Source organism: Pedobacter soli (assembly GCF_900101435.1).
Taxonomy (GTDB): domain Bacteria; phylum Bacteroidota; class Bacteroidia; order Sphingobacteriales; family Sphingobacteriaceae; genus Pedobacter; species Pedobacter soli.
Genome location: NZ_FMZH01000005.1, coordinates 57672 through 173014, shown reverse-complemented (window position 1 = coordinate 173014; position 115343 = coordinate 57672). Strand labels below are relative to the sequence as shown.

119 protein-coding genes (1 of these 119 only partly in view) are annotated in these 115343 nt (G+C 39.5%); 59 read left to right on the top strand and 60 right to left on the bottom strand.

Annotated features, from left to right (window positions below; all coding sequences use genetic code 11):
- Positions 1-104 precede the first annotated feature (104 nt).
- The 19 genes from BLR37_RS12680 (at position 105) to BLR37_RS12590 (ending at position 17324) form a co-directional block, all read left to right on the top strand.
- Positions 105-647: an NADH-quinone oxidoreductase subunit B gene (locus BLR37_RS12680; RefSeq protein WP_039472971.1), complete on the top strand. Its 543-nt coding sequence runs from the start codon at positions 105-107 to the stop codon at positions 645-647.
- The gene (locus tag BLR37_RS12675) at positions 647-1147 is read left to right on the top strand and encodes an NADH-quinone oxidoreductase subunit C (RefSeq protein WP_039472972.1); all 501 of its coding nucleotides are present in this window, start codon (positions 647-649) and stop codon (positions 1145-1147) included. The genes BLR37_RS12680 and BLR37_RS12675 overlap by 1 nt, the downstream gene beginning before the upstream one ends.
- Positions 1148-1151: 4 nt before the next feature.
- Positions 1152-2366, top strand: a complete 1215-nt coding sequence (locus BLR37_RS12670; protein ID WP_039472974.1) for an NADH-quinone oxidoreductase subunit D — start codon at positions 1152-1154, stop codon at positions 2364-2366.
- Positions 2359-2874, top strand: a complete 516-nt coding sequence (locus tag BLR37_RS12665) for an NADH-quinone oxidoreductase subunit NuoE family protein (protein ID WP_090769102.1) — start codon at positions 2359-2361, stop codon at positions 2872-2874. Before BLR37_RS12670 ends, BLR37_RS12665 begins: the two co-directional genes overlap by 8 nt.
- A 75-nt stretch (positions 2875-2949) precedes the next feature.
- A complete protein-coding gene (nuoF, locus tag BLR37_RS12660; RefSeq protein ID WP_090769100.1) occupies positions 2950-4317 on the top strand; it encodes an NADH-quinone oxidoreductase subunit NuoF in 1368 nt (455 codons plus the stop codon).
- A gap of 98 nt (positions 4318-4415) precedes the next feature.
- Complete coding sequence (locus BLR37_RS12655) at positions 4416-5426, top strand: NADH-quinone oxidoreductase subunit G (RefSeq protein WP_039472983.1); 1011 nt, start codon at positions 4416-4418, stop codon at positions 5424-5426.
- Positions 5426-6463 (top strand): NADH-quinone oxidoreductase subunit NuoH, encoded by a 1038-nt coding sequence (gene nuoH, locus BLR37_RS12650; RefSeq protein ID WP_090769098.1) that lies wholly within the window; start codon positions 5426-5428, stop codon positions 6461-6463. Before BLR37_RS12655 ends, nuoH begins: the two co-directional genes overlap by 1 nt.
- 2 nt (positions 6464-6465) lie before the next feature.
- Entirely contained in the window at positions 6466-6969 is a 504-nt protein-coding gene (locus BLR37_RS12645) for a NuoI/complex I 23 kDa subunit family protein (protein WP_039472989.1), read from the top strand.
- 135 nt (positions 6970-7104) lie between these two features.
- Entirely contained in the window at positions 7105-7608 is a 504-nt protein-coding gene (locus BLR37_RS12640) for an NADH-quinone oxidoreductase subunit J family protein (RefSeq protein ID WP_039472991.1), read from the top strand.
- Positions 7608-7937 (top strand): NADH-quinone oxidoreductase subunit NuoK, encoded by a 330-nt coding sequence (gene nuoK / locus BLR37_RS12635; protein ID WP_090769096.1) that lies wholly within the window; start codon positions 7608-7610, stop codon positions 7935-7937. Before BLR37_RS12640 ends, nuoK begins: the two co-directional genes overlap by 1 nt.
- A gap of 13 nt (positions 7938-7950) precedes the next feature.
- Positions 7951-9855, top strand: coding sequence for an NADH-quinone oxidoreductase subunit L (gene nuoL / locus BLR37_RS12630; protein WP_425262018.1), 1905 nt, complete (start codon positions 7951-7953; stop codon positions 9853-9855).
- Positions 9856-9875: 20 nt separating this feature from the next.
- Positions 9876-11339, top strand: a complete 1464-nt coding sequence (locus tag BLR37_RS12625; RefSeq protein ID WP_090769094.1) for a complex I subunit 4 family protein — start codon at positions 9876-9878, stop codon at positions 11337-11339.
- 3 nt (positions 11340-11342) lie between these two features.
- Complete coding sequence (locus BLR37_RS12620; RefSeq protein ID WP_090769092.1) at positions 11343-12716, top strand: NADH-quinone oxidoreductase subunit N; 1374 nt, start codon at positions 11343-11345, stop codon at positions 12714-12716.
- Between the two features lie 47 nt (positions 12717-12763).
- On the top strand, positions 12764-13423 hold the full coding sequence (locus tag BLR37_RS12615) for a DedA family protein (protein WP_090769090.1): 660 nt from the start codon (positions 12764-12766) through the stop codon (positions 13421-13423).
- Positions 13424-13425: 2 nt separating this feature from the next.
- Positions 13426-13977, top strand: a complete 552-nt coding sequence (locus tag BLR37_RS12610) for an inorganic diphosphatase (RefSeq protein ID WP_090769088.1) — start codon at positions 13426-13428, stop codon at positions 13975-13977.
- Between the two features lie 116 nt (positions 13978-14093).
- Entirely contained in the window at positions 14094-15404 is a 1311-nt protein-coding gene (locus tag BLR37_RS12605; RefSeq protein WP_482211619.1) for a hemolysin family protein, read from the top strand.
- A gap of 8 nt (positions 15405-15412) precedes the next feature.
- Positions 15413-16117, top strand: a complete 705-nt coding sequence (locus BLR37_RS12600) for a 16S rRNA (uracil(1498)-N(3))-methyltransferase (RefSeq protein WP_090769084.1) — start codon at positions 15413-15415, stop codon at positions 16115-16117.
- A gap of 118 nt (positions 16118-16235) precedes the next feature.
- On the top strand, positions 16236-16820 hold the full coding sequence (locus tag BLR37_RS12595) for a DUF4159 domain-containing protein (protein ID WP_244154664.1): 585 nt from the start codon (positions 16236-16238) through the stop codon (positions 16818-16820).
- Positions 16821-16823: 3 nt separating this feature from the next.
- Positions 16824-17324, top strand: a complete 501-nt coding sequence (locus tag BLR37_RS12590) for an acyl-CoA carboxylase biotin carboxyl carrier protein subunit (protein WP_090769082.1) — start codon at positions 16824-16826, stop codon at positions 17322-17324.
- Between the two features lie 198 nt (positions 17325-17522).
- Here BLR37_RS12590 and BLR37_RS12585 read toward each other — a convergent pair whose 3' ends face one another.
- Positions 17523-19208, bottom strand: coding sequence for an SUMF1/EgtB/PvdO family nonheme iron enzyme (locus BLR37_RS12585; RefSeq protein WP_090769080.1), 1686 nt, complete (start codon positions 19206-19208; stop codon positions 17523-17525).
- Positions 19209-19814: 606 nt separating this feature from the next.
- Here BLR37_RS12585 and porV point away from each other — a divergent pair.
- Positions 19815-21005 carry a type IX secretion system outer membrane channel protein PorV gene (gene porV / locus BLR37_RS12575; RefSeq protein WP_090769076.1) on the top strand — a complete coding sequence of 397 codons (1191 nt, stop codon included), beginning with the start codon at positions 19815-19817 and terminating at the stop codon, positions 21003-21005.
- 48 nt (positions 21006-21053) lie between these two features.
- Positions 21054-21533: a 2-C-methyl-D-erythritol 2,4-cyclodiphosphate synthase gene (gene ispF, locus BLR37_RS12570; RefSeq protein ID WP_039473019.1), complete on the top strand. Its 480-nt coding sequence runs from the start codon at positions 21054-21056 to the stop codon at positions 21531-21533.
- 59 nt (positions 21534-21592) lie between these two features.
- Here ispF and BLR37_RS12565 read toward each other — a convergent pair whose 3' ends face one another.
- From BLR37_RS12565 to BLR37_RS12515, 11 genes are all read right to left on the bottom strand, one after another.
- Positions 21593-22063 carry a hypothetical protein gene (locus BLR37_RS12565; RefSeq protein ID WP_090769074.1) on the bottom strand — a complete coding sequence of 157 codons (471 nt, stop codon included), beginning with the start codon at positions 22061-22063 and terminating at the stop codon, positions 21593-21595.
- Positions 22064-22128: 65 nt separating this feature from the next.
- Positions 22129-25536: a trifunctional glycoside hydrolase family 18/polysaccharide deacetylase/glycosyltransferase family 2 protein gene (locus BLR37_RS12560; RefSeq protein ID WP_090769072.1), complete on the bottom strand. Its 3408-nt coding sequence runs from the start codon at positions 25534-25536 to the stop codon at positions 22129-22131.
- A gap of 201 nt (positions 25537-25737) precedes the next feature.
- Positions 25738-26607: a pirin family protein gene (locus BLR37_RS12555; RefSeq protein WP_090769070.1), complete on the bottom strand. Its 870-nt coding sequence runs from the start codon at positions 26605-26607 to the stop codon at positions 25738-25740.
- A 66-nt stretch (positions 26608-26673) separates the two neighbouring features.
- A complete protein-coding gene (locus BLR37_RS12550) occupies positions 26674-27204 on the bottom strand; it encodes a YceI family protein (RefSeq protein WP_090769068.1) in 531 nt (176 codons plus the stop codon).
- Positions 27205-27519: 315 nt separating this feature from the next.
- On the bottom strand, positions 27520-28107 hold the full coding sequence (locus BLR37_RS12545) for a Crp/Fnr family transcriptional regulator (protein ID WP_039473028.1): 588 nt from the start codon (positions 28105-28107) through the stop codon (positions 27520-27522).
- Between the two features lie 12 nt (positions 28108-28119).
- Positions 28120-28278 carry a FeoB-associated Cys-rich membrane protein gene (locus tag BLR37_RS12540; protein ID WP_082018525.1) on the bottom strand — a complete coding sequence of 53 codons (159 nt, stop codon included), beginning with the start codon at positions 28276-28278 and terminating at the stop codon, positions 28120-28122.
- 210 nt (positions 28279-28488) lie between these two features.
- On the bottom strand, positions 28489-29676 hold the full coding sequence (locus tag BLR37_RS12535) for an ATP-grasp domain-containing protein (protein WP_090769066.1): 1188 nt from the start codon (positions 29674-29676) through the stop codon (positions 28489-28491).
- A 204-nt stretch (positions 29677-29880) separates the two neighbouring features.
- Positions 29881-30708 carry a type 1 glutamine amidotransferase gene (locus BLR37_RS12530; protein WP_090769064.1) on the bottom strand — a complete coding sequence of 276 codons (828 nt, stop codon included), beginning with the start codon at positions 30706-30708 and terminating at the stop codon, positions 29881-29883.
- Between the two features lie 7 nt (positions 30709-30715).
- A complete protein-coding gene (locus tag BLR37_RS12525) occupies positions 30716-31816 on the bottom strand; it encodes a carboxylate-amine ligase (RefSeq protein WP_090769062.1) in 1101 nt (366 codons plus the stop codon).
- Between the two features lie 27 nt (positions 31817-31843).
- Positions 31844-32911: an ATP-grasp domain-containing protein gene (locus tag BLR37_RS12520; protein WP_090769061.1), complete on the bottom strand. Its 1068-nt coding sequence runs from the start codon at positions 32909-32911 to the stop codon at positions 31844-31846.
- A gap of 101 nt (positions 32912-33012) precedes the next feature.
- Entirely contained in the window at positions 33013-33720 is a 708-nt protein-coding gene (locus tag BLR37_RS12515; RefSeq protein ID WP_090769059.1) for an esterase family protein, read from the bottom strand.
- 172 nt (positions 33721-33892) lie between these two features.
- Between BLR37_RS12515 and BLR37_RS12510 the strand changes: the two genes are divergently transcribed.
- A complete protein-coding gene (locus BLR37_RS12510) occupies positions 33893-34705 on the top strand; it encodes an alpha/beta hydrolase (protein WP_039473047.1) in 813 nt (270 codons plus the stop codon).
- 15 nt (positions 34706-34720) lie between these two features.
- Here BLR37_RS12510 and BLR37_RS12505 read toward each other — a convergent pair whose 3' ends face one another.
- From BLR37_RS12505 to BLR37_RS12485, 5 genes are all read right to left on the bottom strand, one after another.
- Entirely contained in the window at positions 34721-35692 is a 972-nt protein-coding gene (locus tag BLR37_RS12505) for a D-2-hydroxyacid dehydrogenase family protein (RefSeq protein ID WP_090769057.1), read from the bottom strand.
- Positions 35689-36129, bottom strand: a complete 441-nt coding sequence (locus BLR37_RS12500) for a DUF1801 domain-containing protein (protein ID WP_090769055.1) — start codon at positions 36127-36129, stop codon at positions 35689-35691. Before BLR37_RS12500 ends, BLR37_RS12505 begins: the two co-directional genes overlap by 4 nt.
- A 76-nt stretch (positions 36130-36205) precedes the next feature.
- Positions 36206-37117 (bottom strand): hypothetical protein, encoded by a 912-nt coding sequence (locus tag BLR37_RS12495; RefSeq protein ID WP_208599653.1) that lies wholly within the window; start codon positions 37115-37117, stop codon positions 36206-36208.
- Positions 37117-38553: an MBOAT family O-acyltransferase gene (locus BLR37_RS12490; protein ID WP_090769051.1), complete on the bottom strand. Its 1437-nt coding sequence runs from the start codon at positions 38551-38553 to the stop codon at positions 37117-37119. Before BLR37_RS12490 ends, BLR37_RS12495 begins: the two co-directional genes overlap by 1 nt.
- Before the next feature lie 142 nt (positions 38554-38695).
- On the bottom strand, positions 38696-39370 hold the full coding sequence (locus BLR37_RS12485) for a TIGR02117 family protein (RefSeq protein ID WP_208599652.1): 675 nt from the start codon (positions 39368-39370) through the stop codon (positions 38696-38698).
- A gap of 147 nt (positions 39371-39517) precedes the next feature.
- On the opposite strand from BLR37_RS12485, the gene BLR37_RS12480 reads away from it, so the two are divergent.
- The 7 genes from BLR37_RS12480 to BLR37_RS12450 all read left to right on the top strand — a co-directional run bounded on the left by BLR37_RS12480 (position 39518) and on the right by BLR37_RS12450 (position 47105).
- Positions 39518-39967, top strand: coding sequence for a VOC family protein (locus BLR37_RS12480; RefSeq protein ID WP_090769049.1), 450 nt, complete (start codon positions 39518-39520; stop codon positions 39965-39967).
- 152 nt (positions 39968-40119) lie between these two features.
- Entirely contained in the window at positions 40120-41925 is a 1806-nt protein-coding gene (gene typA / locus BLR37_RS12475) for a translational GTPase TypA (protein ID WP_090769047.1), read from the top strand.
- Between the two features lie 258 nt (positions 41926-42183).
- On the top strand, positions 42184-43110 hold the full coding sequence (locus BLR37_RS12470) for a lysophospholipid acyltransferase family protein (RefSeq protein ID WP_090769045.1): 927 nt from the start codon (positions 42184-42186) through the stop codon (positions 43108-43110).
- 53 nt (positions 43111-43163) lie between these two features.
- On the top strand, positions 43164-44111 hold the full coding sequence (locus BLR37_RS12465) for a lysophospholipid acyltransferase family protein (RefSeq protein WP_341844542.1): 948 nt from the start codon (positions 43164-43166) through the stop codon (positions 44109-44111).
- Positions 44112-44163: 52 nt separating this feature from the next.
- Positions 44164-45354, top strand: coding sequence for a serine hydrolase domain-containing protein (locus BLR37_RS12460; RefSeq protein WP_090769041.1), 1191 nt, complete (start codon positions 44164-44166; stop codon positions 45352-45354).
- A gap of 106 nt (positions 45355-45460) precedes the next feature.
- Positions 45461-46504, top strand: a complete 1044-nt coding sequence (locus tag BLR37_RS12455) for a hypothetical protein (protein ID WP_090769039.1) — start codon at positions 45461-45463, stop codon at positions 46502-46504.
- 31 nt (positions 46505-46535) lie between these two features.
- The gene (locus BLR37_RS12450) at positions 46536-47105 is read left to right on the top strand and encodes a thioredoxin family protein (RefSeq protein ID WP_090769037.1); all 570 of its coding nucleotides are present in this window, start codon (positions 46536-46538) and stop codon (positions 47103-47105) included.
- Between the two features lie 61 nt (positions 47106-47166).
- Here the strand turns inward: BLR37_RS12450 and BLR37_RS12445 are convergent, their stop codons facing one another.
- The 4 genes from BLR37_RS12445 to BLR37_RS12430 form a co-directional block, all read right to left on the bottom strand.
- Positions 47167-47727, bottom strand: a complete 561-nt coding sequence (locus BLR37_RS12445) for a type 1 glutamine amidotransferase domain-containing protein (RefSeq protein ID WP_090769035.1) — start codon at positions 47725-47727, stop codon at positions 47167-47169.
- A 71-nt stretch (positions 47728-47798) separates the two neighbouring features.
- Positions 47799-48491 (bottom strand): hypothetical protein, encoded by a 693-nt coding sequence (locus tag BLR37_RS12440; RefSeq protein WP_090769033.1) that lies wholly within the window; start codon positions 48489-48491, stop codon positions 47799-47801.
- Positions 48492-48494: 3 nt separating this feature from the next.
- The gene (locus tag BLR37_RS12435) at positions 48495-49241 is read right to left on the bottom strand and encodes a glycosyltransferase family 2 protein (protein ID WP_090769031.1); all 747 of its coding nucleotides are present in this window, start codon (positions 49239-49241) and stop codon (positions 48495-48497) included.
- A gap of 207 nt (positions 49242-49448) precedes the next feature.
- Complete coding sequence (locus tag BLR37_RS12430) at positions 49449-50729, bottom strand: glycosyltransferase family 4 protein (RefSeq protein WP_090769029.1); 1281 nt, start codon at positions 50727-50729, stop codon at positions 49449-49451.
- A gap of 128 nt (positions 50730-50857) precedes the next feature.
- Between BLR37_RS12430 and BLR37_RS12425 the strand changes: the two genes are divergently transcribed.
- The 3 genes from BLR37_RS12425 to BLR37_RS12415 all read left to right on the top strand — a co-directional run bounded on the left by BLR37_RS12425 (position 50858) and on the right by BLR37_RS12415 (position 56518).
- The gene (locus tag BLR37_RS12425; protein ID WP_090769027.1) at positions 50858-54043 is read left to right on the top strand and encodes a S41 family peptidase; all 3186 of its coding nucleotides are present in this window, start codon (positions 50858-50860) and stop codon (positions 54041-54043) included.
- A 195-nt stretch (positions 54044-54238) separates the two neighbouring features.
- Positions 54239-54988 carry a class I SAM-dependent methyltransferase gene (locus tag BLR37_RS12420; protein WP_090769025.1) on the top strand — a complete coding sequence of 250 codons (750 nt, stop codon included), beginning with the start codon at positions 54239-54241 and terminating at the stop codon, positions 54986-54988.
- Between the two features lie 6 nt (positions 54989-54994).
- Positions 54995-56518 carry a rhomboid family intramembrane serine protease gene (locus tag BLR37_RS12415; RefSeq protein ID WP_090769023.1) on the top strand — a complete coding sequence of 508 codons (1524 nt, stop codon included), beginning with the start codon at positions 54995-54997 and terminating at the stop codon, positions 56516-56518.
- Here the strand turns inward: BLR37_RS12415 and BLR37_RS12410 are convergent.
- Positions 56515-57966: an alpha-L-fucosidase gene (locus BLR37_RS12410; protein ID WP_090769021.1), complete on the bottom strand. Its 1452-nt coding sequence runs from the start codon at positions 57964-57966 to the stop codon at positions 56515-56517. The genes BLR37_RS12415 and BLR37_RS12410 overlap by 4 nt on opposite strands.
- A gap of 144 nt (positions 57967-58110) precedes the next feature.
- Here BLR37_RS12410 and BLR37_RS12405 point away from each other — a divergent pair, with 144 nt between their 5' ends.
- Together BLR37_RS12405 and BLR37_RS12400 are read left to right on the top strand one after the other, a co-directional pair.
- The gene (locus tag BLR37_RS12405) at positions 58111-58806 is read left to right on the top strand and encodes a hypothetical protein (RefSeq protein WP_244154651.1); all 696 of its coding nucleotides are present in this window, start codon (positions 58111-58113) and stop codon (positions 58804-58806) included.
- A gap of 56 nt (positions 58807-58862) precedes the next feature.
- The gene (locus tag BLR37_RS12400; protein WP_090769019.1) at positions 58863-59270 is read left to right on the top strand and encodes a hypothetical protein; all 408 of its coding nucleotides are present in this window, start codon (positions 58863-58865) and stop codon (positions 59268-59270) included.
- Positions 59271-59311: 41 nt separating this feature from the next.
- Here BLR37_RS12400 and BLR37_RS12395 read toward each other — a convergent pair whose 3' ends face one another.
- From BLR37_RS12395 to fumC, 7 genes are all read right to left on the bottom strand, one after another.
- Positions 59312-60082: a ThuA domain-containing protein gene (locus BLR37_RS12395; RefSeq protein ID WP_090769017.1), complete on the bottom strand. Its 771-nt coding sequence runs from the start codon at positions 60080-60082 to the stop codon at positions 59312-59314.
- A gap of 43 nt (positions 60083-60125) precedes the next feature.
- Complete coding sequence (locus BLR37_RS12390; RefSeq protein ID WP_090769016.1) at positions 60126-60560, bottom strand: low molecular weight protein-tyrosine-phosphatase; 435 nt, start codon at positions 60558-60560, stop codon at positions 60126-60128.
- Between the two features lie 2 nt (positions 60561-60562).
- Complete coding sequence (locus BLR37_RS12385) at positions 60563-61009, bottom strand: hypothetical protein (protein WP_090769014.1); 447 nt, start codon at positions 61007-61009, stop codon at positions 60563-60565.
- 111 nt (positions 61010-61120) lie between these two features.
- Entirely contained in the window at positions 61121-61927 is an 807-nt protein-coding gene (locus BLR37_RS12380) for a S1/P1 nuclease (protein WP_090769012.1), read from the bottom strand.
- Between the two features lies 1 nt (position 61928).
- Positions 61929-62444: a fumarate hydratase gene (locus BLR37_RS12375; RefSeq protein WP_244154650.1), complete on the bottom strand. Its 516-nt coding sequence runs from the start codon at positions 62442-62444 to the stop codon at positions 61929-61931.
- An 8-nt stretch (positions 62445-62452) separates the two neighbouring features.
- Entirely contained in the window at positions 62453-62800 is a 348-nt protein-coding gene (locus BLR37_RS12370) for a hypothetical protein (protein ID WP_143009571.1), read from the bottom strand.
- Positions 62801-62886: 86 nt separating this feature from the next.
- On the bottom strand, positions 62887-64284 hold the full coding sequence (gene fumC, locus BLR37_RS12365; RefSeq protein ID WP_039473119.1) for a class II fumarate hydratase: 1398 nt from the start codon (positions 64282-64284) through the stop codon (positions 62887-62889).
- 246 nt (positions 64285-64530) lie between these two features.
- Here fumC and rsgA point away from each other — a divergent pair, with 246 nt between their 5' ends.
- Positions 64531-65451, top strand: coding sequence for a ribosome small subunit-dependent GTPase A (gene rsgA, locus BLR37_RS12360; protein WP_039473122.1), 921 nt, complete (start codon positions 64531-64533; stop codon positions 65449-65451).
- Positions 65452-65542: 91 nt separating this feature from the next.
- The gene (locus BLR37_RS12355; RefSeq protein ID WP_090769008.1) at positions 65543-66496 is read left to right on the top strand and encodes a Smr/MutS family protein; all 954 of its coding nucleotides are present in this window, start codon (positions 65543-65545) and stop codon (positions 66494-66496) included.
- 156 nt (positions 66497-66652) lie between these two features.
- Here the strand turns inward: BLR37_RS12355 and BLR37_RS12350 are convergent, their stop codons facing one another.
- From BLR37_RS12350 to BLR37_RS12340, 3 genes are all read right to left on the bottom strand, one after another.
- A complete protein-coding gene (locus tag BLR37_RS12350; protein WP_090769006.1) occupies positions 66653-67345 on the bottom strand; it encodes a pirin family protein in 693 nt (230 codons plus the stop codon).
- A 2-nt stretch (positions 67346-67347) separates the two neighbouring features.
- On the bottom strand, positions 67348-67854 hold the full coding sequence (locus BLR37_RS12345; RefSeq protein ID WP_090769004.1) for a hypothetical protein: 507 nt from the start codon (positions 67852-67854) through the stop codon (positions 67348-67350).
- 74 nt (positions 67855-67928) lie between these two features.
- On the bottom strand, positions 67929-68660 hold the full coding sequence (locus BLR37_RS12340) for a dioxygenase family protein (protein ID WP_039473134.1): 732 nt from the start codon (positions 68658-68660) through the stop codon (positions 67929-67931).
- A 484-nt stretch (positions 68661-69144) separates the two neighbouring features.
- Between BLR37_RS12340 and BLR37_RS12335 the strand changes: the two genes are divergently transcribed.
- The 14 genes from BLR37_RS12335 to BLR37_RS12270 all read left to right on the top strand — a co-directional run bounded on the left by BLR37_RS12335 (position 69145) and on the right by BLR37_RS12270 (position 83307).
- The gene (locus BLR37_RS12335; RefSeq protein ID WP_039473139.1) at positions 69145-69444 is read left to right on the top strand and encodes a hypothetical protein; all 300 of its coding nucleotides are present in this window, start codon (positions 69145-69147) and stop codon (positions 69442-69444) included.
- Between the two features lie 135 nt (positions 69445-69579).
- Complete coding sequence (gene secA, locus BLR37_RS12330; protein WP_090769002.1) at positions 69580-72882, top strand: preprotein translocase subunit SecA; 3303 nt, start codon at positions 69580-69582, stop codon at positions 72880-72882.
- Positions 72883-72985: 103 nt separating this feature from the next.
- Entirely contained in the window at positions 72986-73198 is a 213-nt protein-coding gene (locus BLR37_RS12325) for a hypothetical protein (RefSeq protein WP_090769000.1), read from the top strand.
- Positions 73189-73581, top strand: coding sequence for a type II toxin-antitoxin system VapC family toxin (locus tag BLR37_RS12320; protein WP_090768998.1), 393 nt, complete (start codon positions 73189-73191; stop codon positions 73579-73581). The genes BLR37_RS12325 and BLR37_RS12320 overlap by 10 nt, the downstream gene beginning before the upstream one ends.
- Positions 73582-73695: 114 nt before the next feature.
- Positions 73696-74139, top strand: coding sequence for an SPOR domain-containing protein (locus BLR37_RS12315; RefSeq protein WP_090768997.1), 444 nt, complete (start codon positions 73696-73698; stop codon positions 74137-74139).
- Positions 74126-75310 carry a M20 metallopeptidase family protein gene (locus BLR37_RS12310; RefSeq protein ID WP_090768995.1) on the top strand — a complete coding sequence of 395 codons (1185 nt, stop codon included), beginning with the start codon at positions 74126-74128 and terminating at the stop codon, positions 75308-75310. Before BLR37_RS12315 ends, BLR37_RS12310 begins: the two co-directional genes overlap by 14 nt.
- A gap of 111 nt (positions 75311-75421) precedes the next feature.
- Entirely contained in the window at positions 75422-76363 is a 942-nt protein-coding gene (locus BLR37_RS12305) for a hypothetical protein (RefSeq protein WP_090768993.1), read from the top strand.
- A gap of 59 nt (positions 76364-76422) precedes the next feature.
- On the top strand, positions 76423-77988 hold the full coding sequence (locus BLR37_RS12300) for a serine hydrolase (protein WP_090768991.1): 1566 nt from the start codon (positions 76423-76425) through the stop codon (positions 77986-77988).
- An 18-nt stretch (positions 77989-78006) separates the two neighbouring features.
- Positions 78007-78666, top strand: coding sequence for an SGNH/GDSL hydrolase family protein (locus BLR37_RS12295; RefSeq protein WP_090768989.1), 660 nt, complete (start codon positions 78007-78009; stop codon positions 78664-78666).
- A 187-nt stretch (positions 78667-78853) separates the two neighbouring features.
- Positions 78854-79153, top strand: a complete 300-nt coding sequence (locus tag BLR37_RS12290) for a GIY-YIG nuclease family protein (RefSeq protein WP_090768988.1) — start codon at positions 78854-78856, stop codon at positions 79151-79153.
- Positions 79154-79364: 211 nt separating this feature from the next.
- On the top strand, positions 79365-79664 hold the full coding sequence (locus BLR37_RS12285) for a GIY-YIG nuclease family protein (RefSeq protein WP_090768988.1): 300 nt from the start codon (positions 79365-79367) through the stop codon (positions 79662-79664).
- Between the two features lie 133 nt (positions 79665-79797).
- Complete coding sequence (gene dnaG, locus BLR37_RS12280; protein WP_090768986.1) at positions 79798-81795, top strand: DNA primase; 1998 nt, start codon at positions 79798-79800, stop codon at positions 81793-81795.
- Between the two features lie 86 nt (positions 81796-81881).
- Positions 81882-82247, top strand: a complete 366-nt coding sequence (locus BLR37_RS12275) for a YraN family protein (RefSeq protein ID WP_090768984.1) — start codon at positions 81882-81884, stop codon at positions 82245-82247.
- The gene (locus BLR37_RS12270) at positions 82225-83307 is read left to right on the top strand and encodes a glutaminyl-peptide cyclotransferase (RefSeq protein ID WP_090768982.1); all 1083 of its coding nucleotides are present in this window, start codon (positions 82225-82227) and stop codon (positions 83305-83307) included. Before BLR37_RS12275 ends, BLR37_RS12270 begins: the two co-directional genes overlap by 23 nt.
- 39 nt (positions 83308-83346) lie before the next feature.
- Here BLR37_RS12270 and BLR37_RS12265 read toward each other — a convergent pair whose 3' ends face one another.
- The 3 genes from BLR37_RS12265 to BLR37_RS12255 form a co-directional block, all read right to left on the bottom strand.
- Positions 83347-83877 (bottom strand): DUF4251 domain-containing protein, encoded by a 531-nt coding sequence (locus BLR37_RS12265; protein ID WP_039473177.1) that lies wholly within the window; start codon positions 83875-83877, stop codon positions 83347-83349.
- A 97-nt stretch (positions 83878-83974) separates the two neighbouring features.
- Positions 83975-84610 carry a prealbumin-like fold domain-containing protein gene (locus BLR37_RS12260; protein WP_090768980.1) on the bottom strand — a complete coding sequence of 212 codons (636 nt, stop codon included), beginning with the start codon at positions 84608-84610 and terminating at the stop codon, positions 83975-83977.
- 81 nt (positions 84611-84691) lie between these two features.
- Positions 84692-85042: a TfoX/Sxy family protein gene (locus BLR37_RS12255; protein ID WP_090769539.1), complete on the bottom strand. Its 351-nt coding sequence runs from the start codon at positions 85040-85042 to the stop codon at positions 84692-84694.
- 130 nt (positions 85043-85172) lie between these two features.
- Between BLR37_RS12255 and BLR37_RS12250 the strand changes: the two genes are divergently transcribed.
- The 4 genes from BLR37_RS12250 to BLR37_RS12235 all read left to right on the top strand — a co-directional run bounded on the left by BLR37_RS12250 (position 85173) and on the right by BLR37_RS12235 (position 89055).
- Complete coding sequence (locus BLR37_RS12250) at positions 85173-85781, top strand: ribonuclease HII (protein ID WP_090768977.1); 609 nt, start codon at positions 85173-85175, stop codon at positions 85779-85781.
- Between the two features lie 21 nt (positions 85782-85802).
- A complete protein-coding gene (locus tag BLR37_RS12245) occupies positions 85803-87005 on the top strand; it encodes a glycosyltransferase family 4 protein (RefSeq protein WP_090768975.1) in 1203 nt (400 codons plus the stop codon).
- A gap of 171 nt (positions 87006-87176) precedes the next feature.
- A complete protein-coding gene (gcvT, locus tag BLR37_RS12240; protein WP_090768973.1) occupies positions 87177-88256 on the top strand; it encodes a glycine cleavage system aminomethyltransferase GcvT in 1080 nt (359 codons plus the stop codon).
- Between the two features lie 82 nt (positions 88257-88338).
- On the top strand, positions 88339-89055 hold the full coding sequence (locus tag BLR37_RS12235; protein WP_090768971.1) for a 2-phosphosulfolactate phosphatase: 717 nt from the start codon (positions 88339-88341) through the stop codon (positions 89053-89055).
- Between the two features lie 157 nt (positions 89056-89212).
- On the opposite strand, the gene BLR37_RS12230 is transcribed toward BLR37_RS12235, so the two are convergent.
- The 4 genes from BLR37_RS12230 to gldB all read right to left on the bottom strand — a co-directional run bounded on the left by BLR37_RS12230 (position 89213) and on the right by gldB (position 93182).
- Positions 89213-90127, bottom strand: a complete 915-nt coding sequence (locus BLR37_RS12230) for an omptin family outer membrane protease (RefSeq protein ID WP_090768969.1) — start codon at positions 90125-90127, stop codon at positions 89213-89215.
- Positions 90128-90198: 71 nt separating this feature from the next.
- Positions 90199-90990, bottom strand: coding sequence for a M12 family metallopeptidase (locus BLR37_RS12225; RefSeq protein WP_090768967.1), 792 nt, complete (start codon positions 90988-90990; stop codon positions 90199-90201).
- Positions 90991-91296: 306 nt separating this feature from the next.
- Positions 91297-92067, bottom strand: coding sequence for a patatin-like phospholipase family protein (locus BLR37_RS12220; RefSeq protein ID WP_039473207.1), 771 nt, complete (start codon positions 92065-92067; stop codon positions 91297-91299).
- 80 nt (positions 92068-92147) lie between these two features.
- On the bottom strand, positions 92148-93182 hold the full coding sequence (gene gldB, locus BLR37_RS12215) for a gliding motility lipoprotein GldB (RefSeq protein ID WP_090768965.1): 1035 nt from the start codon (positions 93180-93182) through the stop codon (positions 92148-92150).
- Positions 93183-93212: 30 nt separating this feature from the next.
- Here gldB and BLR37_RS12210 point away from each other — a divergent pair, with 30 nt between their 5' ends.
- Entirely contained in the window at positions 93213-93887 is a 675-nt protein-coding gene (locus BLR37_RS12210; protein WP_090768963.1) for a porin family protein, read from the top strand.
- An 88-nt stretch (positions 93888-93975) separates the two neighbouring features.
- Positions 93976-95616, top strand: coding sequence for an NAD+ synthase (locus BLR37_RS12205; RefSeq protein ID WP_090768961.1), 1641 nt, complete (start codon positions 93976-93978; stop codon positions 95614-95616).
- Positions 95617-95857: 241 nt separating this feature from the next.
- On the opposite strand, the gene BLR37_RS12200 is transcribed toward BLR37_RS12205, so the two are convergent.
- The 8 genes from BLR37_RS12200 to rsmI all read right to left on the bottom strand — a co-directional run bounded on the left by BLR37_RS12200 (position 95858) and on the right by rsmI (position 101116).
- Entirely contained in the window at positions 95858-96274 is a 417-nt protein-coding gene (locus BLR37_RS12200) for an OsmC family protein (protein ID WP_208599651.1), read from the bottom strand.
- A 103-nt stretch (positions 96275-96377) separates the two neighbouring features.
- Positions 96378-96902, bottom strand: a complete 525-nt coding sequence (gene lspA, locus BLR37_RS12195) for a signal peptidase II (RefSeq protein WP_090768959.1) — start codon at positions 96900-96902, stop codon at positions 96378-96380.
- A gap of 6 nt (positions 96903-96908) precedes the next feature.
- Positions 96909-97370, bottom strand: a complete 462-nt coding sequence (locus BLR37_RS12190) for a DinB family protein (RefSeq protein WP_039473225.1) — start codon at positions 97368-97370, stop codon at positions 96909-96911.
- Positions 97363-98988, bottom strand: a complete 1626-nt coding sequence (gene lnt, locus BLR37_RS12185) for an apolipoprotein N-acyltransferase (RefSeq protein WP_090768957.1) — start codon at positions 98986-98988, stop codon at positions 97363-97365. The genes BLR37_RS12190 and lnt overlap by 8 nt, the downstream gene beginning before the upstream one ends.
- A gap of 98 nt (positions 98989-99086) precedes the next feature.
- Positions 99087-99734: a PH domain-containing protein gene (locus BLR37_RS12180; RefSeq protein WP_090768955.1), complete on the bottom strand. Its 648-nt coding sequence runs from the start codon at positions 99732-99734 to the stop codon at positions 99087-99089.
- Between the two features lie 5 nt (positions 99735-99739).
- Positions 99740-100084, bottom strand: coding sequence for a HepT-like ribonuclease domain-containing protein (locus tag BLR37_RS12175; RefSeq protein ID WP_090768953.1), 345 nt, complete (start codon positions 100082-100084; stop codon positions 99740-99742).
- A complete protein-coding gene (locus BLR37_RS12170; RefSeq protein WP_090768951.1) occupies positions 100081-100383 on the bottom strand; it encodes a nucleotidyltransferase family protein in 303 nt (100 codons plus the stop codon). The genes BLR37_RS12175 and BLR37_RS12170 overlap by 4 nt, the downstream gene beginning before the upstream one ends.
- Before the next feature lie 19 nt (positions 100384-100402).
- Positions 100403-101116 carry a 16S rRNA (cytidine(1402)-2'-O)-methyltransferase gene (gene rsmI, locus BLR37_RS12165; RefSeq protein ID WP_039473230.1) on the bottom strand — a complete coding sequence of 238 codons (714 nt, stop codon included), beginning with the start codon at positions 101114-101116 and terminating at the stop codon, positions 100403-100405.
- Between the two features lie 148 nt (positions 101117-101264).
- Here rsmI and serS point away from each other — a divergent pair, with 148 nt between their 5' ends.
- Positions 101265-102536, top strand: coding sequence for a serine--tRNA ligase (gene serS / locus BLR37_RS12160; RefSeq protein WP_090768949.1), 1272 nt, complete (start codon positions 101265-101267; stop codon positions 102534-102536).
- Positions 102537-102683: 147 nt separating this feature from the next.
- On the opposite strand, the gene BLR37_RS12155 is transcribed toward serS, so the two are convergent.
- The 6 genes from BLR37_RS12155 to fabV all read right to left on the bottom strand — a co-directional run bounded on the left by BLR37_RS12155 (position 102684) and on the right by fabV (position 107495).
- Complete coding sequence (locus tag BLR37_RS12155) at positions 102684-102998, bottom strand: hypothetical protein (RefSeq protein WP_039473236.1); 315 nt, start codon at positions 102996-102998, stop codon at positions 102684-102686.
- Between the two features lie 96 nt (positions 102999-103094).
- Entirely contained in the window at positions 103095-103784 is a 690-nt protein-coding gene (locus BLR37_RS12150) for an SIMPL domain-containing protein (protein WP_039473239.1), read from the bottom strand.
- A gap of 494 nt (positions 103785-104278) precedes the next feature.
- Positions 104279-104731 (bottom strand): cold-shock protein, encoded by a 453-nt coding sequence (locus tag BLR37_RS12145; protein WP_090768947.1) that lies wholly within the window; start codon positions 104729-104731, stop codon positions 104279-104281.
- Positions 104732-104840: 109 nt separating this feature from the next.
- Positions 104841-105602 carry an FkbM family methyltransferase gene (locus BLR37_RS12140; RefSeq protein ID WP_090768945.1) on the bottom strand — a complete coding sequence of 254 codons (762 nt, stop codon included), beginning with the start codon at positions 105600-105602 and terminating at the stop codon, positions 104841-104843.
- Between the two features lie 25 nt (positions 105603-105627).
- On the bottom strand, positions 105628-106167 hold the full coding sequence (locus BLR37_RS12135) for a GNAT family N-acetyltransferase (RefSeq protein WP_090768944.1): 540 nt from the start codon (positions 106165-106167) through the stop codon (positions 105628-105630).
- 134 nt (positions 106168-106301) lie between these two features.
- Complete coding sequence (fabV, locus tag BLR37_RS12130) at positions 106302-107495, bottom strand: enoyl-ACP reductase FabV (RefSeq protein WP_090768942.1); 1194 nt, start codon at positions 107493-107495, stop codon at positions 106302-106304.
- Between the two features lie 403 nt (positions 107496-107898).
- Here fabV and BLR37_RS12125 point away from each other — a divergent pair, with 403 nt between their 5' ends.
- Positions 107899-108606: a DUF2490 domain-containing protein gene (locus BLR37_RS12125; RefSeq protein WP_090768940.1), complete on the top strand. Its 708-nt coding sequence runs from the start codon at positions 107899-107901 to the stop codon at positions 108604-108606.
- 85 nt (positions 108607-108691) lie between these two features.
- Positions 108692-109582 carry a hypothetical protein gene (locus BLR37_RS12120; protein ID WP_244154649.1) on the top strand — a complete coding sequence of 297 codons (891 nt, stop codon included), beginning with the start codon at positions 108692-108694 and terminating at the stop codon, positions 109580-109582.
- 18 nt (positions 109583-109600) lie between these two features.
- Here BLR37_RS12120 and BLR37_RS12115 read toward each other — a convergent pair whose 3' ends face one another.
- From BLR37_RS12115 to BLR37_RS12080, 7 genes are all read right to left on the bottom strand, one after another.
- A complete protein-coding gene (locus tag BLR37_RS12115) occupies positions 109601-109972 on the bottom strand; it encodes a helix-turn-helix domain-containing protein (protein ID WP_090768938.1) in 372 nt (123 codons plus the stop codon).
- 383 nt (positions 109973-110355) lie between these two features.
- On the bottom strand, positions 110356-111231 hold the full coding sequence (locus BLR37_RS12110; protein WP_090768936.1) for an archaemetzincin: 876 nt from the start codon (positions 111229-111231) through the stop codon (positions 110356-110358).
- 3 nt (positions 111232-111234) lie between these two features.
- Complete coding sequence (locus BLR37_RS12105) at positions 111235-111684, bottom strand: DinB family protein (RefSeq protein WP_090768934.1); 450 nt, start codon at positions 111682-111684, stop codon at positions 111235-111237.
- A gap of 34 nt (positions 111685-111718) precedes the next feature.
- Positions 111719-112489, bottom strand: coding sequence for a DUF2185 domain-containing protein (locus BLR37_RS12100; protein WP_090768932.1), 771 nt, complete (start codon positions 112487-112489; stop codon positions 111719-111721).
- A gap of 55 nt (positions 112490-112544) precedes the next feature.
- Entirely contained in the window at positions 112545-113420 is an 876-nt protein-coding gene (locus BLR37_RS12095; protein WP_167356600.1) for a DUF4261 domain-containing protein, read from the bottom strand.
- A gap of 186 nt (positions 113421-113606) precedes the next feature.
- Entirely contained in the window at positions 113607-114338 is a 732-nt protein-coding gene (locus tag BLR37_RS12090) for a head GIN domain-containing protein (protein WP_090768928.1), read from the bottom strand.
- 522 nt (positions 114339-114860) lie between these two features.
- Positions 114861-115343, bottom strand: the 3' portion of a protein-coding gene (locus BLR37_RS12080; protein WP_090769535.1) for a M1 family metallopeptidase. It continues 1170 nt past the right edge of the window; 483 of the gene's 1653 nt are visible here — the last part of the coding sequence; its start codon lies beyond the right edge, outside the window; its stop codon occupies positions 114861-114863.

Below are 115343 nucleotides of genomic sequence, written 5' to 3'. Positions count from 1 at the left end.
ATTTAGAAAGGTTCTAAATCTGGCGATTCTAGTTCAATTGCCTTTTAAATATTGTAAATTTGCTGCTCATTCTTCAAAGGGATGAGCATTTTTTGTTTATAAACATGAGTGAAATTAATATAGTTGATGCGCCTCCAGGAACCGAAGGGCCTGGCTATTTTGCCACCTCTTTAGATAAAGTGATCGGTTTGGCCCGCTCAAATTCATTATGGCCGTTGCCGTTTGCAACTTCTTGTTGTGGAATCGAATTTATGGCTACCATGGGTTCTCACTACGATTTAGGTCGTTTTGGTGCAGAGCGCTTGAGTTTTTCTCCCCGTCAGGCCGATGTTTTAATGGTTATGGGTACTATCGCTAAAAAGATGGCTCCGGTATTAAAACAAGTGTATATCCAAATGGCAGAGCCACGTTGGGTAATGGCTGTTGGTGCCTGCGCAAGTAGCGGTGGTATTTTCGATACCTATTCTGTTTTGCAAGGTATTGATGAGGTTATTCCGGTTGATGTTTATGTACCGGGTTGCCCGCCAAGACCTGAAGCCATTTTAGATGGTTTTCAACGGATCCAGGATTTGGTTAAAAACGAATCGGGCAGAAGAAGAAATTCTGATTATTACAAAGAACTTTTAGGTCAATACGGTATTAAATAATGGAAGAAACAACACTAAATAATACTATCCTGGCAAAACTTAGCGAAAAGTTTGGCGAAAAAGTAACTGCGGTTGCCGAGCCTTATGGTTTGCTTACTTTTGCAACAACAAAAGATGTAATCATCAATGTGTTGTCGTTCCTTAAAAACGATTTAAAATTTAATTTCTTGACTGACATTACTGCGGTTCATTATCCGGGCAAAGATCATGGCATTGCAGTGGTTTACCATTTGCACAATATGGTAGAGAAAGTTAGGATCAGGGTTAAAGTTTTTATTTCAGAGCAAAATCCAACCATCCCTACTGCAACAACAGTGTGGAAAGGAGCAAACTGGATGGAGCGCGAAACTTACGATTTGTTTGGGGTTAAATTTGAAGGACATCCTGACTTACGCCGTATCCTGAATATGGACGATTTAGGTGTACACCCAATGTTGAAACAATATCCATTGGAAGACCCGAACAGAGTAGATAAAAAAGACGAATTTTTTGGAAGGTAATTTTATGAATCATAACCATCCGGTATTTACAGATAACGACCCGCAAAGTGAGCTGGTAACCCTAAACTTAGGCCCAACACACCCTGCAACCCATGGCGTTTTTCAAAACGTTTTGCAATTAGATGGCGAACGTATTGTAAGCGGCGTTTCAACTATTGGGTATATTCACCGTGCTTTCGAAAAGATTGCCGAGCATCGCCCGTTTTATCAGATTACCCCACTTACCGACCGTTTAAACTATTGTTCTTCGCCTATTAACAACATGGGCTGGCACATGACGGTTGAGAAGTTATTGAATATCCAAATGCCAAAACGTGTAGATTATCTGCGCGTAATTGTAATGGAGCTTTCGCGTATTGCCGATCACATTATCTGTAACACGATTATTGGTCAGGATACAGGGGCTACCACCACATTCCTTTACCTTTTCCAATTCCGTGAACACATTTACGAGATTTTTGAAGAGGTTTGTGGTGCACGTTTAACTACAAATATTGGTCGCATTGGCGGTTTTGAAAGAGATTTCAATGATATCGCTTTTGCTAAAATCAATAAATTCTTAAAAGAATTTCCTGCGGCATTAAAAGAGTTCGAAAACCTGTTAACCCGCAACCGTATCTTTATCGACAGGACTGCCGGTGTTGCAGAAGTAACGAAAGAGACTGCTTTAGAGTACAGCTGGACAGGTCCGCTTTTAAGGGCTACCGGTGTAGATTATGATGTGCGTGTAAGCGACCCATATTCTTCATACCAGGATTTCGATTTCGAAGTTCCGGTTGGTACCAGTGGCGATATTTACGACCGTTATTTGGTTCGTAATGAGGAAATGTGGCAAAGTGTACGCATTATCGAGCAGGCTTTAGAGAAATTAAAATCAGAAGAAAAAGGTATTTTCCATGCCGATGTTCCTGAATTTTACCTTCCTCCAAAACAAGAGGTTTACAATAACATGGAAGCATTAATCTATCACTTTAAAATTGTGATGGGCGAAATTGATGCACCAAAAGCAGAAGTATATCACGCTGTAGAAGGCGGTAACGGTGAGTTAGGTTTCTATCTGATTAATGATGGCGGACGTACCCCATACCGTTTACACTTCCGCAGACCAAGTTTTATAAATTACCAGATGTTTGCGCCAATGAGCGAGGGCATGTTATTGTCTGATGCCATTATCAACATGAGTAGTATGAACATTATTGCAGGAGAATTAGATGCTTAAAGTAGAAGAACAAACACCTGTAACTTTCTCATCAGAATTGCTGGCCAAATTTGATGAAATAAAAAGCCGTTATCCTGAAGGAAAACAAAAATCAGCTTTGCTACCTTTATTACATTTGGTACAAGCCGAATTTCTTTGGGTACCAACATCGGCAATGGATCAAGTTGCTGCATATTTAAATATTCAGCCGATTGAAGTGTACGAGGTAGCTACATTTTATACCATGTACTTTTTAAAACCTCAGGGTAAATATGCTCTGGAGGTTTGTCGTACAGGGCCTTGCTGCCTGGTAGGTGCCGAAAAAATATTAAGCCACTTAGAAGATAAGTTAGGCGTTAAAGAAGGTGAAGTAACTGCCGATGGCCTTTTCAGCTTTAGGGGAGTTGAATGTTTGGCAGCCTGTGGTTTCGGTCCGGTTTTACAAATTAGCCCGGAATATACTTTCTACGAAAACTTAACTACCGATAGTGTAGATAAACTGATTGAAGATTTGAAAAATAAGTCCTAAGTCGAGAGTCTTAAGTCATGAGTCGCTTTGATTCAGGGCTATGGACTATAGACTACAGACTATAGACTAATTAAAATGTCTCGAAAACTGTTACTTGAGCATATAAACGTACCAGGCATCAATACACTTGAGGTCTATCGCCAAAAAGGCGGGTACCGTGCCGTTGAAAAAGCCCTTAAAACTTTAACACCAGAAGAGGTTGTTGAAGAAGTTAAGAAATCAGGCTTGCGCGGCCGCGGTGGTGCTGGTTTCCCAACAGGAATGAAATGGAGCTTTTTGGCTAAGCCGGAAGGTGTTGCCCGTTATTTGGTTTGCAACGCCGATGAGTCTGAGCCGGGAACTTTCAAAGACCGTTACCTGATGACTTACATTCCGCATGCTTTAATTGAAGGCATGATTGTTTCAAGTTTTGCTTTAGGTGCTAAGGTTTCATACATCTACGTTCGTGGAGAGATGATGCCTCAGATCCGCATCCTGGAGAAAGCAATTGCTGAAGCAAAAGCTGCAGGATGGTTAGGTAAAAACATTTTGGGAACAGGTTACGATTTAGAATTATATGTTCAACCTGGTGGTGGCGCTTACATTTGCGGTGAAGAAACCGCTTTATTAGAATCGCTTGAAGGTAAAAGAGGTAATCCACGTATTAAACCACCTTTCCCGGCGATTGCAGGTTTATACGGTTGTCCAACCGTTGTAAATAACGTAGAATCGATCGCTGCAGTGGTGCCGATTATTAACGATGGAGGCGATGAATATGCTAAAATCGGTATCGGCAGAAGTACAGGTACCAAATTAATCTCTGCATCTGGTAATTTAGTAAAACCAGGTGTTTACGAAATTGAACTGGGTTTACCGGTAGAAGAATTTATCTACTCTGACGAGTATTGCGGTGGTATTGCTAACGGAAAACGTCTGAAAGCAACTGTTGCAGGAGGTTCATCGGTGCCAATCTTACCCGCTAATTTAACCTTAAAATATGCTAATGGCGAGCCTCGCTTAATGAGTTACGAATCATTAGCTGAAGGCGGTTTTGCTACCGGAACCATGTTGGGTTCAGGCGGTTTTATCGCTTTTGATGAAGATCAGTGTATCGTACGCAATACCTGGAATTTCTCTCGTTTCTATCACCACGAAAGTTGCGGACAATGTTCGCCATGCCGTGAAGGTACAGGCTGGATGGAAAAAATTCTGCACAAAATTGAGCACGGACATGGTACCATGGATGATGTAGATTTATTATGGGATGTTCAGCGTAAAATTGAAGGAAATACCATTTGCCCGTTAGGCGATGCAGCTGCATGGCCGGTTGCGAGTGCGATCCGTCATTTCAGAGATGAATTTGAGTGGCACATTAAAGAACCGGTGAAGAGCCAAAACCAGAATTACGGATTGGCAAACTATGCAAATCCGATTGAAAAAGCTCCGGTAACGGAAGAGAAATAAAATCGCAGGGTTTCGTGTCTTCACGAAACGAAAGCTAAATAAATACAATTGGTTCGTGCTGACACTAACCAAGGAAAAAATAAAGAATATCATTAACCATGAGTGAAAAAGTTAAGGTTACGATAGATGGGATAACAGTAGAGGTTGATAACGGAACCACCATCCTGAATGCTGCAAGGCAAATCGGGGGTGACATTGTTCCGCCAGCCATGTGCTATTATTCTAAGTTACAAGGCAGTGGTGGTAAATGCCGTACCTGTATTGTTAAGGTAACAAAAGGTTCGGAAAAAGATCCCCGCCCAATGCCAAAATTAGTTGCATCTTGTCGTACAACCGTAATGGATGGGATGGAAGTGCTTAACATTACTTCGCCCGAAGTTTTAGAGGCACGCGCCGGTGTAGTCGAAATCTTGTTAATTAACCACCCTTTAGATTGCCCGGTTTGTGATCAGGCAGGAGAGTGCGATTTACAGAATTTAGGTTACGAGCACGGTTTGCAAAAAACACGTTATGAGTTTGAGCGCCGTACTTTCGAACGTATCGATATTGGTGATAAGATCCAGTTACACATGAACCGTTGCATTTTATGCTACCGTTGTGTTTTCACTGCCGATCAGATTACCAACAAACGCGTTCACGGTATCTTAAACCGTGGTGATCATTCAGAAATTTCTACTTATATCCAGCAGGCCGTTGATAACGATTTCTCAGGAAACGTAATTGATGTTTGCCCAGTCGGTGCTTTAACAGATAAAACTTTCCGTTTTAAAAACCGTGTTTGGTTTACCAAACCAGTTGATGCACACCGCAATTGCGACCACGAAAAGTGTAACGGTAAGGTAACTCTTTGGTACAAAGGAGAAGACGTTATCCGTGTTACTGCACGTAAAGATCAGTTTGGTGAGGTAGAAGAGTTTATCTGCAATACCTGCCGTTTCGATAAAAAAGCAACCTCCGACTGGACCATTGAACACCCAACACATATTGATGATACTTCGGTAATTGCATCTAACCACTACGAAACATTAAAACCATTGCCGGTAATTAAGCCAAACCCGGCATTGCAGGCTGCAAACGAAATTGAGTTACATAAAACAGTAAAATACTAATGGATACAGGTTTTATTATAGAAAAATTTATTCTGGTAGTGGTAATCTTCGCTATCAGTTTGGTAATTGCCATGTATTCTACCTATGCTGAACGTAAGGTTGCAGCATTTTTACAAGATCGTTTAGGTCCGGACAGAGCTGGTCCCTTTGGGATTTTACAGCCACTTGCCGATGGGGTAAAGATGTTTATGAAGGAAGAAATTATTCCTACAACTTCTAACCGGTGGTTATTTATTGTGGGTCCGGGTTTAGCACTACTATGCGCTTGTATCGGTACTGCAGTTATTCCCTGGGGAACACCAGTATTAATTGCCGGAAAAACCGTTTCATTACAAGTTACCGATATCAATGTTGGTGTTTTATACATTTTTGGCGTTGTATCTCTTGGTGTTTATGGCGTAATGATTGGTGGCTGGGCATCTAACAATAAATATTCTTTATTAAGTGCTATCCGCGCGGCTTCACAGAACATCAGTTACGAAATTGCAATGGGTTTATCTATCATTGCTTTATTGCTGATGACGAACACCCTAAGCCTAAAAGAAATTGTAGCACAACAACATGGCTTTAACTGGAATGTGTGGTATCAGCCGTTGGGCTTTTTGATATTTATGGTATGTTCTTTTGCGGAGACCAACCGTGCACCATTCGATTTGCCGGAGTGTGAAACCGAGCTGATTGGTGGTTATCACACTGAGTATTCATCAATGAAATTAGGTTTCTACTTATTTGCCGAGTATATCAACATGTTTGTTTCATCGGCAGTAATGGCTACGCTATATTTTGGTGGATATAACTATCCCGGTATGGATTGGATTGCTGCACACTGGGGACCAACATGGGCACCATTGTTTGGTACTGCCATTTTCTTTGGAAAAATAGTATTCTTCATCTTTTTCTTTATGTGGGTACGCTGGACCATCCCGCGTTTCCGTTACGATCAATTGATGAATTTAGGTTGGAAAGGCTTAATTCCTTTAGCCATTGCCAACATTATAATAACTGGAGTTGTGATTGCGATTATTGAGAAGTTTTAATTATGGAATCATTAAGTAATAAGAAAAAAGTACTGGAGCAAAAGCCACTGAGCTTTATGGAACGGATGTACCTCCCGGCAATTGTAAAGGGAATGGGCATCACCATTAGCCACTTGTTCAAAAAAGAGGCGACAGTAAGATATCCGGAAGTAGAACGAGAATTCTCGACCAACTTTAGGGGAATGCACTCGCTTAAGCGCGATGAGAACGGGAAAGAGCGTTGCACAGCCTGTGGGTTATGTGCTTTATCTTGCCCTGCCGAAGCGATTACCATGATTGCTGCAGAACGCAAACCGGAAGAAAAACATTTATACCGTGAAGAAAAATACGCAGCAACTTATGAAATTAACATGTTGCGTTGCATTTTCTGCGGACTATGTGAAGAAGCATGCCCTAAAGAGGCAATTTATTTAGATGGACCAATTGTACCAGCCGATTATTTACGTAAAGATTTCATTTACGGAAAGGACAAGCTGGTTGAGGCTCCGTTAGAGATGAAAAAATAATTGTTGTCATCCTGAGCCTGTCGAAGGACTGAACAATTAAAATGGCTTTAAGCCCCGTTTTGAGTTTTACAGAACGAAACATAAATACTGGTTTATGATGATATAAACCATGGAACATAAACAAAAAACAAATTAATGAGTACACAAGTATTCTATTTCGTAGCTACATTAAGTATCCTCTTTTCACTGATGGTGATTTTTGCGAAAAATCCAATCCACAGTGTATTGTACTTAATTCTTACCTTTTTCACTTTCACGGTACATTATGTATTGTTGAATGCACAATTTCTGGCTGTGGTAAACTTCATTGTTTACATGGGGGCCATCATGGTATTGTTCCTTTTCGTACTGATGCTCCTTAACCTGAACAAGGATACCGAGCCATCAAAATCGCCATTAATTAAAATTGTGGGCGTAATTGCCGGAGGTTGCTTAATTGTAACCTTAATCGGTTCGTTAAAGGCAGCAAGTATCAGCAGTCCGTTAATTTTAAAAAATCCGGGATTAGGTTTGGTAGAAAACTTAGGTAAAGAGCTTTTCGGACCATTCTTATTACCATTCGAATTATCATCTCTATTACTGTTGGCAGCAATGGTTGGAGCCGTTTTATTATCTAAAAGAGATGAGGTAGAAGCATAATGGAAAATTTATTCACACAAGCAGCAGGCGTTCCGCTAAATCATTACATCTATTTAAGTGCAATTATTTTCACTATTGGTGTAATTGGCGTGTTAACCCGCAGAAATGCAATCGTAATTTTTATGTCGGTAGAGTTGATGTTAAATGCAGTTAATCTGCTTTTAACCGCATTCTCTGTACATAGTAACGATCCTTCGGGACAAGTTTTCGTATTCTTCATTATGGCCTTAGCAGCTGCAGAAGTTGCCGTAGGTTTAGCCATTATTGTAATGGTATACAGAAATACGAAATCGATAGATATTAATGTTTTAAATCGCCTTAAGTGGTAAATATATAATAAGAATGACAATAGAACAATTGATTTGGTTGGTTCCGTTACTTCCTTTTTTAGGCTTTGTAATTAACGGACTAGGCAGAAAATCTTTATCTAAAGGACTTGTTGGAATCATCGGAAGCGGCGTTATTTTAGCTTCTTTCATCATCAGCGTAGTTATTTTCTTTAGTTTACAAGGCGATACACAAAAAGCTCACGAAGTATTTTTATTTGATTGGATTAGCGCTGGCGCATTACATATTCCTTTATCATTCCTGGTTGATCCTTTAAGCTCGATCATGCTGTTGATTATCACCGGAATTGGTTTCTTAATCCACCTGTATTCTACCAGCTACATGCACGATGACGAAGGATTTGGTAAATTTTTCAGTTACCTGAACCTGTTTGTATTCTTCATGCTTTTATTGGTATTGGGTTCAAACTACATCGTAATGTTTATCGGTTGGGAAGGTGTTGGTTTATGTTCATACCTGTTAATCGGTTTCTGGTACACCAACAGCGCTTATGCATCGGCAGCTAAAAAAGCTTTCGTAATGAACCGTATTGGTGATTTAGGCTTTTTGCTTGGTGTATTTTTAATCTTCAATTTCTTCGGAAGTGTCGAATTCTCAAAAATTTTCCCTCAGGCAGCTAACATGTTGCCAGGCGATAATAAATTAGTCCTAATTACCATTTTATTATTTATCGGAGCCTGCGGTAAATCGGCACAATTGCCTTTGTTTACCTGGTTACCAGATGCGATGGCCGGACCAACTCCAGTTTCGGCGTTAATCCACGCTGCAACGATGGTAACAGCAGGTATCTACATGATTGCCCGCTCGAGTGTATTATTTGACCTTGCTCCCCTAACCCAGCACATCATTGCTATTGTTGGTGCAGCAACCGCTTTAGTCGCAGCCATTATTGCCTTAACCCAAACCGATATCAAAAAAGTATTGGCTTACTCAACTGTATCTCAATTGGGCTATATGTTTTTAGGTTTAGGTGTTGGTGCTTACACAGGTTCATTCTTTCACGTATTAACCCATGCGTTCTTTAAAGCTTTATTGTTCCTGGGCGCTGGTTCGGTTATCCATGCGATGCACCACGAGCAGGATATGCGTCACATGGGTGGATTAAGAAGCAAACTTAAAACTACATTTGCCACCATGATGATTGGTACTATCGCAATTGCGGGTTTACCACCATTCTCTGGTTTCTTTTCTAAAGATGAAATTCTGGCGCACGCTTTTCAGTCAAGTCCTATTCTTTGGGGAATCGGCGTGCTAACCGCATTCTTAACTTCGTTCTACATGTTCAGGATGATGTTCCTTACTTTTTCCGGTAAATACCGCGGAACGCACCATGCAGAAAGCCATATCCACGAATCGCCGGCTGCTATGACCTTACCTTTGGTAATTTTGGCTGTTCTGGCTGCAATTGGAGGTGCCATTAACTTACCACATGTTTTTGGTGGCAACGAGTGGTTAGCGCACTGGTTAACAGGTGCAGGTGTTGCACAACACGAACTGGATTTAAGCCATTCAACAGAGTGGGCCTTAATGGGTACTTCGGTTGTGGCTGCAGTTATTGCTTTATTGTATGCTTATACTAAATATGTAAAAGGTGCGCATGTTCCGGTTGCTGATGAAGCGCCACGTTCGGCATTGGCGAAATTATCATATAACAAATTTTATTTAGATGAAATTTACGACTTCATCATTACCAAACCTTTGAATATTCTTTCTAAATTCTTTTACCGCATTATCGATAATAAGGTTATTGATGGCATTGTAAATGGATTAGGATGGAGCACAAATGAGGCAAGTAAAGGCCTTCGCTTATTACAGAGCGGAAACGTAGGTTTCTACCTGTTTATGATGGTATTTGGTATCATCGCGTTATTGATCTATACATTTAGTTACATATTATAAAAAGGGTTCAAAAATAAATAATGGAACAACTTTTACTACTTATATTTCTTCCGCTTGCGGGTGCTATTATTACAGCATTTGCAGGTAAGTCGGCTAAAATAGTTTCGACCGTATTTTCGGTAGTTTCTTTAGGGTTGGCTTTGTTTATCGCCTGTAACTTCATCCCGAATGCAAGTACACAGTTTGAAGCAAACTTACCATGGATTGCTGATCTGGGCATTAATTTCCATGCCGGTATCGATGGGATCAGCATGTTGGTGGTTTTATTAACCAACTTATTAATCCCGATTATTATCCTTTCAAGCTATAAACACGATTATAAAAATCAGGCTGCTTTTTATGCATTGATTTTATTTATGCAAACGGGTTTATTGTTGGTGTTTACTGCTTTAGATGCTTTCCTATTCTATATTGGCTGGGAAGCGGCATTAATCCCGATTTATTTTATTTGTGCTTTCTGGGGTGGAAAAGACCGTGTTCGCATTAACATGAAGTTTTTTGTGTACACCATTGCAGGTTCTTTATTTATGTTGATGGGTATTATTTACCTGTATCTGCAAAACCCGGCGCACAATTTCGAAATCTCTGCTTTTTATGCTTTAAATCTGGATGCAGCACAGCAAGGATGGATTTTCTGGGCTTTCTTTATCGCTTTTGCGATTAAAATGCCGGTTTTCCCTTTCCATACCTGGCAGCCTGACACTTATACTGCGGCACCTACGCAAGGTACCATGTTATTATCGGGTATTATGTTAAAAATGGGTATTTATGGCGTAATCAGATGGTTATTGCCAATTGTACCTGCAGGCGTTCAGGATTGGTCGTGCGTAGCTATTGGTTTGTCTATCATTGGTATTGTATATGCATCATTAATTGCCTTTACGCAAAAAGATGCCAAACGTTTGGTCGCTTATTCTTCAATTGGCCACGTAGGTTTAATTTCTGCAGGTATTTTTGCTTTAAACCAGCAAGGTATGCAGGGCGCAATGGTGCAGATGCTGAGCCATGGTATTAACGTGGTAGGTTTATTCTTCGTACTGGATATTATTATCTCGCGCGTTAAAACCAATAAAATAGAAGAGTTGGGCGGTATTGCCAAAGCAGCACCACAATTAGCTATCACTTTCCTGATTATTGTTTTAGGAACAGTGGCTTTACCAGGAACAAACGGCTTCATTGGCGAATTCTTATTGCTGATGGGCGTGTACAATGTAGGCATTTGGGCTGCAGCAATTGCCGGCTTAACCATCATTTTCGGTGCTGTTTACATGTTGCGCATGTACCAGAACGTAATGCTGGGCAAAACAAACGAATTAACCATCACATTCAGTGATATTCAGGGATCAGAGAAATTTGTCCTTTATTTGATCTGTGCTTTAATTATCGTTCTGGGTGTTTATCCAAAACCATTATTGCACTTAACAGAGGCATCTGTACAACATTTATTAGAACAGGTAAATCAAAAATTAACATCAGTAAAATAAGCAATGAATATTATAATAACCATTAGTATAACAGCTTTTATTGTACTTTATGCAGGTTTGTTTAAAGCAAATAAAGCATTATTGCCGCTTACCGTTGTTGGCTTACTTACTGCCTTAGGCTTTACTTTTTGTGCCTGGGGAGGCAATGCTGTTCATTTCGGAATGATGCAAACCGATAATTTTGCACTTGCATTTTCTGGCGTTTGTATTGTAGGTACACTTTTGATTTTCTTATTAACACAAAACTATTTTCACGCTAAAAGCGATAACATTGCCGAGTACTATACCTTAATCCTTTTCGCCCTGGCGGGAATGATTATGATGGTATCTTATAAAAACATGGCCATGCTGTTTGTTGGGCTTGAAATCATGTCGGTGAGTTTATACATTCTGGCTGGTATCCGGAAAAAGGATTTTGCCTCAAATGAAGCTTCGTTAAAATATTTCTTAATGGGGGCCTTTTCTACAGGCTTCCTGTTGTTTGGTATTACCTTAATTTATGGTGCTACGGGTTCTTTCGATTTAGATAAAATCCAGGCTTATCTGGTAAATAATAGCACTTCAGTTTCACCAATCTTTTATCCTGGGGTAATCCTCATGATGATTGGTTTGTGCTTTAAAATCGGTGCGGCACCTTTCCACTTCTGGACTCCGGATGTTTATGAAGGCGCACCTTCTTTAATCACCACCTTCATGAGTACGGTAGTTAAAACTGCTGGTTTTGCGGCGTTTTTGCGTTTGTTTGCCGGACCTCTTGAGCCTTTACACGAGTTTTGGGTAATGCCTTTAATCGTTATTGTATGCCTTACCTTATTCATCGGTAACGTAACAGCCCTATTCCAAAAGAACTTTAAACGTATGCTGGCTTACTCAAGTATTTCGCATGCAGGGTACTTATTGTTCTCTTTAATAGTTATAACTAAAAATTCTGGCAATAACGTATTGGTATATGCTGCTGCTTATACTTTTGCATCGATCATTGCCTTTGCGGTATTAATTCTGGTTAAACAGAAAACAGGTAGCGATAGCTTTGAAAGTTTTAACGGTTTAGGAAAGAAAAATCCATTGGTGGCATTGTGTTTAACTGTTGCCATGTTATCATTAGCAGGTATCCCATTAACCGCTGGTTTCATAGGTAAATACCTGATGTTCCTGAACGTAATGACCCAATATAAAATCTTATTGGTTGCCTTTGCAATCTTAAATGCTTTGGTTGGTTTCTATTATTATTTCAGGGTTATTGTAGCCATGTGGTTTAAAGATGGTAGCGAAACTGTACTTTCAACGCCTGCACAATACAAAGTGGTACTATTGGTTTCAGTAGCAATTACGCTTGTTTTGGGTATCTGCCCTGCAATAATTTTAAACCTGATATAGGTATGCTGTTGTTTAATAATTATTTGTAGTTTTACGAATAATTGAATATGCACGATTTTTGGAACTACCTGCATCAGCTAATTGATCCCGAGAAATTATTGAGGGAGGGCGGTTTCTATCTCGTTGTATTCGTAATCTATGCAGAAACAGGCCTGTTCTTTGGTTTTTTTCTTCCAGGCGATTATTTATTGTTTTTGGCTGGCATGTTTGTTGCTACCGGTAAACTCGATGTAAATATTGCCGTGCTTTTGGCAGGTTTATGTATTGCGGCAATTTCGGGTAATTTTACGGGTTATTGGTTCGGACGCAAAACCGGGCCGGTATTGTACACCAGGAAAGATAGCTTCTTTTTTAAGAAACGCTACTTAAAAGCTGCCGAAGACTACTACAATAAACAAGGCGCATTTGCACTGATTATGGGGCGTTTTGTGCCAATTGTAAGAACTTTTGCACCTATTTTTGCCGGAGTTGTAAAATTAGACTTTAAAAAATTTGCATTATATAATGTTGTTGGCGGAACACTTTGGATCTGTTCACTCACTTTATTAGGCTATTTTTTAGGTCGCCGCTTTGAAAAAGAAATTAACGATTACCTATTATATATTATTATTGGCTTTATCCTTATTACAACTATACCATTATTAATTACCTTTGTAAAAAGTAAAGTAGTGAAAGGTCCGGAAGAGGATAAAACAGATTTAAATTAGAAATGATAAAAGACGATCATCACGCGTGGCATAGCGTATCTCCAGGAAACAACGTTCCTGAAATTGTAAACGCAATTATTGAAATTCCAAAAGGTTCAAAAGCAAAATACGAAATAGATAAAGAATCAGGTCTGATTAAATTGGATAGGGTTCTTTTTTCATCAGTTATGTATCCGGCTAACTATGGCTTTATTCCGCAAACCTATTGCGATGATAAAGATCCTTTAGATATCCTGGTGCTTTGTTCAGTAGACGTATACCCAATGACCTTAATCGAGGCTAAAGTGGTAGGTGTAATGCACATGGTTGATAACGGTGAGCAGGATGATAAAATTATTGCTGTAGCTGCAAACGATATGTCGGTTAACTACATCAACGATTTAGATGAGTTACCTCCGCACCAAATGAAAGAAATTGTTCGCTTCTTTCAGGATTACAAAGCATTAGAAGATAAAAATGTAACCATCGAACATTTATTAGGTGTTCGTTATGCGCATAAAGTAATTAAAGAAAGCATAGAACTTTATAACACAACATTTAGAGAATTAGCTTAATGGATTTACCCACGGTCTGTTTGTTTTTAAATTCAGCGTTAAGTACAATACTGCCAACCCCCAATGTAGTTCTTGTAGCCTTACAGGAACCTGATACCGGATCAGTAGGCTGGCGTTTGTTTTTCGCCTTGTTTTTGGTGCTTTTAAATGGTTTTTTTGTGGCAGCAGAGTTTGCCATTGTAAAAGTCCGCGCATCACAAATAGAAATAAAAGCTAAATCGGGCAGCCGTGTAGGTAAAATGGCCAAGAGTATCATCCATAACCTGGATGGCTATCTGGCCGCCACTCAGCTGGGTATAACGCTTGCATCACTGGGCTTAGGTTGGGTTGGTGAAGGCGTTATGCATACCATCTTTAAAAACCTTTTCGATAGTTTACAATGGGGGCTTAGCGATGCTACCATTCACACTGCTTCAACAATTGTAGCTTTTTCGTTAATTACGATCATGCACATTGTTTTTGGTGAGCTCGCCCCAAAATCGTTTGCCATACAAAGACCTGTAGCCACAACCTTATTCGTATCGTTGCCACTACAGTTGTTTTATGTGGTATTCAAACCGGCAATCTGGACTTTAAACAGTCTGGCTGCTGTAATTCTAAAACCATTCGGTATCGATACTTCCGGTGGTCACGAATCACTCCACAGTACAGAAGAACTTCAGTATTTACTCGATCAGGGTAAAGAAAGCGGTGCACTTGATAACAATGAGCACGAACTGATTAAAAACGTATTCGATTTTAACGAGCGTGTGGTTAAGAATATCATGGTTCCGCGAACCAAAATTTCGGGTATCGAACTTACTTCCGGTAAAGAGGAAGTAATCGACACGATTATCAAAGAAGGATACTCGCGTTTGCCGGTTTACGATGATATTATGGATAAAATCGTAGGTATTATCCATGCTAAAGATATTTTGCCTTTGGTTGCAGCCGGTAATCAGCACTGGACTTTAAAAGACATTATCAGAAAACCATATTTTGTAACAGAAACCAAAAAAATTAATGATCTGATGAGTGAGCTGCAAAGCAACCGCATTCAGATTGCCATTGTTTTGGATGAATTTGGCGGAACTGCCGGTATGGTTACTCTGGAAGATATTGTTGAAGAGCTGGTAGGTGAAATTCAGGATGAATACGATGAAGAAAAACCACTGGTAGAAAAAGTATCTGATAACGAATTTATTGTGAATGCCTTTGCGACCGTTTACGATGTAAACGAGCACCTGCCTCACGATTTACCTGAAGATGAAGATTTCGACACCATTGGTGGTTTGGTATCGCATGTTTTTGGGCGTATTCCAGAAGTAGGCGAAAGCAATGAGTCTTATGGTTATTTGTTTACCATTCTTAAAAAAACAGAGCAAAATATCGAAACCGTTAAGCTCGAGCTGGTAATTAATGAAACAGATATGGTTGATAATCACTAATTTCAACCATGCATATTTTTTATACACCAGATATTACCTCCAATACTTATACGCTTAACGAAGAAGAGAGCAAGCACTGTGTTCGTGTACTCCGTCTAACCGTTGGTGCCGTTGTTAATCTGGTTGATGGTAAGGGCGGTTTTTATACTGCTGAAATTACTTCCGATAACCCGAAAAAAGTTGCTTTATCCATATTAAAGGTGGAAACGGAATTTCATAAACGGAACCATTACCTGCATATTGCCGTAGCACCTACTAAAAATATCGATCGCATAGAGTGGTTTCTGGAGAAAGCTACCGAACTCGGCATCGATGAAATTACCCCCATCATTACCAACCGTTCGGAGCGCAGGGTAGTAAAAGAAGACCGCCTGAATAAAGTAATTACCTCTGCGGTAAAGCAGTCTATAAAAGCATATCACCCTATACTTAATGATGCAGTTTCATTCGATGCTTTTTTGAAACAGCCTTTTGAAGGCGAAAAACTAATGGCACATTGCATTGATGAAGGGGAGAAACGGTATATCTCCCAGCTTGTTGCGCCACATCAAAAATATCTGATCCTGATCGGTCCCGAAGGAGATTTCACACCAGATGAAGTGAATTTGGCTTTGAACAAAGGCTTTAAAGCATTAACTTTAGGTGATAACAGGTTGCGCACCGAAACTGCTGCGCTGGCTGTTTGTTTTGAAATCAATTACATTAACCGATAAGCTTTTGAAGTTTTCAACCTTAAATTTTCAGTTTCCGAAGTTCAGAACACTGGCTTTCAGCTTTGGTCTTTCAGCTTTAGTCTTTGGTCTTTTCGCTTTCATTCCGCCAACCTACCGCATGGCTAAGCTTAAGTATAACGGGGGAGGCGATTGGTATGCAGACCGTACTGCGCTTCCAAACCTGATTGCTTTTTGCAACGCTAACCTGAAAACTAATTTTTATGCCGAAGAAAGCATTGTTGAAGTTGGTTCCAAAGAATTGTTTAATTATCCTTTTGTTTACATGACCGGGCACGGCAATGTAGTTTTCAGCGATCAGGATATTAAAAATTTAAGGCAATACCTAATCGGCGGTGGTTTTCTACATATTGACGATAACTACGGGCTGGATAAGTTTATCAGGCCACAAATGAAAAAGGTATTTCCTGAATTGAGTTTTGTCGAATTGCCGGCAAACCATGCCATTTACAACCAAAAATTTAAATTTCCGGCAGGCTTACCCAAAATACATGAGCACGATAATAAGCGCCCGCAGGGATTTGCACTGATCTATAAAGGCAGGGTAGTATGCTATTACACCTATGAGTGCGATTTGGGGAACGGTTGGGAAGATTTCGGTACATATCCTGAAGATACGCAAGAAACGCGATCTAAAGCGCTTAAAATGGGCGCAAATCTGGTTCAATATGCTTTAACCCAATAAGACATGTATAAAGTAAAAGTAAACGATCAGTTTTTATTCGAGGTAGACAACAAAGATGCTGCGATTGTGGTAAATGGCAAGCCTGTTCAGCTTGACTTAAGTGAGATCAATGGTACCCATGCTCATGTTTTGTATCAAAATAAATCTTTCCGTACAGAAATTGTTGAGGTCAACAAAGCTGAGAAAACCTGCAGTATAAAAGTGAATGGCAATACTTATCAGATTAGTATCGAAGATCAGTTTGATGAATTACTGAAACAACTCGGGCTCGATAACCTGGCAGCAAATAAAGTCTCAGAAATTAAAGCACCAATGCCAGGTTTGGTATTAAAAGTTCTGGTTGAAGAAAATGCCGATGTTAAAAAAGGCGATAATTTGTTGATCTTAGAAGCCATGAAGATGGAGAATATCCTGAAATCTTCAACCGATGGTACAGTTAAAAAGATTTTGATTACGCAAGGCGATAAAGTAGAAAAGAACCAGGTTTTGGTTCAGTTTAAATAAGTTTTTGATCACGAAGTTCGTCATTTCGAGCAAAGTGTAACGAAGCCGAGAACCACTAGTGCTCAGCGGAGCTAAATCTGGCTAGCTGCAACTGCATAAATAGAGGTGCTGAAATAAATTCAGCATGACGTGCACTGATTATTATATTAAGTATAAAGCATAAAAAAAGTCCCGATTTAACAACCGGGACTTTTTATTTTATTTACCTCTGCTTACCCTGTAAGGTTTTTGCGGAGGGTTTTTAAAGCTTCTTTTTCCAGCAGTGCTAATTTCTGGTGCACCAAGCATTGTCATGGCGCAACGGAAACCAACTTCAGCTGATGATTCATCCTGCTGCATAAAGCGACGGGTTGCCGGATTTAACCAGTAAGCCATGTCATTCCATGAACCGCCTTTATATACTCTCGATTTATCGTTAACCAATGTTACACCTTCATCGTTAAGTAAAGTGTTTTGTCTGTCGCGATAACCTCTCTGGTCAGCCTGATAGCTTGTAGAAGCAGTGGCTCCCTGAGGATCTGTTGATTTAGAAATTGAATCGGCACGTTTGGTTTGCGCTTGTTTTTCAGCCCAGGTTTGTTTCCTGCCCGAGTAAGCGTTTTCCTTAATCGGATTGCCATATTTATCAAGTGCAATTTTACCGCTTTGCGAGTCTTCTAATTTTTTATTGGTGAAATAGTTACCACGATAAGGGTTAAAAGCATCTGCATCGGTAAATGTACCTGTTCTGTAAACGTCGTTTACCCATTCGTTCACGTTTCCGGCCATGTTATACAAACCGAAATCGTTTGGTGTATATTGGATAACCGGAACAGTTAAATCTCCTTTATCATTCAGTGAACCGCCCACACCCATGTAATCCCCAGGGGCTCTTTTAAAGTTGGCCTGAATCATACCTCTGGTTTTCTTTTTGGCAGAGCTAACGCCCAAACCATTCCATGGGTAAATTTTGTTTTGGTTAATGTTTTCGTATTCAGTGTTACCAATTAAGCCTAACGCGGCATATTCCCACTCAGCCTCTGTTGGTAAGCGGTATGGCTGCATAATTACGCCATCTTCTAATGTTGCATTTCTTCTTGGCTGACTGTTTCTGCCGCCACCGGTAGCCCCAGCTGCACCTGCAGTAGTAGTTGCTGCACCTGATTTGGTATTGTAATCAATCGGCGCATTTTTACCTTTATCATCATACTGACCATTTAAATAGGCATCAGTATTAAATGGTTTATCTGGTCTTTGCGTGGCTGCAGCAGTAGCATTATTGTTTCTGCCTGTATTTCCACCTGCTAAAGTTTTGTAGTCGGTTAAGATTCCTTTTTCGCGTAAGATAAACTCGTTGGCTCTCGAAGTTCTCCATTCGCAGTAGCGAGAAGCTTGCTCCCACGATACACCTACAACAGGGTAATCGCGGTAGGCGGGGTGCCTTAAGTAGTTATCTACATAAGGTTCGTTGTAAGATAATGCACGGCGCCAAACCAAAGTATCAGGAAGCTCATTGTAATAATACTCACGGTCTTCAGGATAATTGTATCTGATCCAGTGTAAATACTCTAACCAATCGGTGTTCGAAACCTCGGTTTCATCCATGTAGAAAGACGGTACGGTAACCTGTCTTTTGTAGTTGTAGATGTTGGGCTCAACACCAGGTACTTCAATGGCACTGCCACCAACTACCAAAACACCACCCTCAATCGGGATTAAACCGGGCCCTGGTGCACGCTTGTATTGCGTAGCTACAGCAAAAGCACCAGATTGGTTCTTTTTACTTTTCCTATCTGCATAGGGAATACCTGTTTTACTAGAACTGTTACCACCTTTAGAGCTACAGCCCGAAAGCATGGCGGCTAATGATAAACAAGTAAAAGAATATAGTATTAGTTTTTTCATATAAAGCAACGGGATATAGCCTGATGGCCTTTCAACCGATAAAATTAAACAAATTTAAATGAATATATAAATAATGTGACAATAAAATATCTAATATATTTTTAAGCCATAACGTATTATTTTTCGGCGTATTGTGTCTGTTTACTTTTTCTTTGCAATTTTTGCTAAATAATTATAAATAAGCGAGATAATGAGCTGTTTTGTTGGTGCTCTTCCATTTTTTAAGAATTTGTTATCCATATTGTAAGTGTAATGTTTCAACGCTGGCTCAGCCTGTAATGCGAATTGGCAAGGTGTTTTAATCAGTGGCGACCTTAGATCGAGGCTCTGCATTCAATAAATTAAGTTAACAGCGAATTTTACTCACTGAATAAAGAAATATGAAAAATTAAGTTTATTATTGAAACAGATAACAGGCTAAAGCGCTGTTAACTTAGCGCTTTAGTTAACTGTAGTCACAACGGTATGTAAAAATCGTAGGTTTAATTAGTAAATAATGATAGAATTCGTAATTTGGTGAAATATAATTTTTGGTTTTACGTTACAAGATATATTCTCGAGTATTTGCTAAATACCAAAAATCTAAAATTACGGACCTTACAAAGGATGAATTTCAAGTATATCAGTAAGCTTGCTTTTTCTGCACTCTCCATGGCATTGCTATATGGCAAAACACATGCTCAGGCTACCATAGGGAATACACAGACAAATGGAAGCGAGTCGAATAATATTGTAACAGCAGTTCCGTTCCTGCTTATTACACCCGATGCCCGTGCAGGTGCAATGGGTGATGCAGGTGTGGCTGTAGCCGGAGATGTAAATTCGGCCAGTATTAATGCTTCGAAACTGGCATTCCTGGATAAACCTTATGGTTTTTCTGTTTCTTACAGCCCCTGGTTAAAAAGCCTTGTACCTGATATTAATCTGGCTTACTTAAGCGGTTTTTATAAACTAGACGATCGCAATACTATTGGTGCTTCGTTAAGGTATTTTTCTTTGGGTTCTATTCAGCTTACGGATATCAATCAGCAGGATTTGGGTATTTCGAACCCTAACGAGCTGGCTTTTGATGTTTCTTTCGCCCGTAACTTTGGCGAAGAATTTTCATTGGGAACTTCTGTGAGGTATATTTATTCTAACCTTGCTTCCGGGCAGTTTTCATCTTCTGGGCAGGTGCACAGTGGAAATGCCCTCGCTGTTGATGTTTCCGGATTGTATAAAACCAATACCTCCATGTTTGGTAGGCAGGCCATTCTTTCTGCCGGGGCCAATATTTCTAATATCGGTACCAAAATGAGCTATTCGGATGGCGGTCAGAATTTCTTCCTGCCTACGAATTTAAAACTGGGTGGTGCATCTACCATTATAGTCGATGATTTTAGTACCATTACCTTAGCACTTGATTTTAATAAGTTATTGGTGCCTACGCAACCCATTTACGATTCGAATAATAACATTGTAAGTGGCAAAGATCCAAACCGATCGGTACCTGCTGGTATTTTTGGATCGTTCAGCGATGCACCAGGTGGATTTAGTGAAGAACTTAAAGAGGTGGGCATTTCAACCGGATTGGAATATTGGTATAACCAGCAATTTGCAGTAAGGGCCGGGTACAATTATCAAAGTCCGATGAAAGGTGATAGCCGTTATTTTACACTCGGTTTAGGTCTGAAATACAACGTTTTCAATATCGATTTCTCTTATTTATTGGCAAATGCGCAAACAAGTCCGCTGGCCAATACCTTACGTTTTGGTCTTTTGTTTAACTTTGGCGAGAAGAAAGCGGTTAAAAATTAATCCTTTTAACCATTTCTGTTAAAGTTTAACAATTAACCCAAATTTCAAATGAAAATTAGAGTAGGCTTCGGATTTGATGTACACCAGTTAAAAGATCAGCACCCTTTTGTAGTGGGCGGCGTAACACTCGATCATCATAAGGGAGCTTTTGGGCATTCGGATGCCGATGTGTTGTTGCACGCCATTTGCGATGCACTTTTAGGTGCAGCCAACCTGCGTGATATTGGTTTCCACTTTAAAAATACAGATGAAAGATGGAGGGGAATCAGCAGTTTAATCCTTTTGCAGGAAACGGTTAAGTTGCTTAGCGAAAAGGGCTGGCAGGTAGGCAATATTGATGCAATGCTTTGTTTAGAAGCGCCGAAAATCAATCCGCATATTCCGGCCATGCAGCAAAACATTGCTGATGCAATTGGGATCTCTACAGAAGATATTTCGATCAAAGCCACTACCAACGAGCAAATGGGCTTTGTGGGTAGGGAAGAAGGGGTTGTAGCCTACGCCGTTTGCCTGATAGAAAAAAACTAGACATTCAAAGATTCAAGTTTTACAGCACACTGGTCATTAAACCTGACTTTTGTTGTTATCTATGATTGAAATCGTAAACTACGGGCGGTTAGGTAAGAAACCGGTAAGCCAATACAAAATATTAAAATTATGGCATTAATCAGAGCTTTTTCGGCATGAAAAGGTGTTAGCGGAATTTTAGTTAAAGGTACTACCAATAAATTCATTACTGTCCATACAAAAATGCCGTAGATTACGCCAGAAATCAGAATGTTCTTCCTTAAGGCTGAAATCCTGGTTGTTAACAGTGCGAAGAAAAACGTGAAACTAAATGCTATAAAATAGTGCAAGATTAAACCCAGTAGCACTGTTTTAGCACCTCCAGCGTAGGCTGCTTTACCCAAAATGGCACTGGCTATGTATTGGAATACACGCACAAAATTCATTTTGGCAAGGAATATTACTGCAGCCAATCCGTCTAAAGTGCCGGCAATTAATCCTATGGGAAACAGCGTGCCGAAGGAAAATACATTTTGGTTAGACTTTTTCATGTAAATATAAATTTAAGGGTTTTAATTCACCGATTGTGATTAAAACCCTTAATTAAATTCAAATTCTACAAGGCCACTTGTTCTTTTACATTTCCGGTTCTTTTTAAGGTACCCCAAGTTCCAAGCTCGCCTTTTATGGCTTTTCTAACTGAACGGAACAATACAACATACATTAACTGTCTCCAGAAAAAGCGTTGTGGGAAAAGATAAAGCAGGTTTTTATACTTTTCTTTTTCCATACGGAAGGCAATAGCAGCAAAAATCATATCCACTACAATAAAAATAATGTAATAGAAAAGTACCTGACCAAAACCATTGTGGAGACTCAAAATACCTGAAAATCCGGTTAGTGTAAGATTATTAATGGCACTTAACGAAAATAAGCCGCTGATTAGCGATATCAGCATAAATAAATCGGCTAATGGAGAGAATAGCGGCAAAATAATCTGGTAAATCAGAATATTCGGCATACCCACCATACCAAAATAACCATATTTTTTGTTCAATAACGCTTTTCTGTTTTTCCAGAAACTTTGCATTACGCCAAAGCTCCAGCGGAAACGTTGTTTTAACAGCATACTAACCGTTTCGGGTGCTTCTGTATAAGCCACTGCAGTAGCGCAGTTTTTTACTTGATAACCGGCTTTTAAAATACGCATGGTTAAATCACAGTCTTCTGCCAGGGTATCGATGGTAAAGCCGCCCACTTCTAAAATTACATCCTTCCTAAATGCACCAATGGCTCCCGGTACAACTGTAATGGTGTTCAATAAATCAAAAGCGCGCCTGTCCATATTCTGGGCGGTAATGTACTCGATAGATTGCCATTTGGTAATGATATTATGCGCATTACCTACTTTAACTGTACCGGCTACTGCGGCTATTTTATCGCTGTAGAAATAGCGCATCAGTTCAGTTACGGCATCATTTTTAAGCTGGGTATCGGCATCAATGCAGACCACAAAATCGGCACTGGCTTTTGATATACCATAGTTTAATGCCGAAGCCTTACCTCCATTGGCTTTGCGGAAAACCTTAACCTGTGGGTGGTTGCCAAAATGCTGGTCAATAATTTCGAAAGTCTTGTCTTTTGAGCCATCATCAACAAAAATTAGTTCAAAATCAGGGTAATTGATTTTTAAAAGGCTGTTAATGGTATGAACTGCGGTAACCTCTTCATTATAAGCGGGAATAATGATGCTTACTTTTTCAGCCGAATTTTGAATCAGTTTGCCGGCATTTTGTTTGCTTCTTTTCCTTTGCCTGATGGCGAGATAAGCAATAAATAAGGTTCTTAATATGGCCAGCACTATGGCTACAGAAAAGATGATATTTAAAACAATGTTGCCATAGTAGAAGAAATTGATGAAAAAATAATCGCCAGAGCCTGAAAAACCGCTATTTGCAGTCGATTTTACCGCTGGCATCAGCTCAGAACGTTTTTTGCCCATCAAATCGCCAACAGTGGTAAATGTATAACCTTTGGCTTTAAAAAATTTAATGATCCTTGGCAACGCAGCGACAGTGGCCTCACGGTTTCCACCAGCATCGTGTAACAAAAGAATGTTGCCGTTATCCTGCTGTTTTACTACCTCATTAAAAATCTGATCGGCAGTTTTTCCTGGCTCCCAATCTTCCGGATCGATAAATTCGCCGATATTGATGTAATTTTCTTTACGACTTTGGGCAACCGGTAATATTTCCGAAATATTCTGCGGTTCGGCATCGGCGTTAAATGGTGCACGGAACAAAATTGTACTGTGACCGGTAACCGCTTCAATTAACCTTCGGGTAGCATTCAGTTCGAATTTCACACGTCGTGGTCCAATGGCCGACATATCCGGATGGAAGAAGGTATGGTTGCCAATTTCGTAGCCATCGTTATATTCCTGCCTTAACAATTCCATATTTTGTTCGGCCATGATACCAACAACAAAGAAACAACCCGGAACTTTTTCTTTTTTAAGGATATTGAGCACCTGCGGCGTGTAAACAGGATCCGGACCGTCATCAAATGTCAGTGCAATTTTCTTATCAGCCTCGCCAAATCTTTTGATTACATATTGCTCGGGTAAACGGGTGTATTGTTGATTGGCTATTGAAAAATTAGCCTGATTGAGCGTAAATTTTACCATACCGGGCTGAGGGGTAGAAATCAGATCAAGAATCTCGCCATCACCAATGTAAGATATGCCCCCCATATTTAACGAAGCGATTTTGCGCAGGTCGAAAGGTTTTTTCTTCAAGGTATCCAAGCTCAGATCATTTGAAATGAAACTCCATAAGCGTTTATCTTCCGAGCCTAAGCGCCATAGTGCAACACCAGCTATATCCCAGTCATCAGCTTTGCGAATTAAGTTGAAATAGGTCGCAGCATCAGTAAAATACACGTTGTGTTTGATCCTGCTACCATCACTATAGCTATAATTTAGATTGGCAGACTCGGGATCGAAATTGATTTTGCTTTTGTAATTTACAGCATTTGTAATGGCTTCTTCGTAAGTAACTGAGTTACCCACACTATTTTGCGGCCAGTCGTAACCATAACAGGCAAGCGCCAGAATTACTTTGCTGGCATCAACCTTACTGCAAATATTATCCAGTTTTTCTTCAACCCATTCCTGATGCGAAATATCTCCGGCATTACTCTGCTCGGTATGTTGGTCGTACGCCATTAGTACAATGTAATCGTTGTATTTCTGAAGAATCTCGGGCTTATAGTCGTCATTTTCAGGCGAAATATCCTGCGATACGATCAATTTTTGAGCATGAAACTGCCCGTAAAGATTTTTCATGAAAGCATTAAAACTGTCGCTGTTTTCGAGATTAAGTTCTTCAAAATCGATGTTTATGCCCTTGTATCCATACTTTTTAGTAATGGCAATCAAATCGCCAATCAGTTTTTCCTGTGTCTGCGGATTATTTAACAAACGTTTTACCGCAGCGCCATCCCAATGGTCTTTATTGTAGTTAGAAACTACAGCAATGGCCGATTTTTTACCAGCACGTATCACTTTCAGTGCGCTGGTATCTGCTTTATCCACAATTGAATCGCCGTTTAAAAAGAACGATTCGGTAGCAACCATATCTAAATGGCTGATATTTCTTTTTAAATCGGATATTGAATTTTCTTTTGAACCTGCCCAGCTTACATAGAAAGCCATGTTAATGCGCCTGCTATTGCCACGGTGTTTCAAGAGTCGGCGTTCACGGTCTTTCTTAATCTTTTCGAGTTGTGATTTTTCGATCGAAAAGGCCTTATACTGCTGCGATTTCTTTAGTTTATCTAACTGCTTCTGTGTTAAAGGCGTGTTGGTGTTAATAAATGGCAAAGTTGGGGCTTGTACCGATGATAAGGTGTACACCACGCAAATGATTGCGATAATGAAGACTAAAAAGAAAGTGCGGCTAACCCATGTAAAGGTGTTCCAGCGTGTTTTAGTCTCAGTTTGAAATATTTGTTTTCCGGACATTTTTCTGTTCTGATTTGATAGTCAAATGTCATTAACGAATATGAAGATTTTGTGAAAATGAAAGAAGTAGAAGTTTTTTAGAGCTTGTGCTATCAGGCTTTGTAAGAGTAGTTTGCTGTGCTGAGGCATAAAAAAACCGACAAATTTTTCAAGATGCCGGTTGTTATATTGATGCTGATAGTTCAGCGAGAAGATTAATTGTTATTCCTCTAAATACCCAAATCTGCCCTGGTTATAATCTTCAATGGCCTGATGTATTTCTGCTTCGGTATTCATTAGAAATGGACCATATTGAACGATTGGCTCGTTAATCGGCTCACCACTTAAAATCAAAATCACACTGTTTTCCAACGCTTCGATTTCAATAGTGGTTCCTTCGTTTTTAAAGTGGACAAAGCTATCCGTTGCAGCATTTTCACTGCCATTTACTTTTATTCCACCTTCAATTACCATAAATCCGGTATTAAAGTTAGCCGGGAAACTAAAGTTTGCCTTGGCACCCTTATTCAAACGGGCATTGTATACTTCAATTGGCGTGAAGGTACTTGCACTTCCTTTTATACCCTGGTAATTGCCAGCTATAATTTCGATTTTGCCTCCGTTTTCGGGTAAATCGAAATGAACCATATCAGCCTGTTTTATTGCCTGATACCCTGGTTTTCCCATTTTATTTTTTGCAGGCAGGTTTACCCAAAGCTGTACCATTTGAAAGGGGCCACCAGTTAAACTGTATTGCTCCTCGTGGTATTCTTTGTGCAATACACCAGCTGCAGCTGTCATCCATTGTACATCGCCGGGATAAATTACACCGCTATTGCCAGAGCTATCGTGGTGCGCAACTGCACCATGATAAGCAATGGTTACCGTTTCGAAACCCCTGTGCGGGTGTACGCCCACACCGCGAGGCTCGCGCCTGGCCGAAAACTCAATTTTAGAGCCGTAATCCATTAAGAAAAACGGGCTCATGTCAATCTTGTATCCGCTGGGGAAAAAATTATGTACCCTAAAGCCATCGCCTACCATGTGCGGAGCAGGTGCTTTAAGTATGTTATTTATTTGTTTTGTGTCCATGATTGGAACCTTTCTGTAATGCGTTTGGCGTAAGGCGCTTAGCACTTATCGCCAAACACTTATCGTTTATGCTTGTTTCACGAATTGCAATTCGCCTAAAATGCGTACTTCTTCACTTACCATTACACCACCGGTTTCTAAAGCTGCATTCCAGGTTAAACCAAACTCGCTACGGTTAATTTTTCCGCTTAAAGTAAAGCCTGCTTTGGTGTTTCCCCATGGGTCGGTAGCAATACCACCAAATTCTGCAGTTAATTTTACAGGTTTGGTTTCGCCTTTGATGGTTAAATCGCCATTAACAATGTAATCGTCGCCATCTTTTTTAACCGAGTTAGATTTAAATTCGATGTGTGCAAATTGCTCAGCATCGAAGAAATCGCCGCTTTTTAAGTGGTTATCGCGATCGGTATTACCAGTATCAATTGAACTGATATCACCTTTAAAAGAAATAGCTGCGTTTTCAAAATCATCGCCTTCTGATGATAATTCTGCTGAAAAAGATTTTAAACTACCGGTTACAGTAGTAATCATTAAGTGTTTTACTTTAAATTGTAATTCGCTGTGGGTTGGATCTAATGTCCATTTTGTAGTTGCCATATTTTTGTTTTTTTGAGATGTTTAATATTTACAACACAAAAGTACAGCGAAGGTTCTTTAGAAAAATTGATGTATGTTAAGTAATGAAAGGATGTGGAAGTAGTTGAGAGATTGGTCGTTGTAAGGTTGGAAGGATTGAATGTTGGAATGTTACCTTAGCCAAATCATTCACTCATTTATTGTAAGGTTGAAAAGTTGGAATGTTAGCTTAGCCAAATCATACACTCATTTATTATAAGGTTGAAAAGTTGAAATGTTTGAATGTTAGCTTAACCAAATCATTCACTCATTCAAAATTCATATATTCAAAATTACCTAAGGCTTGAAATGTTTATTGGCCAGTTCTTTCCTTACGCGGCTTAATGATTCGGGGGTAATGCCCAGATAAGAGGCAATCATCCATTGGGGTACGCGTAGTGTAAGATTAGGATAAAGTTTAATGAAATCGAGGTATCTTTCTTCGGCAGTAGCACTTAATAACATATTGATCCTTTTCTGCATAAAACGGATGGAGTTATTCAGTAATTTGATCTGCATCGGCTGCAGGCAGGGTACTTTACTCGCAGCCTGTTCCATAAAATCGTTAGGCATTAATACGGCCTCGGTTGCTTCGATGGCATCGATAAAGAATATCGAAGGCTCGTTATTCATGTTATTGCGATCAGAGATCAGCCAGTTTTCGGGTGCAAACTGTAAAATATGTTCTTTGCCTTTTACATCGATAGAGTAGGCCCGCAACAGCCCCTTGCCTACAAAGAAACCATGTTTAAGATTATCGCCGGTATATTGAAGGATTTCGTTTTTTTCGAATTTCTTTACTTTTAATCCAGTCGAAATGCTTTCGAACTGTTCATCAGTAATCTCTATTTTTTCTTGCAGGTACTTCTGAAACTGATGAATCATAAAAGCGTAATCTTATTTTTTTGCAGGTTTAATGTCCGAAAAATCTACTCCACACTTGCAATTGCCGCCGCAGCCATCCTTTTTTACCTGTAAAGATTTAAAAACCAAACGGCCAACATATACCAATGCTACGGCAAAAAGTAAAAAGACTAAAATCGTTTGAATATCCATAACACAAATATAAGGGCTTTTGGTGTTTGGCTGTTCAATTGAATGTAAATTATTGGGTTGTTCTATTATTAACCGCAAAGCGCGCAAAGGTTTTCGCAAAGGATTCAAAGCTTAAAGATACTTCTATGCCAGTTTATGTTGGGGAAATTAATTGTTAAATATGCTTAGTGCACTTGACGTTTTTACATGGCGTGCTTTGCGGTTAAAAGTCTATATTTCCATAAAACCTACCGTTCCGCCCACCCAATCAAAATCGGCATTGTAACGCACGCCGATCATTTTGCCGCGACTTAAGCGGGCGAGGTTAATGCAAAGCTGGGGTTCGCCACCATCAGGCCATAAATACATCATCCTGATTTCGGCTTTTACACCGCCATCGGGCGATTGTACCGCAGGCTCGTAATTGACTTTTCTTTGTAAAATCCAGTTTTCGGGATCTTTAATGCTGGTGATATCTGATGCGCTTACATCAATAATTACACCCATGCCAGCGAAAGAAAATAAAGGTTTTAGCACGTAGTTTTCCAAATCAGCAGGTAGCGTTTCTATTTCATTTAAAAAGCGCGTTTCGGGTACAAATTCGCTCTTTAAAAAGGGCATGGTAAATTTGCTGATGCGGTAAAACCAGTTGGGATGGGTTACCCATTCAATATCCAGCTCCTCGCGAGGATCGAAACTGTTTTTGAATATCCCGGTATCGTTAGCCACTTCATCAAATATCAATCGGTTATAAATCCTTTTTAGCTGTATTTGTCTGCCATCTGCTTCGTAGAATAATTGTCTCCCAACTTTTTTAATGTCTTCCAAAGCCAAAATCTTGATCCCAAGCATTTTTTGTGTTACGAAAAAATCGATAGCTGTTTTCTGATTATGTGCATCAACATCCATTAGCGCCACTTCTTCGGGTTGATGCTTACCTATAATTACTTCTTTAAGCAGTGCGATGTATTTTTCTTCAGTAAATCCGTTTAATAAGTGATTTACAGTATCATCAATCCCAAAACTGCTTTTAAAAGTTTTAGCCAGGTGGTGCTGAAAGCCGTATAAGGATGGGAAGCCCTGCATTTCGATTAACATGGGGCTAAGCTCACCAGCCTCGTTTTTACAAATGCCGAAATCGAAAGTCAGAAAATGGGGCTGTTCGTTTTCGTTAGGAACTTTCCAATCTGTCGGGATGGCTTTATCAGTTAAAGCTTTAAAATCAGGTTGTTTAATCAGTTTTATGATCTCTTCACCCGCGGCAATTAGTTTTTCTTTTAATCCTTGCGGCACAAAAATCGGTGTTTCAGCAACACGGAAAGGAATTTCGGGATAACCTTCACCAAGTTGTTTTAAAAAAGTCTGATACTTTTGGTTGGTAAACTGTTGGTTGTACTTTTGGCGTTGTGCAGGTATCATAAGTTTATTTGATTTTTGTTAATCAGAATGTTTTCGACCGTAGTGCCTGCCTGTACAGGCGGAGAGAAATCTATTGTGTTTTTAATAGTATTTCTCTCCAGACTTACCGTCGGGACTACAGTCGAAAGGACGATCAAAAAAAAGAGATTGCTTCACTCCAAATCTCTGTCCAGCGCTTCGGTTCGCAATGACGCAACTATAAGGTTACGCCTCCTGCAAATTTCCGATTGCTTTTTGCAGAAAATTAGGTAAAATAACACTTTGGGTTAATACAATCCTCGCCGGATCGTCCAGGCTATTGAGCATATCCAGGTATTTCTGTTCGCCGTGCATATCCACAATGGCTTTTTTCCTTTCGTCTTGCAACAGGTACATTTTCATGCCAACAGGATCGGCCTCAGGGTGGAATTGTGTACCAATAATTTCATCAGAAAACCGGATCGACATCATGCAGCGTTCTAAATCCACATGTTTACGCTCTTTTTCGATGGCCAATAGCTTTGCCCCCTTTTTTTCAAAAGCAACAAAATCAGGTTCAATTACCTGCCAGTCGCGGCTATCTACCGAATAGAACGGATTGGTAATGCCTTCAAAAATTTCATCCTGCTCGCCGTCACCGGTAAGCGTGATCGGAAAAATACCGAATGCATTGGAACGTCTTTCGGTTACATTGCCCAACTGGTACTTGCGGCAAGCAAGCTGAAAAGAGTGGCAGATTAAAAAAGCATATTTCTTTTTTTCTTCATTATTTTGGTTAAATGCCTCAATCTGATCGAGCAGGTTAAAGAAATCATTTTCCCATTTTTCGCCTTTACTTTCAACCGGACTTCCCGGACCGCCACTCGAAATATAGGCATCGTAACCCATGCCTGGTATTTCGCCTTTTTGCCTTAAATCAAAAATATCAAAAGTTAAATCGATATTGTTTTCGTTTCTAAAACGGGATAAAATTTCCTGAATTCCCCGCATACCCTGATTCGGTGCGCCGTTATTCATGTCAATAACAGCCACCTTTAAACCTCTTTTATCCATTATAAAATTACTTTGCGCCTATAAGTGTTTGAGTAGTAATGTAATCTACTACGGCTTCAAAGTTACCAGTTTGTTGGTAAACGGCCAACTGTCGGTCGGCGCCGGTACCATGTTCTAGTATTTTATGTACATAATTAATGTCGTCACGGCAGCCTAAATCATCCACTACATCATCTACAAAATCCAATAATTCTAAAATCAGGTTGCGACAGTTTATTTCCATTTCTTTACCGAAATCGATCAGGTTACCATCAATGCCATAACGGGCTGCACGCCATTTATTTTCGTTAATAAGGGCTCTTGAGTAACTGATAAACTTCATGTTTTGCAAACGTAATTTGTACAATTTGGCACATAAAGCCTGAAATAGGGCTGTAAAAGCCATCGTTTCATCAATTAACATCGGGCAATCGCAAATGCGGAATTCAACAGTATCGAAAAAAGGATGTACGCGAATATCCCACCAGATCTTCTTGGCATTGTCCATGCAATTGGTCTTGATCAGCAGTTTTACGTAATTGTCGTAATCTTCAATGCTATTAAAAATATCAGGAATTCCGGTACGCGGAAATTTGTCAAAAATTTTTGTCCTGAACGATTTGTAACCCGTATTGCGTGCTTCCCAGAAAGGGGAGTTGGTTGACAAGGCAAACACATGGGGTAAAAAATACCTCACCTGGTTGGCAATATGTATAGCCAGCTCGCGCGATTGAAAGCCCACGTGTACGTGCAGGCCAAAAATCAGATTTGAACGGGCAGCTTCCTGCAATTCATTTACAATTTCGTTATAACGGGGGTGCTCAGTAATTAATTGCTTTTCCCAATGTGAAAAAGGGTGTGTGCCCGCGGCGCCAATTCTTAAACCTTGCTCTCCGGCCAGTTGCGATACGGTATAGCGCAACTGTGCTATTTCTTTACGGGCTTCGGTGGTGGTGCGGCAAATACCTGTACCCACCTCCACCACGGCCTGGTGCATTTCTGCCTTAACCTGGTCTTTATGTATTTTTTGTGCGGCCTCTACAATTTTTTGTTCGTGAGAAGTAAGTTCTCTGGTAACGGGATCAATTACCATGTATTCTTCTTCTATGCCCAGCGTAAATTCATTCATGTTAATGCGTATTAATTTTAATCCCTGTTATTTCTTTGGCGTTGTTTTTTTAGGTTTGGCAACTGCTTTTTCTGCTGGAGCCTTTGTGGCTGGCGCTTTCTTAGCTGCAACAGGTTTACTCGTTTTTGGCGCTGCCTTAGTTACCAGTGGTTTACCACCAACAGAAGCTTTAATGTACTCGCCCCAGGTTAAATTGTCTTGCCCGTCTTTTTGTGCTTTTGCCCTTTCTATAGCATAATTTGCAGTGGTTTCTACTACCCAATCAAAATTTTCCTGTCCAACACTTTTAACATCGGCATCCGGTGCAGGGTTGCAAAAATCGATTGCAATTGGCACGCCATCACGTACAGCAAACTCTACGGTATTAAAATCATAACCTAAGTATTTACATAATTTTAAAGTGTATTCCTCGACGGTTTTAAGCAATTTCGGATCGGGCGCTTTGCCCTCGGTAGCATATCGTAAATGGTGCGGATTACGCGGATCGTACTGCATAATGCGCACGTATTTGCCCCCAATGCAATAACACCTGAAATATTCCTCGAAAATAATTTCTTCCTGCAGCAGCATTACCAGTTGTTGGGTACCGCTGTGCTTGTCAAAAAAATCTTCTTTATCGTGTAATTTGTAAACATCGCGCCAGCCACCACCATCGTAGGGTTTCATGTAAGCGGGAAAACCGGTGTATTCAAAAATGGCATCCCAATCCAGCGGCATAGCCAGGTTAGAGAAAGATTCGCTTGTTGTACCATCCGGATGTTCTCTTGAAGGAATTAAAGCTGTTTTAGGCACCGGCACACCAATTTGTTCGGCCAGTACATTGTTAAAAAACTTTTCGTCGGCACTCCACCAGAAAGGGTTGTTAATTACCGCAGTTCCGGTAATGGCTGCATTTTTTAACGATGCACGGTAAAACGGAACATCCTGCGAAATTCGGTCGATAATTACAGCATAACCCAGCGGCGCATTCTGAAATATTTTGTCGATTTTAACCGCTTCGGCTACAATACCTTTTTCTGCTTTTTGATTAATTCTTTCGATTACGGCTTCAGGAAAAGAGCGTTCCTGTCCAAATAAAATCCCTATTTTTTTCATTGGTAGATTTTTTAGTTTAATTGTTTAATTTGTTAATTGTTTCGGGACAGTTATTTAAGTTAATTGATTATAGACAAAAGGCTTCGTACTAATGACTGAAGTTATAGTTGAGCAATGTAATCTGGAAACATTTCCCGCCATATTGGCCAATCGTGGTCGGCATTTGGCCTGATATCCAGCCAGTGGTCGATCCCTTTTTTACCTAAAATGGAAGATAAGTTTTCATTGTCAGGCCTGCACATATCGCGATCGGTAGTGCCTAGTACAATTTTCATGTAGTGCAGTTCGGGGTTGCTGTTATTCAACACAAAATCTACGGGATTGTTGAAGTACACATCATCGTTGTAAAAACCATCTAGCTGACCAGTAATATCGAAAGCACCGCTCATGCTAAACATGTGGCTAACCAGCCAGGGGTGCCTGAAAGCAAAATTTGCAGCATGATACCCGCCAAAACTGCAGCCTGCCGTAATAATTTTATTGTGACCTGTTTCGTACCTGGCCAGCGGTGCAACTTCTTCCAGCAGGTACTTATCGTACCAGATGTGGTTTTTTACCCGATCTGCAGGGTGGATACTTTTGTTATACCAGCTCAGCTTATCAATTCCATCGGGACAATAGATTTTGATTTTGCCCTCGTTGATGAAGCCTTCTGCAGCATCTATCAGTTTGAAATCTTTGTTTTCAAAGTATCGCCCCATGCTCGTGGGGAACAACAGGATGGGGATACCACTGTGACCAAAGATGAGCATGTCGATTTCGCCGCTGAGGTTAGGGCTGTACCATTTCTTATGTTCTTCTTTAACCATAACAAAAAATTGAATGATTTAAGGTATAAATTAAAATTTATAAAAAGAATACTTTAAAAGGTAATTTAAAGATGAAATGTAAAAATTAACCTTTGATAATTAATAGTTTATAGAGATTTGTACCTTTGCACCCTAATTCTGAGGCGACAGCCATGTGACAGGGATTTTGATTATGATGTACACTACAATTTTACCAGTAAAAATTAACACCAACAGTTATAAAATACCATCTGCTCATTTAAAACATGAGGTAGAAATAGATATTTATACCCCCGAAGGTATTTTGGGTAATGAAAAAATAGAATTGCTGTTATTGAATGATGGCCAGGATGTTGCCAAAATGGATTTTAGCCAGATTTTGGAGCATGCGCATCACGGTAAAAGAAACCACAGGTTAATTGTTGTGGCCATTAAAGCATCAGAAGAACGTTTGTTGGAGTATGGTGTAGCGGGTACGGCCGATTTTAAAGGGCGCGGAGCGAAAGCAAATTTATACACCGATTTTATAATTAAGGAGCTTTTACCTTTTGTTAAAAAGAAGATTGCCATGCCCATTACCGGAAAAATCGGTTTTGCAGGTTTTTCTTTAGGCGGTTTATCGGCTTTTGATATTGCGTGGAACAATCCTTCGGCTTTTGATGTAGTTGGTGTTTTTTCGGGAGCATTCTGGTGGCGCAAAAAAGATCTGACTGATGGTTATACGGATGCCGACCGCATTATGCATGCCCGGATTGAAAGCACAAGCACAAAACCGGGAATGAAATTCTGGTTAATGACCGGTACTGAAGATGAAAAGGCCGACAGGAATAAAAATATGATCATCGATTCTATTGATGATACCATTGATGTAGTTAAATTGCTCTTAAAAAAAGGTTACAAACGGCCCGACAATCTTTTTTACTATGAGAAAGTAGGGGGTAAGCATGATGTACCAACCTGGGAAAGTGTAATGCCTGCTTTTTTAAGCTGGGCGTTTGGCTATTAATTTTACAGCCGTTATTTAAGTATGTGGTAATGCTTCGGGGTTAGCCACATGAGTATGCTGGCCGTTGATGTAGTTCATAACGTTTTCAAAAGCTTTTCCGAAATAAAGTTCATAGCTGTTTTTTTCTACATAACCCAAATGTGGTGTGCAAATTACATTTGGCAAATTAAGAAGCTCGTTATTCTGGTCGTAAATGGGTTCGTTTTCATAAACATCAAGCCCGGCAAAGCCTGGTCTTCCTTGTTTAAGAGATTTAAGTAAAGCGCCTTTTTCAATCAATTCGGCTCTGGCGGTATTAATTAGCACTGCATCCGGTTTCATTGCATTTAAATCTGATGCTTTAACAATACCATAAGTGGCGTGATTTAAACGCAAGTGCAGTGTAATTACATCGGCACTGCTAAAAAAGTCTGCCTGGGTATTGGCACTTTCAAATCCATCGGTTACAGCTTTTTGCCGCGATTGTAAACTTCCCCAAACCAGCACTTTTGCGCCAAAAGCTCTGGCATAACCTGCAATCAGTTGCCCTATTTTGCCATAACCCCAAATGCCTATTGTTTTACCGTTAACCGTGTTGCCTATATTGGTTTGCCATAAACCTTTTTTCATGGCTTCGATAGCTGGTGGAATTTGCCTCACAGTATTCATCAGTAAGGCCCAGGTTAATTCGGCCGGTGCCACAGGAGAGCCAACTCCCTCGGCAACCGCTACGCCGTATTGGGTGCAGGCTGCTAAATCTAAATGATTGGATATTTTTCCGGTTTGGCTGATGAGCTTAAGGTTGGGTAATAAAGCAAGTAACGCTTTGCCAATTGTAGTCCTTTCGCGGGTTAGCACCAGAATCTCCGTATCCTGTATTTTATCGGCAAGTTTTTTTGCATCGGGTTCGGTATGGTGCAAGATTCGAATGTCTTGGTCTGCCAGGATAGTGAAACAGTTTAAAGATTGGATTACATGCTGGTAATCGTCTAAAATGGTAATTTTCATTTTCGCTTAATTTTGGAGATCGTTTGGCCAGCCAATTTTGCGGGTTTTCCCATATCATTTACCACTAAAGCTATGGCTTCGCTGATTAATGCTTTTACGGCGTCGTTTCGGTAGTTGTCAGGATGTTTAACCGGGATATGCCTGATGAGGTTGCCGGTTCCGGTGAGGAGTTGCTGCGGATCTTTCAACAGCGTTCCCTTATTAAAACCCAGATTTAAGTGGTTATTGTAAATCGGGATCATGCAATACGAATCGCTCAGTTTTTCTGAAAGGGAAAATACGGTGGTTAAAGCATGGGTATGATAAAGCAACTCGTTGGCGGCAGGATACAACTCAAGCATAAAACTTCTTAAATCGCAGAAGAGGTTAATCAGGTTTTTATCCTTAAAATTTAAGAAATACCCAAAATCTGGATGTATTGCTTTCGATCCTGCCATTTTTACTCAGTTTGGATTGCAACTGCTGTTTAAATGTACTGAATTTTTACAATTCCCGATGGGAAAATGCCTGACTTTAAATTTTACCCAAAAGCAGGCGTACTTTCAGGCTTAATTTTTTTGCCCCAAACTCATTCAGGTGGTCGCCATCGTAAAAATCCCTGGCATTAAACGAACTATCTTGCAACAGATTGTAATATTTAACCGAACTATGCCTGGCATTTATTGTTTTAATTGCCAAAAAAGTGCCGTTTAACTGGTTTTGACTAAGATGCGTTACGTAAGATTTATAGGCAGGGCTGGTAAATAAGAGAATTTTAACATGCTTTTGTTCTGCAAAAGAGATAATGCTATCCAGCAGATGCATATTGGTGCCGTATTGCAGGTTATTTTTAGCAGTATGCCTGCCTGCTGCTATAACACCCGATTTGATGAGATCTTTATGGTTAATGGCTTTATAGCCCGAGCCCCAGCCCAGTTTAGTGCAGCTGATGTCATTTTCACCTTTCAGGTAATAATTGTAAAGCCGTTGTAGGTTAACGTCGAGCTTATTGCTGAGCATTTCTGAAGCATTGAAAATTTTATGGTCGTTATCGATATCGTAATAAATGCGGTAGTTTTTAGCGCGCCAGGCTTCCGGACTGTTTTCTAACCGGCCATAAAAGGAAAAATAATCGATCGGTAAAACAATGTATTTCAGATTGCTCCACTGATCTTTGTATTTTTTTAAGATTTCCAGATCATAATCGAATGATTGAGATATGTAACTGGCATTAAAACTCGATTTAATGTACTTTGGATCGATACCGTAGTATACATGAGAGCTGCCGAGAAATAAAGTGCTGACTTCGTTAGCATGTTTATCCAGGTAGCTTTTTTTGTACTCGTAATCATTGGGAATGCGCCTGATTAAAATTTCAGACAAAATGCCTAAAACGATAATCGGAAAAAGAAATAGTGCGGTATAGGTTATAAACTTTTTCATCATCAAAATTGAAAGTAAATGAACTGTTGTTCTGCCCCTGCGAAAAAGAAGATCAGTAAAACCATGCTGTAGTAAATACCCCATCTGATTGGTTTGGGCCACGATATAGCGAGTTTGGCAATGGCATACTGTTCCATGCGGCCATTCCATTCTATCAAAATAAACAATATTAGCAGTAAGAAAAGTTTAACCGGCAATATTTGGGGCAAGGTAAATAACGATCCTGAACCAATGGTTGATAAGATTTGAAAAGCATGCCCAACAGAATTAGCCCTGAAAAATATCCAGGCAAAAACTGTTAAGCCAAACGTTAATACCATAGCCGCAAACTCCGTAAATGTAGGTGCCGATCTTCCCGCAGCAACCGTATCCAGGTTAGTACGGTTTGTACTGAAAACGATTGATGGCATAATATATAAGGCATTTAGCAAGCCCCAGATAATAAAGGTCCAGTTGGCGCCATGCCAAAAACCACTTACTAAAAAGATGATAAAGGTATTTCTTACCTTAATCCAGGTGCCACCTTTGCTCCCGCCCAGCGGAATGTATAAATAATCACGAAACCAGGTTGATAGCGAAATGTGCCATCTGCGCCAGAATTCGGCAATATCTCTGGAAAAATAAGGGAAAGCAAAGTTTCGTAACAGTTCTACACCAAATAGCCTTGCCGTACCCAGGGCAATATCCGAATAGCCTGAAAAATCGCCGTAAATCTGGAAAGCAAAAAGTACTGCGCCTAATAGAAGTGTGCTTCCGCTGTAATCGGCCGAGTGATTAAAAATGGTATTGGCATAATTGGCGCACTGATCGGCAATCACAATTTTTTTAAACAAACCCCATAAAATCTGTCGCAAACCATCAATGGCTTTGCTGTAATCGAATGATCGTTCTTTTTTAATTTGTGGTAAGAGATGAGTTGCACGTTCGATGGGACCGGCAACCAACAGCGGGAAAAAGCTTACAAAAAGGGAATAATCGATAAAATTCTTTTCGGCTTTAATCCGGTCTTTATAAATATCAATTACGTAAGAAAGTCCATGAAAAGTATAGAAAGATATGCCTACGGGTAAAATAACTTTCAATGTCCACGGGTTTACCTGTAAGCCAAAGTTGGCAATAGCCTGAGCAAAAGAATCGGCAAAGAAGTTGTAATATTTAAATACACCCAAAAAGCCCAGGTTGATGGAAATGCTTAACCAGAACCAAAATTTCCTGGCATTTTTTGTTTTGCTTTCGGTCATTTTTATCCCGGTAAAATAATCGAGCAGCGTTGAGAAAATAAGCAGAAACATAAAACGCCAGTCCCAGCAGGCATAAAAAAAGTAGCTGGCACCTAAAAGCAATATGTTTTGCGCTTTTAGTCTTTCTTTGCCTAAAAGCCAATACAATGTAAAAATAACAGGCAGAAAAACTGCGAAACTGAAAGAATTAAAGAGCATGGCATTTGAATTAATACTTCGTTAAGGAATAAAATTAACGTTTAATGTTTGCGCCTTTATGTTACTCCAGCAGGTTGTGCCGCTAATTGTTTAATGTGTAAAGCAAGCTGTGAAAGCATTTTACGCTTGCCTTCTTTGTAAATTATCTGTACTTGATAAAAATGCCGGTATCAAAAATAGTCCACAGGCAGCTTTTTTGCCCGCAAGCTTTTAACGCGGCATTTGCCCAGGTGTTGCAGGTTTTAAAAATACTGTAGCTGCCCTTTGCCTCATAAAAAGCATCGCCAATATCGTAATGAACTGATGTTTTAACAGGCATTAAATGGCCCGAGCTATCTTTTTTAAAGCTGTTCAGCACATAATTAATCAGCTGTTTGTATTGTTCGTTGCTGATCATGATTTTTTTACAGTCGTTATCTTCTTTTATATTTTGATAATAAGTGGTGTGCATCGCTGAAGTGCTCAACCCTGAAATGGCCCTGATTGCGGTACTTAATTTAAGGTCGGCAAAAGCAGGTGTTTCCAGATAGAATTTTTTATCACCCCAGCCCATGGCCAGGTATTGATAGGTGCTATCGGCTTCTAAAGTATTTTTATAGCTGATTTCTTTCGTCCAGTCTATGTCTTGGCTTACCGCAGGCATTACAATATCGGTATGCACGCCATTGGTCATGATGTAAATGGCAACCTCGGGTTTATTAACAGGATTAGTATTGATGGTAATGCGCGATAAACAAAAGGCCAGCAGGAAATAAAGTGCGATTAACACAATCAAAACCAGACTAAATCTGCCTGCATATTTAAGAAGCCTTTTCATGTATTGTTCGCAAAATCATCCTTAATACCAAATTAAGCTTCAGGGTAACCCAAAATAGCTGCGTTTATCTATAACTATCAATTTTATTGATGTGTTTATCGAAAAACATGATTTTTTATGCATTTGCCTTATCGCTACCTTCATATTATGATAAAAGGATTATTTGAAACGCATATTTATGTTGAAAATTTAGAAAGGTCTATAGATTTTTATAGCAATGTTTTAGGCTTAACGCAATGCCATTACGAAGAAGGGCGCAGAATTGCCTTTTTCTGGATCGGAAAACCACAGGAAGCTATGCTGGGCATTTGGGAGAAACCAAAAACTGAAATCGATATCAGGCATTTTGCATTCAGGTGTGAGGTGGCTGATGTGCTCGATAAATCCGTTAGTTTTTTAACGCAACATAACCTGAAGCCTTATAATTTTTTAAAAAGCGATGATGCTGCACCTATGGTATTTGCCTGGATGCCAGCTGTGGCTATTTATTTTAACGATCCTGACGGACATGCTTTGGAGTTTATTGCCATTTTAGCAGGAGAGGCCCGTCCGGAGTTGGGCGTAATTGCTTACGAGGAGTGGTTAAAGCTGCAGTAACGCTAAAGCAACCATGGACAGTAGTTTGATCGCCTGGTTTTTCTGATTAAAAATGAGCTAATTACAACATTATCTTCTTATTAAATAGTGACTTGTATAGTTGAAAATCCATTTTTAAACACTATCTTTGCGCCAAATTTGAGGCGCATTTTATGCAAAAGATTAGAAATATAGCTATTATAGCACACGTTGACCACGGTAAAACCACGTTGGTTGATAAGATTTTACACTCTTGTTCTATTTTTCGTGACAACGAACAAACAGGAGAGTTGATATTGGATAACAACGATTTAGAGCGTGAGCGTGGTATCACCATCGTGTCTAAAAACGTTTCTGTTCAATACAAAGATGTAAAAATTAACATTATTGACACTCCTGGTCACGCGGATTTCGGCGGTGAGGTAGAGCGTGTTTTAAAAATGGCCGATGGTGTACTTTTACTTTGCGACGCTTTTGAAGGTGCAATGCCTCAAACGCGTTTCGTAACGCAAAAAGCTTTGGCACTGGGTTTAAAACCAATTGTGGTTGTAAACAAAGTAGATAAAGAAAACTGTCGCCCGGAAGAGGTTTACGAGCAAATTTTCGAATTGTTCTTTAACCTTGAAGCTACTGAAGAGCAATTGGATTTCCCGGTTATTTACGGTTCATCTAAACAAGGATGGATGAGTACCGACTGGCAAAAACCAACAACTGATATTTTTGCTTTATTAGATGCTGTAGTAGAGAACATTCCTGCAGCACCAATGAACGAAGGTACTTTACAAATGCAAATCACCTCTTTAGATTATTCTTCTTTCGTAGGTCGTATTGCAATTGGTCGTGTTCACCGCGGTACCATTAAAGAAAACCAGCCGGTTACTTTAATTAAACGCGATGGCAAAATTGTTAAATCAAGAGTAAAAGAACTTTATACTTTCGAAGGTTTAGGTAAAGTAAAAGCTACTGAAGTAAGATCAGGTGATATCTGTGCTGTTGTAGGTATTGATGGTTTTGAAATTGGCGATACCATTGCTGATTTTGAAGCTCCGGAGCAATTACCGGTAATCAGTATTGATGAGCCAACAATGAACATGTTGTTTACCATTAATAACTCTCCTTTCTTCGGTAAAGAAGGTAAACTGGTAACTTCTCAACGTATCAAAGACCGTTTGATTAAAGAGATGGAGAAAAACCTGGCGTTGAAAGTTGTTGAAACTCAAGGTGCTGATTCATGGTTGGTATACGGCCGTGGTATTCTTCACTTATCCGTATTAATCGAAACTATGCGCCGCGAAGGTTATGAGTTACAAGTTGGTCAGCCACAGGTAATTGTTAAAGAAATCGACGGTAAAAAACATGAGCCGGTTGAAACTTTAATTGTAGATGTACCTGCAGAAGTTTCTGGTAAAGTAATCGAATTGGTAACCCAACGTAAAGGTGAGTTATTGATTATGGAGCCAAAAGGTGATTTACAACACTTGGAATTCGAAATCCCATCTCGTGGTATCATCGGTTTACGTAACAACGTTTTAACAGCTACAGCTGGTGAGGCGATTATGGCACACCGTTTCAAAGCTTACGAGCCTTGGAAAGGTACTATCCCTGGCCGTTTAAATGGGGTATTAATTTCGATGGATAAAGGTACTACTACTGCTTATTCGATCGATAAATTACAGGATAGAGGTCGTTTCTTTGTTGATCCGGGAGTTGATATTTACGAAGGACAAATTTTAGGAGAGCACATCCGTGATAACGATTTAGTAATTAACATCGTAAAAGGTAAAGCTTTAACCAACATGCGTGCATCAGGTACTGATGATAACACCCGTATTGCGCCGGCAATTAAATTCTCGCTGGAAGAAGCAATGGAATACATTCAGGCTGATGAGTACATTGAAGTTACTCCGCAAAGCATGCGTTTACGTAAAATCTTCTTAACTGAGCAAGAACGTAAAGTTAAAGGAAAACAATTTGCTTAAAATCCCTAATCCCCAAAGGGGAATTAGAAAAAATAGGAAAGCCCTGATGAAAATCGGGGCTTTTTTCATTTTACGCATTTTTTTTAATCAACCACCGGATGAGGGGAGATTTAGCATTTCGTAATCCTGAAACCGGGTCTGTTATATATGATTACGGCCTCAAATTGCTGATGTATGTAAAAAAAACAAAATGATGATAATTGCTGTGAAATATGCCGTAAATTTGTACGTTATTACCAGATAATGTCCCATAATAGCATGATTAATAAATGGTTATCCAGAGGGGGTATATCTTTGTTGAATTTACTCTCTCTTTTACCGCTATTCATTTTATACCGGTTGGCAGATGCTTTTTATCTGTTAATCTTTTATGTTTTCGGCTACCGCAGAAAGGTGGTTAAAGAAAACCTGCACAATGCCTTCCCCGAAAAAAGCAATATTGAAATCAAGGCCATAGAAAAAAGATTTTATAAATTTCTGGCCTCCCTTTTTATAGAAGTGATTAAAATGAAAAGCATTTCTAAAAAAGAACTCCAAAAAAGAGTTGTTTTCAAAAATGTTGATCTTGTTGAAGCTTATCTTAAAAATAATGAAAGCGTTATTTTTTGTTCAGCACATTTCGGTAATTATGAATGGGTTTGCATGGCCATTGGATTAGCTTTTTCTGGCGAACATTATCCCATATACAAGCCCTTAAGCAGCGAAACGTTTGATCATTGGTTTCTGGAAATGAGGAGCAGGTTTGGAAACCACATGGTATCTATGCGCCAAACTTTAAGGGCTATTCAGGCCAGTAAGAACGAAGCAACCATGTTTACTTTCGGAAGCGATCAGGCACCTTCGAGAGAAGATTCTACTTATTGGACAACATTTTTAAACCAGGAATCTTCCATCCAGCTGGGCGTAGAAAAAATTGCCAAAAAGACTAACCGTCCGGTTTTTTATCTTAAAATTAATACACTAAAACGGGGTTATTACGAGGTAGATTGTGTTCCGATCTGTTTAAATCCAACAGAAACTGCCGAATTCGAAATTACTGAAATGCATACCCGGTTTTTGGAAGATATGATTAGCGAAGCACCTGCTTATTGGCTGTGGAGCCACCGCAGATGGAAATATAAGCGGGAACCAAAGGCTGCACCTGCGGTGTCAAACGACCAGAATACCATGGATGCAATGGCATAATTCTCTTCCCGGTCCCAAAAGATAATTTTTTTGTGGCATGATTTTTTGAGTTACTGGTTACTAGGATTTCAACTCGTGCCAGTATGATCAAAAAGGGGATTTCCCATTTGGGGATATTTTTTTTAAGCGTCTTATCATTATTCCCTTTAACTGTATTATATCTATTTGCAGATATTACCTACCTGCTGCTGTACTATGTTTTTGGTTATAGGAAACAAGTCGTAAGAACCAACCTGAAGTGCGCATTTCCGGAAAAAAGCGCTGCCGAACTCCTTATTATTGAAAAACGTTATTACCATTATCTGGCCGATTTGATTTTCGAAATCCTTAAAATGAGCAGTATTTCTGCAAAGGAAGTTGAAAAGCGCTTTGTTTTTAAAAATAAGGAACAGATTCAGGCTTATTTAAGTCGTGGCGAAAGTATCCTTGTTTGTTCAGCGCATTATGGTAATTGGGAATGGGGTACTTTGGGCGCCGGACTTAATTTTGCAGCCAATCATTATCCCATTTATAAACCATTAAGCAATCCGTTTTTTGATCATTGGTTTAAAAAAGTGCGCGGCAAATTCGGTAATCAATTAATTGCCATGCGGCAAACGATGCGTGCATTACAGGCTAGTAAGGATAAACCCAGTATTTTCAGTTTTGGCAACGACCAGGCGCCCACGCGTGAAGAATCGCACTACTGGACAATTTTTATGAACCAGCCGAGCGCTATACAATTGGGGATTGAAAAAATTGCCAAAAAAACCAACAGACCTATATTTTATTTCAGGATTAGTGTATTAAAAAGGGGATATTACGAAGTAGATTGCGTGCCGCTGTGTTTAAATCCGGCTGAAACCACCGATTATGAAATTACGGAACTTCATACCCGCTTTTTAGAGGAAATAATCAAAGCCGAGCCGGCCTATTGGTTATGGAGCCACCGCAGGTGGAAATATAAAAGGGAAGATAATGGCCCAAAAACAACAGTGAAAGATCAGAATATTGAGGCCTAGTTCAACAGCGCTCCTAAATATTTTATATTTGTGGGTATAATATCCGCCTGCAATGAAAACCATCAAAAAAATACTCTTAATTTTCATTTACGCTTTTTTCTTCTCTCTTTTTGGGTTATTTGTATGGCATCCCTATTTGCTTAAAGTATTAAAGTACCGTACACCCGGCGCCGAAACCTATAAAGCTTTTCCGCAGGAGCTTGTACATAAAAGTGATTCGGCTTTTCATTTTATCAGGCCAGCGGTGCAGCGCAATGATTTAGATACGCTTCATGTTTTAGATGGCGAAAACCATTCAATTCCATTAAAAGCCTATTTAAAGAATGGAGCCATCAATGTTTTTCTTGTAATCAGAAATGATAGTGTTTTATACGAAAGATACGATAAGGGGTATAGTGATAGTACCCTAACTACTATTTTTTCGGGTGCAAAAAGCATGATTTCTATCCTGATTGGCCAGGCTATAAACGAGCGAAAGATAAAAAGCCTTAGCGATAAGGTTACAGTTTATATTCCGGAGTTAAAAGCCAACCCTGCATTTGCCGAAATTACTTTAAAGAACCTGTTAGATATGAAATCGGGGCTTGATTTTCAGGATGCAATAGGAGGTATTTTAAAGGCTTTCTTTTCTGATGAAGCCAAATATTATTATACCGATAATGTGAAAGCTGAGCTGATGAAAGTGAAGCTGGTCAATCGGCCCGGTACAGTTTGGAAATACAAAAGCATCGATCCGATTTTATTGGGCTGGGTGCTGAAAAAAGCAACCGGCCAATCGGTAGCTCAATACTTCCAGTCGCATCTATGGCAAAAAATAGGCGCTGAATACAATGCAACCTGGGGTTTAGACCAGCTAAACGGTATAACCAATACGGCCAGCCGCTTTCAGGTTACGGCCATCGATTGGGCTAAAATAGGTCGCTTGTATTTAAATAAAGGTAAATATAATGGCCTGCAGGTTGTTCCCGAAAATTGGGTAAACCAATCAGTAAATATTGGCACCGAAAAGCCAGCATCGGCAAAGGGTTGGCAGCAATCGGCTCATCATTACCTTTGGTGGATTCCGCAGGAAGGTGAAAAAGGAGATTATGCAGCAGAAGGTATGCTGGGCCAGCGTTTGTATATCGATCCTAAAACAAACACCATTATTGTACAGTTTGCCGATCATGGCGCAGGGAATTATCCTTACCGCAAAATAAGCCGGTATTTGAGTGGCTTGCCATTTAGTTATCCAAAGTCTTAACCGCAAAGAACGCTATGGGTGCACAAAATGCGCTAAGAGGTTTAAACTTTGCATAAAGCTTTGTGGCCTTTGTGGTTAAATTTTTAAAATAGTACCTTGTCAATAAATGGAAAACAACGACGTAAAAATTTCAAAAAAGAAACCGATTTTTCCGGTTAGCCCTGCTTTGCAGAAATATTTGCGTACCTACCAGCGTGAGGCTAAACTGCCCATTTCCTATCAGGATTTAATGCAGTTTAACGAGGCTTTCCCGCTAATGGATAAGTTTGGTAAAGATTCGCTTTGGGAAGGCCCCATTTATGCCCAGGATTTAATTGAACCGCTGCATAACGGGTTGAAAGAAGTTTATGCCAACCTGAAAGCTTCGGGGAACTTGCGTATCGTAGAACATAAATACATCGATAAAATTGAATATTGTACTTTCGGTAATACACACCCTTTCCGAATTAGGATTGTAAACCGGCTAAACGATGTTTATGATTATTTCTACATCAAAAAAGCCGATGCTTCACGTATTTATGGGCTGGAGATGGAAGAAATACTTTCGCCCAATCAGGTTAATTATCTGGTAGATGGCGATACCCTGGTAGAAGAACATATTGCCGGCATTCCGGGCGATGTTTTTACCAAAGGCCAGTTGTATGCCCCGGAATTTAATCCTACTCGTATAGCAAAGGAGTTTGTGAAATTTAACGAACGTTGTTTAATTATGCTTTTGGGAGATATGCGGGCCTATAATTTTGTGGTTCAGATTACACCCGATTTTGACGATATCCAGTTCCGCATCAGGGCAATTGATTTCGATCAACAGTTTTATGAAGGCAATCTGAAAGTTTACCTGCCCCAGTTTTTTAAAGAAAACCTGCCTTATGTGAAAATGAGTATGGAACAGTTAACTGATAAAACCGTATTGCAATATCAGCAGGAAGAAAGATCATCCATTGTGCACCGCGTGAGGAGCGAGCGGCACCGTTTAACCGATTTACGCGATGTATCGAACAAAGAAGCGCTCACCACGCCCGAAAATATTGCTCAGCTAAAACAGGGAATGAGCGATTATTTTAAAGATACCAATTACCTGAGGTGCAGTACCATGACCGATATTATTGAACTGAACATCAAGAATATCATTCGCCAGGTTAAACTGTAAATTATTATATTTGGTTTAAAATCAAAAACTTATGAAAAGATTTCTTTTTACAACGGGTATTTGCGTGCTGCTGTTAATCTCGGCCTTTAAAAATGATACACCTCCAACTGCTGATCAGGTCTTAAAAACGGCTCTGGTAAAAGCCAAAAAAGAGAAGAAACATGTTTTGATTATATTTCATGCCTCCTGGTGCGGTTGGTGCCATAAAATGGATGCCTCCATCAATGATCCGGAAATCAAGCCTTTATTTGATAAAAGTTATGTCATAGAACATTTAACTGTATTGGAGCACGATCCGGCAAAGAAACCTGATCAAAATCCCGGAGCAGAAGATTTGATGAAAAAGTACAATAGTGAAGGATTTGGAATCCCATTGTGGTTCATTTTTGATGCAAACGGAAAGTTAATAGTCGATTCTCATATCCGCCCGGCAGGTACAGGTTTTGAAGTAAAAGGAGATAATATTATTGGTTGTCCGGCATCTGAAGAAGAAGTGAAAGCTTTTGTGGCGGAACTTAAAAAAACATCCAGATTAACAGATGCGGAGCTGGAAAAAATTGCTGCGCGATTCAGAAAAAATGATCCCAAATATAAAGGTTAAATAAAACGGTCAGCTACTGCCAACCGTTTTTGAGTGAATCTAGAAAGAGCGTCCAAAGTTTTTAGGCGTGCTGGCCTTCATGAACACCTTCGGCAAATTCCTCTACAATTTTATCGTTAAATGCAGGTAAGTCTTTTGGGGTGCGGCTGGTAACCAAACCCTGGTCCACCACCACCTCTTCATCCGACCATAAAGCCCCTGCATTAATTAAATCCTGCGAAATGTTTTTAACAGATGTCATTTTCCGTCCTTGTACCACATCAGCATTAATGAGCGTTTGTGGGCCGTGGCAAATGGCAGCAACGGGTTTCCCATCATTGAAAAATGATTTCACAAAAGCCAGTGCATCGCTGTTAACCCGCAACTGGTCGGGATTAATTACGCCTCCGGGCAAAAGTAGAGCGCTGTAGTCTGATGCATTTGCTTCGGTAAGGGTTTTGTCTACCTCAACCTCAATCGACCAATGATCGTGATCCCAGGCTTTTATTTTACCACTTTTAGCGGAGATGATGTGAACGGTTGCACCTTCTTCTTTTAATCTTTTTACTGGTTCTGTTAATTCTACTTCTTCAAATCCGCTTTCTGAAAGAACAGCAATTGTGCGGTTACTTAATCGTCCCATAATCTTTTCTGTTTTTAATAGGTATGTATTAAAGACAGTTGGGAAAAGTTATTGTTTTTAGAAATTTAAGATTAGGAGGTAATCTCTATTGTTGTGGATTTATTTATTTGATAGTTATAGAAGGCCTCATAAATTACCTGACTAACAATTGCTTTGATAGGGATTGCGTCTTTAAAGTCATCCAATGGATATTTAATTTGAAAACAGGTGCGCAATTTATTTTTCTTAAATCCGATTTGTTTAAGAACAGTTATTACATTTTTGGTAAAACAATCCCTATCCAAAATGGCTGCAAATGGGGTTAACCGGATAATGATTTTGTTTTTTTTGATAGAAAATCTGAGGTGAAGATTTTTTTCTTTCCGCAGGTTAAAAATAAAAGCACTGATCTTATTTTCAACCAGGTCAAAGATAACGTCATCAAACTCTTGTCCATCGTTAAAATAGCCTGTTCTATAACTGTTCAGTTGGTCTAACTTATGGTCAATCTGTACTAAGATATGATTTCTCTTTTCATCAGATTCTTCGAGATAGCTTTTTTCAACATAAAAATTAATTATATTTTTCAATCTATCTTTCTCTTTTGCGAACGGGTCAAGCAAAGATTCGATTATATTAATTTTATGTTTAATATTACCTAGTACTTTAGTGTTAAGAACAACCGAATTGTAATCACCATCATTTGTATCTTGTTCAATTAAAGATTCAAAAAAGGCTTTCTGATTTTTGTAATAAGAGAGGAGTTCGTTAATATCTTCATTCATAAACTAATCATTTGTCCTTCGGTGTTTGATAAAGTACCATGCTAAATTCACTGCAATAACCACATGATTAAAAATGTTTGGCAGCAGGCCATAGTACTTACTAAAGATATTAAACCGCTCTTTTAAACTTTCGCGGTGTTTTTTCTTGCTCATGCCGCCAACCAGGTATTTAGCCACGTATCGGTGTACATTTACAATATTCGAAGCCTTTTTTGCCGCTTTGATAATCCAGTCGATATCTGAACTGTATTTAAAGCTTAAATCGTAAGGTACAATAATGCTGCGGCGAATATAAATGGCCTGATGGCTGATATTCATCCCATATTTAAAACTGGTCCAGTCAAATTCTTCAGGGGCTTCATGTCTTCTGCGGCCTAAACTTTCCCAGTTATCGTTATACATTTCGGTTTCACCATAATAAATATCGGCCCCCGGCGAACTTGCAAAAACATCTGCTACGGTTTTGGGATCGTATATTTCATCTCCCGAATTCATGAAAAGTACATAATCGCCAGTAGCCAGGGCTAAACCTTTATTCATGGCATCATATATTCCCTTGTCGGGTTCGGATACGATTTTCGAAATCTGATCTTTATACTGTTCAACTACCTGTAATGTTCCGTCAGATGAGGCGCCATCTATTACGATATATTCTATGTTTGGATAAGTCTGGTTTAAAACAGATTTTATGGTACGTTCAATATCACGAACGTTATTATACACTATGGTAATGACGGTTAACTTTGGCAAGGGGGTGTTTTTTTGGATTGGAGTAAATTTAATAAAGATTAAGTAATTTTTGCTGACTGTGGGTGAAAATGAAATTGGCCAAACATTTTGAGGGCGAACCGCACAATAAGAATTGGTTGGTGGGGTGTAGTTAGTAATGAACTAAATTTAACTCGCTATAGGGTAGTTGTTTACAATTAGTCCAACAGTGTTGGACTAATTAGGATCTTATTTCGGTTGTAAATCAATCAAGGTTTCGTACAAATGAATGTGTTCGGCAGCAATTACCTCTTCAGAAAAATCGGTGAGGATACTTAACCGGGCAGCTTTTTGAATCTCATCTTTATTGGGACGATGGTAGAGCCATTCGATACCATTGGCCAGATCTTCGGCATTCTGGTATTCGGCCAGGTACCCGTTTTGCATGTGTTTTACCATATCGGGTATGCCGCCGGTAGTAAAGGCCACCACAGGCGTAGCGCAGGCCAGGCTTTCCATTACCGTGTTGGGTAAATTATCTTCCAGCGAGGGGGTAATAAAAGCATCGGCTGCCGAATAGCATTTAGCCAAATGATCATCTTTATTAATGGTGCCCAAAAAAGTGGTTTTAAACGGAAATTCGGGCATTTCTGCATTGTCTTTATTCCCAAAAATCACAATCTCGATATTCTCTTTTTGAATTCCCTGCCGGCGTGCTAAAATTTCTAAAGCCTCGATTAAATAGGGGGTTCCTTTATGCTTATCATTTTTAGAGGGCATAAAACCACTCATTAACACAAATTTATCGGGATTGATCTTTAGTATTTTCTTTGCTTCAGCCTTTACATAAGGCTTAAAAATTTTGGTTTCGATGGTATTTGGAATCACCGTGGTTTTTCGGGTGCCCAGCAAACTGCTAAACTTTACCGATGCGGCCATCCAGTTACTGGGTGCAACAATATGGAAATTTAATTCGGTATAGGCTTTTTGTTTGCGCTTCCAGGTTTTGTGCGAAATGTCATTTTTACCGCTGATTTTTAAAATCGGGCAATTACCACATTGCTGGTGAAAATGTTCGCAGCCATAGCGCACATGGCAGCCACCCGTAAAAGCATTACTATCATGAAAGGTCCATACAATAGGTTTTTCCAGTTCATCCAGCTGTGCCAAAAACTTAGGGTTCAGAAAACCGTGATTTACCCAATGTAAATGGATAATATCGGCATTTTTAACATCCGGATGGTTGATTACTGAGCGGCCGAACCATTGCAGGCTGAAGGGTGTTTTAACTGATTTGCTCAGCCACTTGGCAAAATATCTTTCTGATAAGATATTGTAAACAGCCCTCGCTTTCTGCAAAGGAGATTTGCTAAAGGTATCTATTTTGGGGTTTTGCCCAAATTTATAGTAAACCAATACTTTTGAATCTATTCCACTGGCTTTTAAAGCATCGCTCAGGCGCAAACAGGCCCGGCCTGCCCCGCCATTTCCGTCATAGGTATTTAAGTGTACTACTTTCAAATCAATCAAAAATACATTTTATTGTTTACGATTATAAAAACTGTTGCGTAATTTCATCCATATATTTTATCGTTCTTAAGGTTAGGCTGTTTTTTATTAAGAAATGGCTACCTTTTCAGCGCCAAACTAACTTAATCATGATCAAATCCCTAGTAAAATCACTTGCGGCCCTGGCTTTTTTATGGCCGGCGCATTCATTTGGCCAAAACCAAACTTATTTTGCCGCATATCCTGCTTTAACGCCCGATGCGCAGACAATAGTATTCAGCTATGACGGCGATATTTGGAAAGTACCGGTAAAAGGCGGTGTAGCATCGCGTATTACAGCTATGCAGGGTGAAGAAATTAATCCGAAAATTTCTCCAGATGGAAAGTGGCTTGCTTTTTCATCTAACCAGTTTGGTAATTACGATGTGTATGTGATGCCGCTTGCAGGTGGCGATATTAAGCAACTCACCTTTAACGATGCTGCTGATGAGGTTGACAACTGGAGCTGGGATTCTAAAACCATCTATTTTACCTCGGGCCGTTACAACTCTTTTTCGAGTTATAAAGTAAATGTAAACGGAGGTACAGCAGTGCGTTTATTTAATAATTATTTTAACACTACGCACCACATTGCCGAATCGCCAACAGGCGAATTGTTTTTTAACGATACCTGGGAAAGTATGCGTTTTGCCAACCGCAAACATTATAAAGGCGCTTATAATCCTGATATCCAATCGTATAACCCGAAAACGAAAAGCTATAAACGCTATACCGATTATATTGGAAAAGATTTCTGGACCAGTGTAGATCAGAAAGGAAATGTGTTTTTTGTATCAGACGAGGGTAACGATGAATACAATCTCTATACTTTTATTGGAGGAAAAAAAACAGGACTCACCAATTTCGATACTTCTATTAAACGCCCATTTGTTGCTGCAAACGGAACTACCGTAGTGTTCGAAAAAGATTATCAGCTATATACCTACGATGTTGCAACCAAAAAAACGGAAAAAGTGAACATCAGCACTTCGCGGAATCAGGTGTTGAGCAAAGAACAGGAATACGATGTACGGGGCAATATTTCTGCATTTGATGTTTCAACTGACGGTAAAAAAATGGCTTTCATTTCGCGGGGCGAAGTTTTTGTAAGTGATGCCGATGGAAAATTTATCCGTAAAATTACCAACAGTGGCGAACGTGCTATGGAATGTAAATGGCTGGCTGATAACAAAACAATATTATTTAGTCAAACCGCTAACGGCTTCCAGAACTGGTTTACCATTACCGGTGATGGTAAAGGAACGGTAAAGCAGTTAACCAAAGATAAAGCGAATAACCGCGATATTACCCTGAATAAAACCAAAACCATGGCGGTTTATTTAAGTGGCAGAAATGAACTGAAGCTAATGGATCTTAAAAATTTTGAAAGCAAAACCCTGGTAACCGATGAGTTTTGGGCTTTGCAAAGTGCAGCTCCAAGTTTTTCGCCAAATGATGAATATGTACTATTTACCGTTTACCGCAATTTTGAACAGGATATTATGGTGCATAATATCAAGGGCAATAAAACCATTAATTTAACCAATACAGGGGTTACAGAAACTGGACCGGCATGGTCGCCAGATGGCAAATACATTTTCTTTACCAGTGCACGCACCAAACCATCGTATCCTACCGGGATGTCTAGTGCCCATATTTACCGCATGGCCCTGGATAATTATGGTGACCCTTTCCGTTCTGATAAATTTGATGATTTGTTTAAAGAAACGAAGCCTGCAAACCCAGTTGTTAAACCCGAGCCTTCAACCAATAAAAATGATAAAAAGGCAAAAGCAGATACTACTAAAAAGAAAGCTGAGGTTAAGCCTGCAAATGTAATTACCATTAATACGCAGGATATTCTGGATAGGGTAGAGTTGGTTGGACCTGCTTTTGGAGGCCAGTTTGGAACCGATGCCTATGCCAAAGGAGATAAGACTTATGTGTTTTATTCTTCTAACCACGAAGGAGGCGCACCTGGTTTGTACAGAACCACTATCGAACCTTTTGAAGCCAATAAAACTGAAAAGGTAGCCGATGGCGGCGATTATTCCCTAATCCAGGCCGGCGATAAGTTTTTTGTGTTAACCCGGGGCGTAATTAACAAGTATACTTTAGAAGCCAATAAGCTGGATCGGGTAGACCATGGTTATAAATTTACCCGGAACTTAAATGCCGAGTTTAACCAGATGTTTTACGAAACCTGGGTAGGTCTTGACGAAAATTTTTATGATGAAAAATTTCATGGCGTAGACTGGGATAAAATGAAAACCCGCTATGCTGCTTATTTGCCTTACGTGAATAACCGTAGCGACCTGCGTATCCTGTTAAACGATATGTTGGGTGAGCTTAACTCTTCGCACATGGGCTTTAACAGTTTGGGGGCCGAAGAACGTAAGAACTTGACTTATGTAACCAACGAAACCGGAATTATTTTCGACGATGAAAACCCGTTAAAAGTTGAACGGATTGTAGCCAAAAGTAATGCGGCCTATACCGGTACAAATATTTTAGAAGGCGATATTTTAACAGAAGTGAACGGGGTAAAAATAGATGAAAAAATAGACCGCGATTATTACTTCAGTAAACCTTCTTTAGACCGCGAAATGACGCTGACCTTTAACCGTAACGGTAAACAGATATTTGTTAATGTGCACCCTGAAAGTTCTGGTGCTTTAAGAAATAACCTGTATGATGAATGGATTACCCAAAACCACAAAAATGTAGATAAATGGGGCAATAACCGCATCGCTTATTCCTATATGAAAAATATGGGCACCGGTGAACTTGAAACTTTCCTGTTGGATATGGTAGCCCAGGAAGAAAACAAGGAAGCCATTATTTTAGACCTGCGTTACAATACCGGAGGTAACGTACACGATGATGTATTGAAATTCCTTTCTCAGCGTCCTTACCTGCAATGGAAATACCGGGGTGGTAAATTGGCGCCACAAAGTAACTTTGGTCCGGCTGTAAAACCAATTGTGCTGTTAATTAACGAACAATCGTTAAGCGATGCTGAAATGACTGCGGCTGGCTTTAAACAATTAAAGCTGGGCAAAATAATCGGTACCGAAACCTACCGCTGGATTATTTTTACCTCGGCAAAAGGCTTGGTAGATGGCTCTTCTTACCGTTTGCCATCTTGGGGTTGTTATACTATGGATGGCAAAAACATCGAGAAGGAAGGTGTTAAGCCAGATATTTTTGTGAAAAATACTTTCGAAGACCGCCTGGCAGACAAAGACCCGCAACTGGAAAAAGCTGTTGCTGAGATTTTGAAGGATTTGAAGTAGGGTTAATCGGTTATGGTGCAGAGATATTGTTTTATTGTTGGATGGTTATATTGTAGTATATCCAACAGTAAAGCAATTTAACAATGTAGAAATAGCGCTCTTTCACAGTTTAAACAGTTAACCAATTTAAACAATTAACCATTTTAGGCAGTTAACCAAATTTTTCCGTTTCTTTGGAGCTGGAATTTTTAAAATATGGCAAATTTATTAACCGACAGGGCTTTTTGGGTAAATTATTGGGAAAGTAAAAAAGGACTTGCGGTTCGGCTACCAGCTAACTATTTGTTTCATCGCCAGCTGGCTGATGTGATTCAGCAAAATCAGGTTAAAACAGCTATTGAGCTGGGTGGTTTCCCTGGGTATTATGCCGTATTTTTAAAAAAGTACTTCAAACTGGATGTTACCTTGCTTGATTATTTCGTGCACCCGCCTGTGGTTAAGGAGCTTTTAGAAAAAAATGATCTGACCGAACAAGATATCCATATTATTGAAACCGATTTATTTAACTACACGCATGAAAAACAGTACGATTTGGTACTCAGCTGTGGTTTAATTGAACACTTTAATGATACTGCCGATATTATTAACCGTCATATTGCTTTTGTGAAACCCGGGGGTACTTTGTTTATCACTTTACCCAATTTTAAAGCGGTAAATGGTTGGTTTCAAAAGAATTTTGATAAAGAAAACTACGATAAACACAATATTGATAGCATGAATCCGGCATTACTTCGTAAAATTTGCGAAGATGCAGGTTTAAAAGAAGTAAAATCGGGTTATTTTGGCCGCTTTAGTGTTTGGCTTGAAAACGAAGACCAGAAATCAGCAGGAGTACGTGTTTTCAAAAAAGCGGTATGGCTGGCCGGAAAAATATTTACGAAGATTATTCCATTCGAGAGCAAAAATCTATCGCCATATATTATATTAGAGGCGAAAAAAAATTAGCGCGCTATGGCAATCAGTTGGGGTTACTCGCCAAAAATTGAAAAATATATCCCTTTGGCCGATTTTCCGGCAGATAAATATTTAATTATTGCCCGCCAGGTAATTGAAAACCTGGGCTGGAAATTAAGTCACATTTCCAAAACCGGGATTATCGCCTATACCCCAATCTCTTTTCAATCTTATACTGAAGAGATTTCGATCCGTATTCATGGCAATTTTGCTGTAGTAAAAAGCGAGTGTGTGGGCATTCAGATGCTTTTTAACGATTATGGGAAGAACGACCTTAATCTGGAGAAGTTTTTTAACGAATTTGAATATGTTCAGTTCCACCTGCAGGATATTTGGGAGGAGCGTCTGGCTGCATTTCATACCTTAATTGCTACACAGGATGATACTTACTTCGAGAAAGCCCCACTCACAGCTAAGGATAAGATTAAAAATATTCTCTATCTTTTTCTGCCCCAAAAAGGCTATCTGGTTACCCCGATTCTCATTATCTTAAATATAATTTATTACGGAATAACTCTTCTGTTTATCACCCTAATATTTAGGCTTAGGAGTGAAGATGCGATTATTCCTGAAGTAATTACAAATGGCTATCTGAACCTGGGAGCAAACAGCCGGGAACTGGTTTTAGAAGGTCAGATCTGGCGTTTATTTACGCATCAGTTTATTCATTTAAGCATCTGGCATGTATTTTTTAACCTCTATGCACTCGTTTATATTGGCCTCATGGTCGAAAATAAACTGGGTTCGGTTAAATTTCTGTTTACTTACCTCTTAAGTGGTATTTGTGGTGGTTTGGTCAGTATCATTTTCCATAAATTTGGTTTTATGGCTGGTGCATCAGGGGCTATTATGGGTATTTTTGGGGCCTTTATGGCCTTAATTGTAAGCAAGGCATTTGAAAAGAACGCAAGCCGTGCGCTTTTAATCAGCACGGTTGTAGTAACAGCCATCATGCTCTTAAATGGTATAAGTGGTAACGTAGATAATAGTGCGCATATTGGCGGACTGGTTTCGGGCTTTGTAATTTGCTATTTACTTTTTAACGAAAAGTTAGGGAGCTGGAAAATCCCTTCTGGCTTACAGTACGGCCTAACAAGTATGATTGTTGTAGTGTTTGCTGCTATTGTTTTAACACTAACACCAAATTATCAGAACAGGAAGTTTTACAAACTACAGCTTACCTTTGATCAAAATATTACGGATTTTAATAAAGTTTATTCAATTCCGCGCGATCTTTCGAAAGCTGAAAAGGTAAAGATGATTGAGCAGCATGGCATACAGGTGTGGCGCAAAAATAAACAGATTGTTGCCGAGATGAAGAAGCTTAAGCTGGAAAAAAAGGAAAACTACAGAAGAGATTTTGATGGTAAGATTACCAATCTGGCCATCAAAATCTCTGAGCTTTTATATCGCGAATATCTCGAAGAAACATCCAGATACCGCGATGAAATTGAGCAGCTTACCGACGAGGTGAATGTTATTCGTGGTGAAGCCAGCACAAGCGAATTTAACCGCGATTAAGCAGTTTTTTTGTAAAGTCCTATCTCGCTTAAAGTAATACAAACCGGCGATTTGGTAATATTGATTTTTACTTTATTTGTGGTAACAGGAGTATCGAGCTTGATTAACCTTTTCGCGCCAATGCTGGTGCCGTCGTATACCTTTTTCCATGCACCGTTTTCAAAAACCTCAATGGTATAGGCCTCAATTCTTTGACCCAACTGGATATATTCCTGCAGGCTAATAATGTCGAAAGTTTTCGAAGCCGGTAAATTAAGCTCAATTGTAGCTTCGTGCACCTGGTCTTGCGTGGCCCAGTATGTTGTTTTATTGTTATCTAATAATGCTGCGGCGTTAAATTTGGCTCCCCTGCTATTGCTCAGTTTTAGTTTTGCATTTTTAGCCAGGTTATTGGCAAAGGTGTGTTTAACCATATCGCCAAAAGTTTTTAACGAGGCAACATCATCTGCATGGAGCTGTCCGCGGGTATCGGGTGCTAAACCAAGGTCTAAACCAGCACCCCGGCCAACACTTTTTAAATATAAATCAAAAAGTGTTTCAGGGCTTTTAGGCTTCTCATTGGCATGAAAAAACCAGCCCTTTCTTAGCGGAACATCGCATTCTGCCGGCATCCAGAATTTACCGTTTCTAATGCCTTCGGGGCTTTGCGGGTAATTGGCCTGCCCCGGAACGGCAACACTTTTTCCATCCGGCGCCATTGGGGTAAAAGTAGCCCAGCTGGTTTCGGCTGCGTGCCCGTCTTCATTTCCTACCCAGCGGATATCTAAACCAATATCGCTGAATATGTTGGCCATAGGCTGCATTTTGCGGGTAATGGCCCAGGTATTCTTCCAGTCGTAGTAAGTGGTATTATCGATCGAACGTTTTTCCCTGGCTCCCCCGTAATAACCATCGCCACCATTGGCGCCATCGTGCCAGCTCATAAAAAGTGCGCCAAAATTACTGTACAGTTCTTTTAACTGCGCCTGGTAAATCGCCAGATATTTATCTGTGCCATAAAGGGCATTGTTTCTATCCCATGGCGAGCAATATACACCAAACTTTAAGCCGTTTTTGCGCACGGCCTGCTCAACTTCTTTAACCAGATTTCCTTTGCCACCTCTGAACGGGCTCTGACTAATGTTATAATTGGTTGTTTTGGTTGGCCATAAGGCAAAACCATCGTGGTGTTTGGCCACCAGGATAATGCCTTTTAAGCCGCCTGCTTTTGCCGCTTTGATAATCTGATCGGCATTAAAATCAGTCGGGTTAAATGTTTTAGGGTCGGCATCGCCAAAGCCCCATTCTTTATTTTCGAAGGTGGTTGGTGTAAAATGGATTAAGCCATAAACTTCCGTGTCATGCCATGCGAGCTGGCGTTTAGAAGGTAATGCACCATAAGGTTTAGGCGGGGTTTGGGCATACGTTGCTGCCGAAAGAAATAAAAATAGAATCAATAAGGGTTTCATATTGGTTTTGCTTAGATTGACTAAAATACGTAAAATAACCGTTGAGCCAGTAGAATTAACCAATATTTAACCTGTTGCTCACGTAATTAACAAATTATTTTTCCATCTTGATCGTTACATACGGGCCTCAAACATTTTAATTTCATGATGCGTTTAGCTACTATGATTTCCATGCTCCAACTTCCTCCCGATGGAGGTACAGTATATACCGAAACGAACCTTAGCCAGTTTTTTCCTGAGCCTTTTAATACCATAACCAGTGCTTTCTTTTTGGCCATTGCCTTTTATTGGCTCTTTAAATTGCGCGGAAATTTTAATCAGCATAAATTTTTAAGCGGTGCCCTGGTATTGCTCTTTATTGGTGGCATTGGTGGAACTACATACCATGGTTTAAGACGCTGGCCGGTTTTCATTATGATGGATTGGATGCCAATTATGCTGCTCTGCCTTTCGGCTGGTGTTTACTTTCTGGCTAAACTAACCCGTTGGTATTTTGCGGTTTTAATCGTAGTGGTATATGCTTTTTTTCAGTTTTATGTAAGGCAGCTTTTTAGTCAAGGCGATTTTCAGTTATTTATTAACGTTAACTATGCTTTTATGGCTGCGCTGGTGCTATTCCCGGTATTTGGCTATCTGGTAAAAACCGATTGGAAAAATGGCAAGTGGGTTGGCTTTGCCCTGATTGCTTTCATATTCGCACTAACTTTCCGCATTGCCGATAAATGGGAGATCTTAACCATAGGTACCCATTTCTTGTGGCACACCTTCGGAGCCCTGGCTTCTTTCTGTATGCTCAACTATATATACCTCGTCAACCTTAAAAAGACAAAACTTAATTAAAAATTCATTCTTAATAGTTGTAGATGTTTTATCTTCGATCAATAAATTATTTAAAAATGAAGAAATTATTGATCCTGTCTGCCCTGGTATTGGGCTTAAACCTAACTTCGAATGCCCAAAGTATTTTAAATAAAGTTGGTACGGCTGCGGCTGCTGCAACTGGTTTTGATGCCAATAGCTTAACCTCAAGTATTTTGGGTAAGCTTACGCCTGCGTTGAGTTTAACTCCTGCACAAAAGCCAACGGTAACCACTATTATTAAAGACTTTTTGGTACAGAAAGCCACGATTATGGCTACACAGAAAACCAATCCGGCAGCTTATACCAGCAAATTTGGCAAATTGTACGCAGGTTTAAAATCTAAATTGGGTACAGCTTTAACCGTAGCCCAGTTAGCTAAATTTACTTCATTAAAACCTGCTGCACCAAGTGCAAGCAACGTTTTATCGCAATTGTTCTTTTAAAAAAATAGCCTGTTAATGATGTTTAACAGGCTATTTTTTGCTTAAAGCAGTTTCGATTTTGCTTTGTTGTAATCGAGTTTCTTTTGTTTGCCTATGGCGTATTCTATTCCGCCCCAAAGGTGGTTTAAGAATTTTTCTTCAGCCCATGCTTCGTTAGTGTGCCCCATCGAAGTATAAAAAGCCCTGCCGCCATCAAAATCGTGGTACCAGCTAAATGGATGGAAAGCGCCGTTTTTACCGCCTTTGTACGATTTTTCATCGATGGTGATTAACACTTTGATATCAGGGTTAATATCTTTAAAGTTATACAGTTCATCTTTGTGCATCCATACCGAATCGGTGAAAAATTTGGTCGATGGGTGGTTTTTATCTTTAATTACAAATCTGGCGTCCTGTATTGCCGGGTGACTGGTAAAATAAGCTCCTGCAAGTTTTCCATACCATGGCCAATCGTACTCCGTATCTGTTGCTGCGTGGATACCTACATAACCGCCGCCTGCCTTGATATACCTTTCGAAAGCTGATTGCTGGGCATCATTTAATACATCGCCAGTAGTGCTTAGAAAAATTACGGTTGCATATTGTTTCAGGTTTGCTTCGGTAAAAACATCGGCATTTTCGGTAGTGTCTACTTCAAAATTATGGCTTAAACCCATTTTTTGGATGGTTGCTTTGCCTACCCCGATAGAGGCGTGCCTAAAACCTTTGGTTTTCGAAAAAACCAGGACTTTTGCAGGCTTTTTTATAGCGGTAAATCCCTGAAATAAAATAACAGTAGCAATTAATAAGCACAGAGAAAGGAATTTTTTCATTTTCGATTTGGCTAGTGTGTGTTGTTAAAAGTGAAAGCTAAAATTAAGAAAGTTGTTTGATAATTGCTAAACATCTTGCTTCAACCTGCTTACAAACCGGGGCAAATAGTGCATTATCCCAGTATGGGTCTGTAACTTCGTCGTTATCGAGAAAAAGTTTAATCTTTTTTTCTTCTGCTTCGGTTCTGGCCAAACTTTTAACATCTTTCAAATTATTCCTGTCCATTACCAAAATCAAATCGTACTGGCTAAACATGGCATGGTTAAATTGTTGTGCCCGCTGTTTACTAATATCGTAACCAATGGCTCTGGCCGCTGCTATACTTCTGTGATCGGGAGCCTGGCCAATGTGCCAGTTACCTGTACCCGCCGAAGCAATTTCCCAGTTGAGGTTATGCTTTTCAGCCAATTGGCGCATAATGCCTTCTGCCAGCGGCGACCGGCAAATATTGCCAAGGCAAACCATTAAAATTTTCAATGTTATTTGGATTTTGCAGTAAATATATAAGTTACTGTAAAAGTAGTTCCATTTTGTTCGAAAACATATTTATCGGTGATATTTTTCCCTTCTAGTTTTGCCACCCTTGCATTTTTACTAAAGCCATCGTTCAGTGTTATTTCATTTCCGTTTTTGCTCCATTTAGCTTTTTGATACGAAATCATATCGCACAGCGGCCCATTAGAAGTGAAGGCAAAAGTGCCGTTCTCAGAAAAAGAGAGGGTATAGTTATTGTTTAAACAGCCAGATGGACCTGCCATAGTCATAAAGTTAGTTACAGCTTTACCATCTACCTGCATGGCCGGATTTACGGTCGCCGATTCGAGAGCCCAGTTGTATCTGGTTATTTCAGTAAAATTTTCGGCATCATTTTTCTTTTTGCAACCTAATGCCAGGCACAAGCTTAAAATTAAGAGTAGTTTTTTCATTGCGTTTTTAGTTTGTTTTTGCCTTAAAACGAGAAGATTGACCAATACGCTACAAAAAAAATGCTCCGGCTTTTTCTCAAACCGGAGCATTAATATTCTGAATATTTACCATTAGCCGTAAATATCGTTTAACATTTTGGCTAAGCGTACACCACCTTTTAACAGCTGACTGTTAAGAGTATCTACCCAGTCAAAGTTATAACGGTAGCTCAGTTTGGCATCTGGCTTGGTGGTTTCGTAAATTTTGTTGCAAATGTTGTACGATTCGAAAATGCAATCTTTTAAACTGGTGTTTTGCCAGTTGTAAAGCTCAACCGCTGATGCATGGTTAATGGCTTTGGCATATTCGGTATAACTTAATTGCTGATATTCGATTAGTTGTTCATCCCAAACGCGGTGGATGTTCGATTTTTCGTTAAACCACAAAACTGAAACACGGTTGCCGCCTAAATCTTCTTTACGGGCAACGTGCATGGGTTGACATAAATCGCCGGCAAGGTGTACTAACATGCGCATAGCCAGTTTCTTCTCATCGCGGGTGCTGCTGGGTTTCTTTAAAACGGCAATCAAATCAGGAATTTTGGTATATAAGCTTATCGATTTATCTGTTTCGAGGAAATTATATACACCATCTTTATTTAATCCGGCCGGGAGGTTAACAAAATGCCAGTTGTACATGTAATTATAGGTCGAATCTGATTTGATAAAATCGCCCCAGTTGGCGCACATGGCCAGGGTTTCGTAACCTAAAATATCCTGAACCGCTTTACGTGTTTTGGCTTTTAGGTAGGTATCGGCAATTTGGCCAACTACACGGTGCCCTATAGTGCCCCAGGCGCTTACCTGTGCAGGTACATAAGCTAAAAACCCTACGATTAAAGCTGTGGCAATTTTTTTTCTAATGGATGTTAAGATCATTTTATAGTTCTTTTTGGATGCAGGTAACTTTTTGTTTCAGTGCCAGTTTTATTTCGCGCTGATCGCCCATGCTTTCTAGCGTAAGGCTATCGGCAGAACGTTTTGTAATCAGGAAGTTTTTTTCGTACCGGCCAATGCGGTAACAGCCCGATATTTTTTGTTTGTAATTGGCATGTGTAAAGGTTGCACCAACAATCAAAGTATCGCCCCTTACTGCATAAACGCCTTTGGCGTATTCTTTCCAGATGCCGTTATTGTAGCAGGAATCTTCGTAGAAATTAACTTTGCTGTGGGTAACCAGATCGATATAAACCGAATCGCAGGTAAATTTGAAATGGTGCTTTGTATAATTGCTCAACTTATTGCTAAAAGCAACCGAATCTTCATTCCAAACACCCTGTATAAATGCTTCGCCTTTACCCTGTATATTGGGCCTTGGGCTACAGGCTATTTGTAAGATGGATAATGTAAAAAGGATGAGGTAGAAAATCTTCAAGCAGGGATGCAGTTTGTTCATATTGTTTTTTAATCGTTGCTTGTAGGAAACTGATCGTGAAATACATTGTTCTTTTTAACGGTATTGTGAATCAGGAGTAACAAACCTACAGCAAAACAAAGACTGGCCACGGTGCCGATAAAACCAATTATGGTATAATATTTAGAAATTTCGGTGTAGGCTAAATTGTTGCTGCCTGCCAAAAGTGGCACTAAAAAATAAAGTAAGTGTGTCAATAAACCAACTCCGGCTCCAATTGTCATTAAAACAGCTTCAACTGCCTTTTTTTTCGATAAAAAATAGCAGCAGGTTCCAAATACAATGCATGGTGCAATAAGAGATATCATGCCTATGAGCGTATTAAGTATTGAATCCATATTTGTTTATTGTTTTTAAGCGTATTGATTTAGACCGTAACTATATAAACCTGATAGGTTTTTAAAAACCTATCAGGTTTGGCAAATTATTTCAAGCTACCTACCATGTCTTCCGGACGAACCCACTCATCAAATTGTTCGGCGGTTAACAGGCCAAGCTCAACAGCAGCTGCCTTTAAAGTTTTATTTTCTTTATGCGCTTTCTTCGCAATTTTTGCTGCGTTTTCGTAACCTACATGTGGGTTTAATGCAGTAACCAGCATTAACGAATTTTGAAGGTGTTTTTCAATCTCCGGTAAGTTTGCAGTAATTCCTTCAGCACATTTATCGGTGAAAGAAACGCAGGCATCGCCAATTAAACGTGCCGATTGTAATACGTTAGCCGCAATTAATGGTTTAAAAACATTCAGTTCAAAATGTCCTGACATACCACCTACTGAAACGGCAACATCGTTACCAATTACCTGTGCGCAAACCATTGTTAAAGCCTCAGGTTGAGTTGGGTTAACTTTACCCGGCATGATTGATGATCCCGGCTCATTATCAGGGATGATGATTTCGCCAATACCACAACGCGGACCAGAACTTAACATCCTTACATCGTTAGCTACTTTCATTAAAGCCACAGCTGTACGTTTTAAAGCACCAGAAAGTTCAACCATTGCATCGTGCGCTGCTAAAGCTTCAAATTTATTTGGAGCAGTAACGAAAGGTAAACCCGTTAAATCAGCAATTTTTTTAGCCACTAAAACATCGTATCCTTTTGGGGTATTTAAACCTGTACCTACAGCAGTACCACCCAAAGCCAGTTCGGCAACCATTACCAGTGCATTTTTAATGGCTCTGATGCTGTTGTCGATCTGCTGTACGTAGCCTGAAAATTCTTGCCCTAAAGTAAGTGGCGTAGCATCCATAAAGTGGGTACGGCCGGTTTTGGTAATTCCTGCAAATTCTTCAACCTTTTTAGCCAGGGCATTTCTTAGATGCGTTAAACCCGGAATAGTGTTTTCTACGGTTAATTTATAGGCTGCAATGTGCATTGCAGTTGGATAAGTATCGTTTGATGACTGCGATTTGTTCACATCATCATTCGGGTGAAGTACTTTTTTATCATCAGCCAGTGCACCACCATTAATCACGTGTGCGCGGTTTGCAATCACTTCGTTTCCGTTCATGTTACTTTGCGTACCTGAACCGGTTTGCCAGATTACCAATGGGAACTGATCATCCAGTTTGCCCGCAATAATTTCATCACAAGCTTTGGCAATAAGCTCAGCTTTATCGGCCGATAATACACCAAGCTCGGTATTGGCTAGTGCTGCTGCTTTTTTCAGGTAACCAAAAGCGTGGATAATTTCTTTAGGCATCGAACCTTCCGGGCCGATTTTAAAGTTATTGCGTGAGCGTTCGGTTTGTGCACCCCAGTATTTGTCGGCAGGTACCTGCACCTCGCCCATGGTATCGTGTTCTATTCTGAAACTCATTATATTTTAATTTTTGTTGTGGCAAATTTAGGTTTTTTGACTTTTAAAGCGTTGTATTTATGTAAGATATTTGGTAGATAATAAAATATCTTTAAGTTCAGCGTTTTTAACCACAGATGCACACAGATAAACACGGATTTATAGCTGTGGTTAAATTATATTTATCTGTTTAATGGCTTAAATTAATGATATTGCCACCAGGGCCGCTTCTACCAATGAAATCATATTCATACCTTTACGGCAAATATGCAGGGATTAGTTATTAAATCTACGGGGAGTTGGTACAACGTGCTGGCCGATAATGGCGAGCATTACGATTGCCGCATTGTAGGTAAGTTCAGGATTAAGGGAATTAAAACCACCAACCCGATTGCGGTTGGCGACAGGGTAAAGTTTGAGCTTGAACGGGATAGCAATCAGGGTTTGATTAACGAACTGCTGCCCCGTAAAAACTATATCATCCGCAAGTCGATTAACCTGAGCAAGCAGGCTCAGATTTTGGCTGCCAATTTAGATATGGCCATTCTGGTGGTTACTTTGGCATCGCCACGTACCTCTTTGGGCTTTATCGATCGTTTTTTGGTTACCGCCGAAGCCTATGATGTGCCTGCAGTATTGGTATTCAATAAACTCGATCTGTTTAGTAAAGAAGGTCTGGAGATCCTTCAGGAATTTAAAGATATTTACCAGAATATAGGTTATGCCTGTTATGAAGTTTCGGCCTTAAAAGGAATTAATATTCCGCTGATTCAGGAACTGATTACCGATAAAATTACCTTAATTTCAGGGCATTCCGGTGTAGGTAAATCCAGCTTGATTAATGCTTTATTGCCTGATCGTGATTTGAGAACAGGCGAGGTTTCTGACTGGAGCGATAAAGGGCAACACACCACAACCTTTGCCGAAATGTTCGAATTGCCGCAGGGCGGTTTTATTGTAGATACACCAGGTATCCGTGAGTTGGGTGTAATCGATATCGAAAAAGAAGAGTTGGGACATTTTTTCAGGGAGATTTTCGAAACCTCGCACAATTGCCGTTTTAACAACTGCCGCCATGTAAACGAACCAGGCTGTGCGGTTATTGAAGCCGTGAACGAAGGCGAAATTGCCATCTCACGATACGAAAGTTACCTGAGCATTTACCACGGAAACGATACCAGACACTAGCCCCAGCCCCTGAAGGGGTGCTGAATAGGAGCTATAAGTCAATTTTTAAAAATAAAAAAAATCAAAAGCCCCTTTAGGGGTAGGGGGAAAGATGAAATTCAAATTAGGAGATTTTGTGCGTTTTGTTGATGAGAAACGCGAGGGCTATGTAACCCGCGTTATCGACGCCCAAACTTTGGGGGTAACAGACGAAGATGGTTTTGAAATTCCGGTTGCGGTAAGTAACCTAACATCGGTGCATGGCCATGGTGTAGTGGCTGAAGAGATCGATGTACCTAAGCCCATTCAGGTTAATGTACCCGGTGTTACCAAAATAGAAAATGGTATATACGTTGCCGCTGCAACTGACGATAAAGCCGGTAATGTGGTTCATTTACATTTGCTAAACCAGTCGCCCAATACTTTATTGCTGAGCCTTACCACCGAAAGAAAAGGAAAGTATACCAATGCCTACCATGGTATTATACAACCTTATTCACTTGCCTTGGTATATGCTGCCTCTTTAGCCGATCTGGAGCTTTGGCCGGAGTTTACCTTTCAGGTTTTGGTAGCTGGTGTAGCCGATGCCAAGCCGATAGATCCATTGGTGATCCGTAAGAAGTTCAGGGCAAAAGATTTTAGTACCGAACAGAAAGAACTGCCTAATCTTAAAAATAAGGGCTGGTTGGTTCGTTTAGATGATCTGGTGCCGGTAACAATCGATGCGCAAAAATTAAAGGAAAGCTTTTTTAAATCGGCCGACGAAAAGAAAATGGTCGAAGCGCCTGCAAAAGAGGTCGATTTACATATCGAAAAACTACGTGATGACCACCACTTTCTAGAAGCCAGCGAAATTTTACAGATTCAGCTTACGCATTTTCAAAATGCCCTTGATGCTGCTATAGTGCACCATTTTGATAAAATGATTTTTATCCACGGCTCAGGAAACGGAACGCTTAGGGATAAAATTCACAAACTGATTAGTAAAAACCCGCACATTAAAACCTATATGGATGCCCGGAAAGAGAAGTTCGGGTATGGAGCAACTGAAGTGGTTTTTAAGTAATCCAATATCGTTATGCTGAACTTCCTCCTGATCTGTCGGACGGGTGTTTCAGCATCTCTAATTTTTGGTAGATGTAATCCGTGTCAGATCGTAAGATCTGACACCACAATAATGTTTCTGCGCTTATCTTCTTAATCTGCGGGCCAGATTTGTTTGTTAATACCCAAACTCCAAAACCACCACAATAGCATTATTGCTCAAGGCTTCCAGTTCAACCTGTTGTAAATCCCAAAGGGCAAGTCCATCGCGGGCATGCAGTAACCTTCCTTCAATTTCAAAAGCGCCATCTATAACAAAGCAATAAAATTTACTGTTGCTGTGCTGCAGGGTGTAAATTGCTTCCCCGCGACCAGCAAAAATACCTGCACTTAATTTAAATGGCAGTTTTGGGTTAGAGATAAGCTCAATCAATTGGTTCTGGTCTTTTTCAAAATCGAAATGATACAACATTTCACTCGGGCGCAGTAAAAAGAAATCCGTTTTAATGCCCAACTGTAAATAATTGATGGTATCGTTAGGGTAGGGGTTGCTAATTTCCAAAACTTCACCTTTGCCTAAGTTTAACACTTGTACTTTACCTGTATCAATCGAAAATTCTTTGTTCCCCTGCACCACATCAATACCGCCGGTAATGGGAAAGAAAATTTGAAAAGAATCTTCTTTGGATAGGAAAAAGGTAACTTTTCCGCCTGCCAAAGCATCATCATTGCAGAGAAAAAGATTATCGAACGGTTCGCGGTGTTCGCTATAATATTTTTCGAAATTAAAGGTGCTATACCTGCGGAGTGTTGAGTTTTCGGTCAGTCCACGCTGGTCAGCGAGATATATTTGTCCGGGGGTTAGTTCCATGCTTAATCGATATTTTTGATAGAGTGGATGCTTACAAAAGGCTGAATGGCAAAAAGATTAGTGAAAATTTCAGCTTCTTCTTCTTCTTTATGTTGCGATACCAATAGTTGATCGCCAATGGTTTCATGCCAGATCAGCGGTTTTGAGAAAAAGTTAATGGCAACCTTATGTTTCTCCGGATGGCGTATGTCCGAATTAATAATTTCGAACTTAAAATGCTCAAAAGTTAAAAAGCGCCTGCCCAGATTATCCAAAACATCCGGAATAATGCCGTTTAGCTGACGCAGATAACCGGTAATAGCTGCACTTACCAAAAAATGGAGTTTTTCGGCCTCTGGTACATGCAATAACATTTCGGCAAAAGTATTATACTGCTGCGGTTGGTTGTAATACTGCGCCTGCATTTTAAACTCGGCAAAGCTGTCCTCGTGTACAAACCTATCCCAGGGGCTGGTATTGGTGCTATCGATTATCTTCCGGTAGCATAAAACGATCACTTTTTTTGGCATGCCATAAAATTAAAAAAGACGTTAAGAAATCCTAACGCCTTTATTGAAAAATAAAACAAATAATAAGGATGATATTATGCTTTAACGTTCAATTTAAAAGTAAGGTCGAAGCCTGCAGTTAGGGTTCCGCTTACTGCAGCAATCTGTACGCCTGTTTTGTCATCACTAAAAACATTGTCTGCATTGTTGTAAGTGTAGCCTGTCATCCCTTTGGTATAGCCGTTAACCAGGGCAAGCGATGTTCCGCTACCTTCGGGGAAAGCAATCTGTGTTACATTTAAAGATGTTCCGGCAGCATTATACACGTGAACATGAATATGTGTGGCCCGGCCGGTGTACCAGCCCGGAAAAATAGTTGTAAAAGTTACCAGTCCATTGGCATCGGTAGTTTGGCGACCGCGTAAAAAATGTACCGATTGATAATTGGTGCTTTGCATGCCAGAGCCGCCATATTCAGAATAGTTGCCCTCTGCATCGCAATGCCAGATATCAACCAGCGCACCAGCCAATGCCGCGCAATTGTTGTTCAGGTTACCAACAGTTATTTTTACGGTCATTTTGTAACCTGTACGGCCATCGGTAATATCGCTGCGTACATAAGATGCAGGCACTTTGGTTGGAAAAGGTCCTTCGGTTTCGGTTGGGGCTACGGTACAGGTTCCGTTGGTGCTGGCAGTTGTGCCTGCAGTTCCCGATCCTGATGTACTGGTGCCATCTGTTATACTGCTCTTTTTACAGGCTTCGATAATTACCGGAGTTGAAACGGCTCCAATCATTAAACTTCTGATGAAATTTTTTCTTTCCATAGCTAATGCGTTTTGTTTCGTTGATTTAAAATTGCACCAAAAAAAACGGATTGTAACAAATGTATCGACAAACAAGTGCTTTGACACGTTGAATCATAAGGCTTTATAAGCTGATGCTGAGTAACGCCTGATAAATGATCATTAAACAGGTGCATTAATTATAAAAGCAGGTGCGATAATTATAAAAGCGGGTGCGATAATTATAAAAGCGGGTGTGATAATTATAAAAGCGGGTGCGATAATTATAAAAGCAGGTGCGTTAATTATAAAAGCGGGTGCATTAATTATAAAAGCAGGTGCGTTAATTATAAAAGCATGTACATTAATTATAAAAGCGGGTCTATTCAGTAAACTGTGTCATCGGTCTGTTCAATAAAAAGTATTGTTTTTTATCCTAAATAAATAAGCTGGGATATTGTGGTGCGTTTTTTGAGGTTAGCAGATTTCATTTTATAAAAGATTAAAACTAGCTTTGCCGCTATTAATGAAACACCTGGTTACCATATCACTTGTATTTTTTAGCTTAACGCATTTGGCCAAAGCCGAACGCGTTGAAGGGCTTAGAATATTAAATGAATATTGTAATGAGTATAAAATCAGTGCTAACGCATCTGATAAAAGCGTTGTGCAGTTTAACGAACAGCGTAACCCTTATTTATTATCGTACACCCGGCTTGCTTTAATTGGCACTCAACCTCAATTAAAAGTAGCAAAATATGTAAGCGTAAATCAGGTAATCACCGATTTAACCATCCGCAAAAAACCGAAGAACAACAGTCCCTAGTTCGTTTTCTTAAAGATCTTTTTTAAGATTTTAAGCCCCTTTTATACCAACAACTGCCAAACTGACTTAATGCTGACAGTGGCTTGGTTGTTGTAACACACCATTTTTTAATAAATAAATACGATTTAAAATATAATGTTAGGATTTTTAGCGAAGATTTTCGGAAGTAAATCAGAAAGAGATATAAAGGCTATTCAGCCATTGGTTGTAAAAATTAACGAACACTACAGTAAATTTTCGGCACTAAGCAACGATGAGTTACGTGGTAAAACCATAGAATTTAAAAGCAGAATTGCAGATTTCTTAACCGAAATCGATGGAAAAATTTCGGCCCTTAAAGCCGATGCAGAAAACGAAGAATTAGATCTTCACGAAAAAACGGCTATTTACGATCAGGTTGATGCCTTAGGCAAAGACCGCGATGCGGAATTGGAAAAAATATTGTTGGAAATCCTGCCTGAGGCTTTCGCAGTAGTTAAAGAAACTTCGCGCCGTTTAAGCGAAAACGATTATTTAGAAGTTACTGCAACCCAGTTCGACCGCGATTATGCTGCAAGAAAAAACAATGTTAAAATTGTTGGCGATAAAGCACAGTGGGCCAATAAATGGGAAGCTGCCGGAAATGAGGTAGCCTGGAACATGGTACATTACGATGTACAGTTAATTGGTGGTATTGTATTACACAGCGGTAAAATTGCCGAGATGGCTACCGGTGAGGGTAAAACCCTTGTAAGTACGCTGCCTGCTTACCTGAACGCACTTGCCGGACAAGGTGTGCACGTAGTTACGGTGAATGATTACCTTGCACGCAGGGATAGTGAGTGGAATGGTCCTTTGTTCGAATTCCACGGTTTAACAGTTGATTGTATTGATAAACACGAGCCTAACTCTGAAGAAAGAAGAAAGGCTTATGCAGCAGATATTACTTACGGTACCAATAACGAATTTGGGTTCGATTACCTGCGTGACAATATGTCGCAAACTCCTGATCAGTTGGTACAGCGCAAATTGCACTTTGCCATGGTGGATGAGGTCGATTCAGTTTTAATTGATGATGCCCGTACACCTTTAATCATTTCAGGGCCGATTCCGCATGGCGATCAGCATGAGTTTTACGAGTTGAAACCACGCATTGAGCGTTTGGTTAATGCACAAAAAGCTTATGTTACCCAGGCTTTAAACGAAGCTAAAAAATTAATCAATGCGGGTAATACCGGTACCGAAGAGGGCGAAGGTGGTTTAGCATTATTACGTGCTTACCGTGGTTTGCCTAAAAATAAAGCATTAATTAAGTTCTTAAGCGAAAGCGGCGTGCGTGGTCTGTTGTTAAAAACAGAAAACTACTACATGGCCGATCAGTCTAAGAATATGCCTAAGGTAGATTCAGAGTTGTTCTTCTATATCGATGAGAAAAACAACCAGGTAGAGTTAACCGAAAAAGGTATTGAGTTAATTACCCAATCGGGAGAAGATCCGCATTTCTTCGTATTGCCTGATGTAGGTACCGAAGTGGCTGAGCTGGAAAAATCTGATCTTCCTTTAGAAGAAAAAGTAGTTACCAAAGATGCCCTGATGCGCGATTATTCTGTTAAAGCAGAGCGTATCCACTCGGTAAACCAATTGTTAAAAGCCTACACCTTATTCGAAATTGATGTAGAGTACATTATTGATGAAGGTAAGATCAAAATTGTTGATGAGCAGACCGGCCGTATTATGGATGGTCGCCGTTACTCTGATGGTTTACACCAGGCTATCGAAGCTAAAGAAAATGTAAAGGTTGAAGATGCAACCCAAACCTATGCAACAGTAACCTTGCAAAACTATTTCCGTATGTACCACAAACTTTGCGGTATGACGGGTACTGCAACTACCGAAGCTGGCGAGTTCTGGTCGATCTATAAACTGGATGTGGTTGAGATTCCAACCAACAGAAATATTTCAAGACAAGATCAGCAGGATTACGTTTACCGTACCGTGCGTGAAAAATACAATGCCGTTGCCGATGAAATTGTAAAATTAACCGAAGCAGGCCGTCCGGTATTGGTAGGTACAACTTCGGTTGAGATTTCTGAGTTGTTAAGCCGTATGCTTAAACTGCGCGGCATTAAACACAACGTATTAAACGCGAAAATGCACCAGAAAGAGGCCGATATCGTTGCCGAAGCTGGTCAGGCCGGAACCGTTACCATTGCTACCAACATGGCTGGTCGTGGTACCGATATTAAATTAGGCCCGGGCGTTAAAGATGCAGGTGGTTTAGCTATCGTAGGTACCGAGCGTCACGAGTCTCGTCGTGTAGACAGGCAGTTACGTGGTCGTGCCGGTCGTCAGGGCGATCCGGGTTCGTCTCAATTCTTCGTTTCATTGGAAGATAACCTGATGCGTTTATTCGGTTCAGAAAGAATTTCGAGCATTATGGTGCGTATGGGTATCGAAGATGGCGAGGTAATTCAGCACTCTATGATTACCAAATCAATCGAACGTGCGCAAAAGAAAGTAGAAGAAAACAACTTTGGTATCCGTAAACGTTTATTGGAGTACGATGATGTGATGAACTCGCAACGTACTGTAATTTACGCTAAACGTAAAAACGCTTTATTTGGCGAGCGTTTAGATGTGGATATGAACAATATGGTATTTGATGTTGCCGAAGATATCGTTACCGAATACAAAACAGAAGCAAACTTTGAAGGCTTTAAACTTGAGGTAATTAAAAACTTCTCGCTGGATACGGCAATTACTGAAAAAGAATTCTCGTCTACCGCTATTCCACAGCTAACAGAGCGCTTGTTTGAAGAAGCAGAAGCATTTTATGCGCGTAAATCAGAAGCCATTATTCAGCAGTCATTACCAGTTTTAACACAGGTTTACGAAGAGCGTGGTCAGCATATTGAGCAGATTGTGGTTCCGTTTACCGATGGTATCCGTGGTATTCAGGTAGCTGTTGATCTTAAAAAAGCAATCGATAATAAAGGAAAAGAGGTGGTTCGTGCATTCGAGAAAACCATTGTATTGGCCTTGATTGATGATAGCTGGAAAGAGCATTTACGTGAAATGGACGATTTGAAACAGTCGGTTCAGAATGCTGTTTATGAGCAAAAAGATCCATTGGTAATTTATAAAATGGAAGCTTTCAACTTGTTTAAAGATATGCTTAATGCAGTAAACAAAGAGGTTGTAAGTTTCTTATATAAAGGTGGTATCCCGGTTCAGCAGGAGCCAGATCAGGTTAGAGAAGCACCAGCTCCGGTTAAACAACCTAAGCTACAGACTACTAAACAGGAGTTTGGCAGAGAAGAGCCTGGTATTGAGTTTGGCGACACACGCGAAGCTGTTCCACAGCAGCCCATCCGTAAAGAAGCAACTATAGGCCGTAACGAGCCTTGCCCTTGCGGAAGTGGAAAAAAATACAAGAACTGCCACGGTGCTAATTTGTAATTAACTCATTATAATATACCAAGCCCCGATATTTTTTGTCGGGGCTTTTTTATGCAAGAATGTTTTATCTTGATAACAGGCTTTATTTTTAGTATTTTTGAGTATGAGAACAATAACCTTAGATATTTTAAATGATAAGGCGCTGGATCTGTTAAAGGATTTGGAGCTTCTTAAAGTTATTCGCCTAAGAAAAGACGCTGAGGCCCCTAAAGATCTGAGTAAAGATTTAATTTCAAAATATAAAGGGGCAATGCAAAAACAACCCATATCGGAAGTTGAGGATCAGTTAAATAATATTCGAAACGAGTGGGACTAAACTATCTCTGGGATACAAATACCGTTATTTATTTTCTTCAGCGTCAATTTACGCCAGGTGCCGAAAAATTTATTGATAATATTCTGCTAACCTCTCAACCTGCTATTTCGGCAATTACTGAGATTGAGTTGCTTTGTTGGCGAACTGCTAATGATAATGATCTATTGGTAATCCGAAATTTTATCAAAGACGCTTATGTTTACGAATTGGAACAAGACATTAAAGATAAAACTGCAGCGTTGAGAAAACACCATAACCTCAAACTTCCGGATGCCGTAATTGCAGCAACGGCTATTGTAAATAAACTTACCCTTATTACCCGAAATAGTAAAGATTTCAATAAGATACCCGAACTCGAGGTCTCAAACCCGTTTTCTTTGTAAGAATTTATCTTCTGGATTAACCATTTGCACAACCCATAAAGAATGCCGATTTTTGTAACCAATACGGCATTCCTGTTTTTAAAACAATTTTCGTCTGCCTGATGTAATACCATCATGAAAATATTTTATACGATAATCTTCAGTTTACTAATCTTTAAAACATCTTTTGCACAAAAGGGAGAGGTTACCGTGATAAAAGATCCCTTAATTGATAGTTTAATCGCCAAACGGCTTGAGGTATATAAAACTTCGGGCGAAGTAAAAACAGGCAAACCCATCGTTTCTGCCTACGGCTACCGGGTACAGATTTTTTACGGATCAGACCGGCGCGAGGTTTTTAACGAGCAGGCCAGGTTTAAAGGGCTTTACCCCAGGTTAAATACCTACCTCATTTATAAAGAACCTAATTATTATGTACGGGTAGGCGATTTCAGAACCCGGCTCGAAGCCCAACGGCTAATCAACGAACTGAGACCAAATTTCCCTACACTGTTTATTTTCAGGGAAAAAATCAATGCCCCAAATTTAGATACCAATACTACTGATGATCAAAAATAAAGTACAGGAACTGGCCGCAAACATCTTTAACGATGTGGTAGGCTATCGTCAACATATACACGCCAACCCCGAATTATCTTTTAAAGAATTTGAAACCTCTTTGTTTGTTAAAGACAAATTGAAAAAATGGGGAATCGAATATACCGATTGCGCCAATACCGGCGTAGTAGGTTTAATTAAAGGTAACCTGCCATCTGATAAAGTAATTGCTTTACGTGCAGATATGGATGCCTTACCCATTCACGAAGCTAATGATAAGCCCTACGCATCGAAAAACCCGGGTGTAATGCATGCCTGTGGCCACGATGTGCATACCTCTTCGCTTTTAGGAACGGCTTATATTTTAAACCAGCTGAAAGATGAGTTTGGCGGAACAATCAAATTGATTTTCCAACCTGCAGAAGAATTACTGCCAGGTGGTGCCAGCATCATGATCAAAGAAGGTGTACTCGAAAATCCGAAACCCAATCATATCGTTGGTCAGCATGTAATGCCGCTAATCGATGCCGGTAAAGTAGGTTTCCGTTCGGGTATTTACATGGCTTCGACAGATGAATTGTATGTTACCGTAACCGGAAAGGGTGGTCATGGCGCGCAGCCACACCAGAATATCGATCCTGTGGTAATTGCTTCGCACATTATTATTGCCTTGCAACAGATTGTGAGTCGCAATGCCGATCCACGTATTCCTTCCGTTTTATCGTTTGGTAAAGTAACCGCAAGCGGAGCAACCAATATTATCCCGAATGAGGTTAAAATTGAGGGTACTTTCAGAACACTCGATGAAGAATGGAGAGCAGAAGCGCACAAACGCATGAAAAAAATGGCCGAAGGCATTGCCGAAAGCATGGGTGGAAGCTGCGATTTCGATATTCATAAAGGTTATCCTTTTTTAATTAACGAAGAAAAATTAACGGCCAATGCAAGGGCCTTTGCCGAAGATTTCTTAGGTAAAGAAAATGTAGTAGATCTGGATATCTGGATGGCTGCCGAAGATTTTTCTTTCTACTCGCAGGTAACAGATGCTTGCTTTTATCGTTTAGGAACAGGGAATGCTGCCAAAGATACACAGTATTCTGTGCATACACCGCGATTCGATATTGACGAAGATGCGCTAAAAATCTCGACCGGTTTAATGGCCTACATTGCTTTAAAGCAACTGGGCAACTAGAAGAGATGTAAGGATGGGTGATGTAAAATGCTAATGGTTTAAATATCCTTCCATTACAACTTATTACATCATCCATTTAAACAGGCATCGTTTTTGCCACTACCATAAAATATGAAGAGAATATTTCTAGTTTTAATACTCAGCTCGCTTTTTTATACCGGTTTTACCCAGGAAATTCAACGGTTTAACCCCGATACCATTAAAACCATTACACTCGATTCGACTGTAAACATCAAGGCAGAAAAGCTGAATGTCGAAACTTTCATCAATAAAGTAATAAACGATACTTCCTTTTATCAATCGTTCAGGGATATGAAACGTTACAGTTTTATTGCCGAGAACCGGATTTACAGTTACGATAAAAAGAATAAGGTTGATGGCAAAATTTATCGTAAAATAAAGCATAATAACAGCGGTCCGTATAAAATGGAATACCTGGTAAAACAGGATACGGGGAAAATTTATAAGAAAAACGGCAAATACCAGTTGTATACGGTAGAAATGTTCGATTACATTTTTATGAATGCCTATAATACCGATTTTGTACCCAATGCACCAAAACCTGATGGAAAGGGCGGGACCAACGAAAGTTATAAGGATAAGCTGAAAACGCTGATTTTTAATCCTGGCCGACCAGTTAAAGTACCTTTTATCGGCAGCAAAACTGAAATTTTTACAGCCAACATGCGCCAGTATTACGATTATGCTTTTAGCAGCGGTACTTACTTAGATTCTATCCCCGTGTACCGTTTTAAAGTTTCTGTTAAACCCGATTTAAGCAGCTGGACCAAAGATGGTGTGATGATTAAAGAACTGGTTACTATTTTCGATAAACGAAATTTCAATATTTTAGGCCGTTATGTAGACATGAAATACAGCAATATGCTTTTCGATTTCGATGTACAGATGAATATCGAAATGGGTTATTTCGGCGATGATAAATTACCGACTAAAATTACTTATCAGGGCAATTGGGATTATCCTTTCAAAAAAGAAGAACGGGCAAGTTTTTTAATTGTACATAAAGACTACAAACTCGAAAAGGGCAAATAAGGATGGATAATCGCCTGAAAGATTTATTATCTTTAAGCGATTAATTTAAATCCCTATCCATGCAATTACTCTCGCGTACCAAACTGGTACTGTTTTTATTTTTGTTTGTGGTTAGCCGGCTCAATGCACAGGTTTTAACTTCCAAACAGATCGACAGCATTTCTGAAAAAACATTAACTGCTTTTAATGTTCCGGGTTTAGCTGTTGCGGTAGTTAAAGATGGTAAGGTAATTCATGCTAAAGGTTATGGTGTGGCCTCTTTAAAAACCAGGCAGAAGGTAGATGAAAATACCTTGTTTGCCATTGCTTCCAACTCAAAAGCATTTACATCAGCAGCTTTGGCCATATTAATTGATGAAGGCAAAATCTCCTGGGATACGAAGGTAACCGATATCATTCCGGAGTTTAAAATGTACGATGCTTATGTTACTGCCGAATTTACCATCCGCGATTTACTTTCGCACCGGAGTGGTTTAGGTTTAGGCGCCGGCGATTTAATGATCTGGCCCGATTCTTCAACAGTAAGCAAGAAGCAGATTATCCATAATTTAAGATACTTAAAACCGGTTTCCAGTTTCAGGACTAAATGGGATTACGATAACCTGCTCTACATTGTTGCCGGAGAGGTAATTGCGCGGGTTTCGGGCAAAACTTACGAAGAATTTGTAGAAAACCGGATTATGCAGCCCCTGGGAATGAATAGAAGTGCTACTTCATTCAACCGCCTAAAAGATAAATCGAACAGTATAGATGCCCATGCGCCTGTAAATGGCATAATTACGGCTATCCCAAAAGATTTTTCGGAAAACAGTAATGCCGCCGGAGGAATTAATACCAGTATAAACGATTTAAGCAAATGGGTAATTACCCAGCTTAATGGTGGCAGGTATGGCAAAAAGCTCGAAAAAACCTTGTTTAGCAGGCAGGCTCAAAACCAAATGTGGACCATGCACAGCATTATTCCGGCAGGTAAAGGTGCTTACAACAGGCATTTCTTTGGTTATGGCCTCGGTTGGTTTTTAAGCGATGAAAAAGGATCGCTGGTAGCTGAGCATACGGGCGGTTTGGCCGGCATGGTGAGCGAAGTAACTTTAATCCCTGATCTTAAATTAGGCATTATCGTATTAACCAATCAGCAATCTGGAGGCGCATTTTACGCCATTACACAATCCATTAAAGATGGTTATTTCGGCATTAGCGGAAAAGACCGGATTAAAGACAATGCTGCTGATGAGCAAAATGAAAGAGACGAAGCTAAAAAGATAACCGATAAAATAAGCGCTGATATTGCGTCAGCCCAAAAAAGTGCAACAAACAAACCCGACGAAAAAAAATATCTGGGTACTTATAGCGATATTTGGTTTGGCGATATAACCATTAGCAGCCTCAATGGTAAAATGCATTTTCAAGCCAAAAACTCACCCAAACTAAAAGGCGATATGGTATTTTATAAAGGCAATACTTTTATTGTGAAATGGTACGACAGAAGTATGGATGCCGATGCCTTTGTAAACTTTAGCCTCGATAATGAAGGAAATCCGGTTGCTATTAAAATGGAACCCATTTCGCCACTAACTGATTTTAGCTTTGATTTTCAAGACCTCGACTTAAAAAAGAAACCATAATTTAATGAATTAAAATATATGAAAACCCTGTTCAGAACCACTGTTTTACTTAGTATTTGCTTAATTGCTTTAACTTCAATGACATTTAAACCCAAACGCATTATCTTTTTTGGCGATTCTATTACCCAGCAAGGCGTATCTAAAAACGGCTATGTAACCCTAATTAAAAAATCGCTCGATTCTACTAAATATGATGTTATTGGCGCCGGAATTGGCGGAAATAAAGTGTACGATTTGTACCTGCGTTTAGAAGACGATGTATTGAATAAAAAGCCCGATTTAGTAGTTATTTATGTAGGTATTAACGATGTATGGCACAAACAATCGTCTCATACCGGAACCGATTACGATAAATATTTAAAATTCTATCAGGCTTTAATCAATAAAATTCAGGGTGTAGGCAGTAAGGTGGTATTGGTTACCCCTTCAGTAGTGGGTGAGAAAAAAGACGGTACCAACGAATTAGATGCCGACTTAAACAAATACGCTGCAGGAATTAGGGCCCTGGCCGCTAAAAACAATTTACCTGTGTGCGATTTGAGAAAGGTTTTTGCCGATTACGAAGCACAAAATAATCCGGAAGATAAGGAAAAAGGCATTTTAACCGTTGATAGGGTGCACCTGAACGAAACCGGTAACAAGCTGGTTGCCGATCAGTTATTGCCTTTGGTAAAATAGATTTTTAAACCGCAAAGTTCGCAAAGTATTTCGCAAAGCACACAAAGAAATTTTCTCTGTGTGCTTTGTGTTTTTTCTCTGTTATCTTTGTGGTTAATTAACCGATTCGTCATTGCGAACCGAAGAAAGGGATTGTGTGATGGAGTGAAGCAATCTTTCCTGCATAACGTTAATCTAAATTATAACAATGGAACGTGGTGGAACAGTTTATATCATTACTAATTTTACTCATACCACGTTATATACTGGGGTTACTTCTGATATTATGTTTAGGATAAAGGAACACAAAGACAAGGAATATCCGAAATCTTTTTCCGCTAAATACAACACAGATAAACTTGTTTATTTTTGTTCTTATGATTCAATAGAAGAAGCAATTGCAGCGGAAAAAAGAATTAAAGGTGGAAGCCGAAAAAAGAAGATAAAATTAATAGAATCTATGAATCCAGAATGGAAGGATTTATGGGAAATCGTGAAAGACTGGTGAAAGTTATTGCGAACTGAAGAAAGTGATTGTGTGATGGAGTGAAGCACTCTTTTAAAATAGGACAATAAATTAAATAGCAAAAGCAAAAAAGATTGCTTCGTCGTGCCTCCTCGCAATGACGATTTTTGTGCCGTCATTGCGAACTGAAGAAAGGAATTGTGTGATGGAGTGAAGCAATCTTTCCTGCATAACGTTAATCTAAATTATAACAATGGAACGGGGTGGAACAGTTTATATCATTACTAATTTTACTCATACCACGTTATATACTGGGGTTACTTCTGATATTATGTTTAGGATAAAGGAACACAAAGACAAGGAATATCCGAAATCTTTTTCCGCTAAATACAACACAGATAAACTTGTTTATTTTTGTTCTTATGATTCAATAGAAGAAGCAATTGCGGCGGAAAAAAGAATTAAAGGCGGAAGCCGAAAAAAGAAGATAAAATTAATAGAATCTATGAATCCAGAATGGAAGGATTTATGGGAAATAGTGAAAGACTGGTGAAAGTCATTGCGAACTAAAGAAAGTGATTGTGTGATGGAGTGAAGCACTCTTTTAAAATAGGACAATAAATTAAATAACAAAGCAAAAAAGATTGCTTCGTCGTGCCTCCTCGCAATGACGGACAATATTAAATATGATCAACCGCGAAACGATAGATAAGATAATGGATACCGCCCGTATTGAGGAGGTAGTTGGGGATTTTGTGCACTTAAAAAAACGCGGTACCAGTTTAATTGGTAATTGCCCTTTCCATGGCGAAAAAACACCTTCCTTTCACGTTTCCGTAACCAAAGGGATTTACAAATGCTTTGGCTGCGGTAAAGGGGGCGATTCTGTGCGCTTCATTATGGATCATGAAAAATATTCATATCCCGAAGCACTTAAGTTTTTAGCCAATAAATACAACATAGAAGTAGCCGAAACCGAACTTTCGCCTGAAGCTGCCGAAGCCCAGAGCGCTAAAGAAAGCCTTTACATCGTATCTCAATATGCCAGTGCTTTTTTTGTAAAGCAGCTTTGGGATACCGAAGAAGGCCGGGGCATTGGCTTAAGCTATTTTAAAGAACGTGGCTTTCGCGAAGATATCCTTAAAAAGTTCGAAGTGGGTTACTCGCCCGATGTTTGGGATGCATTGACACAAAGTGCTACAAATGCCGGACACAAGCTCGAGTTTTTAGAATCGACAGGCTTATCCATTAAAAACGATAGCGGCAAAATTTACGACCGTTTTCGTGGCCGGGTAATGTTCCCGATCCACAATTTTACCGGTCGGATTATTGGTTTTGGTGGCCGTACCTTAAAAACCGACAAAAATGTTCCGAAATACGTAAACTCGCCAGAAAGCGAAATTTACCATAAATCGAATGTGCTTTATGGTTTGTTCCACGCCAAAAAAGCCATCCGCGATTTAGATAACTGTTACCTGGCCGAGGGTTATGCCGATGTACTGTCTGTGCACCAGGCAGGCATTGAAAACGTGGTGGCTTCATCCGGAACTTCGCTTACTGTAGAGCAGATTAAGCTCATCGGTCGTTTTACGCAAAATATTACCATTTTATTTGATGGCGATGCCGCGGGGATTAAAGCATCACTGCGGGGTTTGGATATGATTCTGGAGGAAGGTTTAAACGTAAAAATTGTTTCCTTCCCTGATGGGCACGATCCCGATTCGTACATGCACCATGTTGGCGCAGGTGCTTTTAAAACTTATTTAGAGCAAAACCGTAAAGATTTTATTCTTTACAAAGCCAATGTATTGCTTAAAGATGCTGGCAACGACCCGATAAAACGGGCGGGTATTATTCGCGATATTGTAGAAAGTATTGCTAAAATACCAGATCAGATTAAAGCTTCGGTTTTTATTCGTGAGTGTAGCAGCCTGCTCGAGATAAGTGAACAGGTATTATCTGGCGAGCTGACTAAAATGCGCTCAGCAAAGCTTAAAAAGAGTTTTGACGGTAACCAGAGAAACAATCAGTCAGCAGCTCCAAAACAATCGTTCTCTTCTTTTTCTTCTGGTCCGCCAGAACCGCTGGGCCCGCCCGATGATTTGTGGGACGATAGTGTCGGTCCTATGGGCTACGAACCACAGGAGCCGGCTAAAGAAGAAGAATATCAGGAAAAGGAAATTGTACGTTTATTACTGGCATACGGACACGAGTTTGTAAACTGGGATAAGATAGACGACATGTATATTGGCCCATTCATTATGCAGAACCTGGCCGATGTAGAGTTCGATGATCCGCTTTGCAAAAAAATTATTGACTATTATAAATCGGAGATCGATAACGGACGATTGCCTACAGCGAACCACTTTATTACACATAAAGAACGCGAAATTGCCGATTTAGCCATCACTTTATCAAGTTCTGAGCATGCTTTAAGTGAAAATTGGCTCAATAAACATCTGATTTATGTTAAGGATGAATCAATGAACTTAAAAGCGACAATTTTGGGTGGAATTTTTCACCTCAAGAAGCGTAAAGTAGAAAATATATTGATGAGCCTGTTAAAAGAGATTAAAGAGGAGAAAGATGCCGATAACCAAATGATTTTGATGCAACGATACGGGGTGATTAAAGGAGTAGAACGCGAAATTTCAAAATTTTTAGGTTCGGTTATTGTGAAGTAAAAATTGAATGCATTACGATTGAATGTATTTGTTAGCAATATGCTTAAATTCAATCGTTCAAAACGCACACATTCAATGACTAAAATATGGCGCTCCATAATGATTTAGGCCGTTTAGGCGAAAGCATTGCCAGGCAATACCTGGAAAGCAAGGGCTACGAGCTGTTGGATGAAAACTGGACTTATGGCAAGGCAGAAGTCGACCTGATTGTTTATAAAGATGGCATCATGATCTTTGTCGAAGTAAAGTCGCGCAGTTCGGTTGCTTTTGGCGAGCCCGAAGATTTTGTGGGTAAAGCCAAGCAGATACAAATGGAGCTTGCGGCAAACGCCTATATTGAAATTATGAACCATCAAAATGATGTCCGTTTTGATATTATTGCAATTACATTTACTAAAAATAAAGATTATACATTAAACCATATTGAAGATGCATTTTGGCCTGAAGATTAACCACATTAAAAAAATGATATTCGTCGGTTTAGCTTGCGCTGTTGTTAGCGCTTGTAAAAACGATGCAAGTACAACCTACCGTAGTTTTCTGTCGCCCATGATTGGTGTTAACGTACCCTTAGGCAAGGAGGTTGAGGTAAAAGTGCAGTTTGGTAACGGAGCGCCTGTAGATTCTGTGATTTATTTGATCGATACTGTTAAAGTAGTCGCTAAAACAGATACCGGTGCCATTAAGCTTAAAACCGAAGGACTTAAACTGGGTAACCACCTGCTTACTGCCAAAATTTTCGGTGCTGGCAAATCAGAAGATATTACTTCCAATATCAATGTGCTGGCTGCAAAGGCGCCTGTTGCCTATAGCTACAAGGTAATTAAAACCTTACCACACGATACGGCTTCGTATGTTGAAGGCCTGGAATATCACGATGGCTTTTTTTACGAAAGTGCTGGTGATTACGGTCATTCGAGCCTGCGTAAAGTAGAGCCTTCAACAGGTAAAATTCTGCAGAAAACCGATTTGGATAAGCAATACTTTGGCGAAGGAATTACTGTAGTGGGCGATAAGATTATTCAGCTTACTTACCGCGAAAAGGTAGGTTTTGTGTACGATAAAAATACCTTTAAAAAATTATCTGAATTTACGTATACCACGGGCAGAGAAGGTTGGGGGCTTGCTTTTGACGGCGAAAAAATCCTGAATACCGATGGTTCAAACACCATCTTTTTCCTGAATAAGGATACCTATCAAAAAATTGGTTCTATTGATGTATTTGATGATAAAGGGGCAATTCAAAACCTGAATGAACTCGAGTACATTGATGGTAAAATATATGCTAATGTTTACACCACCAATAATATCCTCATTATTGATCCCCAAACAGGTGTGGTAGAAAGCAGCATAGATTTATCGGGGCTATTACCTGCCGATTATTTTAAGGGAGAAGATGAAAAGGCTAATAATGTATTGAATGGGATTGCTTATGACAAGGCTGGAAAAAGGCTTTTTGTAACGGGCAAAAAATGGCCACACATTTTTCAGATAGAACTGGTTAAGAAATAATAAAAAGGCCTGATTTTGTTAAAATCAGGCCTTTTGCTTTTAATCTTTTTTCTTTGGCTCATCCAGGTAGCCGTTAAAAAGAATGGGTTGTTTGTTTACGCTGGTGGCTGTTAAAGAAGCATAACCATTGGTCGAAATATTAATAGTAAACCGGTAATTTTCCCTGCTTACATCTTTAGTGTTAATCTGGATGGTGTAGGCGCCTCTTTTGTTTTTAGTTTCTGTGTAGCTAAAATCTTTCGAAGTAAATTTTATTCCGCCCTGCGTTGGGTCCATTGGTGCAGAAAATGCCCTGCCGTAATAAGGCAGGTAAGCCACAACACTGTCTTTGGTTACCTTAACATCGTACTGCGAACCCGAAAGGTTAATACTCGAACCGCCTTGCCCACCGGGCATCATCATTAATACTTTATTGATGTCGTTATTGGCCATTGGGATGGCTGTATTGGCCACAAATATATAGTTCTTATCGCCAACAATCCGGCTAGTGGTTTCTTTGTTTGTTTGGGCAAACAACTGAGTGGCGAAGGAAATAAATGCCAGGCTCAATATTAAATTTAAACGTTTCATAATGTGTGTTTTTAAATGTTTAACAATTTAAAGATGCGCCGATACAGATTATTCCATAACAGTGCCAAGAATGAAATGCTTAGTAAATTTAACGATTTTAGTTCTTATATAATGGATTTACACTTGCAGAATGACTTGATTTATACAATGGATTATTTTTTTCGGCTGCTGTTGCTGCAAGCGCTGTAAATTTATAGGTTCCTGGTGCCAGATTGTTCAACTCTATAGTACCGCTTTCATCTGTAATCACGGTAATCAGGTTGCCACCAGGGTTTTTGCCTCCCTTTACCACAATGCCTTCAATGGGTGAGCCAGCAACCCTCGATTTTGGGTTGCTTGCCGGTACAGAAATAACCAGTTTATAGTTACCGGTTGCCGGATTGTTAAATTCGATTTCTCCTTTTTCGTTAGTGGTAAGGTTAATGCTGTTATCGCCAGGATTTTTGCCTCCTTTCACCACAATACCGCCAATAGGCTGACCTTCAACAAAACTAATCTCTCCAGTAGTAACATTGAGTTTCCCTTTTATTGATTTCATGATACAAGGGAAATGCGATTCGGGATAATTGAGTTTGCAATAATCGCAATAGTGTCCCTCCGGAGCAGCAGTTTTTAATTGCTGTGGAGCAGCTTCTTTTATAGTAGAGGTAGTGGTGGCAGTTCTTTGTACTTGTGCAAAAACAGCAAATGAAATGGATAGCAGAAATACCGCTATTGCAGCACATTTTTTCATAATATTTGATTAGAAGGCTAAAATTAATCAAAAAATATGGCTCCTGCTACTTTTTGCGCTGCGGGTAACTGAAATGAAACATTATGACCCTTTACTTTTTTTCGATGCTTTAGCAAATGGATTAAATGCCAGTGCCAGGTTAATCCAGTAATCGAGTTCATCGTTTCGGTTTAATACATCAGCCGATACCAGGATGTAACCTTTCATTGGACGGCCACCCATTAACATTTGCTCCCAGCCATCTTTATCGGCCAGGCTTTCTAAAGTATTTGGATCGAGGCGTACCATCATGTCGTTTCTGGAAATACCCAGGCACATTTTGCCATTGACCATAAAAATCAAGCCGCTAAACATCACTTTTTCTTCTACATCGGGCAGGTGTTGTAAACGTTCTGCTATGCGCAGGGCGAGGGCTTCGTTGTATGTTCTCATTCTTGTATAGTTAACCGAAACAAATTTGGTTCCGTTCGGGATAAAACGCTGAGTTTGCAATGTTCAAAACTAAATTACATCTTTATTAACCATTTTTCAATAAACTACCGTTATTCTTTAAATTTGCAACATGTTATTAAACTGCTATCAGGAAGAGTTATTAGAAGCTGGATGCGATGAAGCCGGAAGAGGGTGTTTGGCTGGGCCTGTATTTGCTGCCGCCGTAATTTTACCCAAAGGTTTTGTGTTGCAAGGTTTGAACGACTCTAAGCAGTTATCGCATGAGCAACGCGATTTGTTGAGGCCCGTTATCGAAAAAGAGGCTTTGGCCTGGGCGGTGGCCTCTTGCGATCATGAAGAGATAGACCGCATCAACATCCTTAATGCTTCCTTCCTGGCCATGCACCGTGCCATCGAAAAGCTTAAGGCACAGCCGGGCTATCTGGTTATTGATGGCAACCGCTTTAAGGCATATCCGAATATTCCACACAGTTGCATTGTAAAAGGCGATGGTAAATATTTAAACATTGCTGCGGCTTCTATTCTGGCCAAAACGCACCGCGATGAATACATGACCAACCTGCATGTAGATTACCCGCATTATAACTGGCAAAAAAACAAAGGCTACCCCACCATTGCACACCGTAAAGCGGTGCTCGAAATTGGTTTATCACCCTTTCACCGCAAAACTTTTAATGTAAGTGATCCGCAGCTCGAGCTGTTTTCAAAAAACGCTTAAAATTTCGTATTTTCACGGCACGTGAAGATTTTGTTAATTACTAAGCGGGTTCCCTTTCCGCCAAATAGTGGTTATCCTATTGTGGTTTATAATACCATAAAAGGCCTGCTGCAACTTGGTGCAGATATTACTTTGTTTAGTCTTAACCCCAGCAAAGCACGCGTGGATATTGAAGATATTTACGACCCCATTTTTGAACAGATTAAATACTATACCTGCGATCTGGATACCGAGGTGAATATCTGGTCGGCTTTTTTTAATATTTTTACCAACGAATCTTACAACGTTTCCAGATACTATAGCGAAGATGCTGCCAAGCAGCTCGAAAGCTTGCTGCGCGAAAATGCATTCGACATTATTCAGTTTGAAGGACTTTTTGTGGTACCCTATTTAGATGTGGTTAAAGCCAACAGCAATGCTAAGCTCATTTACCGGGCACACAATATCGAATTTACGATGTGGGAGCGCCTTTCGCATTCAGAAAAGTTCCTCATTCGCCGTAAATACCTCGCTTTTCTGGCACAGCGTTTAAAAGCCTACGAAACCGATCAGATTAACCGTTTCCATCAGATTTTTGCCATTAGCGAGCCCGACAGGCAAAGCATATTGCGGTTTGGCTGTGAAGTACCCATGTCGGTTTTCCCCGTAGCCATCGATCTGGAAAAATATAAGGTAGATAAAAGTAAAACCAGCTTCCCTACATTGTTCCATTTGGGGGCTATGGACTGGAGGCCAAACCAGGAAGGTTTAGAATGGTTTTTAGATGATATTTGGCCGGATATAGAAAAACTGAATAAAGACCTGCGTTTTTACATTGCCGGTAAAAACATGCAGAAGCATTTTTTTGAATACGATTCTGAAAACCTGATTGTAGAAGGAGAAGTTTTTGATGCGATAGAGTTTATGAATTCGAAAGCAATTATGATTGTGCCTTTAATTTCAGGTACGGGCATGCGGGTAAAAATTATTGAGGGTATGGCCATGAAAAAATGTATTATTGCCACCGCTACCGCTGCCGAAGGGATTAACTGCCGGCATGGCCACGATATTTTAATTGCCGATTCGGCCGATGAGTTTTACCGCTCTATATTGCAGTGCATTATTAACCCCAAACGTTGGATGGAAATTGGCGAAAATGCCCGTAAAACGGTAGAGAATGATCACGGTGTGCATTTAATATCTTCTAAAATGCTCAAAATTTACGAAGAACTGGTCGGGGTATAGCAGGAACATTGCATGCCGTTGATTTACACTTACGGGATCAAGCATAAAGTAAGGCAGCCGCTACTGTAAAATGCTTGCTTTCATTTTCAAAAAAGCAGCTTAAATCTCCTGAATTTTTAGCCTTAAACATTGTCATTTTCTTAGTACTTTTGCCGCAACTAAAAAATTAGCATGAAAAATACCGCATTAACAGAAAAACACATCGCTTTAGGCGCTAAAATGGTTCCATTTGCTGGCTATAATATGCCGGTTACTTACGAAGGTATAAACGCAGAACATGCAACTGTTCGTAATGGAGTTGGTGTTTTTGATGTTAGCCACATGGGCGAGTTTATTTTAAAAGGTGAAAATGCATTGGATCTTATTCAGCGTGTAACCAGCAATGACGCTTCGAAGTTACATGATGGTAAAGTACAATATTCTTGCCTGCCTAATAAAGATGGCGGTATTGTTGATGATTTATTGGTTTACCGCATAGATGATAAAACCTATATGTTGGTTGTAAATGCATCGAACATTGAGAAAGACTGGAACTGGATTGAGCAGTTTAATACCAATGGTGTTGAAATGCACAACATTTCTGACCAGACTTCACTTTTGGCTATTCAGGGCCCGAAAGCTGCCGATGCTTTACAAAGCTTAACAGATGTAAATCTGGCCGCGATGGAGTATTACACTTTTGTTAAAGGTACTTTTGCTGGTATTGAAAATGTAGTAATCTCGGCAACAGGTTATACAGGAGCAGGTGGTTTTGAGATTTATTTTGAAAACCAGTATGCTAACCAGATTTGGGATGCCATTTTTGAAGCCGGACAAGCACAAAACATTAAACCAATTGGTTTAGGTGCCCGTGATACACTACGCTTAGAAATGGGTTTCTGTTTATATGGAAATGATATTGATGATACTACTTCGCCAATTGAAGCTGGTTTAGGCTGGATTACCAAATTTTCAAAGCCTTTTACCAATTCTGAAGCCTTACAAGCTCAAAAAGAAGCTGGAATCCAGAAAAAACTGGTTGGTTTCGAAATGATTGATCGTGGTATCCCGCGTCACGATTACGAAATTGTTGATGCAGAGGGAAATACAATTGGCAGGGTAACTTCGGGTACGCAGGCTCCATCGTTACAAAAAGCCATCGGTATGGGTTATGTAGCTAAAGATTTTGCTAAAGAAGGAACTGAAGTTTTCATCAGCATCCGCAATACACCGATTAAAGCAAAAGTGGTTAAATTCCCTTTTTATAAATAAGATTTGAGACATGGGATATGAGATTTGAGTTGGAAACCGATTAAATCTCATATCTCACATCTCGATACTCCAATCTCATCAAATGTCAAAAAAAATAGAAGTCTGCTTAACACCCGCTTTGATCGATTTATATGATATAGAGCAAAGCATTGTGGTGGTTATTGATATTTTAAGGGCTACATCATCCATTACTTATGGAATCGATAATGGCGCTGAAGCTATTATTCCGGTTGCTCATGTAGAGGATTGTCTGAAATACAGTGATAGTGGATTTTTATTGGCCGCCGAAAGGAATGGTGAAGTAGTGGCGGGTTACGATTTCGGGAATTCGCCTTTTTCTTATACCCCTGAAAAAGTTGGCGGAAAAACAGTGGTACTAACTACTACCAACGGTACCAAGGCATTACATCTGGCGCAAAAAAGGGCACATCAGGTGGTTATAGGCTCCTTTCTCAATTTAGATACGCTTTGCGATTATTTAAAAAGCCAGGATAAGCACGTGTTGTTATTGTGTGCAGGTTGGAAAGATCAGTTCAATTTAGAAGATACCTTATTTGCCGGGGCTGTTGTGAATCAACTGCGTCAAAGCTTTGAGCATTTCGACGATTCGAGTGTTGCTGCCGAGGATTTGTATTTATTGGCGAAAGATGATCTAAGAGCCTACCTGCGCAAATCATCACACAGTCACCGCTTGGCTCAGCTCAATATCGAAGAAGATGTTGTATTTTGTTTGCAGTTAAATATCTGCAAGGCTATTCCTGTTTTAAACGGCGAAAGTTTGGTGGCTTTAAAATACTAAGATTTGGAGACACAATATAGTCCTCGTTTGTAACGAGGATTAAAGAGAACTACATTTCTGATGTGGTTACAACAAATCAACTGCGGTTTATTGGCGATAAAATCGCTATGCTCACCTGTCCTCGTTGCAAACGAAGACAATAAACTGCTTTAAAATACTAAAACATAAAATTGAGGCCTAAGGCAATTGTATTTGCCCTGAAATTAGCGCCATTAAATTGTGTTTCTTCTGTTTTGCGGTTATTATAGTAGGCACGGTCTACGCCTGTATAGGTATTAATGTTATTGATTTTATAATCGAGTTCCAGTTGGAGCATTTTGTTTAAAGGAATCGACAGGTTAGCATTTCCACTAAGTGCGAATGAATTTGCAGCATGGGTAAAACTCACCGGTTTTTGAAAATCGGGAATTAAATTCCAGTTGGCCTTTGCCGAATACTTATAAAAGCCGCCTAAAATACCAGCACTTACGCGGAATGATTTGGCTTTAAAAGTTCCCTCCAGTCCAAAATCGAAGCCCTTGTACCTGCTTTGATAAGTAGTATTTAAACCGGCACTATTGGGGTTGCTCGCACTTTCCAATAAATAAAATTTTTGTTGATTGTAAGATAGTCCGATAATCGGGCCGACTGCGAATTGTTCTGAATTGAGAAGCTGATAACTGAGCTGCAGGTTGGTATTAAACAGACAACCCTTATTGGCATTAAGCAAATCGAAGTAAAAAGCACTCTGACGGTTATCATCCGCATAATCGGTATCTTCTGCTTCTCCTTTGGTGGTATTGCTGTATTGATTACTGGTTTTTACCGTTAGCCGGTCGGTAATGTGGTATTTTACGTCCAGGCCAAATGCAGGTCCTTTTAAATTTTTCCAGATAAGTTCAGACAAGATGTTGGGGTTTGTACCCGAAGCATTGCCGGCAATAGACCAATCGAATTTGGATTGTTGGATGCCTACGGAAGGCTTAATTTCCCATTTTTTTGATGGGCTTTGTGCAAATGCAGCTGTATAAAAGAGGAGTAAGGTTAAACAAATTAGTAATTGGTTAAACACACGCAAAAAAATAAGCTGCATATTTTATTTCTGTTTTAAAATACAAAATACACATAGTGGCCAAGTATATGCCACTATGTGTAAATTAATTTTTAGAATGGATATACTGAAGCAATAAATGATTTATCGGTAGGAGATAAGACAGTGTTCCATCCCACTTCAAAATCACCGATCGTTAGTTCATTAGGAACCGAATAATGCATAATCGAAAATTTATCGTAGGCACTGTAATTGGTTTGTGTAGTGCTGTATTTAGCAAAGATGTTATTATCTGTTGTTGCTTCATCCCAATAATTTGGGGCCGCTGCGTAGTAAGCATAAACAGCTGGTTTGTCCCACGGAATAGATACCAAAGGATGTTGGTGTTCGTGAATCATACCCAATGCATGTCCAAATTCGTGTATTACCACGCGGCTATATTCCGAATCTGCAGTATTATTGGTTAGCCAGCCATAATTCATGGTTGCACCAGTGCTTGGTGTCGATTTTCCAATGTACGACCATGATCCTCCGCTGGCGAAGGTTACCCTGATTTTAGCGGTATTATCGTTGGTTACAAAATTGAATTTAATGTTGGCATATTGTTCCCATTGTTTGGCAAACTGGATTACTTTAGCTCTAACGGTTGAAGTACCTCCATTTAAACTTACTTTAATGGTAGAGCCATTTGGCCATTTGGTTGAAGTGATTACTGCGCCTCTGGGCGTAGTGCCGTCAAGTGTTCTTTCCGTACAGATCTTGATATCGCTCATTTGGTTGACACTTAAACTTTCAGGGCGATCTAAGGTTTCGGTTTCAGTTGGTTTTTCTTTTTTACAAGAATATAAAGACAAAGTTAGGGCTAAGGCAATCAGTGCTGCCTTGTTTAATTTTAAAAAATTCATGTTTTAGGTTGTTTAGGTAAAAATTAATGATCTGTGTTATTTGACTGAAAAATCAAGTTAGAAAATAGTAAACACAGGGATTCTCCGCTTCTGCTGAAGCATGGTCTGGTTAAAAAACATAGGTAAGACGTTTAGGTTAAATACCATGCATTTTGCAAAGTATAATCCTAAAGTAAAATATTATTATATAACAAGCAAGAGAAATGTAATATTTTTATTTCAATTGTGTAATTGTTACACTATATTTTTTTTGTATGAAAATATTCTTATCTGTAGTTTTAATTCTACTTTATTAGAGGTAAACTATTATTTTGTGATGAGTTCAGAAATAGTGGGACTGTTTTTGATGGTAATCAGGGCTTCTTCATGCGCTAGCCAGTAAATATCTTCTGCACGTTTCATATCAAAGGTACTAATGGCGCCAAGGCCTTTAGGTTCAATCAGTACATTACAGAATTTTGCTTTTCTTTCCATGTCATGATTGATCGACATGATTCCGGCGCGCCCCATTAAATTGGTAATCCCTGTTATTTTATCAACCGGTTTGAGGTGATTGCAGGAAGAGCCAATAATAAAATCGCAGTCTTCCATCAGGGGTTCAACCGGGAAATTATTTAGAATTCCTCCGTCAACATACATCTGCCCGTCAATCATAATTGGTTTAAAAATGCCTGGTATGCAGCTCGAAGCGTGTATGGCTCTGATTAATGGTCCTTTAGTAAAATACACCAGCCGGCCCTCACTAAAATTTACAGCAGCTATGGTTAGCGGGATTTTTAGCTTTTCAATGGTATCTTCAGGGAAGTATTCTTTTAAAATCAGTGAAGTATTTTCGATGTTGATTAAGCCGAGCGAACCCACTGCAGGGCGTACAAAACGCCACAATTTGGTTTTCAGGAAAATATTCAATCCTTCTTCCGGATCGATACCCGCCGCAAAAAAAGCTCCGGCTATGGCCCCGGCACTTGTTCCACTAATGTGACTAAAGGTAATACCTAAATTGCTAAAGGCTTTTAAAACGCCTAAATGTGCTATTCCTCTAATGCCTCCGCCCGATAATACAATGCCAACTTTCATAGATTTATTTTAAGGTAATTACTTTATTACTTAATGATTTTTTAGCAGACAACTGTAAATTGCTAATTGAAAACCGCAACCTAATTCTGTTGTTTCGGTTTGTATTTCGACTTGTTCAAAATTTTCTGTGCATCTCCTTCTGCCATTAATTGTTGCAGGGTTACATCCGGATTTTCTTTCATATACTTCTTTACCATCTGCCATCCAATCCATATTCCCAATTTTGGTGCCGAATCTCTGTTTTCACCCAAACCAGGGGTAAACGGACCTTCTGATAAAAAAACCTGTATTTTTTGGTAATCAGTTTCGAATAGAAAATTATGCTCTAAAAAATAGGCCCAAATATCGCCTTCAAAGTGCTGTGCCCATTCCAGTTGTTGCGTAGTGTAGCCAATTTTAACCGAATCTGCCAACTGTTCTGGCAATACCTGATCAAGAAAATAAAGGATTTTTCCCTGAAAAACCATTTTGGATAACAAAGATTTGTTTTCATCAGGCTCTGCAAAAAGCTCTTCGTGCGCATAGGTTTCGGCTACTCGGGGCACAATATATTCGGGTGAAAATCTTCTTGATAGGTACAATGGAACACTCTGGACAATAGCTTTGTAAAATTTACTGTCTTTGCCCAAAAACATGTCGAGGCCAATCCCCAGATAATTATCGCCAACCGGCATCTGGTAAGCAAAGCCCGAAGCAAAAGCAATAAATTTGGGAATTTTAGCTTTGGGGTAATAATATTTAATGTACTTAAAAGTTTCGTTTAAACCAGCTTCCTGTGCTTTTAAATTAGGGAAAACACTGTCTACTTCTTTAGTTAAATCGGTATAGGCCTGATCATGGTACAGGGTTGCCAGCGATTCGGTATTTTCGTATTTCGTATCGAGGATTTTATGCAGAAAATCGTCATAAAATACACCATATTTTGTGCTTAGCGTTTGGTTTACCTCGGCCGGATTTTTGCCGTTGCCTGCAAACAGTTCTTTATCAAAGCGTTCTATTTTGATATCTACGGCAATATTGCTTACATCGGGCCTGTGGTTTTGCTTACAGGAAATAAATGCAATGGCAAAAAGAAAAATTAGATAAATTTGCCTGTGTTTTACGTTATACATCATGTAGAACAAATATATATAAACACCTATAGCATGAAAAGAATATCGACCATTTTAATTTTATTACTTTTAAGTTTCGGCGCCTGGGCACAAAATTCAACCTTAACCAGTTATGGCTTCCGCTTAGGCTTAACCGCTACGCCAACTGTTGGCTGGATTAAGCCCGAACAGGGCAAAACCAACGGAGTGGCTCTAGGCTTCTCTTATGGTTTAATAGGAGATTTTAATTTTGCACCGAATTACAGTTTTTCTACGGCTTTAACCATTACCAGTGTAAATGGAAAAAGTAGCGAGGTAAATGTGATGCCTTATAATGGCACAAGCAGCACAACCAATCCGGTGGCTTACGATTTAAAATATAAATTTCAATACATTGAGATACCGCTTACGGTAAAACTCAAAACGCTTAAAACAGATGGTACACGCTGGTATGGTCAGTTTGGTTTATCAAATGGATTTAATATCAGTGCCAAGCAAGATGCTGTGAGGAATGGGACGCAGGTAGGAGATAACCAAAATATTTCTGACTGGCGGAAATTTTATCGTGCTGGTTTAATTATTGGTGGAGGCGGCGAATTTGATGTTTCGGGTAATACGAGCATTTTAGCCGGTTTAACCTTTAACAACGGTTTTACCAATATCGCTACAGATGGTAGTCGCAATGTTAAAAACCACTATCTGGCACTTAATTTCGGTGTGTTCTTTTAAACCAATAGCTAATAGTTACAAAAACGCTTGATACTTAATACTTGCTACTTTAATCTCGCTACTTCATTACGCTTTAACTAACCCAAACATGAAAATCGCTTTAGCCCAACTCAATTACCACATCGGAAACTTTGAGGCCAATACCCAAAAAATAACCAAGCATATCCAACTGGCAAAAGATAAAGGTGCCGACCTGGTTGTTTTTGCCGAGCTGGCGATTTGTGGCTACCCGCCAAGGGATTTTTTGGAGTTTGATGAGTTTATTTTGCTTTGCGAAAATGCAGTGCAGGAAATAGCAAAACATTGCAATGGTATTGCCTGCATTGTGGGCTTGCCCATAAAAAATGAGGTGCTTCAGGGTAAGGATTTGTTTAACGCTGCTTACTTTATTGAAGATGGTGCAGTAAAAGGTGTAATTAGGAAAGCGCTTTTGCCTACTTACGATGTCTTTGATGAGTATCGCTATTTTGAACCTGCAACTGAGTTTGGGTGCATCGATTTTAAAGGTAAAAAGATTGCACTAACCATTTGCGAAGACCTCTGGAACATTAACGATAACCCGCTTTATGTTTCTAACCCGATGGATGAACTGATTAAGGAAAAACCTGATTTGATGATCAACATTGCAGCTTCTCCTTTTTCTTACACCCATGATGATGAGCGGATTAAAGTGCTGTCTGATAATGCTAAAAAATATCATCTGCCTGTTTTTTACGTCAACCAGGTAGGTGCGCAAACCGAAATTATTTTCGATGGCGGTTCGCTGGTTTTTGATGCAGATGGAGCCATGAAAGCAGAGATGAAATACTTTGAAGAAGATTTACAGGTATTCGATCTGGAAGAGGTTGAGCATGTGCGCAATAAATACCCGCAAGCCGAAAGGTTAACCGATATTGAACAGATTCACGATGCGCTGATTTTAGGGATTAAGGATTATTTCAGGAAATCTGGTTTTAGTAAAGCGGTGCTGGGCTTATCGGGCGGGATTGATTCGGCGGTGGTTTGCGCACTGGCCTGCCGTGCTTTAGGCCCAGAAAATGTAATGGCTGTTTTAATGCCCTCTAAATTTTCGTCCGATCATTCGGTGCAGGATGCCTTAGATTTAGTAAATAACATTGGTTGTATGCACGAAATTATCCCGATTAAGGATGTTGCAGAAGCTTTTGATCAGATACTGGCACCAGCGTTTAAAGGCTTGCCATTTAACCTGACCGAAGAAAATATTCAGGCGCGTATCCGTGGTATTATCAATATGGCTATGAGTAATAAGTTTGGTTATATTTTGCTCAATACTTCCAATAAAAGTGAATGTGCAGTGGGCTACGGCACGCTCTACGGTGATATGTGCGGTGCCATAGGGGTAATTGGCGATGTATATAAAATGCAGGTTTTTGAGCTGGCCAGATACATCAATAAAGAACGTGAAATTATTCCGCTTAATACCATTGTTAAACCACCATCAGCAGAGTTAAGGCCTGATCAGAAAGATTCTGATTCGTTACCCGAATATGAAATCCTGGATCAGATCCTGTATCAGCATATTGAAAAGAAACAGGGATCGAAAGCCATTATTGCACAAGGATTTGATGCTGCGCTAGTGCAACGGATATTGAAAATGGTTAACATTGCCGAATTTAAACGTTACCAAACACCGCCTATTTTAAGGGTTTCGCCTAAAGCGTTCGGTATGGGCAGGAGAATGCCTATTGTTGGGAAATATATGGCTTAGTGGGTTGAAAGGTTTGAAAGTTTAAATTGTTGGAATGTTAAATTGCCTATTTGATCTTCCAGGCTTCCATTAAAAAACGACGATGGAATATAGGTGTTCCTGGGGTAAACAATTTGAGGAATCAGCAAGCAGGTCGTCATCTCGACTGAAGCGTAGCGAATGGAGAGATCTATTAGCTAGATTTCTCGACTGCGTTGCACTCCGCTCGAAATGACGATCTATTAAAGACTGTATTACAATCTTATGCTAAAGTAGCATCAACCGTAATGGTGGTATTTAATAATTTAGAAATCGGGCAGTTTTTTTCTGCATCAGCCACTAATTCATCAAATTTATCTTGCGATAAACCCGGTACAGAAGCGGTTAAGGTTAAATGTGATTCAACAATTTCACCTTTCGATGGATCAAGGTTAATGTCACATTTGGTTTCCAATCTATCGGCAGTAAAACCAGCTTCAGTTAAATTAGCCGATAATTTCATGGTAAAGCATCCTGCATGTGCCGCAGCAATTAGCTCTTCGGGGTTAGTACCAACACCTTCTGCAAAGCGCGAGTTGAAAGAATATTGTGTATTGTTTAAAGTAGTACTTTGAGTAGTAATATTACCTGTACCTTCTTTAATAGAACCTTGCCAAACGGCTGTTGCATTTCTTTTCATGGTCAAAATTTATTTTTTGTTTGATTGTTTAACAGTTAAAGATAAATATATGTTTGTATTCGGAATGAAAATCTTTGTTAAGAAATTAACTTATTTCAGCAGCTTATTCTACCTCCGAAATGCTTTCTTCTTCAGGCTTGGCAATTTTATTCCTGAACGATTGTACCAGTAAAATGCCCACACCAATCATGATCGAAATATCAGCGAAATTAAATACCCCAGTTTGAAAAATATAAAAGTCCATGTGCATAAAATCGGTAACAGAGCCATGCACAATCCTGTCATATAAATTACCAATGCCGCCTCCAATTAAAAAGCAGAGTGCAATTTGCATGCTGATGGGCAGGTTGCGTTTAGCGAAAAGAAAATACAGACCATAGCCTAAAAATAACAAGGGCAGTCCTGTCAAAATGATTAGCCTGAAAATATAAGGCATCTCGTCACCTAAGCTTAAAAACGCACCCGTATTTTCTACCTTGGTTAACGTAAAACGGTCTTTAATGATACTGATATGCTCATAATCGCTAATGTTAACGCGAACAATTTTTTTGGATATCTGGTCGCACCCAAAATTTAAGGTTAACAACAGAAGTAATACCGACCAGCGTAGGTTTTTTATTTTTTGCATATTTTTTTATCTGATAATATCGGCATCAACCGGTGTATAGCCTAAATGCCTGCTTAACGACATGATTTGTCCTTTGTGATGAAATTCGTGCGTAATAACATGGGTAAATAGTTTTAAAGGATTTACAATTAAAGATTCCCCATTTCTTTCCAGTTCAATTTGCTGCTGCTCATTTCCTTTAAATTTTTCGGTAAATAACTCCAAATATTCATCTACTTGCGCAAAATAGCTTTGGCAATCGCTTAAGGTCTGGTAGCTTTCGAAAGGTAAAAAATCCTGCTTAATTCCCAATGCCCTTTCGCCGATCCAGGCACAATAGGTTTGGCAGATATGCACCAGTAAATTTCTGATAGATCCGCGGCCAAAAGAACTGTTATCGGCTAAGAAATCCTGTTGGGAAATGGTGTCTATATAAGTTAATAGCGTATTCCTCGAAGATAAAACGTATTCGTATTGTTGTTTAAGCATGGCCTGATTTTCTGATCCATTTTCTATAAGGAATAATCAAAGCTAAAAGAATGGCTGCAATGCTCAATAACTGCGCAATAATATCTCCGCTTTTTACATAAAAGGTTATCTCATCATTTAGGTTAATGTTTGCCTTGATAGCTGTTCTTGTCCACCATTTGGTGCTTTGAGTAACATCGCCACGCTGGTTAATGAAGCACGAAATACCGGTATTGGCCGAGCGTGCCACATCACGGTGTGTTTCTATAGCCCTGAGTTTGGCATACATTTCATGCTGATCTTTACCTGAAGTATTTCCCCACCAACCATCATTGGTAATAATTGCAATAAACTGTGCACCATCTTTTACCTGTTCGCCGATCCAATCGCCCCAAAGGCTTTCGTAGCAAACAACAGGAGCAGCACCAATTCCACTTTGCGCGTACAAAACACTTGGTTTTTCCTGCCAGCCCCAGCCACTAACACTGCCACCCAGCTGCGCAAATACACCATCCATAAAAGAAAATACTTTTGGGAAAGGCATTTTTTCTGCACCGGGAACGAGTTTTGATTTATGGTAGAATTGTACATTGGCCGAATTCTCTACCTGCATAGCAGAGTTGTAGTTGTCATAAAACATGCCATTGGGATGCTTCTTTGCAGATATCGTTTTTTTATCTTCATACCACCTTACACTCTCTATTCCGGTAATCAATGTACCGTTTTTGTATTTATTCAAAAAGCTTTGCAAGCTGGTAAAATCCGGATTGGTACGAATCTTTTCCTCATCAGCATAATTTGGGATGGCTGTTTCAGGCCAGATAAAATATTCTGTATTGGTTTGCCCGATTGAATCGGAAAGATGGGTTAAAATTTTTATTTGCTCAGCGGCGGGAATGATTTCCAACTTTTGATAAGGATCAATATTCGGTTGAACCACTACTACGTTACTTGGCGTGCCTTTCTGTTCGGCATTAAAGTATTTTGTTAAAGATATGGCCATTGGGATAATAACCACCAGTGCCCAAATGCCCACAGGTCTGTACTTTAAATAGCCAGTTTGTGTTTTTAGTTTTTTGTAAGCTTCGAAAGCCAGGATGTTGCTGGTTAAAATCCAGAGCGATCCGCCGTAAACTCCCGTGTAATCATACCATTGTGCCAGCTGGTGCATACCCGCCAATCCATTGCCTAAAGTCATCCAGGGAAAAGCCAGATCCCAGGTTTGTTGTAAGTATTCAAGCGCTATGTAAAAGGAAATTAAGCCAATGTAAGCCACAGTTTTATTCACATATCTGCCCAAACGGTAATACAGCCAAACTGAAAAAGTCATTAAAAGTGCACCTAAACCGTAAGGGATTAACGATACCGGAATAGCCACAATGGGGTTGTTGTATGCACTTATGGCATTGTAAACCCAGTAAATAGCCGCTGTATTCCAAACCAAAAAGGTTAAACCTGCAGTTAGGAAAATCCTTTTGCCTGCTTTTTTAATGCCACTATTGGCAATACTGTCTATCGCAATGAATAATGGTACCAATCCGATTAATAATAAGGGGGTGGTAAATGGCATAGGCGGCCAGGCCAGCCACAGTAAAAATGCACTTAAGCCGGCGAGGAGGTAGGTTTGTTTCTTGTTCATTTTTAATTGCTGGCGCAGTGTTGTAAGGCTGAGCTTATCGAAAGATCAATTACTATCTGCGTTTCGACAGGCTCAACTTAACAATGAGAGGGATTTTGCTATAGACTATCTAAAATATTTGCTTTTTTGGCTTCGTACTCTTCCTGCGTAATCAGGTGTTTATCGTACAAAGTTTTAAGCTTGCGTAGCTTCAATGTGGTTTCGTCTTCTGCTTCTTCTACCACTTCGGCAATCTGGATAACCGGTTGCTCTGGCTCTGGTGCAGGAGCGGGAATTTCGGCAAATGGTTGTGCGTTTAAACTAATTGGTGAAGCTGTAGCGCGATTTTCTTCTAGCTTTTGCTGACGCAACATTTCTTTATATTCTTCCAATTGCTGGTTTGCAGCCTGGTGTAATTTACGCGCCTGTACCTTTGGAATAAATTCGGTTACAATATTTTCGCCATGTTGTGGCACACAGATAAATTTAGAACCGAAAAATTCTTCTTTAAACGAAACTTCTTTAATGCTTTTCCACGAAATATCTTTAAAGTTCATGGTTAAGCCCAGGTTGCCCGGTTCGCAGTAAAAAATCCTTTTGTTCGAAATTGCAATACTATCCGGAAGCAAGTTTACTGCTGGTTTTTTCTGCACAGCCAGGTACAAAAGCTCTTCGCCATTGGTTAAAAGATCGTTTAATTTTCCAATCACCTTTTCAACCGCTTTTGGGTCTTGTTCGTCGCTCAGAAATCTATCTATACTAATCATAATATTTAATTATTGTGTTCGAGGTACTTTTCTACCTCTTTTTGTAAAACTGGTATGTCTTTAATTATAATTTTCCATATAACCATGTCATTAACATTGTCATACGAATGGATTATTTTATTTCTCAAATCAACAATTTGCCTTGAATATGAAATAATGATTTCAGGATTTATTTTCAGAAGCTTATTAATGGCTTCTCCTATAATTTCAAGCTCACGTTCAACTGCCCGTCGTTTGGTTTTGTTCGCTTTATAAATTTCAAAAGCAAAGTTATTTTCTAAATGCTCATAAATAGATTGAATCGAAATTTGAATATCGGTAAGAAGTTTCTTTTCTTCTAAAACACTCATATCAACTGAATTTTGCTTTGATTAATACTTTCGATAAGATAAGGATTACTTAATGTTTCTTCGGCCAATAAATCAACATTTCTTTTTAATAAATCCTGTAAGGCATAAAGCAAATCGAAATAGTTATTCCCATAGCTTTCAAAATCAGATTTATTAGAGAAATTAATTAAAAAATCAATATCACTATCCTCTTTTAAGTCGTTTCTGGCAGCGCTACCAAATAAGTAAGCCTCTTTAACATCGTATTTTTTAAAGAGGTTTTTTATTTCGGGTAAATGATTTGATATCAAGCTTTCCATATTTTTAATTTAAAAAATGCTAATCTTCGGCATCATCATATTTGTTTTTTTGCTTTGTTGCCGGTTTTCCCGCTATGCAAATTACAAATTCTCCTTTTAAAGTATTGTTTTCAAAATGTGATTTTATTTCGGTTAAGGTACCTCTTACGGTTTCTTCAAACATTTTGGTTAGTTCCCTGCTTACCGATGCTTGTCGCTCTGCACCTAAATATTGGGCAAACTCTTCTAAAGTTTTTAATAAACGGTGCGGACTTTCATAAAGTATAATGGTGCGCTCTTCTTCGGCCAGTTTTTTAAATTTAGTTTGACGGCCTTTTTTAACAGGTAAAAAACCTTCAAAGCAAAAAGAATCGGCAGGCAGGCCCGAGTTTACCAATGCGGGCACAAAAGCTGTTGCACCAGGGAGGCATTCTACAGCAATATCGTTTTTAATGGCTTCGCGTACCAGAAAGAAACCCGGATCGGAAATAGCCGGTGTACCCGCATCCGAAATCAGGGCAATTTGCTGTCCTTCGTTTAAAAACCTGATAATCTCTGCAGTGGCTTTATGTTCGTTATGCTGGTGATGTGCAAAAACTCTTTTATCAATGCCGAAATGTTTGAGCATGGGTGCACTGGTACGGGTATCTTCTGCCAAAATCAAATCACATTCTTTTAATATCCGGATTGCCCTAAAGGTCATATCTTCCAGGTTGCCTATCGGCGTGGGTACGAGAAATAGTTTGCCATCCATGGTATCAAGTTCAGGTATCAAGTATAAGTATCAAGTATTAAGTATCGGGTATCAAGTAACGAGTATCAGGTATTTAAGCTGCGGATGGTTGAAAACTGCAAACTGAAAACTGAAAACTCTTTCTATCTTTGTGAAAAAAAATAAAATAATGCTGCAAGTTAACTATATCCGCGAAAATAGAGAGAAAGTTTTAGAACGTTTAAGTGTACGTAATTTTAAACAACCAGAACTGGTAGACGAAATCATCAAAATTGATGAAGAGCGTCGTTCCACTCAAACTTCGTTGGATAGTATTTCGGCAGAAGCTAATGCAGCCGCCAAACAAATTGGCGATTTAATGCGTGCAGGTAAAAAAGAGGAGGCTGAAGCGATTAAAGCACAAACGGCTTCTCATAAAGAAAACATCAAAAACCTGGGCGATAAATTAAATGAACTGGAAACTGCACAGCACAATTTAATTGTTCAGTTGCCAAACTTGCCTTACCATTTGGTAAAACAGGGCTCAACTGCCGAGGATAACGAAATTGTACTTACACATGGCGAACCCGCAAAATTGCCAAGCAAAGCTTTGCCGCATTGGGAGTTGGCCGCTAAGTATGATATTATTGATTTTGAACTGGGGGTTAAAATTACCGGTGCTGGTTTCCCGGTTTATAAAGGAAAAGGTGCCAGGTTGCAACGCGCCCTGATTAATTTCTTTTTAGATCACGCAACTGCTGCAGGTTATAAAGAAATGCAGGTGCCTCATTTGGTAAATGCGGCTTCGGGTTTCGGAACCGGACAGTTGCCGGATAAAGAAGGACAGATGTACCACTCAACTGTTGATGATTTATATTTAATCCCAACAGCCGAAGTACCGGTAACCAATTTATACCGCGATGTAATTATTAAGGAAGAAGATTTACCCATTAAAAATACCGCTTATACACCTTGTTTCCGCAGAGAAGCCGGTTCTTATGGCGCGCATGTGCGTGGTTTAAACCGCTTACACCAGTTTGATAAGGTAGAAGTGGTACAAATTACGCACCCGGATCAATCTTACGAAACATTGGAAGATATGAGCCAGTATGTGCAGTCGCTTTTGCAGGAACTGGGCTTACATTACCGTGTATTGCGTTTATGTGGTGGCGATATGGGCTTTACCTCAGCCATGACTTATGATATGGAAGTATGGAGTGCGGCTCAGGAGCGTTGGTTAGAGGTTTCTTCTGTTTCTAATTTCGAAACTTACCAGACTAACCGTTTAAAACTGCGTTTTAAAGGAAAAGAAGGAAAAGCTCAACTGGCACACTCGTTAAACGGAAGTGCGTTGGCTTTACCTCGTATTGTAGCTTCTATTTTGGAGAATTACCAGACGGAGAGCGGTATTAAAATTCCTGAAGCTTTGGTAAAATACACCGGGTTTGATATGATTGATTAAGATGAGCAACTTCAATGGCTTAGCAAGGGTTAAGACTTACTAAGTTATCCTCCTGTAAGCCATCGCGAACTTCGTAAGAAGACCATAAAAAAAGCTTTGCATCACTGCAAAGCTTTTTGTTTTTTATGTAGATAGATGTGATTTCGATTATAGGATCAGGATCAACAATAAGATGATGATAATGATGGCACCTACTGAAAGGTAAACACCTCCAGAGATTGCACGTGCCTGTCCTTTTAACTCTCTTAATTCGCTGCGTAATGCCTTGCGCTCAGCTTTAGTCAGGTTCGATTTGTCCATGTCTCTGATTTCTTCAACACGGCTTTTAATCGTTTCTAATTTTACAGCCTGTTCTGCAGTTAATTCAGTTGGGTTCTTAGCAGGTTTATCAGCTGCCTGGGCCGAATTAAAACTAATGCCTAAAGCAAAAACCAAGGCCAGCGTGTAGATGAATTTTTTCATAATATTAATTTTTTTAGTGTTCGACCTCTAGCTAACAAAAAACCTACCAAAATGTTCTGGTAGGTTTTAAAAAAATGTAATTAAATGTTAAATATGTTATTTGATTTCGAAAACCACATTAACACTGAAGTTTAACTTAATTTTTTTGAAGTCAATTTCTGGTGCTGCATCTGCAGATTCTGCCATTGCAGATTTCATCATGTAGTTTCTGTAAACAGGTTGTACAACATTGTCGCCACCATCCTGTATTTCAATTACGCTGCCTAATTTATCGCCCAAAGCTTCTACCATGTAAGCTGCTTTTTCTTTTGCAGCCATAAGCGCTTTAATTTTCAGCTCTTTTTTAAGACTCTCAATTTTACTGTAATCGTAGCTTTCGATGTTGGTATTGGCAATACCCTTGGCATCAATGGCTTCAATAATCGCATTGAATTTGTTTAAATCACTTACTTTTAAGCGGTATTGTTTACTGGCTAAAAAATCAGGGTTTTTCTTTTTCTCTGTAGCATAGTTCCAGCTGCTTAAATTGCTAATGGTTAAATTTTCTTTTGCGATACCCGCTTTTTGAACCGCGGCATACAATTGTTTTTCTAACTCAGTAATCTCTACTTTTTTCTTACCGTTTAAATACTCTTTAAGCGAAATGCCGATGTAAATGATATCGGGTGTAACTTCTGTTTCGGAGGTGCCGCTAACATTAATTTTTCTGCGTAAATCTACTTGTTGAGCCATCGCTGTCGATAATCCTAAAAATGCAACTAATGCAAGTGCTATTAACTTTTTCATAATTCAAATTTTTCTTTGTGTGTACTGTAAAGATGTAAGCAACTCACAAATTCCACACCGGGATTAAAATATTTTTTATTTTACCTGATAACGGTTGCATCTGGCAAATAGCTACAACAAGGCTGTTATTTATTGGATTTAAGATCGTATCTGACTTGTTTTCAGGTTGATGTGTTTAGATTACTGAAGGGGAGAATTCAGCTTTAAATACCAAAATACAGGCATGAAATTTTTTTATGAACAGAACATTAATCAGGTATATTGCACTGAAGTTGTAGCCAATTATGGCTTGTTGCTGTACCCGAAAAGAAATTTGAGGAAAGAAGAATGTGAAAATTTGTAGGTGTTTTCTCAATCGGGAAAAATTATGCGCAAGGTTTTATGCTTAAATAGACGGAATTATAAAGGGTAATAAAACCGTGCGCAGCAGAACGTTTTCTGCAATTTATCTTATTGCAACCTGGATAAGGTTACAAATGGAGCGTATTTAGCGCTTAAACTTTGGAAACCTTAACTGCAGTTGGTCCTTTCTGTCCCATTTCTACTTCGAAAGTAACTTTATCACCTTCTTTAATCTGGCTGATTAAGCCATTTGCGTGTACAAAGATGCTTTCCTGGGTTTCGGTATTTTTAATAAAGCCATAACCTTTGCTATCGTTAAAGAAAGTAACTGTTCCTTTTTTAATGGGACTTTCATCAACAACGTCTTGTTGTCTGGCAACGCCAATCTGGATATCTTCGGTATTGATTACCACTTTTTTGTTTGGATCGGGTGGCGTAGAAGAAATGTTGCCATTTTCGTCAACATAAGCCATCATATCTTCCAATGCTAAACCTTTTTTAGCATTAGCCTGGCGTTCTTCTTTTTTCTCTTGCTTGTCTTTTTGTTTCTTTAAGCGTTTTTTTTCGTTTTCTTTTTTACTGTATGATGCCTGGGATTTAGCCATATTTTACTTAAGTTTTGTTTTAGAATGGTGAGTGGAATGGAGAATTAAGCAAAGATAGCAATACTTGAAAGAAAATCAGGTTTTTGAATGTTGAAATGATTAAAATTTATTACTCCCAGCGATTTGTATTTCTTAAAAATCCATTTCTTTTTACAAAGCAAATATCGCATTGTGCTAATGCGCCATCATAGGGCCTTCTTAAAAAACCTGGGAAATCATACGCTACATAATCTTTTGCGAGCATAAAATTTACGATATCTGAAAATACGGGAAAGCCAATGTCGTCTCCAAAAGAATAAAAAGAAACCTCAATTATAAATACTTCTGTTTTGCCAAATAAAAATTCTGCTCCTTTTAAGGTTTCTATTTCAAAGCCCTGAACATCAATTTTGACCAGTTCGGGAACTGTAAATTGTTCACTTTTAACGATCTCATCTAAAGAAATCAGTTTAACCAGAAGTTGTTTTCCAGATTTAACAAGGCTTTGGTTTTCATGAGGTAATAAGGATGCTCCCGCCAGATCGTCGTACGTGGTAAGCAACTTTTCCTCCATTTTTTCGCCTGCCCCAAGCATAAAATAAATCGATCCTTTAACTCTGCTGCAAAAATCTTTTATAATATCCTCCAGTACTATTTGTGGTTCGATTAAGCAAAACTTAGCTGACGGAAAAATCTCATGCGCCATTGAACTCCAACTTCCAACATGCGCTCCAACATCAATAATTGACTTACAATCGAGTCCACGGTACTTTAAATCCTGAAGGAGCCTTTTCATATCGCCTACAGGCCTCATTGCCGAACCTATAGGAAATGGATCTATCCTTCTAATTTCAAAACCCAATTTGCGGAGTATATTTTTGATCAGTTTCATTACTTTATCAATATTTATTTTTCACTCATAATGAACGATTTTTCCATGTAGGTTTCTCGATTTCGTAAACAAAATTCCATTTAACCGGTTCGCCATAATAGGCTACTTCTAATTCGCCAACTTTAGTGGCTCCTAATTTCTCTGTAGCTTTTTGCGACCTAAAGTTAGTGGCACCAATATGCAGGATTATCTTATCTACAAAACGGAATGCATAATCGAACATCAGTGTTTTTAAGGCGCGGTTGTGGCCTTTTCCCCAAAACTCACGAGCAATAAAGGTGTAGCCAACTGCAACCGCACCGTCTGCCTCATCCAGATCGTAATATCTCGAGCTGCCTACAATTTTGCCGGTTTCTTTTTCGTAAACTATAAATGCGCCTTTCGATTCGATGGCACCTTTAAAGAAATTCTGAAAAACTTCACGTTGGTAGCGGTCTTTATTGGGATGTTGTTCCCAGATCAGCGGATCGGAAGCTACAGCAAACAAGGCTTCGAAATCTGTTTCTTTTAAGGGAACAATTTGAATTAAATCGTTTGCTAATGTGGGTTGTAAATCGAAATACATATGGTGTGGTTATCAAAACGGCCGGCTAAAAAGCCAGCCGTTTATAATTAAATATTATTTAGCAAGGTGATAGATTTCTCCCTGCCCGAAGCAGACGGGCATTCCGTTGCACTTCAGTCGAAATGACGTTTTTATTAGTCTACCAAGCCTTCAATGGCTACCACTTCGTTTGCTTCTTTCTGGTAATCTACTTTATCAATTTCGAAACCGAAGAGGCTTAAGAAATCAGATCTGTAACCTGCTAAATCGCCAATGACTGGCAAAGTTTCGGTAGTAGCCTGTTCCCAAAGTTCGGCTACTTTTGCCTGTACATCTTCACGCATTTCCCAATCGTCGATCCTGATTCTGCCTTTTTCATCAACAGGAACAGGGTTGCCGGTAAATAACCTGTCGGCATATAATCTTTGGATTTGCTCGATGGTACCTTCGTGAATGCCTTCAGCCTTCATTACTTTGTACAATAACGAGATATATAACGGAATAACCGGAATAGCCGAGCTTGCTTGTGTAACCAATGCTTTGTTTACCGAAACATAGGCTTTACCGTTAATATCTTTCAATTTATCGCCAATGGTAAAGGCTGTAGCCTCTAAATCATCTTTTGCACGACCAATTGTTCCTTTACGGTAAACGGGCTCAGTTAAAGCAGGGCCAATGTAAGAGTAAGCTACTGTTGTAGCACCCTCAGCCAAAAGGTTCTCTGCTTTTAAAGCATCAATCCACATGGCCCAGTCTTCGCCACCCATTACGGCAACAGTGTTGGCAATATCTTCTTCGGTAGCGGGTTCGATTGAAACTTCGCTCACGTTACCGGTATGGAAATCGACTGTTTTATTGGTATAAGTTTCGCCGATTGGTTTTAGGGTAGAACGGTGTAAAACTTCTGTATCCGGGTGTTTTCTAACCGGTGAAGCTAAACTATAAATTACTAAATCTACCTGACCTAAATCGGCTTTAATCAGTTCGATTGTTTTTGCTTTGATTTCTTTAGAGAAGGCATCGCCATTAATACTTTTGGCATATAAGCCTACAGCATGTGCTTCTTTTTCGAAAGCGGCACTGTTGTACCAGCCTGGTGAAGCGGTTTTGCCTTCTGAAGGAGCTTTTTCGAAAAATACACCAATAGTAGCGGCGTCTGAACCATAAGCAGCGGCAATTCTGGATGCTAAACCGAAACCGGTTGACGCACCAATTACCAATACTTTTTTAGGACCGTTAATTGCTCCTTTTGATTTTACATATTCAATTTGATTCTTTACGTTTTGAGCGCAACCATCAGGGTGTGCTGTTAAACAGATAAAGCCCCTCATTCTAGGTTCGATAATCATTTTTGTTCTTTTTTACGTTTTGTAATGTTAAATAAGGGCACTTTAAAGGTCTTTTGAAGAAGTCTTAGTGCCCAAATCTTTAACGAAGATAAATTTTTAATTGTTTAACATTAAATGAATTTTAAATATTGAAGATTTTTAAGTGTTGGAGGCTATCTATTTTTAACCGCAAAGCGCGCAGAGGTTTTCGCAAAGAGCGCCGAGCTGGAGGCATGGTTTGGCGATTAGACTTCTGACCTCAAACTCGGGACCTCTGACTTTTTTTAACCGCAAAGTACGCAGAGGTTTCGCAAAGAAACGCAAAGCTGGGAGAAGGGGGATGATCAGACTTCCGACTCCGGACTTCCGACTTTAACATATTTCTTTTATTTTAGCGGCACACAGATAAAACCGGTAACCATTTATGAAAAAGCTATTACTGCCCATCTTATTTATTTTGATGGCACTAGGGAAACTATCAGCACAGACCCAATATCAGAACTCTGGCTGGTTTATGTTTTTAAACAACACTAAATTTAACGATAAATGGGGCTTGCAGTTTGATCTTCAGGTTCGCTCGGCTGATGATTGGGGATACGTACGCAATACCCTGGTGCGCCCTGCAGTGCAATATTTCATCAACAATAAAAGCAATGTAGCCCTGGGTTATTTATGGCAGAATACCGAATTAAGACTAATTGGTTCGGCCAATAACTCTTTAACCGAACACCGCATTTTTGAGCAGTACATTTACAACCATAAAATCAATTCGGTATTTACCAGTCATAGGTTCAGGTTAGAGCAACGTTTTATTGAGCGTTTAAATAATGATGATTTGTTTTCGCAGCGTTTCCGTTATTTTGTGCGCTTTATTAAACCTTTACAAAAAGCACAGCCAACTTTTACCAAAGGTGCTTTTGTGGCTTTACAGAACGAGATTTTCTTAAATCTGCAAAACAAAAGCCAGATTAATAACAGTGTTTTTGATCAAAACAGGGCGTATTTAGCTTTAGGCTATCGTTTTTCGAAGCAGTTTGATATCGAAGCAGGCTATATGAACCAGGCACAGCATGGTGCAACTGCGAATACGATTAATAATATTATTCAGCTGGCCTTATACACAAGGTTTTAATGTTTTAAAGTCATTTTTTGTACTACAACTCTTACAAAATGTTAAAGCTATTGTAATTGAGCTTGCTTTTTGCTCAATTTGCCGCGTGAAAAAATTTACCATTCTATTTTTAGCACTTTTATTCGGCAAACGGATGCATGCCCAGGAGGTTAAAAGTCCTTCAAGCAGCTCAGTACCAGCCTCAAAAAGTTTATTTAATCCCGAGCATAAGCGGAATTTTTCGCGCAAGGGCGATTTTTATTTTCACTGGGGATACAATAGTTCCTGGTATGGCAAAAGCGATATCCGTTTCCAAGGGCCGAACTATGATTTTACGTTAAAAGATGTTGTAGCACACGACAGGCAATCGAAATTAAGCTGGGATTATCTGAACCCGGGATTGATTACGGTACCGCAGTACAATATCCGCGTGGGGTATTTTATAAAAGATAATTACAGTATCTCTATTGGCTGGGATCACATGAAATATGTAATGGATATTCCGCAAACGGTTGCCATTACCGGCCATATTGGTGCTAATATTTCGCACGAGAATGCACCTACCGGAGCTTTGGCTGGCGATTATAATGGTCAAAGCATTAATGTGAAGGAAAGCATGCTTACTTACGAGCATACGGATGGATTTAACTATGCCAATATTGAGGTAGAGCGTTATGATGATATCTGGGTGGCACCCGGAGGCAAAACCTCTTTGACTTTAGAAACCGGTTTAGGTGGCGGGTTAATGGTTCCCCGTTCTGATGTTCGTTTATTTGGGCAGGGTCGCAATAACCATTTTAGTATTTCGGGCTATGGGGTTTCGGCAAAAGTTGGTTTGAAGTTTTACATCTGGAAAAACTTTTACTTACAAAATACCACCAAGTTTGGTGCTACCAATTTAACCAATGTACATACTACTGGTTGGGATGAATTTGATAAAGCCAGCCAGAAAATTAACTACATCGAAAATATCTGGTTATTCGGGGTTCAGTTTTAAAAAGAAATTAAAGGAGGCTTAGGCCTCCTTTTTTGTTTCCTGATCATCTTTCTGCTCTTTAATTGCCGCCGCAATCTTTGCAATATCTTTAAAGGGCACATCGGCAATAAGGTTGTGAATGTTCGCCTCTTCTTCGCGCCTTATTAATTTCTTTAACGGATGGTTGTCTACAAGGATTTCATTTTTGCCAGGGTACCACACAAAAAGATCGGTAGGCTCGCAGATTAAAAGTTTACATAATTTCTCGATGTGATCTAACCTGACCGAGCGGGTTTTACCGTGGAGAATGTAATGCGCCGAATGTGGTGTGAAACCTGCTTTAATGAGGTAGGTATGGGGACGTTCAATGCCCCTCGCCCTAAAAATTGGAATTACATTTAAAAATAACATATTGTTAACCGGTTTAGTGATAAAAAACAGTATTCAGTTTATCAGGGATGATTAAACAATAGCTATAGCGGATGTAAAAACCACAAAGTACCATTGAATATGATAAATATTATAAGCAAGATAATAAAATAAAACTGCAATTTTTAGAACTGCAGTTATCAGAATATAAAATGAAGTTTAAAGATCATTAAATGATTTTTCCAAAATATAAAATGAAGTTTAAAGAAAATAAAAGGCTGTTTTTATTAATTAAATAGTAGTTCTTAAAATATAATTTACTGTAGGTAAAAAATAGATAGATGATTAAAAAAAATAGAATGTTTATGTTAAAAGGTCAAAGTATTTCGGAATAAATACAATTAAGCCGTTAATTTCTGTAACTATTACTCGGTAATTTTTAAATCTGCATTCATTTGCTGAAACTCCTTGTCGAGTTTGTTTTGGTTGAAGAAGACAGCTAGGGCTTTCAGCCTTTTTCTGTTATCGTATTTCAGGTTTGCATTTAGTTTTTGCTGACATTTTGAACATAGCCTGGCAATACTCCGGTCGGTTTCGGCTAAACTGTTGGTGCCATTCATTAAACAATTTGCTTCAATACAATGGGTGAGCCCGAACATGTGGCCAATTTCATGTGATGCTGTTTTTAAAAGCCTTTCTAGGCTTAACTTAAACTGTTTACTGGTAAGTGGCTTTTGATGAAATCTATAAATTGAACTTACAGCCAGCCCCTTATCATACGAGGCCAGTCCGAAGACAAAATTCCACTTATCATCCGGATATAAGTCCATTTCGGTAATTCCCAGTATTGCAATGGCATCTTTTGGCCTTTCCATAGCTACAACAGTATCCCGCAAATAAGGGGCTGAGATCTGTTCGTGCTGCTGGCTTAAACGCCGCACATGCGGTGGTATAATGTTGCTGCTTACTACGGACTGTAACAAGGTTTTGACCTGAAAAAATTTTTCTAAATACTCACGGGTTAGTTTAATTTGTTCCCATTCTAATACTGAAAATTCTCCTATGTGCTTAAGGTAAATTTTGTTTAATTGCCTGGTGGGCCTAAGTGGGTTACTATTCTGAAAATCGGTAAGGGTTTGAATTCGTTCCTGATGATTAAAAAGCCAGTCGCCTTTTTGTGGTTTTTTTAATGGGATATCATTTTTGGCTATTGTGTTAAAGTAGCTGGAGCTGTTGTTACATGCCCCCATGCTGATCATAACACATAGATAAAACAAAAATGATTTAACTGGCAGCTTCATCGTTTAAATTACATCCAGTAACCTTCTGTGGTAATTAATTTGCCCCAGGTGATAGGCCAGATGCGTAGTAAGATGGACCAGGAAATATTCGGTTGAGGTTTTTTCTTCAAAAACCAGCATGGGGTATTCGGCGCCGATTTCTGCTGCCGTTATTTTATCCAGGGTTTGGTTAACAATTTCAATGGTTTGGTCTATTTTTTCAATCAGCTCTCCACGTGGAACATTTTTTAATGTAAACTCAAGCTCGCGGTTTCTGATGTAACCGCTGCCACCCAGCGTAGCACCGATATAGGTATTTAAATTCCCGATTAAATGCAGGCACAGGTTACCGGCAGAATTGGCTATACCTTGATCGATGATCCACAAGTTAGCCTCGTTTTGATACGATTCAATTTCGGTTTTTAATTTGTGCAGGTCGCGGTTAAATAGTTTTTTTAGGGTTTGGTTCAGCATGGTTACGGTCGTTTATTAGTATGCTTAAGCAAGCTTATTCAGCTAATTTTATGCTTTTCCAGGTTTCAATGGCCCAATCCAGATCGTTTTTATCGTCAAAATATAAGGCCAGCATTAAATACTGATCATCTATTATCGAAGTGCCATAAATTACCTGATAGGTTTTATGCTTATCTCTTTCGTTAATCATATAGCCCACTTTTAAAACCTGTTCATCCGAAAAATCGAAGGTATCTAATGTTTTGGCTACCGATTGATCGCGGTCTTTTATATACTGTATTCTTTCCTGGTATATTTCGGCCCTGCTTTTATCTGGTTCGTTGCTGATAAAAAGTCTGACTGATTTATCACCCGTGGTGTACAATACATTGCCATCGGTTTCTGCAATCCGCTCAAAGAGATTGTTAATGTTTATAGTCCACTTTTCGCTCAACTGGTGGGTTACGAGGTAATCGTCTTCCAGTTCAAAATCTGTAATTTTTTGCCAGCTGGCGTGTTCATCCACTCTTTCATAAGCAGAACCCACACCTTTAAGCAGGATCTTTTCTATGGAGGAATCGATTTTAAGAATGGTAGCGGGGTTGTAGATTTTAATGTTTTGCGGGTCGTCTACATATCCTTCAGGTTCGTAACCGCTAAAAATTCTCCAGCCACTGTCTTCTGCGCATATCCCTTTTTCGCGGTACATGAAACGTGGTTTCCTGTTTTCCTCGACAATCATTTTAGAAACCATCAGCCCGCCAATCGGAGGGAAGTTCTCAAAGTTTTTTTCGTTTTGCTTTTTTTTCTTTTTAGATAGATGCATTTGTTTTAGCTGTAAGATGTTGGAAGAGACCCTGAAATTGGTAATTTAAATGCGCTTATCTTGGAATAATGTTTATTACAATCCTTTCGGGGGCAACCAGCGAAAGTTGTTTTACACATTTCCATTTCGAACCAGCTGTTAATCCTTCAATCGTTTCTCCGTCTTCAATAATGTCACCGTATTCGTAAACGTGATAGGCGTAAGTCCACATTAAATTGGCCATTTCGTTTTCATTTAAGCCTGTAAACCTAATCTGGAAATCGGGCAGACCTAAAGCATGCATGCCAATGGTATCCATCAGTAACTCGCGGTTTTGAGGATCGTTGCTTACATTGAAAAGCCTAACGTTGCAGAGGGCATACAATGCCTGTGTTTTATCGTTATCCCAAAGGTTAGTAATGGCCACCGGGTTTAATAGCTTATCGCCGTGAAAGGTATATACCGAATCGGGCTGTGTAACCCTGATTACGGCTGTAAGGAAATCCATGAAGAGGTTTACACGTGTTTTATAGGGTAAGCTTCTCGACATTAAATCGGTAATCAGTATTTCGTATTGACAATTTTTTGCTATATCATTTGCTTCGGGCCAGTGCCAGTTTTGGGTAAATGCGGTATCGGGAAGACCCACACCGGCTTCGTTTCTGTCGGGTATCAGGATATTGAGCTGTGCAGGAATAGTAGCATCGGCCAGTTGAACAGGATAATCCGGAAAGGAGAAAATAAGGCTGCTTACAGCAAATGAGTGATCTATATTGGGAATGTGTTTTTTGAGTTCGGCTAAAATCTGATCGGCATTGAGACTGGGTTTGCCAGAAAATAAAAGCTTGGTCATGAGCATTTCCGGCAAATTGTGAGGCTGGTTATCTTCAGCTATAGGCTCAATCTTTTCTACTGTTGTGTTTTTCTTTTTAAATGGGTTGAATAAATTCATGCCTAAATGTAGCATGTTTTGGATATAGTGGGAGATTTTATTACTAAATATCTGAATGATGTTATGGCTAGTTCAAATGTAAACGGGTAATATTATTTAAGGAAGGTGTTGTGGTTTCTTGGTTCCACACAAAAAAAAACGTCCCGAATTGCTCCGGGACGTGCTTTAAAAAAGGTTTTATCAGGCTTATACTTTTCTTACTTTTCCTGATCCGATTACCGTTTTATCAACGGTTGGGTTGCCTGAATAGTTTACGCTTCCTGAGCCGCTGATTACGGCTCTGATGCTTTCATCAACAGCGATATTAACCGTTCCTGATCCGCTAATGGTAGTAGTTAATGTTTTTACAGCAAAAGATTTACCTGCAAAAGCGCCAGAGCTGCTGATTACCACTTTGGCATGATCGGCACCCCCGGTAATGTTAATTGAACCTGAACCACTGATAACACCGCTATAGTTATCTACATCGGCAGCAGCTTTGATGCTACCCGAACCGCTAACTGTAGTGGTTAAGCTTCCAGTGCTGATTTTTCCGTTAACGGTTATACCTCCATCGCCGCTAACAGTTAAGCTGGCCAGTTCTTTTGCAGTTACGTAAGCGGTAATTTTTTTACCATCATATTTGTTAGACCAGCTTCTGATGCTGGTTTGCGGACGGATTACCAAAACACCACTTTTTACTTCGGTAACAATTGTGGCAAGTGCATCGGCATCGCCTTCTAAACGGCAGCTCTCGGTATTACCCAAAGTTACAATTACATTAATAGGGCCTGCAGAGGCCACACCATTAAAATTTTTCACATCTCTATCATCTTTCTGATAGCTTGCCGTATTGGGTTGAGTATGTGCTGTAGCAGCAATGCTGATACCTGAAGTTAATGTTAATGAGGCTAATAAAAGGGCAAATAATTTTTTCATGTTTATAGATTTTATAGGTCTTTAATGATAATGAATAATGTGTTCAGCTTATAAGACGGTAGTTTGGGCAAAAAGTTGCATAAAGTGAAAAATATGTAACTTTTTTTGTCTTACAGCACAGTCTTGCCTCGGCTCGCCGCCGCCGAAGGGCTCCTTCTTTTTGGCGTCAAAAAGAACCAAAAAACGTCGGCTGAAAATTTTTCTTTCAAAGGCAGTGGTTTGGCTGGGTTGCTGCAACCCGAAAAATTTATTAGGCCGAATTTAAGTAGAACGGAGGTACGATGCGAAGGCCTGGTTGGGTGGAAATGCACAAACAAATAATATCGACAGCCTGCCGAATAATCTAATTAAATACTTTGTGAAGCGTTTCTTTAATTCGTCAAGCACATCACGCTAGTGGTGTCAGATATTGCTATCTGACACTTTTTGCTGAGGATTTAAGGTCAGATGGGAACATCTGACCTCACCTCAAGTAAGCTGAGAGCAGTCAAGTTTTTAAAACTTGACTGCTCTGTAAACGTGCTAACCCTTCTTAATATTAATATAAAACAGGGGATCGTGTTTGAAATTTTCTGCCGTTACGCTTGCATCTACCGGAATGGTTTTCCAATCGTTAGTGGGCTTAATTAAAGTGTAAGCTCCTGATTTTAGTGTTACCCTTACCGGCATATCAAAACCTTTAACATCGGTTACCCAACGGTAAGATAGCGTGTTGTTGCTGATCTTGTATTCGAGTGCCGGGATTTGGGTATGGCGTAAATACTGATCAAAGATCTTATCTAATTTTAAACCACTTTGTTTGGCCATATATTGCTCAATCTGTGCAGTGGTTACGGTCTGGTGATAAAAGGTTTTGTTTAAACCACGCAACAGCTGTCTGAATTTTTCGTCGTTATTCATGAGCTGGCGGATGGTGCTGATGAGGTTGGCGCCTTTAGGATACATATCGCCGGAACCTTCTTTGTTTACACCGTAGGGGCCAATAACGGGAATATCGTTGCGGAT

Bases quoted from the DNA above. Each gene is read 5' to 3' on its own strand.
- BLR37_RS12680 (WP_039472971.1), top strand. From the start codon at position 105: ATGAGTGAAATTAATATAGTTGATGCGCCTCCAGGAACCGAAGGGCCT.
- BLR37_RS12675 (WP_039472972.1), top strand. From the start codon at position 647: ATGGAAGAAACAACACTAAATAATACTATCCTGGCAAAACTTAGCGAA.
- BLR37_RS12670 (WP_039472974.1), top strand. From the start codon at position 1,152: ATGAATCATAACCATCCGGTATTTACAGATAACGACCCGCAAAGTGAG.
- BLR37_RS12665 (WP_090769102.1), top strand. From the start codon at position 2,359: ATGCTTAAAGTAGAAGAACAAACACCTGTAACTTTCTCATCAGAATTG.
- nuoF (WP_090769100.1), top strand. From the start codon at position 2,950: ATGTCTCGAAAACTGTTACTTGAGCATATAAACGTACCAGGCATCAAT.
- BLR37_RS12655 (WP_039472983.1), top strand. From the start codon at position 4,416: ATGAGTGAAAAAGTTAAGGTTACGATAGATGGGATAACAGTAGAGGTT.
- nuoH (WP_090769098.1), top strand. From the start codon at position 5,426: ATGGATACAGGTTTTATTATAGAAAAATTTATTCTGGTAGTGGTAATC.
- BLR37_RS12645 (WP_039472989.1), top strand. From the start codon at position 6,466: ATGGAATCATTAAGTAATAAGAAAAAAGTACTGGAGCAAAAGCCACTG.
- BLR37_RS12640 (WP_039472991.1), top strand. From the start codon at position 7,105: ATGAGTACACAAGTATTCTATTTCGTAGCTACATTAAGTATCCTCTTT.
- nuoK (WP_090769096.1), top strand. From the start codon at position 7,608: ATGGAAAATTTATTCACACAAGCAGCAGGCGTTCCGCTAAATCATTAC.
- nuoL (WP_425262018.1), top strand. From the start codon at position 7,951: ATGACAATAGAACAATTGATTTGGTTGGTTCCGTTACTTCCTTTTTTA.
- BLR37_RS12625 (WP_090769094.1), top strand. From the start codon at position 9,876: ATGGAACAACTTTTACTACTTATATTTCTTCCGCTTGCGGGTGCTATT.
- BLR37_RS12620 (WP_090769092.1), top strand. From the start codon at position 11,343: ATGAATATTATAATAACCATTAGTATAACAGCTTTTATTGTACTTTAT.
- BLR37_RS12615 (WP_090769090.1), top strand. From the start codon at position 12,764: ATGCACGATTTTTGGAACTACCTGCATCAGCTAATTGATCCCGAGAAA.
- BLR37_RS12610 (WP_090769088.1), top strand. From the start codon at position 13,426: ATGATAAAAGACGATCATCACGCGTGGCATAGCGTATCTCCAGGAAAC.
- BLR37_RS12600 (WP_090769084.1), top strand. From the start codon at position 15,413: ATGCATATTTTTTATACACCAGATATTACCTCCAATACTTATACGCTT.
- BLR37_RS12595 (WP_244154664.1), top strand. From the start codon at position 16,236: ATGGCTAAGCTTAAGTATAACGGGGGAGGCGATTGGTATGCAGACCGT.
- BLR37_RS12590 (WP_090769082.1), top strand. From the start codon at position 16,824: ATGTATAAAGTAAAAGTAAACGATCAGTTTTTATTCGAGGTAGACAAC.
- BLR37_RS12585 (WP_090769080.1), bottom strand. From the start codon at position 19,208: ATGAAAAAACTAATACTATATTCTTTTACTTGTTTATCATTAGCCGCC.
- porV (WP_090769076.1), top strand. From the start codon at position 19,815: ATGAATTTCAAGTATATCAGTAAGCTTGCTTTTTCTGCACTCTCCATG.
- ispF (WP_039473019.1), top strand. From the start codon at position 21,054: ATGAAAATTAGAGTAGGCTTCGGATTTGATGTACACCAGTTAAAAGAT.
- BLR37_RS12565 (WP_090769074.1), bottom strand. From the start codon at position 22,063: ATGAAAAAGTCTAACCAAAATGTATTTTCCTTCGGCACGCTGTTTCCC.
- BLR37_RS12560 (WP_090769072.1), bottom strand. From the start codon at position 25,536: ATGTCCGGAAAACAAATATTTCAAACTGAGACTAAAACACGCTGGAAC.
- BLR37_RS12555 (WP_090769070.1), bottom strand. From the start codon at position 26,607: ATGGACACAAAACAAATAAATAACATACTTAAAGCACCTGCTCCGCAC.
- BLR37_RS12550 (WP_090769068.1), bottom strand. From the start codon at position 27,204: ATGGCAACTACAAAATGGACATTAGATCCAACCCACAGCGAATTACAA.
- BLR37_RS12545 (WP_039473028.1), bottom strand. From the start codon at position 28,107: ATGATTCATCAGTTTCAGAAGTACCTGCAAGAAAAAATAGAGATTACT.
- BLR37_RS12540 (WP_082018525.1), bottom strand. From the start codon at position 28,278: ATGGATATTCAAACGATTTTAGTCTTTTTACTTTTTGCCGTAGCATTG.
- BLR37_RS12535 (WP_090769066.1), bottom strand. From the start codon at position 29,676: ATGATACCTGCACAACGCCAAAAGTACAACCAACAGTTTACCAACCAA.
- BLR37_RS12530 (WP_090769064.1), bottom strand. From the start codon at position 30,708: ATGGATAAAAGAGGTTTAAAGGTGGCTGTTATTGACATGAATAACGGC.
- BLR37_RS12525 (WP_090769062.1), bottom strand. From the start codon at position 31,816: ATGAATGAATTTACGCTGGGCATAGAAGAAGAATACATGGTAATTGAT.
- BLR37_RS12520 (WP_090769061.1), bottom strand. From the start codon at position 32,911: ATGAAAAAAATAGGGATTTTATTTGGACAGGAACGCTCTTTTCCTGAA.
- BLR37_RS12515 (WP_090769059.1), bottom strand. From the start codon at position 33,720: ATGGTTAAAGAAGAACATAAGAAATGGTACAGCCCTAACCTCAGCGGC.
- BLR37_RS12510 (WP_039473047.1), top strand. From the start codon at position 33,893: ATGATGTACACTACAATTTTACCAGTAAAAATTAACACCAACAGTTAT.
- BLR37_RS12505 (WP_090769057.1), bottom strand. From the start codon at position 35,692: ATGAAAATTACCATTTTAGACGATTACCAGCATGTAATCCAATCTTTA.
- BLR37_RS12500 (WP_090769055.1), bottom strand. From the start codon at position 36,129: ATGGCAGGATCGAAAGCAATACATCCAGATTTTGGGTATTTCTTAAAT.
- BLR37_RS12495 (WP_208599653.1), bottom strand. From the start codon at position 37,117: ATGATGAAAAAGTTTATAACCTATACCGCACTATTTCTTTTTCCGATT.
- BLR37_RS12490 (WP_090769051.1), bottom strand. From the start codon at position 38,553: ATGCTCTTTAATTCTTTCAGTTTCGCAGTTTTTCTGCCTGTTATTTTT.
- BLR37_RS12485 (WP_208599652.1), bottom strand. From the start codon at position 39,370: ATGAAAAGGCTTCTTAAATATGCAGGCAGATTTAGTCTGGTTTTGATT.
- BLR37_RS12480 (WP_090769049.1), top strand. From the start codon at position 39,518: ATGATAAAAGGATTATTTGAAACGCATATTTATGTTGAAAATTTAGAA.
- typA (WP_090769047.1), top strand. From the start codon at position 40,120: ATGCAAAAGATTAGAAATATAGCTATTATAGCACACGTTGACCACGGT.
- BLR37_RS12470 (WP_090769045.1), top strand. From the start codon at position 42,184: ATGATTAATAAATGGTTATCCAGAGGGGGTATATCTTTGTTGAATTTA.
- BLR37_RS12460 (WP_090769041.1), top strand. From the start codon at position 44,164: ATGAAAACCATCAAAAAAATACTCTTAATTTTCATTTACGCTTTTTTC.
- BLR37_RS12455 (WP_090769039.1), top strand. From the start codon at position 45,461: ATGGAAAACAACGACGTAAAAATTTCAAAAAAGAAACCGATTTTTCCG.
- BLR37_RS12450 (WP_090769037.1), top strand. From the start codon at position 46,536: ATGAAAAGATTTCTTTTTACAACGGGTATTTGCGTGCTGCTGTTAATC.
- BLR37_RS12445 (WP_090769035.1), bottom strand. From the start codon at position 47,727: ATGGGACGATTAAGTAACCGCACAATTGCTGTTCTTTCAGAAAGCGGA.
- BLR37_RS12440 (WP_090769033.1), bottom strand. From the start codon at position 48,491: ATGAATGAAGATATTAACGAACTCCTCTCTTATTACAAAAATCAGAAA.
- BLR37_RS12425 (WP_090769027.1), top strand. From the start codon at position 50,858: ATGATCAAATCCCTAGTAAAATCACTTGCGGCCCTGGCTTTTTTATGG.
- BLR37_RS12420 (WP_090769025.1), top strand. From the start codon at position 54,239: ATGGCAAATTTATTAACCGACAGGGCTTTTTGGGTAAATTATTGGGAA.
- BLR37_RS12415 (WP_090769023.1), top strand. From the start codon at position 54,995: ATGGCAATCAGTTGGGGTTACTCGCCAAAAATTGAAAAATATATCCCT.
- BLR37_RS12410 (WP_090769021.1), bottom strand. From the start codon at position 57,966: ATGAAACCCTTATTGATTCTATTTTTATTTCTTTCGGCAGCAACGTAT.
- BLR37_RS12405 (WP_244154651.1), top strand. From the start codon at position 58,111: ATGATGCGTTTAGCTACTATGATTTCCATGCTCCAACTTCCTCCCGAT.
- BLR37_RS12400 (WP_090769019.1), top strand. From the start codon at position 58,863: ATGAAGAAATTATTGATCCTGTCTGCCCTGGTATTGGGCTTAAACCTA.
- BLR37_RS12395 (WP_090769017.1), bottom strand. From the start codon at position 60,082: ATGAAAAAATTCCTTTCTCTGTGCTTATTAATTGCTACTGTTATTTTA.
- BLR37_RS12385 (WP_090769014.1), bottom strand. From the start codon at position 61,009: ATGAAAAAACTACTCTTAATTTTAAGCTTGTGCCTGGCATTAGGTTGC.
- BLR37_RS12380 (WP_090769012.1), bottom strand. From the start codon at position 61,927: ATGATCTTAACATCCATTAGAAAAAAAATTGCCACAGCTTTAATCGTA.
- BLR37_RS12375 (WP_244154650.1), bottom strand. From the start codon at position 62,444: ATGAACAAACTGCATCCCTGCTTGAAGATTTTCTACCTCATCCTTTTT.
- BLR37_RS12370 (WP_143009571.1), bottom strand. From the start codon at position 62,800: ATGGATTCAATACTTAATACGCTCATAGGCATGATATCTCTTATTGCA.
- fumC (WP_039473119.1), bottom strand. From the start codon at position 64,284: ATGAGTTTCAGAATAGAACACGATACCATGGGCGAGGTGCAGGTACCT.
- rsgA (WP_039473122.1), top strand. From the start codon at position 64,531: ATGCAGGGATTAGTTATTAAATCTACGGGGAGTTGGTACAACGTGCTG.
- BLR37_RS12355 (WP_090769008.1), top strand. From the start codon at position 65,543: ATGAAATTCAAATTAGGAGATTTTGTGCGTTTTGTTGATGAGAAACGC.
- BLR37_RS12350 (WP_090769006.1), bottom strand. From the start codon at position 67,345: ATGGAACTAACCCCCGGACAAATATATCTCGCTGACCAGCGTGGACTG.
- BLR37_RS12345 (WP_090769004.1), bottom strand. From the start codon at position 67,854: ATGCCAAAAAAAGTGATCGTTTTATGCTACCGGAAGATAATCGATAGC.
- BLR37_RS12340 (WP_039473134.1), bottom strand. From the start codon at position 68,660: ATGGAAAGAAAAAATTTCATCAGAAGTTTAATGATTGGAGCCGTTTCA.
- BLR37_RS12335 (WP_039473139.1), top strand. From the start codon at position 69,145: ATGAAACACCTGGTTACCATATCACTTGTATTTTTTAGCTTAACGCAT.
- secA (WP_090769002.1), top strand. From the start codon at position 69,580: ATGTTAGGATTTTTAGCGAAGATTTTCGGAAGTAAATCAGAAAGAGAT.
- BLR37_RS12325 (WP_090769000.1), top strand. From the start codon at position 72,986: ATGAGAACAATAACCTTAGATATTTTAAATGATAAGGCGCTGGATCTG.
- BLR37_RS12315 (WP_090768997.1), top strand. From the start codon at position 73,696: ATGAAAATATTTTATACGATAATCTTCAGTTTACTAATCTTTAAAACA.
- BLR37_RS12310 (WP_090768995.1), top strand. From the start codon at position 74,126: ATGATCAAAAATAAAGTACAGGAACTGGCCGCAAACATCTTTAACGAT.
- BLR37_RS12305 (WP_090768993.1), top strand. From the start codon at position 75,422: ATGAAGAGAATATTTCTAGTTTTAATACTCAGCTCGCTTTTTTATACC.
- BLR37_RS12300 (WP_090768991.1), top strand. From the start codon at position 76,423: ATGCAATTACTCTCGCGTACCAAACTGGTACTGTTTTTATTTTTGTTT.
- BLR37_RS12295 (WP_090768989.1), top strand. From the start codon at position 78,007: ATGAAAACCCTGTTCAGAACCACTGTTTTACTTAGTATTTGCTTAATT.
- BLR37_RS12290 (WP_090768988.1), top strand. From the start codon at position 78,854: ATGGAACGTGGTGGAACAGTTTATATCATTACTAATTTTACTCATACC.
- BLR37_RS12285 (WP_090768988.1), top strand. From the start codon at position 79,365: ATGGAACGGGGTGGAACAGTTTATATCATTACTAATTTTACTCATACC.
- dnaG (WP_090768986.1), top strand. From the start codon at position 79,798: ATGATCAACCGCGAAACGATAGATAAGATAATGGATACCGCCCGTATT.
- BLR37_RS12275 (WP_090768984.1), top strand. From the start codon at position 81,882: ATGGCGCTCCATAATGATTTAGGCCGTTTAGGCGAAAGCATTGCCAGG.
- BLR37_RS12270 (WP_090768982.1), top strand. From the start codon at position 82,225: ATGCATTTTGGCCTGAAGATTAACCACATTAAAAAAATGATATTCGTC.
- BLR37_RS12265 (WP_039473177.1), bottom strand. From the start codon at position 83,877: ATGAAACGTTTAAATTTAATATTGAGCCTGGCATTTATTTCCTTCGCC.
- BLR37_RS12260 (WP_090768980.1), bottom strand. From the start codon at position 84,610: ATGAAAAAATGTGCTGCAATAGCGGTATTTCTGCTATCCATTTCATTT.
- BLR37_RS12255 (WP_090769539.1), bottom strand. From the start codon at position 85,042: ATGAGAACATACAACGAAGCCCTCGCCCTGCGCATAGCAGAACGTTTA.
- BLR37_RS12250 (WP_090768977.1), top strand. From the start codon at position 85,173: ATGTTATTAAACTGCTATCAGGAAGAGTTATTAGAAGCTGGATGCGAT.
- gcvT (WP_090768973.1), top strand. From the start codon at position 87,177: ATGAAAAATACCGCATTAACAGAAAAACACATCGCTTTAGGCGCTAAA.
- BLR37_RS12235 (WP_090768971.1), top strand. From the start codon at position 88,339: ATGTCAAAAAAAATAGAAGTCTGCTTAACACCCGCTTTGATCGATTTA.
- BLR37_RS12230 (WP_090768969.1), bottom strand. From the start codon at position 90,127: ATGCAGCTTATTTTTTTGCGTGTGTTTAACCAATTACTAATTTGTTTA.
- BLR37_RS12225 (WP_090768967.1), bottom strand. From the start codon at position 90,990: ATGAATTTTTTAAAATTAAACAAGGCAGCACTGATTGCCTTAGCCCTA.
- BLR37_RS12220 (WP_039473207.1), bottom strand. From the start codon at position 92,067: ATGAAAGTTGGCATTGTATTATCGGGCGGAGGCATTAGAGGAATAGCA.
- gldB (WP_090768965.1), bottom strand. From the start codon at position 93,182: ATGATGTATAACGTAAAACACAGGCAAATTTATCTAATTTTTCTTTTT.
- BLR37_RS12210 (WP_090768963.1), top strand. From the start codon at position 93,213: ATGAAAAGAATATCGACCATTTTAATTTTATTACTTTTAAGTTTCGGC.
- BLR37_RS12205 (WP_090768961.1), top strand. From the start codon at position 93,976: ATGAAAATCGCTTTAGCCCAACTCAATTACCACATCGGAAACTTTGAG.
- BLR37_RS12200 (WP_208599651.1), bottom strand. From the start codon at position 96,274: ATGAAAAGAAATGCAACAGCCGTTTGGCAAGGTTCTATTAAAGAAGGT.
- lspA (WP_090768959.1), bottom strand. From the start codon at position 96,902: ATGCAAAAAATAAAAAACCTACGCTGGTCGGTATTACTTCTGTTGTTA.
- BLR37_RS12190 (WP_039473225.1), bottom strand. From the start codon at position 97,370: ATGCTTAAACAACAATACGAATACGTTTTATCTTCGAGGAATACGCTA.
- lnt (WP_090768957.1), bottom strand. From the start codon at position 98,988: ATGAACAAGAAACAAACCTACCTCCTCGCCGGCTTAAGTGCATTTTTA.
- BLR37_RS12180 (WP_090768955.1), bottom strand. From the start codon at position 99,734: ATGATTAGTATAGATAGATTTCTGAGCGACGAACAAGACCCAAAAGCG.
- BLR37_RS12175 (WP_090768953.1), bottom strand. From the start codon at position 100,084: ATGAGTGTTTTAGAAGAAAAGAAACTTCTTACCGATATTCAAATTTCG.
- BLR37_RS12170 (WP_090768951.1), bottom strand. From the start codon at position 100,383: ATGGAAAGCTTGATATCAAATCATTTACCCGAAATAAAAAACCTCTTT.
- rsmI (WP_039473230.1), bottom strand. From the start codon at position 101,116: ATGGATGGCAAACTATTTCTCGTACCCACGCCGATAGGCAACCTGGAA.
- serS (WP_090768949.1), top strand. From the start codon at position 101,265: ATGCTGCAAGTTAACTATATCCGCGAAAATAGAGAGAAAGTTTTAGAA.
- BLR37_RS12155 (WP_039473236.1), bottom strand. From the start codon at position 102,998: ATGAAAAAATTCATCTACACGCTGGCCTTGGTTTTTGCTTTAGGCATT.
- BLR37_RS12150 (WP_039473239.1), bottom strand. From the start codon at position 103,784: ATGAAAAAGTTAATAGCACTTGCATTAGTTGCATTTTTAGGATTATCG.
- BLR37_RS12145 (WP_090768947.1), bottom strand. From the start codon at position 104,731: ATGGCTAAATCCCAGGCATCATACAGTAAAAAAGAAAACGAAAAAAAA.
- BLR37_RS12140 (WP_090768945.1), bottom strand. From the start codon at position 105,602: ATGAAACTGATCAAAAATATACTCCGCAAATTGGGTTTTGAAATTAGA.
- BLR37_RS12135 (WP_090768944.1), bottom strand. From the start codon at position 106,167: ATGTATTTCGATTTACAACCCACATTAGCAAACGATTTAATTCAAATT.
- fabV (WP_090768942.1), bottom strand. From the start codon at position 107,495: ATGATTATCGAACCTAGAATGAGGGGCTTTATCTGTTTAACAGCACAC.
- BLR37_RS12125 (WP_090768940.1), top strand. From the start codon at position 107,899: ATGAAAAAGCTATTACTGCCCATCTTATTTATTTTGATGGCACTAGGG.
- BLR37_RS12115 (WP_090768938.1), bottom strand. From the start codon at position 109,972: ATGTTATTTTTAAATGTAATTCCAATTTTTAGGGCGAGGGGCATTGAA.
- BLR37_RS12110 (WP_090768936.1), bottom strand. From the start codon at position 111,231: ATGAAGCTGCCAGTTAAATCATTTTTGTTTTATCTATGTGTTATGATC.
- BLR37_RS12105 (WP_090768934.1), bottom strand. From the start codon at position 111,684: ATGCTGAACCAAACCCTAAAAAAACTATTTAACCGCGACCTGCACAAA.
- BLR37_RS12100 (WP_090768932.1), bottom strand. From the start codon at position 112,489: ATGCATCTATCTAAAAAGAAAAAAAAGCAAAACGAAAAAAACTTTGAG.
- BLR37_RS12095 (WP_167356600.1), bottom strand. From the start codon at position 113,420: ATGAATTTATTCAACCCATTTAAAAAGAAAAACACAACAGTAGAAAAG.
- BLR37_RS12090 (WP_090768928.1), bottom strand. From the start codon at position 114,338: ATGAAAAAATTATTTGCCCTTTTATTAGCCTCATTAACATTAACTTCA.